At 64.5% G+C, this 101,773-nt stretch carries 85 protein-coding genes and 1 tRNA gene; 70 read left to right on the plus strand and 16 right to left on the minus strand.

Features of this window, described 5'->3' with window-relative positions; all coding sequences use genetic code 11:
* Positions 1-139: 139 nt before the first annotated feature.
* The gene (locus NCCP691_RS06385; RefSeq protein WP_220807429.1) at positions 140-703 is read right to left on the minus strand and encodes a phasin family protein; all 564 of its coding nucleotides are present in this window, start codon (positions 701-703) and stop codon (positions 140-142) included.
* Between the two features lie 208 nt (positions 704-911).
* Here NCCP691_RS06385 and ybaK point away from each other — a divergent pair, with 208 nt between their 5' ends.
* From ybaK to NCCP691_RS06400, 3 genes are all read left to right on the plus strand, one after another.
* Positions 912-1,403, plus strand: coding sequence for a Cys-tRNA(Pro) deacylase (gene ybaK / locus NCCP691_RS06390; RefSeq protein WP_220807430.1), 492 nt, complete (start codon positions 912-914; stop codon positions 1,401-1,403).
* Between the two features lie 33 nt (positions 1,404-1,436).
* Positions 1,437-2,045, plus strand: coding sequence for a glycerol-3-phosphate 1-O-acyltransferase PlsY (gene plsY, locus NCCP691_RS06395; protein ID WP_220807431.1), 609 nt, complete (start codon positions 1,437-1,439; stop codon positions 2,043-2,045).
* Between the two features lie 104 nt (positions 2,046-2,149).
* Positions 2,150-2,842, plus strand: a complete 693-nt coding sequence (locus NCCP691_RS06400) for an MgtC/SapB family protein (protein WP_220807432.1) — start codon at positions 2,150-2,152, stop codon at positions 2,840-2,842.
* On the opposite strand, the gene tsaD is transcribed toward NCCP691_RS06400, so the two are convergent.
* Positions 2,843-3,871 carry a tRNA (adenosine(37)-N6)-threonylcarbamoyltransferase complex transferase subunit TsaD gene (tsaD, locus tag NCCP691_RS06405; protein WP_220807433.1) on the minus strand — a complete coding sequence of 343 codons (1,029 nt, stop codon included), beginning with the start codon at positions 3,869-3,871 and terminating at the stop codon, positions 2,843-2,845.
* A gap of 59 nt (positions 3,872-3,930) precedes the next feature.
* Here tsaD and NCCP691_RS06410 point away from each other — a divergent pair, with 59 nt between their 5' ends.
* The 4 genes from NCCP691_RS06410 (at position 3,931) to NCCP691_RS06425 (ending at position 7,885) form a co-directional block, all read left to right on the plus strand.
* Complete coding sequence (locus NCCP691_RS06410) at positions 3,931-4,554, plus strand: ANTAR domain-containing response regulator (protein ID WP_220807434.1); 624 nt, start codon at positions 3,931-3,933, stop codon at positions 4,552-4,554.
* A 365-nt stretch (positions 4,555-4,919) separates the two neighbouring features.
* Positions 4,920-6,176 (plus strand): CmpA/NrtA family ABC transporter substrate-binding protein, encoded by a 1,257-nt coding sequence (locus tag NCCP691_RS06415; protein WP_220807435.1) that lies wholly within the window; start codon positions 4,920-4,922, stop codon positions 6,174-6,176.
* A gap of 12 nt (positions 6,177-6,188) precedes the next feature.
* Complete coding sequence (gene ntrB, locus NCCP691_RS06420; protein WP_220807436.1) at positions 6,189-7,076, plus strand: nitrate ABC transporter permease; 888 nt, start codon at positions 6,189-6,191, stop codon at positions 7,074-7,076.
* A gap of 5 nt (positions 7,077-7,081) precedes the next feature.
* Entirely contained in the window at positions 7,082-7,885 is an 804-nt protein-coding gene (locus NCCP691_RS06425; RefSeq protein ID WP_220807437.1) for an ABC transporter ATP-binding protein, read from the plus strand.
* 169 nt (positions 7,886-8,054) lie between these two features.
* Here the strand turns inward: NCCP691_RS06425 and NCCP691_RS06430 are convergent, their stop codons facing one another.
* Together NCCP691_RS06430 and NCCP691_RS06435 are read right to left on the minus strand one after the other, a co-directional pair.
* On the minus strand, positions 8,055-9,758 hold the full coding sequence (locus NCCP691_RS06430) for a bifunctional protein-serine/threonine kinase/phosphatase (RefSeq protein ID WP_220807438.1): 1,704 nt from the start codon (positions 9,756-9,758) through the stop codon (positions 8,055-8,057).
* A 58-nt stretch (positions 9,759-9,816) separates the two neighbouring features.
* On the minus strand, positions 9,817-11,031 hold the full coding sequence (locus NCCP691_RS06435) for a nitrate/nitrite transporter (RefSeq protein WP_220807439.1): 1,215 nt from the start codon (positions 11,029-11,031) through the stop codon (positions 9,817-9,819).
* Positions 11,032-11,287: 256 nt separating this feature from the next.
* Between NCCP691_RS06435 and nirB the strand changes: the two genes are divergently transcribed.
* The 11 genes from nirB to dnaG all read left to right on the plus strand — a co-directional run bounded on the left by nirB (position 11,288) and on the right by dnaG (position 28,434).
* Positions 11,288-13,726, plus strand: coding sequence for a nitrite reductase large subunit NirB (gene nirB / locus NCCP691_RS06440; RefSeq protein ID WP_220807440.1), 2,439 nt, complete (start codon positions 11,288-11,290; stop codon positions 13,724-13,726).
* Between the two features lie 7 nt (positions 13,727-13,733).
* A complete protein-coding gene (gene nirD, locus NCCP691_RS06445; RefSeq protein WP_220807441.1) occupies positions 13,734-14,090 on the plus strand; it encodes a nitrite reductase small subunit NirD in 357 nt (118 codons plus the stop codon).
* Positions 14,087-16,864 (plus strand): nitrate reductase, encoded by a 2,778-nt coding sequence (locus tag NCCP691_RS06450; RefSeq protein ID WP_238482342.1) that lies wholly within the window; start codon positions 14,087-14,089, stop codon positions 16,862-16,864. Before nirD ends, NCCP691_RS06450 begins: the two co-directional genes overlap by 4 nt.
* 39 nt (positions 16,865-16,903) lie before the next feature.
* On the plus strand, positions 16,904-17,905 hold the full coding sequence (ybiB, locus tag NCCP691_RS06455; RefSeq protein ID WP_220807442.1) for a DNA-binding protein YbiB: 1,002 nt from the start codon (positions 16,904-16,906) through the stop codon (positions 17,903-17,905).
* Positions 17,880-18,656, plus strand: a complete 777-nt coding sequence (gene cobA / locus NCCP691_RS06460) for a uroporphyrinogen-III C-methyltransferase (protein ID WP_220807443.1) — start codon at positions 17,880-17,882, stop codon at positions 18,654-18,656. Before ybiB ends, cobA begins: the two co-directional genes overlap by 26 nt.
* Before the next feature lie 265 nt (positions 18,657-18,921).
* Positions 18,922-23,769 (plus strand): RHS repeat-associated core domain-containing protein, encoded by a 4,848-nt coding sequence (locus NCCP691_RS06465; RefSeq protein WP_220807444.1) that lies wholly within the window; start codon positions 18,922-18,924, stop codon positions 23,767-23,769.
* Positions 23,770-24,267: a hypothetical protein gene (locus NCCP691_RS06470; protein WP_220807445.1), complete on the plus strand. Its 498-nt coding sequence runs from the start codon at positions 23,770-23,772 to the stop codon at positions 24,265-24,267.
* 123 nt (positions 24,268-24,390) lie between these two features.
* On the plus strand, positions 24,391-25,587 hold the full coding sequence (locus tag NCCP691_RS06475) for a BaiN/RdsA family NAD(P)/FAD-dependent oxidoreductase (protein WP_220807446.1): 1,197 nt from the start codon (positions 24,391-24,393) through the stop codon (positions 25,585-25,587).
* A gap of 105 nt (positions 25,588-25,692) precedes the next feature.
* The gene (gene rpsU, locus NCCP691_RS06480; RefSeq protein ID WP_005665410.1) at positions 25,693-25,905 is read left to right on the plus strand and encodes a 30S ribosomal protein S21; all 213 of its coding nucleotides are present in this window, start codon (positions 25,693-25,695) and stop codon (positions 25,903-25,905) included.
* A 140-nt stretch (positions 25,906-26,045) separates the two neighbouring features.
* Positions 26,046-26,498 carry a GatB/YqeY domain-containing protein gene (locus NCCP691_RS06485; protein WP_220807447.1) on the plus strand — a complete coding sequence of 151 codons (453 nt, stop codon included), beginning with the start codon at positions 26,046-26,048 and terminating at the stop codon, positions 26,496-26,498.
* Between the two features lie 139 nt (positions 26,499-26,637).
* The gene (dnaG, locus tag NCCP691_RS06490) at positions 26,638-28,434 is read left to right on the plus strand and encodes a DNA primase (RefSeq protein WP_220807448.1); all 1,797 of its coding nucleotides are present in this window, start codon (positions 26,638-26,640) and stop codon (positions 28,432-28,434) included.
* Positions 28,435-28,595: 161 nt separating this feature from the next.
* Here dnaG and NCCP691_RS06495 read toward each other — a convergent pair whose 3' ends face one another.
* The gene (locus NCCP691_RS06495) at positions 28,596-28,811 is read right to left on the minus strand and encodes a hypothetical protein (protein WP_220807449.1); all 216 of its coding nucleotides are present in this window, start codon (positions 28,809-28,811) and stop codon (positions 28,596-28,598) included.
* 112 nt (positions 28,812-28,923) lie between these two features.
* On the opposite strand from NCCP691_RS06495, the gene rpoD reads away from it, so the two are divergent.
* From rpoD to NCCP691_RS06535, 8 genes are all read left to right on the plus strand, one after another.
* Positions 28,924-31,146, plus strand: a complete 2,223-nt coding sequence (gene rpoD, locus NCCP691_RS06500) for an RNA polymerase sigma factor RpoD (protein WP_220807450.1) — start codon at positions 28,924-28,926, stop codon at positions 31,144-31,146.
* A gap of 103 nt (positions 31,147-31,249) precedes the next feature.
* Positions 31,250-31,328, plus strand: a tRNA-Ile gene (locus tag NCCP691_RS06505).
* A gap of 93 nt (positions 31,329-31,421) precedes the next feature.
* Positions 31,422-32,789, plus strand: coding sequence for a UDP-glucose dehydrogenase family protein (locus NCCP691_RS06510; RefSeq protein WP_220807451.1), 1,368 nt, complete (start codon positions 31,422-31,424; stop codon positions 32,787-32,789).
* Positions 32,786-33,769, plus strand: a complete 984-nt coding sequence (locus NCCP691_RS06515; protein ID WP_220807452.1) for an NAD-dependent epimerase/dehydratase family protein — start codon at positions 32,786-32,788, stop codon at positions 33,767-33,769. Before NCCP691_RS06510 ends, NCCP691_RS06515 begins: the two co-directional genes overlap by 4 nt.
* A gap of 51 nt (positions 33,770-33,820) precedes the next feature.
* Positions 33,821-34,861, plus strand: coding sequence for a polysialyltransferase family glycosyltransferase (locus NCCP691_RS06520; protein ID WP_220807453.1), 1,041 nt, complete (start codon positions 33,821-33,823; stop codon positions 34,859-34,861).
* Positions 34,862-34,874: 13 nt separating this feature from the next.
* Complete coding sequence (locus tag NCCP691_RS06525) at positions 34,875-35,915, plus strand: glycosyltransferase family 9 protein (protein ID WP_220807454.1); 1,041 nt, start codon at positions 34,875-34,877, stop codon at positions 35,913-35,915.
* Positions 35,912-37,000, plus strand: a complete 1,089-nt coding sequence (locus NCCP691_RS06530) for a glycosyltransferase (protein ID WP_220807455.1) — start codon at positions 35,912-35,914, stop codon at positions 36,998-37,000. Before NCCP691_RS06525 ends, NCCP691_RS06530 begins: the two co-directional genes overlap by 4 nt.
* Positions 37,001-37,184: 184 nt before the next feature.
* On the plus strand, positions 37,185-38,606 hold the full coding sequence (locus NCCP691_RS06535; RefSeq protein ID WP_220807456.1) for a DEAD/DEAH box helicase: 1,422 nt from the start codon (positions 37,185-37,187) through the stop codon (positions 38,604-38,606).
* A 7-nt stretch (positions 38,607-38,613) separates the two neighbouring features.
* On the opposite strand, the gene gluQRS is transcribed toward NCCP691_RS06535, so the two are convergent.
* Positions 38,614-39,510: a tRNA glutamyl-Q(34) synthetase GluQRS gene (gene gluQRS, locus NCCP691_RS06540; RefSeq protein ID WP_220807457.1), complete on the minus strand. Its 897-nt coding sequence runs from the start codon at positions 39,508-39,510 to the stop codon at positions 38,614-38,616.
* An 89-nt stretch (positions 39,511-39,599) separates the two neighbouring features.
* On the opposite strand from gluQRS, the gene NCCP691_RS06545 reads away from it, so the two are divergent.
* The 32 genes from NCCP691_RS06545 (at position 39,600) to NCCP691_RS06700 (ending at position 73,292) form a co-directional block, all read left to right on the plus strand.
* Positions 39,600-40,298 (plus strand): pirin family protein, encoded by a 699-nt coding sequence (locus tag NCCP691_RS06545; protein ID WP_220807458.1) that lies wholly within the window; start codon positions 39,600-39,602, stop codon positions 40,296-40,298.
* 469 nt (positions 40,299-40,767) lie between these two features.
* The gene (locus NCCP691_RS06550) at positions 40,768-42,240 is read left to right on the plus strand and encodes a HupA family protein (RefSeq protein WP_220807459.1); all 1,473 of its coding nucleotides are present in this window, start codon (positions 40,768-40,770) and stop codon (positions 42,238-42,240) included.
* Positions 42,241-43,600: 1,360 nt separating this feature from the next.
* A complete protein-coding gene (locus NCCP691_RS06555) occupies positions 43,601-43,960 on the plus strand; it encodes a MarR family EPS-associated transcriptional regulator (RefSeq protein ID WP_220807460.1) in 360 nt (119 codons plus the stop codon).
* The gene (locus NCCP691_RS06560) at positions 43,957-45,252 is read left to right on the plus strand and encodes a nucleotide sugar dehydrogenase (RefSeq protein ID WP_220807461.1); all 1,296 of its coding nucleotides are present in this window, start codon (positions 43,957-43,959) and stop codon (positions 45,250-45,252) included. The genes NCCP691_RS06555 and NCCP691_RS06560 overlap by 4 nt, the downstream gene beginning before the upstream one ends.
* A gap of 19 nt (positions 45,253-45,271) precedes the next feature.
* A complete protein-coding gene (locus NCCP691_RS06565; protein WP_220807462.1) occupies positions 45,272-46,330 on the plus strand; it encodes a Gfo/Idh/MocA family protein in 1,059 nt (352 codons plus the stop codon).
* A 36-nt stretch (positions 46,331-46,366) separates the two neighbouring features.
* A complete protein-coding gene (locus tag NCCP691_RS06570; RefSeq protein WP_220807463.1) occupies positions 46,367-46,948 on the plus strand; it encodes an acyltransferase in 582 nt (193 codons plus the stop codon).
* The gene (locus tag NCCP691_RS06575) at positions 46,948-48,045 is read left to right on the plus strand and encodes a DegT/DnrJ/EryC1/StrS family aminotransferase (protein WP_220807641.1); all 1,098 of its coding nucleotides are present in this window, start codon (positions 46,948-46,950) and stop codon (positions 48,043-48,045) included. Before NCCP691_RS06570 ends, NCCP691_RS06575 begins: the two co-directional genes overlap by 1 nt.
* Positions 48,046-48,060: 15 nt before the next feature.
* A complete protein-coding gene (locus tag NCCP691_RS06580; protein ID WP_220807464.1) occupies positions 48,061-49,386 on the plus strand; it encodes a lipopolysaccharide biosynthesis protein in 1,326 nt (441 codons plus the stop codon).
* A 26-nt stretch (positions 49,387-49,412) separates the two neighbouring features.
* Complete coding sequence (gene pseB / locus NCCP691_RS06585; RefSeq protein ID WP_220807642.1) at positions 49,413-50,426, plus strand: UDP-N-acetylglucosamine 4,6-dehydratase (inverting); 1,014 nt, start codon at positions 49,413-49,415, stop codon at positions 50,424-50,426.
* A complete protein-coding gene (gene pseC / locus NCCP691_RS06590; RefSeq protein WP_220807465.1) occupies positions 50,423-51,583 on the plus strand; it encodes a UDP-4-amino-4,6-dideoxy-N-acetyl-beta-L-altrosamine transaminase in 1,161 nt (386 codons plus the stop codon). Before pseB ends, pseC begins: the two co-directional genes overlap by 4 nt.
* A complete protein-coding gene (pseF, locus tag NCCP691_RS06595; protein WP_220807466.1) occupies positions 51,580-52,275 on the plus strand; it encodes a pseudaminic acid cytidylyltransferase in 696 nt (231 codons plus the stop codon). The genes pseC and pseF overlap by 4 nt, the downstream gene beginning before the upstream one ends.
* Positions 52,272-53,723, plus strand: coding sequence for a UDP-2,4-diacetamido-2,4,6-trideoxy-beta-L-altropyranose hydrolase (pseG, locus tag NCCP691_RS06600; RefSeq protein ID WP_220807467.1), 1,452 nt, complete (start codon positions 52,272-52,274; stop codon positions 53,721-53,723). Before pseF ends, pseG begins: the two co-directional genes overlap by 4 nt.
* 3 nt (positions 53,724-53,726) lie before the next feature.
* Complete coding sequence (gene pseI, locus NCCP691_RS06605) at positions 53,727-54,788, plus strand: pseudaminic acid synthase (RefSeq protein WP_220807468.1); 1,062 nt, start codon at positions 53,727-53,729, stop codon at positions 54,786-54,788.
* Between the two features lie 8 nt (positions 54,789-54,796).
* Positions 54,797-55,804, plus strand: coding sequence for a Gfo/Idh/MocA family protein (locus NCCP691_RS06610; protein ID WP_220807469.1), 1,008 nt, complete (start codon positions 54,797-54,799; stop codon positions 55,802-55,804).
* A gap of 14 nt (positions 55,805-55,818) precedes the next feature.
* Complete coding sequence (locus tag NCCP691_RS06615) at positions 55,819-57,096, plus strand: DegT/DnrJ/EryC1/StrS family aminotransferase (protein ID WP_220807470.1); 1,278 nt, start codon at positions 55,819-55,821, stop codon at positions 57,094-57,096.
* 27 nt (positions 57,097-57,123) lie between these two features.
* Positions 57,124-57,795: a GNAT family N-acetyltransferase gene (locus NCCP691_RS06620; protein ID WP_220807471.1), complete on the plus strand. Its 672-nt coding sequence runs from the start codon at positions 57,124-57,126 to the stop codon at positions 57,793-57,795.
* Positions 57,796-58,671 (plus strand): hypothetical protein, encoded by an 876-nt coding sequence (locus NCCP691_RS06625; protein ID WP_220807472.1) that lies wholly within the window; start codon positions 57,796-57,798, stop codon positions 58,669-58,671. It abuts the gene before it with no gap.
* Positions 58,672-58,677: 6 nt separating this feature from the next.
* On the plus strand, positions 58,678-59,808 hold the full coding sequence (locus NCCP691_RS06630) for an N-acetyl sugar amidotransferase (RefSeq protein ID WP_220807473.1): 1,131 nt from the start codon (positions 58,678-58,680) through the stop codon (positions 59,806-59,808).
* On the plus strand, positions 59,805-60,416 hold the full coding sequence (gene hisH, locus NCCP691_RS06635; RefSeq protein WP_220807474.1) for an imidazole glycerol phosphate synthase subunit HisH: 612 nt from the start codon (positions 59,805-59,807) through the stop codon (positions 60,414-60,416). The genes NCCP691_RS06630 and hisH (NCCP691_RS06635) overlap by 4 nt, the downstream gene beginning before the upstream one ends.
* Entirely contained in the window at positions 60,409-61,179 is a 771-nt protein-coding gene (locus NCCP691_RS06640) for a HisA/HisF-related TIM barrel protein (protein WP_220807475.1), read from the plus strand. The genes hisH (NCCP691_RS06635) and NCCP691_RS06640 overlap by 8 nt, the downstream gene beginning before the upstream one ends.
* Positions 61,180-61,184: 5 nt before the next feature.
* Positions 61,185-62,423: an N-acetyl sugar amidotransferase gene (locus NCCP691_RS06645; protein WP_220807476.1), complete on the plus strand. Its 1,239-nt coding sequence runs from the start codon at positions 61,185-61,187 to the stop codon at positions 62,421-62,423.
* Positions 62,420-63,433 (plus strand): zinc-dependent alcohol dehydrogenase, encoded by a 1,014-nt coding sequence (locus NCCP691_RS06650; RefSeq protein WP_220807477.1) that lies wholly within the window; start codon positions 62,420-62,422, stop codon positions 63,431-63,433. Before NCCP691_RS06645 ends, NCCP691_RS06650 begins: the two co-directional genes overlap by 4 nt.
* A complete protein-coding gene (locus tag NCCP691_RS06655) occupies positions 63,418-64,497 on the plus strand; it encodes a Gfo/Idh/MocA family protein (RefSeq protein ID WP_220807478.1) in 1,080 nt (359 codons plus the stop codon). Before NCCP691_RS06650 ends, NCCP691_RS06655 begins: the two co-directional genes overlap by 16 nt.
* 21 nt (positions 64,498-64,518) lie before the next feature.
* Positions 64,519-65,832, plus strand: coding sequence for a hypothetical protein (locus tag NCCP691_RS06660; RefSeq protein ID WP_220807479.1), 1,314 nt, complete (start codon positions 64,519-64,521; stop codon positions 65,830-65,832).
* Positions 65,829-66,437 carry an imidazole glycerol phosphate synthase subunit HisH gene (hisH, locus tag NCCP691_RS06665; protein ID WP_220807480.1) on the plus strand — a complete coding sequence of 203 codons (609 nt, stop codon included), beginning with the start codon at positions 65,829-65,831 and terminating at the stop codon, positions 66,435-66,437. The genes NCCP691_RS06660 and hisH (NCCP691_RS06665) overlap by 4 nt, the downstream gene beginning before the upstream one ends.
* Positions 66,434-67,201: an AglZ/HisF2 family acetamidino modification protein gene (locus tag NCCP691_RS06670; RefSeq protein WP_220807481.1), complete on the plus strand. Its 768-nt coding sequence runs from the start codon at positions 66,434-66,436 to the stop codon at positions 67,199-67,201. Before hisH (NCCP691_RS06665) ends, NCCP691_RS06670 begins: the two co-directional genes overlap by 4 nt.
* Entirely contained in the window at positions 67,198-68,313 is a 1,116-nt protein-coding gene (locus NCCP691_RS06675; RefSeq protein WP_274387225.1) for an N-acetyl sugar amidotransferase, read from the plus strand. Before NCCP691_RS06670 ends, NCCP691_RS06675 begins: the two co-directional genes overlap by 4 nt.
* Positions 68,314-68,318: 5 nt before the next feature.
* Positions 68,319-69,383 carry a hypothetical protein gene (locus NCCP691_RS06680; protein ID WP_220807483.1) on the plus strand — a complete coding sequence of 355 codons (1,065 nt, stop codon included), beginning with the start codon at positions 68,319-68,321 and terminating at the stop codon, positions 69,381-69,383.
* Complete coding sequence (locus NCCP691_RS06685) at positions 69,376-70,503, plus strand: glycosyltransferase (protein WP_220807484.1); 1,128 nt, start codon at positions 69,376-69,378, stop codon at positions 70,501-70,503. The genes NCCP691_RS06680 and NCCP691_RS06685 overlap by 8 nt, the downstream gene beginning before the upstream one ends.
* A 45-nt stretch (positions 70,504-70,548) precedes the next feature.
* Entirely contained in the window at positions 70,549-71,184 is a 636-nt protein-coding gene (locus NCCP691_RS06690; RefSeq protein WP_220807485.1) for a PIG-L deacetylase family protein, read from the plus strand.
* Positions 71,169-72,038: a hypothetical protein gene (locus NCCP691_RS06695; RefSeq protein WP_220807486.1), complete on the plus strand. Its 870-nt coding sequence runs from the start codon at positions 71,169-71,171 to the stop codon at positions 72,036-72,038. Before NCCP691_RS06690 ends, NCCP691_RS06695 begins: the two co-directional genes overlap by 16 nt.
* A gap of 81 nt (positions 72,039-72,119) precedes the next feature.
* The gene (locus NCCP691_RS06700) at positions 72,120-73,292 is read left to right on the plus strand and encodes a glycosyltransferase family 4 protein (protein WP_220807487.1); all 1,173 of its coding nucleotides are present in this window, start codon (positions 72,120-72,122) and stop codon (positions 73,290-73,292) included.
* 714 nt (positions 73,293-74,006) lie between these two features.
* Here the strand turns inward: NCCP691_RS06700 and NCCP691_RS06705 are convergent.
* Positions 74,007-74,861, minus strand: coding sequence for a Wzz/FepE/Etk N-terminal domain-containing protein (locus NCCP691_RS06705; RefSeq protein WP_220807488.1), 855 nt, complete (start codon positions 74,859-74,861; stop codon positions 74,007-74,009).
* A 107-nt stretch (positions 74,862-74,968) separates the two neighbouring features.
* Positions 74,969-75,850 carry a sulfurtransferase gene (locus NCCP691_RS06710; protein ID WP_220807489.1) on the minus strand — a complete coding sequence of 294 codons (882 nt, stop codon included), beginning with the start codon at positions 75,848-75,850 and terminating at the stop codon, positions 74,969-74,971.
* Between the two features lie 380 nt (positions 75,851-76,230).
* Between NCCP691_RS06710 and rfbB the strand changes: the two genes are divergently transcribed.
* The 8 genes from rfbB to NCCP691_RS06750 all read left to right on the plus strand — a co-directional run bounded on the left by rfbB (position 76,231) and on the right by NCCP691_RS06750 (position 86,127).
* Positions 76,231-77,292 carry a dTDP-glucose 4,6-dehydratase gene (rfbB, locus tag NCCP691_RS06715; RefSeq protein WP_220807490.1) on the plus strand — a complete coding sequence of 354 codons (1,062 nt, stop codon included), beginning with the start codon at positions 76,231-76,233 and terminating at the stop codon, positions 77,290-77,292.
* A gap of 5 nt (positions 77,293-77,297) precedes the next feature.
* Positions 77,298-78,191: a dTDP-4-dehydrorhamnose reductase gene (gene rfbD / locus NCCP691_RS06720; RefSeq protein WP_220807491.1), complete on the plus strand. Its 894-nt coding sequence runs from the start codon at positions 77,298-77,300 to the stop codon at positions 78,189-78,191.
* 7 nt (positions 78,192-78,198) lie between these two features.
* Positions 78,199-79,077 carry a glucose-1-phosphate thymidylyltransferase RfbA gene (rfbA, locus tag NCCP691_RS06725; RefSeq protein ID WP_220807492.1) on the plus strand — a complete coding sequence of 293 codons (879 nt, stop codon included), beginning with the start codon at positions 78,199-78,201 and terminating at the stop codon, positions 79,075-79,077.
* 117 nt (positions 79,078-79,194) lie between these two features.
* On the plus strand, positions 79,195-79,737 hold the full coding sequence (rfbC, locus tag NCCP691_RS06730; protein WP_220807643.1) for a dTDP-4-dehydrorhamnose 3,5-epimerase: 543 nt from the start codon (positions 79,195-79,197) through the stop codon (positions 79,735-79,737).
* 770 nt (positions 79,738-80,507) lie between these two features.
* Complete coding sequence (gene dnaE / locus NCCP691_RS06735) at positions 80,508-83,957, plus strand: DNA polymerase III subunit alpha (protein ID WP_220807493.1); 3,450 nt, start codon at positions 80,508-80,510, stop codon at positions 83,955-83,957.
* Positions 83,958-84,198: 241 nt separating this feature from the next.
* Positions 84,199-84,792 carry a UTP--glucose-1-phosphate uridylyltransferase gene (locus tag NCCP691_RS06740; protein WP_220807494.1) on the plus strand — a complete coding sequence of 198 codons (594 nt, stop codon included), beginning with the start codon at positions 84,199-84,201 and terminating at the stop codon, positions 84,790-84,792.
* 155 nt (positions 84,793-84,947) lie between these two features.
* On the plus strand, positions 84,948-85,523 hold the full coding sequence (locus tag NCCP691_RS06745) for an NUDIX domain-containing protein (RefSeq protein ID WP_220807495.1): 576 nt from the start codon (positions 84,948-84,950) through the stop codon (positions 85,521-85,523).
* Between the two features lie 235 nt (positions 85,524-85,758).
* Complete coding sequence (locus NCCP691_RS06750; RefSeq protein WP_220807496.1) at positions 85,759-86,127, plus strand: SRPBCC family protein; 369 nt, start codon at positions 85,759-85,761, stop codon at positions 86,125-86,127.
* On the opposite strand, the gene xopAF is transcribed toward NCCP691_RS06750, so the two are convergent.
* The 4 genes from xopAF to NCCP691_RS06770 form a co-directional block, all read right to left on the minus strand.
* Positions 86,042-86,950, minus strand: a complete 909-nt coding sequence (gene xopAF / locus NCCP691_RS06755; protein ID WP_220807497.1) for a XopAF/AvrXv3 family type III secretion system effector — start codon at positions 86,948-86,950, stop codon at positions 86,042-86,044. The genes NCCP691_RS06750 and xopAF overlap by 86 nt on opposite strands.
* Positions 86,951-87,474: 524 nt before the next feature.
* Positions 87,475-88,848, minus strand: coding sequence for a type II toxin-antitoxin system HipA family toxin YjjJ (yjjJ, locus tag NCCP691_RS06760; RefSeq protein ID WP_220807498.1), 1,374 nt, complete (start codon positions 88,846-88,848; stop codon positions 87,475-87,477).
* A gap of 155 nt (positions 88,849-89,003) precedes the next feature.
* Positions 89,004-89,606 (minus strand): GNAT family N-acetyltransferase, encoded by a 603-nt coding sequence (locus NCCP691_RS06765; protein WP_220807499.1) that lies wholly within the window; start codon positions 89,604-89,606, stop codon positions 89,004-89,006.
* Positions 89,607-89,619: 13 nt separating this feature from the next.
* Complete coding sequence (locus NCCP691_RS06770) at positions 89,620-89,967, minus strand: DUF2917 domain-containing protein (RefSeq protein ID WP_220807500.1); 348 nt, start codon at positions 89,965-89,967, stop codon at positions 89,620-89,622.
* Positions 89,968-90,901: 934 nt separating this feature from the next.
* Here NCCP691_RS06770 and NCCP691_RS06775 point away from each other — a divergent pair.
* The 3 genes from NCCP691_RS06775 (at position 90,902) to NCCP691_RS06785 (ending at position 94,237) form a co-directional block, all read left to right on the plus strand.
* Positions 90,902-91,810 (plus strand): LysR family transcriptional regulator, encoded by a 909-nt coding sequence (locus tag NCCP691_RS06775; protein WP_220807501.1) that lies wholly within the window; start codon positions 90,902-90,904, stop codon positions 91,808-91,810.
* 106 nt (positions 91,811-91,916) lie between these two features.
* Positions 91,917-93,656 (plus strand): lipid A export permease/ATP-binding protein MsbA, encoded by a 1,740-nt coding sequence (msbA, locus tag NCCP691_RS06780; protein WP_220807502.1) that lies wholly within the window; start codon positions 91,917-91,919, stop codon positions 93,654-93,656.
* Positions 93,653-94,237 (plus strand): peroxidase-related enzyme, encoded by a 585-nt coding sequence (locus NCCP691_RS06785; RefSeq protein ID WP_220807503.1) that lies wholly within the window; start codon positions 93,653-93,655, stop codon positions 94,235-94,237. The genes msbA and NCCP691_RS06785 overlap by 4 nt, the downstream gene beginning before the upstream one ends.
* A 689-nt stretch (positions 94,238-94,926) precedes the next feature.
* On the opposite strand, the gene hutI is transcribed toward NCCP691_RS06785, so the two are convergent.
* The 4 genes from hutI to hutU are packed head-to-tail and all read right to left on the minus strand — an operon-like array spanning position 94,927 to position 100,405.
* Complete coding sequence (gene hutI, locus NCCP691_RS06790; RefSeq protein ID WP_220807504.1) at positions 94,927-96,159, minus strand: imidazolonepropionase; 1,233 nt, start codon at positions 96,157-96,159, stop codon at positions 94,927-94,929.
* Positions 96,152-97,126 (minus strand): formimidoylglutamase, encoded by a 975-nt coding sequence (gene hutG / locus NCCP691_RS06795; RefSeq protein ID WP_220807505.1) that lies wholly within the window; start codon positions 97,124-97,126, stop codon positions 96,152-96,154. The genes hutI and hutG overlap by 8 nt, the downstream gene beginning before the upstream one ends.
* Position 97,127: 1 nt before the next feature.
* Positions 97,128-98,672, minus strand: a complete 1,545-nt coding sequence (hutH, locus tag NCCP691_RS06800) for a histidine ammonia-lyase (RefSeq protein ID WP_220807506.1) — start codon at positions 98,670-98,672, stop codon at positions 97,128-97,130.
* 14 nt (positions 98,673-98,686) lie between these two features.
* Complete coding sequence (hutU, locus tag NCCP691_RS06805) at positions 98,687-100,405, minus strand: urocanate hydratase (RefSeq protein ID WP_220807507.1); 1,719 nt, start codon at positions 100,403-100,405, stop codon at positions 98,687-98,689.
* A gap of 117 nt (positions 100,406-100,522) precedes the next feature.
* On the opposite strand from hutU, the gene hutC reads away from it, so the two are divergent.
* Complete coding sequence (gene hutC, locus NCCP691_RS06810) at positions 100,523-101,233, plus strand: histidine utilization transcriptional repressor HutC (RefSeq protein WP_220807508.1); 711 nt, start codon at positions 100,523-100,525, stop codon at positions 101,231-101,233.
* Positions 101,234-101,773 lie beyond the last annotated feature (540 nt).

A 101,773-nucleotide genomic window follows, 5' to 3' on the forward strand; every position in this document is an offset into this window, starting at 1 on the left:
CAACCGGGAACGTCCGCACCTGGCCCTCCAATACAAAACGCCCGATGCAGTGCATCGGGCGTTTCAAAGGAGCGATCAGGCAGATAATTTACCCTGCTTAACCGTCAACCTATAGCAGGACGGGTCATGTGCGCCTGGCTTACTTGCGCGCGGTCTTCACCGTCTTTTCGGCGGCCTGGGCAAACTGCCCGACCGCGCTGTTGATGTTCGCTTCCACGACCTCGGCGGCCTGGCGGCTGTTCTTGTTGAACTGCTCATAGCCGGCGCTGGCATTGCCGATCGCGGTCTTGAACAGCGCAACCACGTTCTCGGTGCCGGCCGGCGCGTTGCGCGAGACATCGTCCACCAGTTCCGATACCAGGCGTCCGGCCTGCGCGAACTGCTCTTCCGCGGTGCGGGTCATCTCGGCCTGGGCGTTGCTGGCGATGCCTGCGAGGCCGCGTCCGTATGCGATTGCCTTGGCGGCGGCAGGCTGGGCCTGGGCGGCGGTCAGCGAGAAGAATTCCTGCGGGTCGCGGGCGGAGAGCAGCTGCTTGAGCGTGATCGTGGTGTCTTCGAGCGAGGTCTTGGCGGCATTGAGGTTCAGCTCGGCGACCTGTTCGGCGTTCTCGAGAACCTGCGAAAAGAACGCGGTCAGCATGTTGGTCTGGGCCTGCAGGTTGGCGCGGGCGACTTCGGAAAACTGTTCGGGGAAAGCGGGCATGTCATATCTCCTGTCGGGTGGGCGGAAAAGCAAGGTTATTGTGCGTCGCAACAAAGCCCATTCTAAAGGTCTGAGCGCCCGGGTCAAGCATTATTTTGTGCATTGCACAATGGCATTTCGCGGTGACGGCCCGTTGGCGAAGGTCGCATGTCGGGGGGCCGGGAGTCGTCCTCTTGTTGCATAATGTGCGGCTCTCGCGGATTACGACATGGCAAAGAAAGAGCATATTTCAGAGACGCCGGCGACGCAGTTCCTGCGCAAGCACGGCATCGGCTTCACCGAGCATCCCTATGCGTATGAAGAGCACGGCGGCACGGCGGTGTCGGCGCGCGAGCTCGGCGTGGACGAGCACCATGTGGTCAAGACGCTGGTGATGCAGGACGAGGCCGCTCGCCCGCTGATCGTCCTCATGCACGGCGACCGCAAGGTCTCGACCAAGAATCTCGCGCGCCAGATCGGCTGCAAGTCGGTCGAACCCTGCAAGCCCGAGGTGGCCAACCGGCACTCCGGATTCCTGGTCGGCGGCACCTCGCCTTTCGGCACCCGCAAGGCGATGCCGGTCTATGTCGAGGAGAGCATCCTCGCGCTCGGGAAAATCTATATCAACGGCGGCCGGCGCGGCTACCTGGTGGGTATCGATCCGAAAGTCCTCACCGCGGTCCTGCCTGCCAGGCCGGTCGCCTGCGCGCTTGAAGAGTAGCGCGCGATATCAAGTTTTTATTAAAGGGGAAGCATGAACACAATCCTGTTTGCGGTCGCCGCGTACCTGCTCGGCTCCGTGTCGTTCGCCGTCGTGGTCAGCAAGCTGTTCGGCCTGGCCGATCCGCGCACCTATGGCTCGAAGAATCCCGGCGCGACGAATGTGCTGCGCAGCGGGAACAAGGCGGCGGCGGCGCTGACCCTGCTCGGCGACGCCGTCAAGGGCTGGCTGGCGGTATTTCTGGCATTGCAGTTCGGCGAACAGTACGGCGTGGGCGATACCGGCATTGCGCTGGTGTCGATCGCCGTCTTCGTCGGTCACCTGTGGCCGGTGTTCTTCCGCTTCGTCGGCGGCAAGGGCGTGGCGACGGCGCTCGGCGTGCTGATCGGACTCAACGGCTGGCTCGGCCTGGCCACGCTGGTCACCTGGCTGGTGATCGCCTATGCATTCCGCTACTCCTCGCTGGCGGCACTGGTGGCGAGCGTGTTCGCGCCGTTCTACTACGGCCTGCTGTTCGGCGTCGAGCCGCAGCTTTTCGCGGTGCTCGCGATGAGCGTGCTGCTGATCTGGCGCCACCGCCAGAACATCGCCAACCTGCTCGCCGGCAAGGAAAGCCGGATCGGCAGCAAGAAAAAGAGCTGACGCACAAGGAGCTGCGCAAGCGGCGCGCGCCGCCCCGTTGCCATTCATCTATACCGCTTTGCGCCGCAGGTCTACGCTGATCCTTCGAGCAAGAAGGAGAATGCATGGAGAGCGACTATGCGGCAATCGCCACCCACCTGCTGGCCGCGCTCGCGGCCGGCGCGGCGATAGGCCTGGAGCGCAGCTATCACGCCCGACCGGCCGGCTTCCGTACCCATACCCTGGTCTGCCTGTCTTCCAGCCTGCTGATGCTGGTCACCCTGTACCAGTCCACCTGGCTGCCGGGCATGCCGACCGAAACCATCCGCACCGATCCCACCCGCATGGCGCAGGGCATCATGACAGGCATCGGCTTTCTTGGCGCGGGCGTGATCTTCAAGGAAGGGCTCAGCGTGCGGGGCCTGACGACCGCCGCCTCGATCTGGATGACGGCGGCGATCGGCGTCCTGATGGGGATAGGCTTCTACATGCCGGCGGTGCTGGCCACCGCGCTCACGCTCGGCATCCTGTCGGTGTTTCGCCTGATCGAGCGGCGCATGCCGTCGCAGACCTTCGTGCACCATCAGCTGCGCTTCGACCGCGACGACACGATCAGCGAGGACGAGATCCGCAAGCTGATGCGGGATCATGGATTCTCGATTGCGAATCTGAGTTACCGGATCCTGGAAGACGGCACTTCCTTCGAATACCGGATGGTCCTGCGCAGCACCAACACGGACCGGCTGCCCGGCCTCGCCGATGCCTTGCGAAAGTGGAAACGGGTGAAGTCGTTTCAGCTCGCGCCGACCGGCGACTGATCAGACCGCCTTCAGTTCATCCAGGGGCCAGCGGGGCCGCACATTGAAGCCATACTCCCGGGTCGCGCAGGACGGGTCGCGCTGCAAGCGCATCGCGCCGGCCAGCGCGATCATCGCGCCGTTGTCGGTGCAGAACTGCAGTTCGGGATAGTAGACGCGGAAGCGGCGGCGCTGCGCGATGTCATTCAGGCTGGCGCGCAGCTGGGCATTGGCGCCGACGCCGCCCGCGATCACCAGCCGGCGCAGCCCGGTCTGCTTGAGCGCGGCCACGCTCTTGGCCACCAGCACCTCGACGATCGCATCCACGAAAGCGCGCGCGATATTGGCCTTGTCCTGCTCGCAGATGTTGGCGGGATGGTTCTTCACCAGGGTCAGCACCGCCGTCTTGAGGCCGGAAAAACTGAAGTTGAGATCCTTGGAATGCAGCATCGGCCGGGGCAGCCTGTAGGCGCCGCTGTCGCCGAACTCGGCCATGCGCGACAGCGCCGGCCCGCCGGGATAGCCGAGGCCGAGCAGCTTGGCCGACTTGTCAAACGCTTCACCCGCGGCGTCGTCCACCGTCTCGCCCAGCAGCGTATAGCTGCCGACGCCGTCCACCCGCATCAGCTGCGTATGGCCGCCCGAGATCAGCAATGCCACAAACGGGAATTCCGGCGGGTCGCCGGCCAGCAGCGGCGACAGCAGATGGCCTTCGAGATGATGCACGCCGAGCACCGGCCGGTCGAGCGCGAGGCCGAGACCGCAGGCGATCGAGGCGCCGACCAGCAGCGCGCCGGCCAGTCCCGGTCCCTGGGTATAGGCGATGGCGTCTATGTCGTGGCGGCCGGCGCCGGCCTGGGCCAGCACCTGCTCCAGCAGCGGCAGCGCGCGCCGGATGTGGTCGCGCGAGGCAAGCTCGGGCACGACGCCGCCGTATTCTTCATGCATGGCGACCTGCGAATGCAGCGCATGTCCGAGCAGGCCGCGTTGTGTGTCGTACAAGGCCAGGCCGGTCTCGTCGCAGGAGGATTCAACACCGAGGACAATCATGGGGGAGGGGAGATGGCAAGATTCTTGCAAAGCGCTATTTTAAAGGAGAGTCGCCCCGTATGAATGATTCCAAACAGCTGAAGATCGTCGTCATCAACTCCCTGGTGGCCCCGGAAGGCGCGGACCAGGCCGCGCAGCTGCAGGCCGAGCGCGCCCGCGCGCTGCGCATCGGCCTGCTGGAGAACGGCTACAACATCCTCGCCGCGCTGCCGCCGGACGCCGACCTGGCGGAACAGATCGCCCAGCTGCAGCCGGACGTGATCATCGTCGACGAGCAGTCGGACGCCGCGCTGAAGAAGGTGGTCGACGCCACCGTCAATGCACCGCGGCCCATCGTCTGCTTCACCCAGGACAAGGACCGCCAGAAGATGCAGGCGGCGATGGAAGCCGGCGTCTCGGCCTATGTGGTCGAGGGCCTGTCGGCCGAGCGGGTGATGGCGGTGATGGACGTGGCGCTGGCACGTTTCGAGGTCGACCAGAAGCTGCGCAACGAGCTGTCCGAGACCAAGCTCAAGCTCGCCGAGCGCAAGGTGATCGAACGCGCCAAGGGCCTGTTGATGGAACGTCACCACTGCACCGAGGATGAAGCCTACAAGCGGCTGCGCCGCCTGGCGATGGACAAGAACCTGAAGCTGTCCGAAGTCGCGCAGCGCATGCTCGACGTCGCCGATCTCCTGCTGTAATCCCGCCTGCCGGCGGTGTCCGTCGCCGGCTTTCTCTTCCCCGTCAATCCATGCACGTCGCGGTGCGCGCACCGCAAAGCGCCCCCGCGCCGGGTCGCGCGAGCCGCACCGTTTCAATGCGGCGCACGAATAGTGTGCGAATGCCGGCCTAATCCGGATCAAATTCACGCCAAACGCACCGGCACGGGTTGGCACACCGCTTGCAGAACTCGTGCGGCGCGCCAATGCAGGCGCAGCGAACGAATGGTGTTCCGACCAGTGCCGGCCGGAGCATTTGGACAAAGGCGTCCGAGGCAGCGGGAACCGATCCCGGCTGTTCGGCCGCCTTTCTTTTTGCTGGTTGATGAACCACACATGAGGTAGTCATGACGACTGAAGGAAAAACCAATCTGACCCGTCGCAGCCTGATCAAGGCGGGCATTGCAGTGACAGCGGGCGCATTCGGTGGACTGGCCACCGGCGGCGTCTGGGCCGCCGGCAGCGACAAGCCGGAAAAAGAAGAAGTGAAAATCGGATTCATCCCGCTGACCGACTGTGCTTCCGTCGTCATGGCTTCGGTGCTCGGCTTCGACAAGAAGTACGGCGTCAAGATCGTCCCCACCAAGGAAGCCTCCTGGGCCGGCGTGCGCGACAAGCTCGTCAACGGCGAGCTCGACATGGCGCATGTGCTGTATGGCCTGATCTACGGCGTGCATCTCGGCGTGTCGGGGCCCAAGAAGGACATGGCGGTGCTGATGAACCTGAACCACAACGGGCAGGCCATCACGCTGTCGAAGAAGCTGGCGGACAAGGGCGCGGTGGACGGCCCCAGCCTCGCCAAACTCATGGCCACCGAAAAGCGCGAGTACACCTTCGCCCAGACCTTCCCCACGGGGACGCATGCGATGTGGATCTACTACTGGCTCGCCAGCGCGGGCATCAATCCATTCAAGGATGCCAAGGCGATCACGGTGCCGCCGCCGCAGATGGTCGCCAACATGCGGGTCGGGAACATGGACGGCTTCTGCGTCGGCGAGCCCTGGGGGCACCGCGCGATCATGGACGGCATCGGCGTCACCGCCATCACCACCCAGGACATCTGGCGCGACCATCCGGAAAAGACGCTCGGCACCACCGCGGATTTCGTGAAGAAGTATCCGAACACCACGCGCGCCGTCATGATGGCCATCATCGAGGCCGGGCGCTGGATCGACACCGGCCTGCAGAACAAGCTGAAGATGGCCGAGACCGTGGCCGACAAGTCCTACGTGAACACCAGCGTGGATGCGATCAACCAGCGCATCCTCGGGCGCTACCAGAACGGCATGGGGAAAACCTGGGACGACCCGAACCACATGAAGTTCTTCAACGACGGCTCGGTCAACTTCCCCTATCTCTCCGACGGCATGTGGTTCCTCACGCAGCACAAGCGCTGGGGGCTGCTCAAGCAGCATCCCGACTACCTCGCCGTGGCCAGGCAGGTCAACCAGGTCGACCTGTACAGGCAGGTGGCCTCGGCGATGAAGATCAATGTGCCGAAGGACCCCATGCGCAGCACCAAGCTGCTCGATGGCGTGGTCTGGGACGGCAAGGATCCGGTGAAGTATGCGGACGGTTTCAAGATTTCGGCTTCGGCCGCGTGACGGGGAGCCATCATGAGTGCAGTCATGGACAATGTCGTGAACAAGGCGGCGGCCCCGGCCGCCGAAGCAGCGCCCCGGACGGCGCGCGCCCGGCGTGTGGCCGCCAGCCGGCGGGGATTTTCGCTCAAGCCCTTCATGCTCGCGGTGCTGCCGCCGCTGGCCGGCCTGGCGCTGCTGGTGCTGGTGTGGCAGATCGTCGCTTCCGGCACCAGCGGCTTCCCCACGCCGGCGGTCACTTTCGAGCATGCGGTCAAGCTGTTCTCGGATCCGTTCTACAGCAACGGCCCGAACGACCAGGGCATAGGGTGGAACATCTGGTCGTCGCTCAAGCGTGTCGGTACCGGCTTCGGACTGGCGGCGGTGATCGGCATTCCGCTCGGCTTCATGATCGGACGCTTCCGTTTCCTGTCGCTGATGTTCAATCCCATCATCAGCCTGCTCAAGCCGGTGTCGCCGCTGGCCTGGCTGCCGATCGGCCTGCTCGTGTTCAAGGCCGCCAACCCGGCCGCGATCTGGGCCATCTTCATCTGCTCGATCTGGCCGATGATCATCAACACCGCCGTCGGCGTGCAGCGCGTGCCGCAGGACTACATGAACGTTGCCAAGGTGCTCAATCTGTCGGAGTGGAAGATCCTGACCCGGATACTGTTTCCGTCGGTGCTGCCCTACATGCTCACCGGCGTGCGCCTGGCCATCGGCACCGCGTGGCTGGTGATCGTCGCCGCCGAGATGCTGACCGGCGGCGTCGGCATCGGCTTCTGGGTCTGGGACGAGTGGAACAACCTCAACGTCCCGCACATCATCATCGCCATCGTCGTCATCGGCGTCGTCGGCCTGCTGCTGGAACAGGCGCTGGTCGCGCTGGCCAGGGCATTCACTTATGAAGAAGTCAGGAGCTGATCGCCATGGACAAATTCATCGACATCCAGAACGCGGAGATGGTGTTCCACACGAAGAAGGGCACCTTCCATGCGCTGCGCGACATCAATCTCGACGTGCGCAAGGGCGAGTTCATCACCCTGATCGGCCATTCAGGCTGCGGCAAGTCGACGCTGCTCAACCTGATCGCCGGCCTGTTGCAGGCGAGCGCGGGCGCGCTGCTGTGCGCCAACCGGGAAATCGCCGGCCCCTCGCCGGAGCGGGCGGTCGTGTTCCAGAATCATTCGCTGCTGCCCTGGCTGACCTGCTACGAGAATGTCTACCTCGCGGTGGAGCGCGTCTTCGGGCGCGGCGAGAGCAAGGCGCGCCTCCGGGAGCGCACGAAGGAGGCGCTGGCGCTGGTCGGCCTCGGCCATGCAGAACAGAAACGGCCGCATGAGATATCCGGCGGCATGAAGCAGCGCGTCGGCATCGCGCGTGCATTGTCGATGGAGCCGAAAGTGCTGCTGATGGACGAGCCCTTCGGCGCGCTCGACGCGCTGACCCGCGCCCACCTGCAGGATGAACTGCTCAAGATCGTCGCCAAGACGCAGTCGACGGTGGTGATGGTCACGCATGACGTGGACGAGGCGGTGCTGCTGTCGGACCGCATCGTGATGATGACCAATGGTCCGGCGGCCACCATCGGCGATATCGTGGAAGTCAGGCTCGGGCGTCCGCGGGACCGGGTGGCCCTGGCGCATGACCCGCTCTATATCGAATACCGCAGCGCGGTGCTGGAGTTCCTGTATCACCGGCAGGCGCATCCGGCGATGAAGGACGCGGCATAGGATTCAGGGGGAACTGGGTTGGGCGCCGTGTGATGCGGCGCCCTTTTTTTTTGCGGGTCAGGCAGGGCTGGAGAGTGGTTGAATTGCGGGTCGCTTCGTGTGACGGAGGTCGTGCGATCTCCGCTGGGTCGACCCTGAACGCCATGGTCCGGAGAACCACCCCTCGCAATCACGCAATGACAAGCAAATAAACCAACAACAAATTCAGCACAAGCGAAACCGCTGCCACCGCCCGCCACAATCCCGCCGGGTCCCGCTTCACCAGCGGCACCGTCTGCCGCTGCACGGGCGGGTTGCTCGGGCCGCGTTCGAGTGCCAGCAGAAATTCCTCTGCCGTCTCGTACCGGTCCGCCGGGTCGCGCGCCACCGATTTCAGGAGCACCGCCTCGAGCCATTGCGGCAGTTCCGGCCGGTAGCGGCCAGGCGGCACCGGTTCGCCGAAGCGGGGCCGCTGGAAGGGCTCGATTTCGCCGTACGGATAATGCCGTGTCAGCATCCGGTAGAGCGTCACCCCGGCGGCGTAGATGTCGGTCTGCCGCGACGGCGGTGCGTTGTCGAACTGCTCGGGCGCGAGGAAGGAGGGCGTGCCCGCGAGAGGCGCGGCGACCGGGGTCTCGCTCTCCAGTCCGGACAACGCCACGCCGAGGTCGAGCAGCCGCAGTTCGCCATCGGCGCCGAGGTGCACATTGTCAGGCTTGATATCGCGGTGCAGGATGCTGCGGCGGTGCAGTGCGCCGATCGCCCGTGCCAGCTTTTCGCCGAGCACGACGGCCTCCGGAACGGTGAAATGGCCGCCGGCGTCGAGCTTCTGCTGCACCGTCTGTCCTTCATGCCAGGTGCTCAGGTAATACAGCCAGTTCTTTTGCTCGGGGACGATCACCTGCGGGAAAAAGCGGGCCACCACCCGCCTGGCCAGCCATTCCTCGTGCGCGAAGGCGGAGCGCTCGTGCGGATCGGCGGCGCGATCCGGGTGCAGCGTCTTGAGCACCAGCCGCCGCTGCGATCTCGGATCGATCACCCGGTAGAGGAGGGTGGCCGCCGAGGCATGCAGCAGCGCTTCCACCTCGTAGCCGTCGATTTCCTGGCCCGGCTTGAGCCTGTCGGGCACGGGCAGCTGCTGCGACCCGGACAGCGCGTCGCGCAGGTTTTCCTCCGGCAGCCTGTCCACGCGCAGCACCAGCGCGCTGCAGTTGTCGCGCGAGCCCGCGTCCAGGGCGGCCGTCGCCAGTGCCTGTGCCGCAGAAGCCGCTGCCAGCTGATCCATGGCGACCTGCGACAGCGTGTGGGTGAGGTCGTATTCGCTGATGCTGTCCCAGACGCCGTCCGAGGCCAGCAGCAGCACGTCGCGTTCGCGCAGTTCACCCATGCCGTGGTCGATCGCCAGCCGGGAATCGAGGCCGACCGCCCGCGTCAGCACATGCTGCATCTCGGGCCGGTCCCAGACATGGTCGGTGGTGAGCCGGGTCAGTACGCCGCCGCGCAGCAGATACAGGCGCGTATCGCCCACATGCGCGAAGTAGTACCAGGTGCCGCGCAGGATCAGCGCGGTGAGGGTGGTCGCCATGCCGGCAAGCTCGCGCCGCGCCGAACCCTGCCTTTGCACCCAGCTGTTGATCGCCTGGATCACCTTTTCCAGCGACTGCGTCACCGGCCAGGTTTCCGGCGTCGCATAGTAATCGGTGAGCAGTCCGCGCACCGTGTATTCGGCGGCTTCGCGTCCGCCCTCGTTGCCGGAGACGCCGTCGGCGATCGCGGCGATCAATCCCTTGGCCGACAGCTCCGGCTCGGCCGGCGTGACCATGCCGACGAAGTCTTCATTGCGTTCGCGTATGCCGGCCAGACTGGCATGGCCGGCGTGGATTGTCAGCGGCATGGTTTTCCTGGGCAGGCGGCGGGGCAGTTGTGCTCCCGCCGTAGCTTATACCGCCGGGTCAGATTTTGGCAGCGGTCATCGCGGCGCTGCCCCAGGTCGTGCGCCAGCGCGTCTTCACCGCCGACAGGCCGAGCAGCGCGGCGACCGCGAGCGCCGCGAAAATCGTCAGCCCCAGCTGATAGCTGCCCGTCATCTGCCGCGAATAGCCGAGGCTGGAGGCGAGATAGAAACCGCCCACGCCGCCGGCCATGCCGACCAGGCCGGTCATCACGCCGATCTCCTTGCGGAAGCGCTGCGGAACGAGCTGGAATACCGCGCCGTTGCCGGTGCCCAGCGCCAGCATGGCCAGCACGAACACCGCCAGCGCCAGCAGGTAGGACTCCATGCCCAGGCTGGCGATGAACAGGAACAGGCCGGCCAGCAGATACATCAGGGACAGCGTGCGGATGCCGCCGATGCGGTCGGCGACGATGCCGCCCAGCGGACGCACCAGCGAGCCGGCGAACACGCAGGCGGCGGTGAAGTAGCCGGCGGTGACCGGGGACAGTCCGTACTGGCCGTTGAAATAGATGGTCAGGGAGGACGCCAGGCCGGAGAAGCCGCCAAAGGTCACCGCGTAGAAAAACATGAACCACCAGGCGTCCCTGTCCTTGAGCACATGCAGGTACTCGATCATCGCCTTCGGTGGCGGCGCCGTCGGCGCATCCCTGGCGAACACCATATAGACCAGCAGGGCCACGCCGAGCGGAATCAGGCACAGGCCGAACACGTTCTGCCAGCCGAAGGCCAGCGCCAGCGAGGGCGCGAACAGCGCGGCGAAGGCCGTGCCCGAATTGCCGGCGCCCGCGATGCCGAGCGCGGTGCCCTGGTGCTCCGGCGGATACCAGCGCGAGGCGAGCGGCAGCGCGACGGCGAAGGCGGCGCCGGCGAAGCCGAGCAGCACGCCCAGGGTCAGCATGGCCTGATAGCTGTCGAGATTGCCGAGCCAGGCCCAGGCCAGCGCCGCGATCACGATGACCTGGCCGATCACGCCCGCCTTCTTGGGCCTGAGATGGTCGACCAGCACGCCCATCACGATGCGCAGCAGGGCGCCGGCGAGCAGAGGAGTGGCGACCATCAGCCCCTTCTGCGCGGGCGTCAGGCCGAGATCGCCCGATATCTGCACCGCCAGCGGCCCGAGCAGCACCCAGACCATGAAGCTGAGATCGAAGTAAAAGAATGAGGCCAGCAATGTGGGCGTATGCCCTGCCTTCCAAAACGACGTTGTTTTCACGATGCTCCTTTGCACCAGAGAGAGGAATCGGGGCTGCTCTTTGCAAGCGCCATGCCATCCGCTTTTCGTGCATCGCCGCCGGCTTGCTGCACCCTTGTGCACCCGGGCGCGACAGGATCCGCACCGGCGCAGTGCGAATCGCGCCGGCAAACGGTGCAAACGCCGGCCCAGGCCACTGGCACCGCTCTTGCTAAACCGCTGGGGGAATCAAACCTGTCCGGCCTCAAAGGCGAGGCCCGGCGCTGAAGGAGCTTTAATGAAGAAGCTGAAGTTAGTCATGGTCGGGAACGGCATGGCCGGCGTGCGCACGCTCGAGGAACTGCTCAGGCTGGCGCCGGACATCTACGAGATCACGGTATTCGGCGCCGAGCCGCATGCCAACTACAACCGCATCCTGCTGTCGCCGGTGCTCGCCGGCGAGCAGACCATCCGCGACATCATGCTCAACGATGTCGACTGGTATGCGGAAAACGGCATCACCCTCCATCTGGGCAAGCGCATCGCGACCATCGACCGCGTCAAGCGGCGGGTGATCGCCGAGGACGGCACCACCGCCGACTACGACCGCCTGCTGCTGGCGACCGGCTCCAATCCCTTCATGCTGCCTGTGCCCGGGCGCGATCTGCAGGGCGTCATCTCCTATCGCGACATACAGGACACGCATGCGATGATCGAGGCGGCGCAGCATTACCGTCATGCGGTGGTGATCGGCGGCGGCCTGCTGGGGCTCGAGGCGGCCAACGGCCTCAAGCTGCGAGGCATGGATGTGAGCGTGGTGCATCTGCCGGAATGGCTGATGGAGCGGCAGCTCGATCCGGTCGCCGGCCGCATGCTGCAGAAATCGCTCGAAGACCGCGGCCTGAGCTTCCTGCTCGGGAAGAACACCAAGGAGCTGATCGGCGACGAAAGCGGTCGCGTGAAAGCGGTGCGCTTCACCGACGGCGTCGAAATCCCCGCCGACCTGGTGGTGATGACGGTCGGCATCCGTCCCAATACCGCCCTGGCCGAGGCGGCCGGCCTGTACTGCAATCGTGGCATCGTGGTGAACGACACGATGCAGACCTTCGATCCGCGCATCTATGCGGTGGGCGAGTGCGTCAGCCATCGCGGCATCGCCTACGGCCTGGTGGCGCCGCTGTTCGACATGGCGCGGGTATGCGCCAACCACCTCGCCAACTTCGGCATCGGCCGCTACCAGGGCTCCGTCACCTCCACCAAGCTCAAGGTGACCGGCATCGACCTGTTCTCCGCCGGAGAATTCATGGGCGGCGACGGCAGCGAGGAAATCGTGCTGTCCGATCCGATCGGCGGCGTCTACAAGAAGCTGGTGATCCGGCAGGACAAGCTGGTCGGCGCCTGCCTGTACGGCGACACGGTCGACGGTTCCTGGTATTTCAGCCTGATCCGCGAAGGCAGGAACATCGCGGACATCCGCGACAGCCTGATGTTCGGCGAATCCAATGTGAGCCGTCCTGGCGATGTCGGCCATGAAGGCTTCACGCGCGCGGCGAACATGCCCGACAGCGCCGAAGTCTGCGGCTGCAACGGCGTGTGCAAGGGCGCGATCGTCAAGGCGATCAAGGAAAAGGGGTTGTTCACGCTGGACGACGTGCGCAGGCAGACCAAGGCTTCCGCCTCCTGCGGCTCCTGCACCGGCCTGGTCGAGCAGATACTCATGTTCACCGCCGGCGGCGACTACTCGGCGGCCAGCACCGCCAGGCCGATGTGCGGCTGCACCGACCATACCCACCAGGAAGTGCGCGACGCGATCCGCGCCAACAAGCTGCTCACCATCGCCGGCGCGATGCGCTTCATGGAGTGGAAGTCGCCGGACGGCTGCGCCAGCTGCCGCCCGGCGCTCAACTACTATCTCATCTCCACCTGGCCGCACGAGGCCGCCGACGATCCGCAGTCGCGCTTCATCAATGAGCGGGCCCACGCCAACATACAGAAGGACGGCACTTACTCGGTGATACCGCGCATGTGGGGCGGCGAGACGACCGCGCAGGACCTGCGCCGCATCGCCGACGTCGTCGACGAGTTCGGCATCCCGACGGTGAAGGTCACCGGCGGCCAGCGCATCGACCTGCTCGGGGTGAAGAAGGAAGACCTGCCGGCGGTGTGGAAGGCACTCGACATGCCCTGCGGCCACGCGTATGCGAAGGCGCTGCGCACGGTCAAGACCTGCGTCGGCTCGGAATGGTGCCGGTTCGGCACGCAGGATTCCACCCGCATGGGGCAGGGGCTGGAGCGCGCGCTGTGGAAGATGTACGCGCCGCACAAGGTGAAGATCGCGGTCTCCGGCTGCCCCCGCAATTGCGCCGAGTCCGGCATCAAGGACGTGGGCGTGATCGGCGTCGATTCGGGCTGGGAGATCTATGTCGGCGGCAACGGCGGCATCAAGACCGAGGTCGCCCAGTTCTTCGTCAAGCTCAGGACGCATGAAGAAGTGCTGGAGCATGCGGGCGCCTTCCTGCAGCTGTACCGCGAGGAGGGCTGGTACCTGGAGCGCACCGTGCATTACATCGCCCGCGTCGGCCTCGATCACGTGAAGAAGAAGGTGCTCGACGACGCGCAGCAGCGCAAGGCGCTGTACGAGCGCCTGCTGTTTGCGCTCGATGGCGAGCCCGATCCCTGGCATGAGCAGGACAAGGCCCGGGTCGACGCCCGCCAGTTCCAGCCCATCACCCTCTGAGGCCCACATGACACCACAATGGAAAGCCGTCTGCGCCGTCGCAGACATTCCCGCGCTCGGCGCCCGGGTCGTCCACCGCGCCGGCCAGCCCGACGTGGCGATATTCCGCAACAGCGAGGACAAGGTGTTCGCGCTGCTCGACCGCTGTCCCCACCGCGGCGGACCGCTGTCGCAGGGCATCGTCTACGGCGAACGCGTCGCCTGCCCGCTGCACAACTGGCACATCGAACTCGGATCCGGCTGCGCCGCGCAACCGGATGAAGGGTGCACCCGGACCTTCAGCATCAGGGTGGAGCAGGGCATGGTCTACCTTGACCTGAACGAGCTGGCCCCGGCCGCCACCGACGACGCAGAGGCCGCATGAACAGCCTGCGCGAAATCAAGGCCACCTGCTGCTATTGCGGCGTCGGTTGCGGCGTCATCGTCCAGACCGACGGCCAGCGCGTGACGAACGTCCGCGGCGACCCCGACCATCCGGCCAACCATGGCAGGCTGTGCACCAAGGGCAGCACCCTGCACCTGAGCGCCGACCCGGTGATTCGACAGCAGGCGCGCGCGCTGCACCCCGAACTGCGGCTGCAGCGCGGCCTGCCGCGCGAGCAGGCGAGCTGGGACGTGACCATGGACTTCCTGGCACGGCGCTGCGCCGACGTCCTGCGGCGGCACGGTCCGGACAGCATCGGCTTCTACATTTCGGGCCAGCTGCTGACGGAGGATTACTACGTCTTCAACAAGCTGGCCAAGGGTCTGCTCGGCACCAACAATATCGACACCAATTCGCGGCTCTGCATGTCCAGCGCGGTAGCGGGATACAAGCAGACGCTCGGCGCCGACGCGCCGCCGGCCTGCTATGAGGATGTCGATCATGCCGACCTGATCTTCATCGCCGGTTCCAACACCGCCTATGCCCATCCGGTGCTCTACCGCCGCATCGAGGAAGCGCGCCGCAGGCACCCGCAGCTCAGGGTGATCGTCGCCGACCCGCGCCGCACCGACACCGCGCGCGAAGCCGATCTCTTCCTGCCCATCCTGCCCGGCACCGATGTCGCGCTGTTCAATGGCATGCTGCACATCTGCCTGTGGGAAGACCTGCTCGACACCCGATTCATCGCCGAGCACACCGAGGGATTCGACGCGCTGCGGCAGACGCTGCGTGAGTACACGCCGCAGCACGTGGCCCGTGTCTGCGGCATCCGCGAGGAAGACCTGCTGCAGGCGGCGCGCTGGTTCGGCGGATCGAAGGCAGCGCTGTCGCTCTATTGCCAGGGACTCAACCAGTCCGCCTCGGGCACCGCCAAGAATGCCGCGCTGATCAACCTGCACCTGGCCACCGGGCAGATCGGCAAGCCGGGCGCCGGCCCGTTCTCGCTGACCGGGCAGCCGAATGCGATGGGCGGGCGCGAGGTCGGCGGCATGGCCAACCTGCTTTCCGGGCATCGCGATCTCGCCAATCCCGCGCATCGCGAGGAAGTCGCGCGGCTGTGGGGCGTGGACAGCGTGCCGGCGACGCCGGGCAAGACCGCGGTCGAGATGTTCGAGGCGGTGCGCGCCGGCGAGATCAAGGTGCTGTGGATCGCCTGTACCAATCCCGCCCAGTCCATGCCCGACCAGAACCTGGTGCGCGAGGCGCTGCAGAAGGCCGAACTGGTGATCGTGCAGGAAGCCTACCGCGGCACCGCCACCGTGCCCTATGCCGACGTGCTGCTGCCGGCCACCACCTGGAGCGAAAAGGAGGGCACCGTCACCAATTCCGAGCGCCGCATCACCCGTTTCCGCCCGGTGCTGGAGAAGCCGGGCCAGGCGCGCCATGACTGGGAAATCGTGGTCGACTTCGCGCGCCGGATGGAAGGTCTGCTCGGCCGCGCGCGCAGCCTGTTCCCCTATGAAAACGTGGAGCAGATCTGGAACGAGCACCGCGAGACCACGCGGGGCCGCGACCTCGACATCACCGGTCTGTCCTATGCCGTGCTCGAGCGCGACGGCCCGCAGCAATGGCCGTATCCGGAAGGCGCGGCCGGCGGGCGCAAGCGCCTTTATGAAGATGGCGTGTTTCCGACGCCCGGCGGCCGCGCCCGCTTCGTCGACACCGTCTACCGCCCGGTCGCCGAACCCGCCGATGCGCGCTATCCGTTCCGCCTGACCACCGGCCGCCTGCGCGACCAGTGGCATGGAATGAGCCGCACCGGCACCGTCGCGCAGTTGTTCGCCCACACCCCCGAACCCGCGGTGCTGCTCGCGCCCGCCGACATGGAACGCCGCTTCCTCGCCGACGGCGACCTGGTGCATGTCACCACCCGGCGCGGCTCGCAGATCCTGCCGGCACGCGCCAGCGAGGACATCCGTGCCGGCCAGGCATTCATCGCCATGCACTGGGGCGAGGAATACCTCTCCGGCCGCAGCAACAGCGGCGAACCGAGCTATGGCGTCAATGCGCTGACCACTTCCGCCTACTGTCCCGATTCCCGGCAGCCGGAGCTCAAGCATGCCGCGGCCCGGATACTCAGGGCCGAGCTGCCGGCGCGCCTGCTGGTCTTCGGCTGGGCGGACCCGGCGCAGGCGCTGGCGCTGCAGGCCGCGCTGCGTCCGCTGATGCGGCGCTTCGCCTACGCATCATGCACCCTGTTCGGCCGCGACCGCGCCGGGGTCCTGTTCCGCGCCGCCGACGATATCGCGCCGCCCCCGGCACTGCTGCAGGAAATCGAGCACGCGTTCGGCATCGCCGGGCCGGAAGTGCTGCGCTATGACGACGCGCGCCGCGGCAATGCGCGCCGGCTGCTGCTGCGGGAAGGCAAGCTGGCGGCGGTGGCGCTGTGCGGGGATACCTCGGCCGAGCACTGGCTCAAGGAATACCTGGAGAACGAACAGCCGGTCGCCGCGCTCGGCCGCCTGCTGCTGATGCCGACCGCCCGCGCGCCCCGGGGTTTCAGGGCGCGCGGCCGCATCGTCTGCAACTGCTTCAACGTCTCCGAGACCGAGATCGCCGAGGCGCTGGCCGCGCACGACGCCGCTGGCGGCACACCCGGGTCCGCCCTGGCGGCGCTGCAGACCGGCCTCAAGTGCGGCACCAACTGCGGGTCCTGCATCCCGGAGCTGAAGAAGATTGCCCTCGTGCAGCGGCCGGCGAAAGCGGCGGCCTGAGCTGCATCGGCCGGCCGGTTCGTAGTACGCTCTCGTCCCATGACTGCAGATACACGAGAACCATTTGCCGCGGCCGCCTTCATCAAGGAGATCGGCCGCGGACGCAAGGGCGCGCGCAGCATGTCGCGCGAAGACGCCTGCCGGCTGTATGCGGCGATGCTCGACGGCCGCGTATCGGACCTCGAACTCGGCGCCATCCTGCTCGCGATGCGCATCAAGGGCGAATCGGTGGAAGAGATCGCCGGCTTCCTCGATGCCGCCGAAACCTCGTTCCAGCAGCTGGCGGCACCCGCCGGCGCGCACGCGCCCATCGTCATCCCCAGCTACAACGGCTCGCGCCAGATGCCCAACCTGACGCCGCTGCTCGCGCTGCTGCTGGCGCGCGCCGGCGCGCCGGTGCTCATCCATGGCGTCGCCAGCGATCCGGGACGCGTGACGACGGCGGAGATCCTGCGCGAACTCGGACACGCGCCGGCGCGCGACGCGCGAGAGGCGGAGCAGGGCCTTGCGGCAGGGCGCCCGGTGTTCATTCCGGTCGACACGCTCGCGCCCCGCATGGCGTATCTGCTGTCGCTGCGCCGCAGGCTGGGCGTGCGCAACTCGACCCACACGCTGGTCAAGATGCTGCAGCCCTTCCAGGGGCCGGCGCTGCGCCTGACTTCCTACACCCACCCGGAATATCTCGAGATGCTGAGCGAGTATTTCGCCGTCGCCGCGCCGCCCGAGCGCGGCGACGCCTTCCTGATGCGCGGCACCGAAGGCGAGACCGTGGCCAATGCAAAGCGCGCCCAGCAGATCGAATGGTTCCATGACCGCCAGCGCACGATCCTGGTGCAGAAACAGGAGCCGGTCGACGAACTGCCGCCGCTGCCGCACGAAAGCGATGCAGTGACCACCGCGCGCTGGATAGAACGCGCCCTCGCGGGGCAGGAACCGGTGCCGGCGCCGATCGCGCAGCAGGTGGAACACTGCTTGCATATCTCCATGCAACTACAGGCAAGGAAGGCTGTAAGGCATGGAAGCGATATCCCCGACAGGTAGAGTCATCCTCGTGGGCGCCGGTCCCGGCGACCCCGATCTCCTCACGATCAAGGCGGTCAAGGCGATTCACGCCGCCGACGTGCTGCTGGTCGACGATCTCGTCAATCCCGACATCCTCGCGCATGCGTCGCCGTCCGCGCGCATCGTCCACGTGGGCAAGCGCGGCGGTTGCCAGTCCACCCCCCAGGCATTCATCGAGCGCCTGATGATCGCGGAAGCGCGCGACGGCCGCTGCGTGGTGCGCCTGAAAGGCGGCGATCCCTTCATCTTCGGACGCGGCGGCGAAGAGCGCGCGCATCTGCTGCAGGCAGGCATCGCGGTCGAGGTCATCAACGGCATCTCCAGCGGCCTCGCCGCGCCTGCCGCCATCGGCGTGCCGCTCACCCAGCGCGATGTCAGCCAGGGAGTGATCTTCGTCACCGGCCACGGCAAGCATGAAGGCGCGACCCCGGACTGGCATAGCCTCGCCAGGCTCGACATGACGCTCGTGATCTACATGGGCGTTGCCCGCTGCGCGGAGATCCAGTCGGCGCTGCTCGCCGGCGGCAAGCGCGCGGACACGCCGGTGGCGGTCGTCCGCGCCGCCACCACCGCCGACCAGGCACAGCTGATCACCACGCTCGGCGAACTGCCGCAAGCGCTCGTCCGCAGCGCCCTCGGCAGTCCGAGCATCATCATCGTGGGCGAGGTGGTGCGCTGCGCGGCGCTCGCCGCGGCCGCCGAATCGCGCGCGCTTGCCCGAGCGTCCTGACGGTTTTTCCTCTCCTCTGATCCCTCGGGATTTTTCGGCCATCCTCGCGATGGCCGTTTTTCTTCCCCCATGCCTGGCGTTGCAGACGCGCCAACGGCTATGGACAAAAAGACAATCGTTTTCTACACTGCATGAATTGTCAATTCGGCAATCGCAGTCCGGTCGACAGAACCAGGACAGACAAGATCATTGGATCATCAGGCAGTGATTCGCCGCTGCCTGCCGGAGCAAGCGCAAATGTGTTCACCCTCTTTGCCTACGCTCCATGAGAATTCTCTTTCGCCGGCTGTGCGCCGGATGTATTTTTCTTGCGTTCGCGCTGTCGCTCAACAGCGCCTTCGCGCAGGCCGTGCTCGGCAGTTGCGGCCCCGTCGGCACCGGCGCCGCCTGCGAGACCGCGGGTCCGGCCGTCTTCCCGACGGCGCAGACGCGCGCCGGTGCGGGCAACCCGATCAACATCATCACCGGCAACAAGTACCAGCGCGAAGTCGACATGCCGGCGCTGCCCGGCGTGCTCGGCCTGGAACTGGTCCGCCACTACAACAGCGGCTTTTCCCGGCCCGCCGACGCCAACGGCATCATCGGCCGCGGCTGGCGCCTCTCCTACGAGACCGACCTCTTCGTGCGCGGCAACAGCCTGCACATCCTGCAGGCCGACGGCTCGCGCCTGATCTTCCACCGCGATCCCAAAGACCCCGGTACCTGCGCCAGCGACGACCCCTCGCGCGGCAAAATCACCATCCGCGACACCCCCGAAGGCCCCGAATACACCTGGCACTGGCCGGAAGGCCGGCAACTGCTGTTCAACCCCCAGGGCCGGCTGGTGCAGATCCTCGCGCCCACCGGCGAATTCGTCTCCCTGCAGCGCGCGCCCAACGGCGACCTGCTCAAGGTCACCGATCCCCAGGGCCGCAGCCTGCAGCTGCGCTATCTCGACCGCCAGGCCGCCGCCAGGAACGACCGCTATCAGGGCGTGGTCGCCATCGACACCCCGGTCGGCGAATTCCGCTACGAATACGGCAGCCAGGCGCCCAGGGGCAGCGACATCCACCCCGACCGCCTGCTGGCCACCCTGGTGCGCGTGCACCTGCCGGCCAGCTACGACCACGACAGGAAGCGCCACGCCTGGACCGAGCGCGGCACCACCACCAGCACCGTCACCCGCCACTACCACCACGAAGACCCGAGACATCCAACGCTGCTGACCGGCATCAGCGTCAGCGGCACCGGCAGCGACGGCCGCGCGATGCAGGAGCGTATCTCCACCTATGCCTACGACGCGGCAGGCAAGGGCATTCTCAGCGTCAGGGGCGAGCCCCTGCGGCACGATGCGCAGGGCAAGCCCGTGCCCGGCACCGGCGTCGAGCAGGTCGGCTTCGACCGCAGCCAACCCGGCGTCACCCGGCTCACCAACAGCCTCGGCCAGGTCACCGTCTTCCGGCACGCGATCATCGGCGGCGAATACCGGATGCTGGAAGTGCGCGGCCCCGGTTGCGCCAGCTGCCCCGAAACAGACGTCCGCTACGAGTACGACCGCATCGGCAGGCTGAGCGCCATCATTCGCCTCGACGAGCAGGGCGAACCGACCGAGAGCACGCGTTACGACTACGATGCCTACGGCCGCCGGCTCTCGGTCAGCAAGACCATCCATGACGAGGGCAAGCCCGGCCGCCCGCAGCTGCTCGCCCGCTACGAGTACGCGCCACCCGGCGCCGCCGGTCTCGCCTCGCCGCATCCGGTACTGATCGCCCGGCCGAGCGTCGTGCCCGGCAAGGAACATCAGGTCCGCATCCGCTACAACGCGTTGCAGCAGCCGCTCCAGGTCACCGAATCGGGATGGGTGCCCGACACCGAAGGCCGCGGCCCGCAGCCGATCGAGCGCAGTACCCATTTCAGCTATGCCGCCATCAACGGCCGCAGCCTGCTTGGTGCGATGGACGGCCCCCTGCCCAACGGGCCGGGTGCGGCGCCCGCCGATTCCGACATCACCCGCTACCACTACGACGCGCGAGGTGACTACCCGACGCAGATCATCGCGCCGGGCGGGCAAAGCCTGCGCATCACCCGCCGCGACCTGGCCGGCCGCCCGCTGAACATCGTCGCTCCCGGCGGCATCCCCTTCGACTACCAGCTCGACGCCACGGGGCGCATCCTGCGTCTCAGCCGCGCCGGCGTAGCCGAGCACTTCCGCTACAACGCACTCGGCCAACTGTCCGAAGTCACCCAGGCCAGCGGCCAAAAGGTCCATCTCGCCTATGGCCGGGACGGCCGCCTCGCCGCCCTGTTCGATGCGCAGAACAACCGCATCGGGATCGAACGCGACCGCGAGGGACGGCTCCAGACGCGCAGCCTGTTCAATCCCGACGGCAGCCTGGCGCAACAGGAAGGGCCGGCGCAAGCGCTGACCGACAACCAGGCGCCCGCGGGCATGCGCCGCATTACCGCTGCCATTGAGGAAGTCAGCGGGCCCGGCGATCAATCCACCCGCATCGTGCGGGCCGCCGACGGCCTGCCCGAAGCGGTATTCGAACCCGGCCATCTCGCCACCCGGCTCGTCTACGACAACCACCGCAAGCTCACCGAGCTTACCGATCCCCGTCGCCTCACCACCCGCACCCTGCATGACGACTTCGGCCGCCTGGTGCAGCACATCAGCCCCGACAGCGGCAACACCCGCTACCAGTGGGACGCCGCCGACCGCCTGTTGTCCAAGACCACGGCCGTCGCCACCCCCGACGCCCGCACCATCCGCTACCGCTACGATGCCGCCGGCAGAGTGATCGAACAGGACACCGCCGAAGGCAAGACCCACCTCGAATACGGTGCACACGGCCGTCCCGTGCGTATCCGCTACCCCGCCGGCGAAGAGCAGTACCGCTACGACGACGCTGCCCGGCTGACGGAACACCTGCGTGTCATCGACGGCCACCGCTTCACCACCGCCTACGCCTACGACAGCCAGGGCCGTCTGCAGCAGAAGACCCTGCCCGACGGTCAGCGGCTCCACTACCACTACAACGGCGCCGTCCATCCGAAAGCCGGTCTGCTGCAAGCCATCACCCGCAAAGACCTGTTCGGCCGCACCGTCATCGCCCAGGGGCTCAACGACGCCGACGACGGCTACAACCGCCAGCACATCGAACTCGCCCACGGCGTCGGATGGCAGCGCCAGCTCGACAGGTCCGGCAGCATCACCCGCATCGGCGCCCCGGGCATCTGGGAAGAAAGCCACCTGCGCGATGCCGGCGGCCACCTCACCCAGCGCCGCCCCCTCGCACCGGTCAATGCCCAGGGTTTCGGCTACCAGTACGACCCGCTCGGTCGCCTGACCGGCATCGCCCGTGCCGGCCTGATCAAGACCGCCGCCACTTCTTCCGACCGCCTGAATCTCCAGTTCGACGACGGCGGCAACCTGCTGACAAAAACGGCCGCATCAGGCACCACCCGATACGCAGTCGACCCCGCCAGCAACCGCATCCTTGCGGCCGTCCACAACAGCCAGCGTGCCGCCTACGCGTACAACGCCGCCGGCAGCATCACCCGCATCGGCACCACCGACTATCAGTGGGACAGCCAGCAGCGATTGATCAAGGTCACGCGCGACGGCAAGCCGTTGGCCGAATACCGCTACAACCCGTTCGGCGAGCGCATCAGCAAGCTCGTCTACCGAGCCGACGGCAAAAAACTCACCTACTTCTTCCACGACGGCAGCGAGCTGAGCGCCGAAGCCGAAGTCGAGGAGGGCGCCGCCCGCATCACCCGCCAGTACGTCTGGCTCCCCGACCACGCCGGCAGCCGCCCCGTCGCCATGCTGCAGGCCAGAGCCAGCCTGCTCGGCCGCACCCTCGCCACCGTAGCGCCCGGTGCGGGCGGCGCCACCGCCACCGACGTCTACGCCATCATCGCCGACCATACCGGCGCCCCGCGCGCCCTCGTCGACGACAAGAAGCAGATCACCTGGCAAGCCGAAGTCAGCGGCTTCGGCCGCGCCAGCCTGTCCGAGCACAACCGCCAGCCCTTGCACCTGCGCGGCTCCAACCAGTACTTCGACGAAGAGACCGGCCTCCACTACAACCTCCGCCGCTACCTCGACCCGGACAGCGGCCGCTACCTCTCCACCGACCCGAGCGGGCAGGCGGGTGGGATCAATGTGTACGCGTTTGCAGGGAACAATCCGGTCGCGAACATCGACCCACTCGGCCTGCAACTCAAGCCCGTCGCCCAACGCAGCTTCAACGACAAACTGCAGCGGGTGCTACAGCACACGATCGCCGCGCTGCCCGCGGAGCTGGGTAGAGCGTATGAAGAGTGGCTGGAAGACCTGCCCACAACGGCGGCAGTCCTCGCCATCTGGGGCGCCTCCCACGCGGTAGGCGTCGGCTTCATCGCCGACATAGCCCTCGTCGGCATGGCCTTCTACACCCTGGGCTCGGCAGCCCTCGATTTCGTGCGCGGTGTCATCGACATCGTCGAGACGATCAACAACGCGCAGTGCGACAGCGAGTTGCAGCAGGCTGGAACGAGCCTCGCTCAGGCAACGCTTGTGCTGGCGGCCAATGTTGGCAGTCGCGGAAGCTCGGGCGGGGATGCGGTTCGGCGGATATTTGCTGGCGGTAAGGCAAAGAGCGTGACGGGATCGGCTGCTCCACCACCTACCGGCGTAAGGCTCGTCCTATCCCCAACTTCTATTCCAGCGATCGCAGTTGATATCACGAGCGAAGGGGTGCGATCTGGACGTCTCAAGCGTAACGGGCGTGATGACTGGACTACTAGCAATGGTTTGAGGATTGTCGGGTATGACAGGCAAGGTAGGAACAGGATCGAGCACATCGCTGGTCACCTTACTGTTGCACATTACAAAGAGAAGCAGTCGATTTTCACGGTGCCGCAAAGTAAACTTCTTGACCTATTAGATGAGGCATGGCTCAAGGCTAGGCGTCCGGCGCTACCGCGGGACCCTGACGCATTCATCGTCGACGTTGGTCGTGTAGTTGGACTTGGTAAGGACTCTGTCACTCCGCTAACTACAATGCGCATTGTTGTACGTAACAAGAATGAACTAGTCTCGGCCTACCCCTACCGGCCGAAAGTCGACGAATTCGTGAATCGATAGATGGGAAAAACCGATATGGACCCTCAACTACGCAACCTGCTGCTTGCCGCTGATAGGCCCTTTCATCATCCTACCGAAGAGGTATATGACGGAGATCCTGGCACTCTCGACGAGGCACGCTTAAGGGGACGAAATGCTGTAGACGAGATTGGAACAGCCCTTGGAAAGCGTTTAGTACTTGCTGACGAGATCCAAGATGCGTTTTTCTGGGGAATTGCGTTTGAGCCGAGCGCCGATGAGGAAGATTGCAGTCCCGATCTCGGGCTTAAGTTCTCCCGTTGCGGCGACCTTGTAGCAACCTGGACTCCCACTGGTAAGTCTCCTCTACCGAAGGATCAGCTTGAACAGGTTCAAGGGATACTTCAAAAGTTTGGTTTTCAGTGGGTAGATGGCGACGTTCTCAGGAATGAGCGCTACGATGGAGTCTACGATTATTTCAAGTCTTGGCACTGGAACGCGCCCGCTACGTGGTGGGATCGATTTTTCGAGTATGACTAGGTCTGTTGCCGCGAAAGCGGGCTTGCAAATGTTCTTGCTGTGGAGCGGGAACCTTCGACGTGCCGGTCTTCTTCCTGACTAACGGACGTATACAATCTGGGCTTCCCCACCCCCAAGCCCGAGATGTCAATCCACTACGACGTAGCAGTAATAGGCGCCGGTGCCGCCGGCATGATGTGCGCGGCGGTCGCCGGGCAGCGTGGCCGTAAGGTCGTGCTGATCGATCACGCGAGCAAGCTTGCCGAGAAAATACGGATCTCCGGCGGCGGTCGCTGCAATTTCACCAACCTGCAGGCGGGTCCGCAAAACTACGTCTCCCAGAATCCGCATTTCTGCCGCAGCGCGCTGTCTCGCTACACGTCTCAGGACTTCATCTCGCTGGTCAAACGCTACCGCATCGGCTATCACGAGAAACACAAGGGGCAACTGTTCTGCGACGATTCCGCCGAGCAGATCATCGACATGCTGAGGGCCGAGTGCGATGCCGGCCGGGTGGCGTGGCGCATGCCATGCAAGGTGGAGGCGGTCGGCAGGGAGGGCGAGCAGTTCCGGCTTGATACCGATGCAGGCGTCATCACTGCTGGCAGCGTCGTCGTCGCAACCGGCGGCCTGTCGATTCCCAAGATCGGCGCCACCGATTTCGCTTTCCGCCTTGCCAGGCAATTCGGCCTCAGGCTGATCGAGCCGCGTCCGGCGCTCGTGCCGCTGACCTTCGATCACGCTGCCTGGGAGCCCTTCGTCCCGCTGGCCGGCATCGCGCTGGAAGTCGATATCGAGACCGGCGAGAAGAAGGCGCGCATGCAGTTCCGTGAAGACCTGCTGTTCACGCATCGCGGCCTGTCCGGCCCCGCCGTACTGCAGATAAGCAGTTTCTGGGACCCGGGTGCCCCGCTGGCGCTGAACCTCGTGCCGGAGACGGACGTCGCCGAGCACCTGATTCAGGGGAAGACGACACTGAAGAAAAACCTCGGCAACCTGCTCGCGCAGTGGCTGCCCGCCCGCCTGGCCGACGGCTGGTTGTTGGCGAACGGCTTCCGCGCGGACGCCCGCATCGCCGACATGCCCGACAAGCAGCTGCGGCGCCTCGGCGAATCGCTGAACCGCTGGTCCATCGTGCCCAATGGATCGGAGGGATACCGCAAGGCCGAAGTGACCCGCGGCGGCGTGGATACGCGGGAGCTGTCGCAGCAGACCATGATGGCTAACAAAGTGCCCGGCCTGCATTTCATCGGCGAGGCCGTGGACGTCACCGGCTGGCTGGGGGGCTATAACTTCCAGTGGGCCTGGTCGTCGGGCGTGGCCGCCGGCCTCGCGGTGTGACCGGAATTCGGCTTACGCGCCACGATTGCCAGGAAGGGTTTGCTTTCGGTTGACTTACTGGTATACTGCTCGACTTTCCCTGAAAACCCCACGGTTAAACTTTACATGACCACCATCCGCCTGAAAGAAAACGAGCCTTTCGAAGTCGCCATGCGTCGCTTCAAGCGCACCATCGAGAAAACCGGTCTCCTGACCGAACTGCGTGCGCGTGAGTTCTACGAGAAGCCGACCGCTGAGCGCAAGCGCAAGCTCGCCGCTGCCGTGAAGCGCCACTACAAGCGCATCCGCAGCCAGCAACTGCCGAAGAAGCTCTACTGATTCATCAGCTGCCGCGCCAGGGTGCGGCACGACGCAAACCCGCTCCGGACCGTGCCGCAGCGGGTTTTGGCATTTGATGCGCCGTCGATGCGCCTTCGTTCTTGCGGCCAAGCTTGCAGCCAACCACACTGGAGAAAACAATGAGCCTGAAAGAGCAGATCACCGAAGACATGAAAGCTGCGATGCGCGCCAAGGACAGCAACAGGCTGGGCACCATCCGCCTGCTGACCGCCGCGATGAAGCAGAAGGAAGTCGACGAGCGCATCGAGCTGACCGACGCCAACGTGCTCGCGATCATCGAGAAGATGATCAAGCAGCGCAAGGACTCGATCACGCAGTTCGAAGCCGGCGGCCGCCAGGACCTGGCCGACAAGGAAAAGGCCGAACTCGACGTGCTGTCGGCCTATATGCCGGCAGCCATGTCGACCGACGAAATCTCCGCCGCCGTGGCCGAAGCAGTCGCCGAGACGGGTGCGGCCGGCGCGCAGGACATGGGCAAGGTGATGGCGGTTCTCAAACCCAGGCTGGCCGGACGTGCCGACATGACGACGGTGTCCGCCGTGGTCAAGCGGGCACTGACCGCGCAGGCATGACGAAAAGCCGACGCACGGCGATGGCGAAATGACAGTTCGTCAAGCGTGCGCCGGCTTTCCGTGATAGGGTTGTTCCGGGCAGCAAGCCTGCCCTGATCTCGTCGCCAGCATTCCGGGAAAACCATCCACCAGCGCCGCCGTGATTCCTCAGTCTTTCATCCAGGATCTGCTCAACAGGGTCGACATCGTCGATGTCGTCGGCCGCTATGTGCAGCTGAAAAAAGGCGGCGCCAACTACATGGGGCTTTGCCCCTTCCACAACGAAAAATCCCCCAGCTTCACCGTCAGCCCGACCAAGCAGTTCTACCACTGCTTCGGCTGCGGCGCCCATGGGACCGCGATCGGCTTCCTGATCGAATACTCCGGGCTCGGCTTCGTCGAGGCGGTCAAGGATCTCGCGCAGGGCGTCGGCATGACCGTGCCGGAGCAGGAAGACCGCCTGCCGCCTGCCCAGCGGGCGCAGGTGCAGGCGAAGACTTTGGCGCTGTCCGAGGTCATGGCGCGGGCCGGGGATTTCTACCGCCAGCAGCTGCGCGGTGCGCAGAATGCGATTGCCTATCTCAAGAAGCGCGGCCTGACCGGCGAGATCGCGGCCCGCTTCGGCCTCGGTTACGCGCCGGAAGGCTGGGACAGTCTGCGCGCCGTCTTCCCCGACTATGCCAACCCGGCGCTGGTTGAATCGGGGCTGGTGATCGACCGCAGCGAGGAGGAGGGCGGCGGCAAGCGCTACGACCGCTTCCGCGATCGCATCATGTTCCCGATCCGTAATACCAAGGGCCAGGTCATTGGCTTCGGGGGACGGGTGCTGGACGGCGGCGAACCGAAATACTTGAACTCTCCCGAAACACCCTTATTTCAGAAGGGTCATGAGCTTTACGGGTTGTTCGAGGCGCGGCAGGCGATACGTGAGGCCGGCTATGTGCTGGTGACCGAGGGTTACATGGACGTGGTCGCGCTGGCGCAGCTTGGCTTCCCGCAGGCAGTGGCCACACTCGGTACCGCATGCACGCCGACCCATGTGCAAAAGCTGTTGCGGCAGACGGATCATGTGATTTTCAGTTTCGACGGCGACGCGGCCGGCCGGCGGGCGGCGCGCAGGGCGCTGGAAGCTTGCCTGCCGCATGCGGGCGACAACAAGACCCTGAAATTCCTGTTCCTGCCGCCCGAGCACGACCCGGACAGCTATGTGCGCGAATACGGCGCGCCGGCCTTCGAGCAGCAGGTGCGCGATGCAATGCCGCTGTCGCAATTCCTGCTGAAGGAGGTCTCGCAGGACGGCGATCTCGGCACGCCGGAGGGCAGGGCGCGGGCGCAGTTCGAAGCCAAGCCGATGCTGCAGGCCATGCCGCCGTCGGCGCTGCGGCTGCAGATCGTGCGCGGACTGGCGCAGATGACCCAGACCACGCCGGCCGAGATCGAGGCGCTGTTCCAGCTGGCGCAGCCGGTGGCGAGGGTCAGGGCCGCGCCGCCCCGCACGCGGCGCACGGCTCCGGTCGGGCTGGAGCGGCAGATGATGCGCCTGCTGGTCGCGCATCCCGAGCTGGCCGACATGCTGGGCGAGAGCGAGCTGGCGGCGGTGTCGCAGCTGGCGCCGGACAATGCCGCGATGCTCATGCAGCTGCTCGATGCCTGCCACGCGCTCGGCACCCAGGCCAACTTCGCGGCACTGTCCGAGCAGCTGCGGGCGACCGGCGCCGACTTCGACGCGCTGATCGCGGAAGTCGCGGCCGATACCGAGTCCGACCCGCAGGCGGCCAGGCTCGAACTTGCCGGGGCAATACGGCAGACTAGAATGCAAGTATTGAAAGCCGAGCTGGACCGGCTGGTGGCGACGACCAATCTCGCCACAGAGGAGGCGCGGGAGAGATACCGCGAGTTAATGCAACAACAGGAGCAACTCCGGCGGCAGGCTGAGGTCGAAACCACAACGCGGTGACTCGGCGTCCGGGGCTTTAAATTGAAGAAACATTGCTCGCTGTGGTATCATTAAAAGCTTTTGATTCAAGGTCTTAGAGAATTTCGCGGCGTTTTTGGACGTCGCGGGAGAATCGGGAAAAAATGTCGCGCGGGCGAATGCCGGGCCGGTAAGTGGCCGGCTCAGGAGAAGCGCAATTCACTCGGCGCACGAGAGCAATCCTTTGGTATTGATTCCATGGCAAACGCAATGAAAAAAACCGCGAAACCGACTGTTGCCGCAAAAAAAGCGGCCTCGGCTGCAACTAAACCGGCTTCCGCCAAGTCGATGGCAAAGCCTGCCGTAAAGACGGCGGCAGCCGCTCCCGCAAGCAAGGCCAGGGCTCCGGCGAATGCCAAGGCCGCACCCAAGCCAGTTGCCACAGCAGCGCGGAAGACGGCGGCCCCGTCCACTGCGAAACCTTCATCCCGAGCGGCTGCCCAGCCGGCTCCCGAGAAATCGAAAGCACCCGTGACCAACAAGAAAACCGAATCGAAGACCCCGGCCAAGGCCGCCAAGGCAGCGCCTGCCGAGACCCGGACCGACAGCAAGGTGATGGCCGTCAGCCAGACCACCGATGCTGCCGCGCTGGCAGCGATCGACACCTCCGGTTACGTCCTGCCGGCAGTCAAGGTGCCCGGCCGCCGCGGACGCAAGCCCAAGGATTTCCAGCCCGAGAACGACGAGGTCGCCGCGCTCAACGCGGTGGAGCGCGCCGAACTGAAGGCGGCCGACAAGGCCCGCGCCAAGGACCGCCGCGCCAAGGAAAAGGCCCTGCTCAAGGACGCCTTCTCGTCCGACACCGAGGCCACGGAAGAAGAGTTGGAACAGCGCCGCCAGAAGCTCAAGACCCTGATCAAGCTCGGCAAGGACCGCGGTTTCCTGACCTACTCCGAGATCAACGACCATCTGCCAGAAAACATCGTCGACCCGGAAGCGATCGATGGCATCATCGGCACCTTCAACGACATGGGCATCGCCGTCTACGAGCAGGCACCCGATGCCGAGACGCTGCTGCTGTCCGACAGCGTGGCCACGGTCGCCAATGACGACGACGACGCCGAGGCCGCCGCCGAAGCGGCACTGTCGACCGTCGATTCCGATTTCGGCCGCACCACCGACCCGGTCCGCATGTACATGCGCGAGATGGGCTCGGTCGAGCTGCTGACCCGCGAAGGCGAGATCGAGATCGCCAAGCGCATCGAGGAAGGCCTCAAGGACATGATCCAGGCGATCTCTGCCTGCCCCACCACCATCGCCGAGATCCTCGCCGCCGCCGATCGCATCGAGCGCGACGAGATCAAGGTCGATGAAGTGGTCGACGGCCTGGTCGATCCGAATGCCTCCGAGGAAGTCGCCGCGCCGGTGGCTGCGGCCGCCGACGAGGACGAAGACGACGAGGAAGCCGCCGACGACGAGGAAGAGGAAGAGGAATCCAGCGCCGGCGGCGCTGCCGCCGGATTCTCGGCCGAGCAGCTCGAGCAGCTCAAGCGCGATTCGCTCGGGAAGTTCGCGGAGATCGCCTCGCAGTTCGACAAGATGCGCAAGGCCTACGAGAAGGAGGGCTACAACTCTAAGCCCTACGTCAAGGCGCAGGAGACCATCTCCAACGAACTGCTGAGCATCCGCTTCACCGCCAAGTTCGTCGAAAAGCTCTGCGACACCCTGCGCGGCCAGGTGGACGAGGTGCGTCACATCGAAAAGCAGATCCTCGACATCGCGGTCAACCGCTGCAGCATGCCGCGCGCGCACTTCATCAAGGTCTTCCCGGGCAACGAGATCAATCTCGACTGGGTCGACGGCGAGATCGCCGCCGGCGAGCCGTACAGCGCCATCCTCGGCCGCAACGCACCCGCCATCAAGGAACTGCAGCAGAAGCTGATCGATCTGCAGGCCCGCGTGGTGCTGCCGCTGCCCGATCTTCGCAACATCAACAAGAAGATGGCGGCCGGCGAAATGAAGGCGCGCAAGGCCAAGCGCGAGATGACCGAGGCCAACCTGCGTCTCGTGATCTCGATCGCCAAGAAGTACACCAACCGCGGCCTGCAATTCCTCGACCTGATCCAGGAAGGCAACATCGGCCTGATGAAGGCGGTGGACAAGTTCGAATACCGTCGCGGCTACAAATTCTCGACCTATGCCACCTGGTGGATCCGGCAGGCGATCACCCGCTCGATCGCCGATCAGGCTCGCACGATCCGCATCCCGGTGCACATGATCGAGACCATCAACAAGATGAACCGCATCTCCCGCCAGATTCTGCAGGAGACCGGTGCCGAGCCCGATCCGGCCACGCTGGCGCTCAAGATGGAAATGCCGGAAGACAAAATCCGCAAGATCATGAAGATCGCGAAGGAGCCGATCTCGATGGAGACGCCGATCGGCGACGACGACGATTCCCATCTCGGCGACTTCATCGAGGACATGAACACGCTGGCCCCGGCTGACGCGGCGCTGCATGCCTCGATGCGCGGCGTGGTCAAGGACGTGCTCGATTCGCTCACCCCGCGCGAAGCCAAGGTGCTGCGCATGCGCTTCGGCATCGAGATGTCGACCGACCATACGCTGGAAGAAGTCGGCAAGCAGTTCGACGTCACGCGCGAACGCATCCGCCAGATAGAGGCCAAGGCGCTGCGCAAGCTGCGTCATCCCTCTCGCTCGGACAAGCTCAAGAGCTTCCTCGAGGGGAACTGACCCGAGGTCCGGTCGCCTGTTATCCGGTCCTCCCGAAATGCTGGCGAGGACCGGATAAAAGAGCGACAACGATGCTCCGTTGGAATAAAATACGCAGCTCATCGGGCCTCTAGCTCATGCTTGGTTAGAGCAGCGGACTCATAATCCGTTGGTGCCGTGTTCGACTCACGGGAGGCCCACCAGAACATGACGTCGACAGAGGGTCCAGGCTTTTGCTTGCGACCCTTTGTTTTTTGGGCGGCCGGCGACCCGGCCCGGCAGGAAGGAAACAGTCAATGAAAGTTACCGTGATCGGCACCGGCTATGTGGGACTGGTGTCGGGCGCATGCTTCGCCGAGGCGGGCAACAAGGTGATGTGCCTCGACCTCGACGCGGCGAAGATCGCCACCCTCAACGCCGGCGGCATTCCGATCCACGAGCCCGGCCTGGAACCGATGGTGGCACGCAACCGCGAAGCTGGCCGCCTGCTCTTTTCGAGCAGCTATGACGAGGCGGTCGAACACGGCGACATCATCTTCCTCGCCGTCGGCACGCCGCCGGATGAAGACGGCAGCGCCGATCTTTCCCACATCCTGTCCGCCGCCCGCAGCGTCGGCCAGCGCATCCGCCGCAGCGTGGTGGTGGTCGACAAATCCACGGTACCGGTCGGCACCGCCGACAAGGTGCGCGAAGCCATCGCTTCGGAGCTTGCCCGGCGCGGCGCGGACCTGCGATTCCATGTCGTCAGCAATCCGGAGTTCCTGAAAGAGGGGGCGGCGGTCAACGACTTCATGCGTCCGGACCGCATCGTCATCGGCAGCGACGACGCGGAAGCCACGGCTGTCATGCGCCAGCTGTACAAGCCTTTCAACCGCAATCACAACAAGCTGATCGAGATGGACGTGCGCAGCGCCGAGCTGACCAAGTACGCCGCGAATGCGATGCTCGCCACCCGCATCAGCTTCATGAACGAACTGGCCAACCTGGCCGAAGACCTCGGCGCAGACATCGAGGCGGTGCGCCATGGTATCGGTTCCGATCCGCGCATCGGTCCCAGCTTTCTCTACGCGGGTGTCGGCTACGGCGGCTCCTGCTTCCCCAAGGATGTGAAGGCGCTGCTGAAGACGGCCGGCGACCGCGGCCGCCGGCTTCGTATCCTGGACGCGGTGGAGCAGGCCAACGAGGCGCAGAAGTCCGTCCTGTTCGACAAGATCAGCGCGCATTTCGGCGGCTCGGCCGGTCTTCGCGGCTTGCGGATAGCGCTCTGGGGCCTGTCTTTCAAGCCCAATACCGACGACATGCGAGAGGCGCCGAGCCTGGTGCTGATCGGCCAACTGCTGGCGGCCGGCTGCTCGGTACAGGCCTACGATCCGGTGGCGCGTGACGAGGCACGCCGGATACTGCAGGCGCGCCACCCGGACGCCTTCGGCAGCGGTGCGCTCGCCATCGTCGCCAGCGCCAAGGACGCGCTGCAGGACGTCGACGCGCTCGCCCTCGTCACCGAGTGGCAGGAATTCCGCTCGCCCGATTTCGATGCACTCGCCGCCTGCCTGCGGCGCAAGGTGATCTTCGACGGCCGCAATCAGTATGAGCCGGCGGAAGTGCAGGCCGCCGGCCTCGCCTACCACGGCATCGGCCGGGGTACGGCAGGCGCCGCCAAATGACTTCCGCAACCGTGCTCGTCACCGGCGCGGCCGGCTTCATCGGCAGCCACGTCGCCGCCCGCCTGGCCGACCTCGGCCATGCCGTGATCGCCTGCGACAACTTCAACGACTACTACTCGCCCGCGCTCAAGCACGACCGGGTCGCCGCGTTGCTGGCGCCGCGGGGCCTGACTTGCGAGACGGTCGAACTGTCCGACGGCGAACAGGTGCGCGCCCTGTTCGAGCGCTGCCGCCCCACGCACGTCGTCCACCTGGCTGCCCAGGCAGGCGTGCGCTATTCGCTGAGCAATCCCCAGGCCTATGTGCAGTCCAACCTGGTGGCTTTTTCCCATATCCTGGAGACGTGCCGGCGTGAGCAGGTGTCTCACCTGGTCTACGCCAGCAGCAGCAGCGTGTACGGCGCGAGCACCGACACCCCGTTCAGCGAGGATGCCCGCACCGACGCGCCGGTGTCGCTCTATGCGGCGACGAAGAAATCGAATGAACTGATGGCGTATTGCTACAGCCATCTGTATGGCTTTCCGGCCAGCGGCCTGCGCTTCTTCACCGTGTACGGTCCGTGGGGGCGGCCGGACATGGCCTACTTCAGCTTCACGGAGAAGATGCTGCGCGGGGAGAAGATCCCCGTCTTTGCCGGCGGCGAACTGCACCGGGACTTCACCTACATCGACGACATCGTCGAAGGCGTGGTCCGGCTGCTGTTTGCGCCGCCATCCGCCGGGGAAAACCGGGCGCCGCATGAGGTGTTCAACATCGGCAATCACCAGCCGGTGCGTGTCCTGGATTTCATCCGGACGCTGGAAAAGGTGCTCGAGGTGCAGGCGCAGATCGATTTTCTGCCCATGCAGGCCGGCGACGTTCCCGCGACCTTTGCCGACACCGGGCGACTGCAGGCGAGCGTCGGCTTTGCGCCCGACACCCCGCTCGCCACCGGCCTGGAGCGCTTCCGCGACTGGTACCTCGGCTGGCACGGGCGCTGACCGCAGGATGCCGTCTGCTATGCTCTCGGTCTTGTAGTTTTTTTTCACATCATGGTTTCATCGAACAAGGTCGCGGTCTATTTCGTCGCCTCCCCGCTCCAGTACCTCGCCGCGCGCCAGATTGCCGAGCATTTCGAAAAGGGCGCGCGCCAGGTATTGGTCTGGTATCAGCCCGGCGTGCAACAGGCGGTCAGGGAAGACGAGTGGGATGCCTGCGCGTACATGCCGTGGCCGCGTCACAAACCCTTGCCCGGGCCCTTCGGCCGTCATCGCCGGCTGCGCGAGAACATCCGGATGGTGGCCGGGCTGGTCGGGCAGTGTGATGAACTGGTGCTGCACAGCGCCGTCTTCGACACCGAGGCGATCAACTATTTTCTCCACGCGCTGCCGAAGCTGTCCGGCGCACGAACCATGCACGCCCGCATCCTGCCCGACGGGCTCATCAGCATCCGGCGATATCCGCTCAATGCGGTCAAGCTGGTTCTGCAGCGGCTGCGGAAAGTGCGGCGGCTGTTTGCCTCCGAACTGAACTATCGCTGCTTCAGCGGCGATCGCATCGGTTCCGATGCGGCGTTCTGCGACCGCATCTATGTGATGCCGGGGCTGCCCTGCGAATACCCGGCGGCCAAGGTGCAGCCCTTGCCGCCGCTGACATCGGGGAGGGCACCGGCGGCCAGCGGCGACCGGCCGAAGCGCGCGCTGGTGGTCGGCCAGCCGCTGGCCGGCGCGGGTCTGCTCACGCAGGAGGATTCGGATGCGGTCACGGTACAGATCCGCGAGTGGCTCGCGCGCGAGGGCATCGAGGAAGTGGACTACAAGGCGCATCCCAAGGATCCGAAGCATGAAATGCGGCATCCGGACTACCGGCTGATCAATCCCGAGGGGGTGCTGGAGTCCTACCTGGCATCGGTCGACTACGACGTCGTGATCGGCGTGCGGTCTTCGGCCTTGCTGTTTGCGAGGTTCATTTATCAGGATCGTGTGCGGATACTGTCGTTTGCCTGGAACAGGGTCCGGTTCAAGTCTGAGAAGGAAAAGAAGGATATGGACGAGGTGTTCAGGATGTGCGGCGTAGAGCTGATTCCAGCATAGCGACGGTGACAGCTTGAAGCGCATCCTCATCATCCGCACCTCCGCCATCGGCGACGTGGTCTTCGCCTCGCCCTTCGCGGCGGCCCTGCGGCGCACCTATCCCGAGGCGCACATCGCCTGGCTGATCGAGCCCGGCATCGACGCGCTGATCGCGCACGACCCCGCCGTGGACGAACGCATCCTCTGGCCCAAGTCCGAGTGGCAGACGCTGTGGCGGGAGGGCAGGCGGCTGGAGGTGTTCAGGCGCGTGCTCGCCCTGCGCCGCCGGCTGCATGAAGGCCGTTTCGATGTCGCGATCGACCTGCAGGGCCTGATGAAAAGCGGCTTCCTGACCTGGCTGTCGGGCGCGAAGCGCCGCATCGGACTGGGTTCGCGCGAGGGCAGCCAGCACCTGATGACCGAGGTCGTGCCGCGCGGCGGGGACCCGGCGCGCATCAGTTCGGAATACCTGCACCTGGCCCGGCAGCTGGGGCTCGACGCCGGCGACTTCATGGCGCGTCTTCATCCGGGCAAGGAGGCCGGGGACAAGGCGCTCGCCCGCCTGTCCGCGCTCGGCCTGGCGCCCGGACGCTATGCGGTCTTCGCCGCCTTCACCACCCGCCCGCAGAAACACTGGACCGTCGCCGGCTGGCAGCAGCTGGCGCCGCTGGTGCAGGAGCGGACCGGCCTGACACCGGTGCTGCTTGGCGGCCCGGCTGACAAGGCGGCGGCCGAAGAGATCGCCGCGGGCGTCCCCGGTCTGATCAACCTCGTCGGCCAGACCGGCCTCAGCGAAGCGGCGGCGCTGGTCGCCCATGCCGGCGCGCTGGTCGGCGTCGACACCGGACTCACGCATATGGGCATCGCATTCTCCGTGCCCACGGTGGCGCTGTTCGGGTCCACTTGTCCCTACACCGTCACCGGTCGCGCCAACGCCCGCGTGGTCTGGCTGGGATTGCCCTGTTCGCCCTGCAAGCGCCGTCCCACGTGCGGCGGCAGCTTCCATTGCATGGGCGATATCAGCGCGCTGCGCGCCGTGTCCGAACTCAGCCAGGCGATGGAGAAAAAGCCATGAAGATCCTGCATGTCGAAGCCGGCAAGCATTACTACGGCGGTGCGCGGCAGGTCGCCTACATCATCGAGGGTTTGCGCCAGCGCGGCGTGGTCAACCTGCTCGCCTGCCCGCCGGGTGCCGAGATCGGCAGGGCGGTCGGCGACACCGCGGCCGTGCATGAAATGAAGATGCGCGGCGAGCTCGACGCCGGCATGGCCTCGCGCCTGCTGCGCCTGATCAGGGACGAGCGCCCCGACGTCGTACACCTGCACAGCCGGCGCGGAGCAGACCTGTGGGGAGGCGTGGCCGCGCGGCTCGCCGGCGTGCCGTGCGTGCTGTCGCGTCGCGTCGACAACCCGGAGGCAAGATGGCAGGTCGCCCTCAAGTACCGGCTCTACGAACATGTGATCACGATTTCCGAGGGCATCAGGCAAGTCCTCCTGTCAGAGGGCCTCGCGCCGGAGCGCGTGTCCTGCGTGCGCAGCGCGGTCGATGCCGCACCCTATCTGCAACCGGTGGACCCCGCGGACTTTCGCCGCGAGTTCGGGCTCCCTGCCGATGCGCTGGTGATCGGCATTGTCGCCCAGCTCATCCGGCGCAAGGGCCATCGCTACCTGCTCGACGCGACGGCGGCATTGCGCGCGCGTTATCCGGCGCTGCGCGTCGTGGTGTTCGGCCAGGGGCCGCTGCGGGAAGAGCTGGAGGCGGAAGTTCGCCAGCGTGGACTGGCCGACGTCGTCGTCTTCGCGGGCTTTCGCAAGGACCTGCCGCGCTGGCTCGGCGGACTCGACATTCTTGCGCATCCGGCCGACATGGAGGGTTTGGGCGTGTCGCTGCTGCAGGCATCCGCCGCGGCGGTACCGATTGTCACCTCGCGGGCCGGCGGGCTGCCGGAGGCCGTCGCCGATGGCGTCTCCGGCTTGCTCACCGAGCCGGGCGATGTGCCCGCGCTGACGGCGGCCCTAGACCGGCTGCTTGCCGACCCCGCGCTGCGGCAGCGCCTTGGACAGGCCGGGCGCGCCCGCATCCTCGATGAGTTCTCGGTTGATGCCATGGTGCAGGGAAACCTTGCCGTCTACCAAAAAGTGCTCGGCGGGCGCCGGTAGCGCCTGGCTGGAACGCCCATCTGCGGCGGTTTGCAGGAAATCGCGGAGAAAAATCCCGCGCAAAGCCCTTATTTCATGCGCCTGAAATCTGCAGGCGTATAATGAAAGGTTGTTTTTCCTGCCGCAGCGCGGTTGCTTCCGTACTGCGCCTAACCCGGGCCTTCTTCCGGCCCCGAACGAGACTATGCCAGATACCCAGCCAGCAACCACGCAGAACGCCGCGCCGGCGGTCCGATTCCAGGACTTCGGTCTCGCCGACAGCATCCTGCGAGCGCTCGCCGACCAGGGCTACACCCACCCGACCCCCATCCAGGCAGAAGCCATTCCCGTCGTCCTGCGCGGACACGACGTCATGGGCGCCGCGCAGACCGGCACCGGCAAGACCGCGGGATTTTCGCTGCCCATCATCCAGCTTCTGCTGGCGCATGCCAATACCAGCGCCTCGCCGGCGCGGCATCCGGTGCGCGCGCTGATCCTGACGCCGACGCGCGAGCTGGCCGACCAGGTGGCGGACAACGTCAAGGCGTATTCGCGCCACACGCCGCTGCGCTCCACCGTCATCTTTGGCGGCGTCGACATGAATCCGCAGACCGCGGCCCTGCGCGCCGGCGTGGAAATCGTCATCGCCACCCCGGGCCGCCTGCTCGACCACGTGCAGCAAAAGACCCTGAATCTGTCGCAGACGCAGATCCTGGTGATGGACGAGGCCGACCGCATGCTCGACATGGGCTTCCTGCCCGACCTGCAGCGCATCATCAACCTGCTGCCCAGGGAACGTCAGAACCTGATGTTCTCGGCGACCTTCTCGCCCGAGATCAAGAAGCTCGCCAACAGCTTCCTGAAGAACCCGGTCACCATCGAGGTCGCGCGCAGCAATGCCACCGCCGACAACGTCACCCAGGTGCTGTACAAGGTCGATGAAGAGACCAAGGCAGACGCCGTCGCCCACATCATCCGCGAGCGCGGCCTCAAGCAGGTGATCGTGTTCTCCAACACCAAGATCGGCGCCTCGCGCCTGTCGCGCCACCTGCAGAAGGAAGGCGTGAAGGCGTCCGCGATCCACGGCGACAAGACCCAGGGCGAGCGCATGGCCGCGCTGGAAGCCTTCAAGCAGGGGAGCGTCGAAGTGCTGGTGGCCACCGACGTCGCGGCCCGCGGCCTCGACATCGCAGAACTGCCCTGCGTGATCAACTACGACCTGCCCTACAACCCGGAAGACTATGTGCACCGCATTGGCCGCACCGGTCGCGCGGGGGCGTCGGGCGATGCGATCTCGCTGTTCACCGACAAGGAAGCGCGCCAGCTGGCCGACATCGAAAAGCTGATCAAGCACACCATCGCCCGCCTGCAACTGGACGGCTTCGCGCCCCGCCGCGCGAGCGAGCGCCGCAGCCGCCACGAAGGCGAAGAGGGCGGATCGGTGCAGCGCGAACGCAGCCCGAGCCGCAGCGGCAGTCCCCGCCGCGAAAAAGTCGATCCCTGGTTCCTCAAGCCCTACGAGCCGGCTCCCTCCGAGCCGCGGGAAGAACCCGAAGCGCAGGCCGCGCAGACCCGCCCGCAAAAGGCCAAGGTCGCCGCCCTGCTCGGTGGCGTACCGAAACGCTAGGCACGCATCAGCGACGGCCGAAACGCGTGCCCCACGCGGCGCGCGCGGCCTCCCAGAACGCCGTGCTGCTGCCGCGCGCCGACGCGGGCAGCGCAAGCCCGAGGAAAGCGGCCGCTTCCCACAATTCATCGACCGGCCGCGACAGGTCCAGCGGCGGCGCCTCGGTCTGCTTCGACAATTTCTCCCCGTTCTCGTTGGTCACCAGCGGCACATGCAGGTAGCGCGGCGTCGGATAGCCGAGGCAGCGCTGCAGCCAGATCTGCCGCGCGGTGGAGTCGAGCAGATCGGCTCCCCTCACCACATGCGTGACGCCCTGTTCGGCGTCATCCACGACCACCGCCAGCTGGTACGCCCAGAAACCATCCGCCCGGCGCAGCACGAAGTCGCCGACCTCCCGCGCCAGATCCTGCTCGCGCGGCCCCATCCAGCGGTCCTCGAAGCCGATGCGCGCGTCGTCGCCCTCCGGCACGCGCAGGCGCCAGGCACGCGCGTGCTTGCCGGGCGCCAGTCCCTGCCGGCAGGTGCCGGGGTATACCGCCGCGCCATCGCTCGCCACGCCGATGCGCGAATCCGCGATTTCCTTCCGCGTGCAGCCGCAGGGGTAGGCCAACCCCGCCAGCCTTTCGAACGCCGCCTGGTACAGCGGCTTGCGCGCGCTCTGCCACACCACCTCGCCGTCCCATTGCATGCCGAGCGCCGCCAGGCAATGCAGGATCGCCTCGGCTGCACCGGCGACGGTGCGCGCCTCGTCCACATCCTCTATACGCACCAGCCATCGTCCATCGTGCACGCGCGCGTCGAGATAGCTTGCCAGCGCCGCCACCAGCGAACCCTTGTGCAGCGGGCCGGAGGGCGAGGGGGCGAAGCGTCCGATGTATGAGGGGGAAGGGGATGAAACCTGCATGTCTGTGACGGCCGGCAAGCGAAGTGCTGCAACCGGTCGATTCCGGGCGTGTCTGAGAAGTTGAAGATTTTCCGACAAGGATGGCCGACATGATGGAATTGCGCAAGAGCGAGGACCGCGGACATGCCGACCACGGCTGGCTCGACTCGCGCCACAGCTTTTCATTCGCCGATTACTACGACCCGGCACACATGGGCTTCGGCCCGCTGCGCGTGATCAACGAGGACAGGGTCGCGGCCGGCGGCGGCTTCGGCACCCACGGCCACCGCGACATGGAAATCATCAGCTACGTGCTCGACGGCGAACTCGCCCATCGCGACAGCATGGGCAACGGCAGCGTCATTCGTCCCGGCGACGTCCAGCGCATGAGCGCCGGGCGCGGCGTCATGCATTCGGAATTCAATCACTCATCGGACCGCAGCACCCACTTCCTGCAGATCTGGATCGAGCCGAACGTGCACGGCATCACGCCGAGCTATGAAGAGAAGCGTTTCGAGCCGGCGGAAAAGCGCGGCCGCCTGCGCCTGATCGCCAGTCCCGACGGCGCCGAGGGCTCAGTGCTGATCCACCAGGATGCAAGAGTGTACGCGGGGCTGTTCGACGGCGACGAGCGCGCGTCGCTCGCGCTGGCGCCAGCCCGCCGCTGCTATGTGCATGTCGCCCGTGGCGCGGCCAGCATCAACGGCCATCGCCTCGAGACCGGCGACGCACTCAAGCTGCAGGATGAGCGCGCCATCGACATCGTCTCCGCGAGCAATGCCGAGATCATCCTCTTCGATCTCCCCTGACCGAACCCATCCACACTACCGGCTTGCAGGGCCCATGCCTTGCGATTTGCGCTGCGCGTGTTGGCGTCCGGTTGCGTCGCCTCAAGAGCAGGCGCACGTCTTCATTCTGCAGTTGCTGCCTGTTTTTTAAGCACTCCGTCTGCGCGTCGCAAAGCGCATGCAAGCGACTGAACGCATCGCGCTCCACATAGCCTTGCATAAATAAGTCCTCTGAGCATTCGCAACGGTTCCGGTTTGACACTTAGTTTGCGTCAAGAACCAGGGGAGGGTTCTTTTCGAGAATGAGTTTCCAGTCGTTACCTGCGCAGCACCGGGTTTTCCGCGTCGGGCTTTTATCGATCGGAGGCAGCGACGACATGGGCGACACGTAGCACCGGAGGAGGGGACCGCTTTCCAGATGGGCAAACAACAAACTGCTCCCCGGTTATCTGCCGACTTACACATGACACCATTTGAGGAAATCAAAACTATGTTCCGTGATCTCAACATCAAGCCGCTGGTCGCAGCGATGATTGCCGCAAGTCTGCTTTCGGCGTGTGGAGGCGGTGGGGGAGGCGGTGACAATCCGCCGGCCCAGCAACCCGGTACCGGCACCGGCACCGGCACCGGCACCGGCACCGGGAACGACGGAGGCGGCACTGGCGGCGGCGGTACCGGCGGACAGGACCCGGTCGTCGATGCTCAGCGCACCACCATGTACTGCTTCGAAGGCACCGGCTACCAGTGCACCGGCGAGACAGTCCTGCGTACCGACCACGGCGTGGTCATGACCAACTCCGGCGTGCAGGTCGCCGCGCGCTCGACGAGCGACCTGAATGCCGCCAATCCAAGCGCCACCGCGGTCACCGGCATGGATTTGCTGGACACCGGCAAGGCTGACATCCGGGTCGGCAAGGGCTCCGACCGGCTGGCGAATGCCGTCACGATGTTGCTCAGCGATCTGGGTATTCGCTGGGGCGCCGATGACGGTGTGCAGCGTCCGCTTATCGTCGAGACCTTCGCCACGACAAGCGGGCGTTACGAGCTGACCAACAACGTGGCGAGGCGGGTCGCTCTGCCGCTGGGCAGCGACAGGCAGTTCTACGATCTCGTCACGCAGGCCAACTACGCCAACAACGTCTACTATCCGAAGAACGCAACCACCAACTGCACGGTGAGCGCCGAGACGCCGCTGCCCGCGGATTGCGAAACCCGCGGATTGTTCAAGGCCCGTGGCGCATGGCGCGACGACGCCGCAGATGCCCGTCCCGATACCTTCAGCGCCATGCGGCTGCACAACGACGGCGATGTGCACGCGGGTGAAAACGCACCGGATCCGACGCCCAACGGCGTGCCGTTCCCCGGTTCCAAGGGATATCGCTCCATCGATGGCCGCAGCTACGACTACGCCAACCTGAGCAGCTGGGTCTCGCAGGACACCGTCAAGATGGTCGAGTGGAATCCCGGCGGGCGCGGCGAAGACGAGCACAATACCCAGCGTCGGGGCGTGGTGGCATTCGGCGATGTGACCGATCCGGCAGCAGTGCCGACCGTGGGCACGGCGACCTACACCGGGCGGTTGTACGGCTACTACGGCTCCAACGGTGGCACGACGGAACCGCAAGGTATCGAAGGCCGCGCCACCATCACCGTTGATTTTGCTACGGGAAGCGCAACCGTCAATTTCCTCGGGGTGGTCAGCTATGCCGGTAATGACGAAACGGCGCTCGAAATCAGCCCCGCCGTCAGTGGCGGCACGGCGGGTACCAAGTTTGCCAACTACCTGACCGGGCGCATCGACACCGCCAGCTTCAACGGCGGCATCAGTGCGCGCTACTTTGGCCCGGTCGTATCCACGGGTGCCAGCGGTGCGGGTCCGGCCGAAATCGCAGGCACGCTCCGCCTGGCTGCCAAGAGCGGCAACAACACCTTCATCGGCGGCTTTATCGCGCGCAAGGACTGAGTAGCGACAGATCCAGCCTGAAGTAGAAGAGGCCGCCGCGGGTTTGCCGGTGCGGCGGCCTCCTGCATTTTGGGATACGTGAGCACTATGTTGTGCCTCGCTTGTCCCTGGTCTGCATGCAGAATGTCAATTCAATTCGGTTTGACGAGACATCCGAGGAAGATACGTGGCCCGACCATCACTTGGTAGTGTACAAGCAGCGCTAGCTTCAGTTCGGATCCATTACCGTTCCGACACTGACGCTCTCGAAAGCAGCGCTGCTCCGGGGTTCCTATTGCGGACGTAATGGAAGGGGCAGCCGCGCGGGGCTTTGAGAGCGGACGATTCGTGTGTACAGCCAGACATAGCTCACCGTGAACAGCAGGATGAAGCCGGCAAGGATTAGGCCGTCATTCTAGAAGGCTACCGCGGGAATGACCGCCAGCAGATTCAGCACCCAGAGATCGGGAGACGTCAGCGAAGTGCCTCGGGCGCGAAGAAACGTGTGAGGATCCGCCGCGCGCCAGCGCAGCAGGCGCTTGTTAGTCAACTGATGCAGATGCATTGCGTCGGTCGGGCAGGCGACTGTCCGCGGACCAAGCGCCGGCAGTGAATGCTGAATATGGTGTTGAAAATATCTTTGGCATCGCTACGATCGATCTCGTATTTCAGTTCAGCTTTGTCACACTGCCCTTTACCGCGTACGGTGGCGTCCAGGAAGATGGTATGCGACCAAGGCCGCAAGCATCGTGACCAACAAGCGTATCGTCACAGAAACCTTCTTCGTCAAGTTCTCTAGGAGCCCAACCGCAAACACCAGGGACGCAGGCAACAGAAAGGCGAGCACTAATTCCGCGTGGCGCGAAGCAAAGGATTAAAGCAGCCTCGCAGTCAGTGCAAGCGCAGTAAAGTTGCCAACCCCACCGAAGCGTGGAACGGGAGCGGGATGCGCCTTATTTGCGACAAGTAACTTGTGGTCAGCGCTAAGATATGCATGCACATGACTAAATCGCACCACTACGAGGGTCATCAACAGCGAGCAGACGAGGGAAACAGAGCGTATGTGACAGAGCGCGTCGACTCGTTTTTGGTTTCACCGATGTGCCGAACCATCCGGCAATGCCTTAGAAGCATGGGTAAGCCCATAAAATAGCGGGCGCAATTGTAACGGAACACTGTTTTATCAAGAGCAGTTGTTACAGAATCTTTAGTACCCTGCACCGAACGCGTATAGTCTCGTTCCACTCTGCAGCCCGACGACCGAGGGTTGCGCTTGTACAATACAACCGCTAAAATCGTTCAATTTTGAACGCGGCTACGTCCTCATCCCGCAATCACGCGGTTTCATTGGCGCTTGCTAATTTTTTTCTCCCGTCTTCACATGAGCCAGCAGGAAGATATCCGGTTTCGTCTGTTGCGGATGTTGCAGGACAACCCTAACCTGAGCCAGCGTGAGCTTGCGGAGGCGCTGGGAATTAGTCTAGGAAAGGCGAATTACTGCCTGCGATCACTTCTCGGGAAGGGGATGATCAAGATTCAGAATTTTAAGAACAGCAGGCAGAAGCTCGCATATGCCTACTTTCTCACGCCGGCCGGCATGGCCGAGAAAACCGCACTCGCCGCGCGTTTCCTCAGCCGGAAGATGGATGAGTACGAACGGCTGAAGGCGGAAATAGAATCGCTCAAGACCGAGCTTAAGCAAACCACGCAAAACAACAGAAACCTTCCGAAAAATCTATGAGCGTTCAGGACAAAAAAATTGCCGTCATCGGCCTGGGCTACGTCGGATTGCCTCTAGCCGTTGAATTCGGCAAGAAGCGACCCGTCCTGGGATTTGACATCAACCGGGCTAGGGTCGAGGAATTGCGCGCCGGACGGGACCACACGCTGGAGGTGGCGCAAGAGGATTTGCGGAAGGCTGAGATGCTGGCCTACTCATGCGACCCGGCGGATCTTCCAGAATGCGGAATCTTCATCGTGACCGTCCCTACGCCGATAGACAGAGCAAATCGTCCGGATCTCACGCCGCTTGTGAAGGCCAGCGAGACGGTCGGCCGGGCACTGAGCCGTGGCGCGATCGTCATTTACGAATCAACGGTCTATCCTGGGTGTACCGAGGAAGTCTGCGTGCCGGTGCTGGAGCGAGTGTCCGGCCTGAAGTTCAACGTCGATTTCTTCTGCGGGTACAGCCCGGAGCGCATCAATCCGGGAGACAAGGTCAATACGCTGACCAAGATCAGGAAGATCACCAGCGGCTCGACGCCCGAAGCGGCAAGGATCGTGGACGAACTGTACCAAGGCATCATTACGGCGGGAACGTACCCAGCGACCAGCCTGAAAGTTGCAGAGGCCGCAAAGGTGATTGAAAACACTCAGCGTGACCTCAACATCGCACTGGTCAACGAACTGTCGGTCATATTCGATCGTCTCGGCATAGACACCATCGAAGTGCTGGAGGCGGCGGGAAGCAAATGGAATTTCCTGCCGTTCCGCCCGGGAATGGTCGGAGGGCATTGCATCGGGGTCGATCCCTATTACCTTACTCACAAGGCCGAGGAGGTCGGGTATCACCCGCAGGTCATTCTCGCCGGTCGTCGCATCAACGACAACATGGCGCGCTACGCCGCGCGCAACGTGATCAAGCGGATGCTATGCAACGGCATCGACGCGGCGCGCAGCACGGTCGGCGTGCTCGGGATCACCTTCAAGGAAAACTGCCCCGACATCCGCAATACCAAGGTGATCGATCTGGTGCACGAGCTGCAGGCCTGGGGTGTCAAGGTGGTCATATCGGATCCTTGGGCCGACCCCGCCGAAGTCGAGCATGAATACGGTCTCACGCTCGGCGAGATCGATGCGCAGCAACCCGTCGACGCGCTGGTCGTCGCCGTCGGCCACAACCAGTACCGCGCGCTCACGCCCGCCCAGCTCCGGCCGTTGTGCAAAGGTGAGAAGCCGGTCTTGGCTGACATCAAGAGCCTGTACAACCGGCACGATGCTGTGGCGGCAGGATTCACAGTCTTCCGTTTCTGAACCGGTTCACGTCCTGAAAATGCAAAATTACTCGTCCATAACGGATCGCAGGATCCGCCTCGCACTCGTCGGTTGCGGCCGCATCGCCGCCAATCATTTCGGCGCCATCGAAAAACACCGCGATCGCGTCGAACTCGTCGACGTCTGCGACACCAATCCCGCGGCCCTGGAGCAGGCCGTGGCGCGCACCGGCGCGAACGCCCACACCAACCTGAACGCAATGCTCAAGTCGACGTCGGCGGATATGGTGATCCTTACTACGCCAAGCGGCCTGCATCCGCAACAGGCCATCGATGTCGCTCAAAGCGGCCGGCACGTGATGACGGAAAAGCCGATGGCCACGCGGTGGCACGACGGGGTGCGCATGGTGAAAGCATGCGACGATGCTGGCGTGAGGCTGTTCGTCGTCAAGCAGAATCGACGCAACGCTACGCTGCAGCTCGTCAAGCAAGCGGTCGAGCAGGGGCGCTTCGGCCGCATCTATTCAGTTGCAGTGAACGTCTTCTGGACGCGTCCGCAGGAGTACTACGACAGCGCCGCATGGCGGGGCACCTGGGAATTCGACGGCGGCGCCTTCATGAACCAGGCAAGCCACTACATCGACCTGCTCGACTGGCTTGTCGGCCCAGTGGAGAGTGTCATGACCTATACCGGAACGCTCGCACGCAACATCGAGGTTGAGGACACCGGAGTCGCTGCCATCCGTTGGCGCAGCGGCGCGATGGGCACACTCAATGTCACGATGCTGACCTATCCGAAGAATCTGGAGGGCAGCATCACGATCCTTGGCGAGAAAGGCACGGTCCGCATCGGCGGAGTCGCGGTGAACGAGATCCAGACCTGGCAGTTCGCCGACGAGCGTCCCGAAGACGCGACGATCGCCCAGGCCAGCTATGAGACCGGCTCCGTCTATGGATTCGGCCATCCGCTGTATTACGACAACGTCATCAAGACCTTGCGCGGAGAGGCGGAGCCCGAGACCGACGGCCGCGAAGGACTCAAATCACTCGAGCTGCTCATCGCGATGTACCTCTCGTCGCGGGACGGCAAGAGGATCGCGCTGCCGCTGGAATACTGATTCCGACGAAAGCCGCTAAAACCACGTGGAGCGTTAATGAGCATTACCATTCATCCTTCTGCCATCGTCGACGATGGTGCGCAGATCGGAGACGGCAGCCGGATATGGCACTTTGTGCATGTATGCGCCGGAGCGAGGATCGGCCGCGGCTGCTCGCTCGGCCAGAACGTCTTCGTCGGAAACCGTGTCGTGATTGGCGACAACGTGAAGATTCAAAACAACGTGTCGGTGTACGACAACGTGAAGCTGGAAGACGACGTGTTCTGCGGCCCCAGCATGGTTTTCACGAACGTCTACAATCCGCGCTCCGCGGTCAGCCGCAAGGATGAGTACCGCGACACGCTGGTCAAGCGCGGTGCAACACTTGGCGCCAACTCCACGATCGTATGCGGTACCACCATCGGGGAGTATGCATTCGTTGCTGCGGGCGCCGTCGTCAACCGCGACGTTAAGCCGTATGCGCTGATGGCCGGGGTGCCGGCCAGGCAGATCGGGTGGATGAGCCAGTTCGGTGAACGCCTGGACCTGCCGCTCGAAGGCAATGGCAAGACCATATGCCAGCATACGGGCAAGACCTACCAACTTGAAGACGGCCATTGCACATGTCTGAACCCATGATTCCCTTTATCGACCTCAAGACACAGTATCAGGCGCTCAAGCCTGCAATCGAGGAGCGCATCAAGCGCGTTCTGGAGCATGGGCAGTACATCATGGGCCCGGAAGTGGCCGAGCTTGAGGAAAGACTCGCTGCCTATGTCGGCAGCCGCCATTGCATCACCGTCGCAAGCGGGACGGAAGCGCTGCTGATCAGCCTGATGGCGCTCGGCATTCAGCCCGGCGACGAAATCATCACGACGCCGTTCACCTTCGTCGCAACCGCGGAAGTGATCGTGCTGCTCGGTGCCAAGCCCGTGTTTGTCGATGTCGAACCGGATACCGGCAACATTGACCCGCGCTGCATCGAAGCAGCCATAACGCCGAAGACCAGGGCGATAATGCCTGTCAGCCTGTACGGGCAGCCGGCCGACATGGACGAGATCGCCGACATCGCGCGACGTCATGGGGACATCCCGGTCGTCGAGGACGCGGCGCAAAGCTTCGGCGCGATGTACAAGGAGCGCAGGAGCTGTAATCTGAGCGCAATAGGCTGCACCAGTTTCTTCCCGAGCAAACCCCTCGGCTGCTACGGCGACGGCGGCGCGATCTTCACGAACGACGATGCCATCGCCCAGGCCTGCCGTGAGATCCGCGTGCACGGGCAGAGCAAGCGATACATTCATACCCGGGTCGGCGTCGGAGGGCGCATGGACACGCTGCAATGCGCCGTGGTTCTGGCGAAGCTGGATCGCTTCGAGTGGGAAATCGGGCAGCGCCTCGCGGTCGGAGAGCGGTACAACCGCATGTTCGACAACGCCGGGGTGGCGCGTATCGTCCAACGGGACGACCGTAGCAGCGTTTTCGCCCAGTACACCGTCCTGCTCGACAATCGCGAGCAGGTGCAGGCCGCGCTGGCGGCACAGCAGCTCCCGACCGCGGTTCATTACCCGGTACCACTTGACCATCAGCCCGCATACCGCATCCACGCGTCCGCGGAAGGCTGCCCCACCGCGCTGCGCCTGTCGCAACGAGTGATGAGTGTACCTATGGGACCCGACCTGGCCCCGGAGCAGCAGGAGCGCATCGTAGCCGCGGTCGCCGCCGCCGTGCGCAGCTGAGGCAGGGAAAGGCGCATGAAAGCAGAGGGCTGTCAGAGCAGTCGTGAGGCGATGTCGGATAACAGGCCTGCATGGCGCCGCTTGGCGGAGAATGCCGTCATCTATACGGTGTCGAACGCTGCCAGCAGTGCCGTGCCCTTTCTGCTGCTGCCGTTCCTGACCCGCTGGCTGTCGCCTGAAGAGTACGGCCTCGTGACCATGTACTCGACGCTGCTGGCGGCCCTTGGTGCCCTGGCCGGACTGAGCGTACACGGTGCGGTGAGCGTCCGGATGTTCGATCGCCAGACGAGTCACGCGCGCTATATCGGGACTGCCTTGTACATCCTGGGTGTCAGCCTGCTGGCGGTAGCGGCGGCGGTGCTGCTGGCGTCGCCTTGGCTGGAGGCATGGAGCGGGCTCCCAGCCGGCTGGCTGCTGCTCGCAGTGCTTGCCGCCGGTGGGCAGTTCCTGGTCAACATCAGGCTGGTCGTTTGGCAGGTGGAGGGGAAGGCCCTGCGTTATGGCAGTTTTCAGTTCCTGCAGGTGGCCGTCAATGTCGGCCTCTCGCTGCTGCTGGTGGCAGGGTTGCATCATGGATGGAGTGGAAGGCTCGCCGGGATCAGCATTGCACTCTATCTGTTTGCGGCGATCGGACTGGCCTCGCTGATGCGGGCAGGGCGCATCGAGTGGCGGTTCGATCCGGAATATGCGCGCGACGCCCTGCGTTTCGGCGTACCGCTGATGCCGCATGCGATTGGGTCCCTGTTCATTGCCGCCGGCGACCGCATGATCATTGCAGGAGCGCTGAACCTGCACGAGGTAGGCATGTACGCGGCGGCGATGCAGATCGGACTGGTGATATCGATGATCGCTGACGCGGTGACAAAGGCGCTCGGTCCCTGGATCTACAAGGTCTTGGCGGACGGCGACGCGACAATGAAGCGACGCGTCGTCCGGATGACATACGCCTACTTCGCCGGCATGCTCGCGCTGGGCGTCGGCTTCGGATTTCTTGCGCCCTGGCTGCTTGCCTTTCTCGGCGAGCAGTATCGCAGTGGCGCGACGGTGATTCGCTGGGTCGCGCTGGGGGGCGCTTTCAGCGGAATGTACCTGATGGTGGTTGCCTACGTGTTTTACGCGAAGCGCAGTGAGCTGCTGTCGGCGGCCAGCCTGACGATCGGTCTCGGCAATCTGGCGCTGTCCTATTTTCTGGTGACGCGCCACGGCGCGGTGGGGGCGGCGCAAGCCTACGCGGCGTCGCAGTTTTTGATGTTCGTCGTCGTATGGCTGATCGCGGCGAAATGCCATCCGATGCCCTGGAGAGGCGCGCTGCGCAATCCCGTCCCGAACCAAGCAATTTAAGAACTTACTTTTTGGAGTGCAATGTCATGTTAAGCAAGAGGTCTATCCTGATCACCGGCGGTACCGGATCGTTCGGCAAAGCCTTCGTGAAAACCGTCTTGGAGCGCTATCCTGACTTGCAGCGTCTGGTCATTTTTTCTCGCGATGAACTGAAGCAGTTCGAGATGGAGCAACAGTTTCCGCGTTCCAAGTATCCGTGCATTCGTTACTTCATCGGCGACATCCGCGATGCCGACCGTATCCGCCGTGCGCTAGAAGGCATCGACGTCGTGATTCACGCCGCAGCGCTCAAGCAGGTCCCGGCGGCCGAGTACAATCCGTTCGAGTGCATCAAGACCAATATCCTGGGCGCCCAGAACCTGATCGAAGCCTGCCTTGACAGCAAGGTCAGCCGCGTCGTCGCCCTGTCAACTGACAAGGCGGCCGCCCCGATCAATCTGTATGGCGCGACCAAGCTGTGCTCCGATAAGCTGTTCACCGCCGCCAACAACATCAAGGGCAACCGCGACCTGCGCCTGAGCGTGGTTCGTTATGGCAACGTCATGGGCAGCCGTGGCTCGGTCATCCCGTTCTTCCTCGAGCGGCGCAAGACCGGCGTGCTGCCGATCACCGATCCGGAAATGACCCGCTTTAACATCAGCCTGCAGGAAGGCGTGGACATGGTGCTGTGGGCGCTCGAGAATGCGCAGGGCGGCGAGATCTTCGTGCCGAAGATCCCCAGTTACCGCATTACCGACGTGGCCGAGGCGATCGGACCGGAATGCGAGCATCCGGTAGTTGGCATCCGCCCGGGCGAGAAGATTCATGAAGAAATGATCACGGCAAGCGACAGTTTCAACACCGTGGATCTCGGCAAGTACTTCGCGATCCTGCCAGCTGCGGGCGAGCACACCACGGAAAGCTATTGCGCGGCCCACGGCGGCGAGCCGGTCAAGCCCGGTTACGCCTACGACAGTGGCACCAATACGGATTTCCTCAGCGTCGCACAACTGCGCGAACTGATCGCCAAGCATGTTTCTCCGGAAGCCGGCCGCGCATGATTCCCTACGGCAGACAAGAGATCACCCAGGAAGACGTCGATGCCGTCGTCGAGGTCCTGCGGTCGGATTTCCTGACCCAGGGACCGGCGGTGCCGCGTTTCGAGCAGATCGTGGCCGAGGCCTGCGACGCGCGCCATGCGCTGGCCGTCAACAGCGCGACCTCGGCGCTGCACATCGCCTGCCTTGCGCTCGATCTCGGGGCTGGCGACTGGCTGTGGACCACGCCGGTGAGCTTTGTGGCGTCCTCCAACTGCGGGCTCTACTGTGGCGCCAGCGTAGACTTCGTCGACATCGACCCACGCACCTACAACCTCTGTCCCGAGGCGCTTGCGCGCAAGCTTGAACAGGCAGCGCGCGAGGGGAAACTGCCGAAGGTGGTGGTCGCGGTTCACCTGTCCGGCCAGCCCTGCGACATGAAGGCCATCCACGCGCTTGGACAGCGTTACGGTTTCCGTATCGTCGAAGACGCGTCGCACGCGATAGGCAGCCGCTATCTTGATGAGCCGGTGGGCAACTGCAGGTATAGCGACATTACCGTGTTCAGCTTCCATCCGGTCAAGATCGTCACTACCGCCGAGGGCGGGATGGCGCTTACCAACGACGTCGTTCTCGCCGAGCGCATGGCGCTGCTGCGCAGCCACGGCATCACCCGCGAGCCGTCGCGCATGACCCATGCGCCCGACGGCCCCTGGTACTACCAGCAGATCGCGCTCGGATTCAATTATCGGATGACGGAGTTGCAGGCGGCCCTCGGCATCAGCCAGATGAGCCGCCTCACGGCCTACGTCGGCAGACGTCACGAGATCGCGCGTCGCTACGACAGCCTGCTGGCCGACATGCCGGTTGTCACGCCGTGGCAGCATGCGGACACCTATTCTGGGTTGCATCTGTATGTGATCCGCCTGCGCCGCGACCTGATCGATGTAAGCCATCGCGAGGTCTTCGAGTCGCTTCGGAAGCAGGGCATCGGCGTCAACCTGCACTACATCCCGATCTACCGCCAGCCGCACTACGCGGCCATGGGCTTCCGACCTGAGGATTTCCCCGAGGCCGAGCGCTATTACGCGGAGGCGATCAGCCTGCCGATGTACCCCGGCCTGGACGACGCCATGCAGGACCGCGTGATTGCCGCATTGAGAAAGGCATTGCAAGAATGAAGATCGCTGTGATACCGGCGCGCGGCGGAAGCAAGCGGATACCGCGCAAGAATATCAAGGCCTTTGCCGGCAAGCCCATGATCGCCTATGCGATCGGCGCCGCGCTTGCGGCGGGCGTGTTCGACCGCATCGTAGTCAGCACGGACGACGAGGAGATTGCCGCGATCGCCCGCGACGAAGGAGCAGAGCTACCGTTCATGCGGCCGGCCTCGCTGGCCGACGATCACACACCCACGGTGCCGGTAATCGCTCACGCGGTAGAGGCCTGCACTGCACTCGGCTGGGACGTGCAACAGGCTTGCTGCATCTATCCGGGCGTGCCGCTGATTTCTCCCGCTGACATCCTGCAGGCGCTGACGCTGCTGGAAGAGGGTGAGAGCGCCTATGTATTTCCGGTCGCGCCATTTCCGTCGCCGATCCAACGCGCGTTGAAGCGGCAGGCCGATGGAACGGCCAGTCCGTTCTACCCGCAATACGCGAGCACCCGCACCCAGGACCTGGAGCCGGGCTACTTCGATGCTGGCCAGTTCTACTGGGGCGCGAAGCAGGCATGGCTCGACGGCCTGAACATTCATGCCAATGCCCGCACCATCGTCCTGCCCGAGTGGCGCGTAGTTGACATCGACACGCCCGCCGACTGGGAGCGCGCTGAAGCGATGTACGAGGCATTGCAGCGCAAGGGAAGCCTGTGAAAGTCCTGATTCGCGCGGACGCGTCGCTTGCAATCGGCAGCGGCCACATCATGCGCTGCCTGTGCCTGGCCGACGCCTTGCACGCCGTCGGCAATGCGGTGTGCTTTGCCAGCCGAGGCTTGCCGCTGCACCTGGCCGAGCAAATCCGCGCGCATGGGCATGAAATCTTTGCGCTGGAACCGGGCGCACAAGCAGATGAAATCGCCGATGCGGCGGAGTCGGCCATGGCCGGGCCTTTCGACCTCGTCGTGGTCGATCACTACGGCCTGGGGCGAACCTGGGAAACCCGGATGCGAGGGCACGCCCGTCTGCTGGCGATCGACGACCTCGGACGCGAGCATGACAGCGACTGGCTGCTCGACCAGAATTTCCACCCGGAGCCGGAAGTGCGCTACGCAGGAAAGGTGCCGCAGCGCTGCGTCCTGTTGCTCGGGCCACGCCATGCGCTCCTGCGAGCCGAATTCAGGGAGGCCCGAAAGACGGCAGTGCCCCGCTCGGGTCCGGTGCGCAAACTGTTGGTCTTCCTTGGTGGCATGGATGCCGACAATGTGACCGGCAAGGTGCTGGAGGCGCTGGACCTAGCCGGGTGCGATGCGAGGGAGATCGATGTCGTGATCGGCGCCTCTCAGCCCGCGCGCGAACAGATAGAAGCCTGGTGCGAGACTCGCCCGGGCATGCGCTGCCATGTCCAGGCTGCCAACATGGCGCAATTGTTCGCCGGCGCCGACCTGGCGGTGGGAGCCGGCGGGACGACCACATGGGAACGCTGCGCGGTTGGACTACCGACCCTGGCGCTTTGCCTGGCCGACAACCAGCACGAACTGCTCGAGCAGGGGGCCCGACATGGGTTCGTCTACGCGCCGCAAGGCATCACGGCGGATGTTGAGGCGATCGCACTGCATGTGCGTGCGCTACTTGGCAACGAGGGGCTGCGCCATCATCTTTCCGTCACCGGGATGACACTCGTGGACGGCGGCGGCGCGCACCGGGTAGTGGCGGCGATTGCCGGTACGACCGTCCGGTTACGCGTCGCTACATCCGCGGATGCGGGTGCGTTGTACGCCTGGCGCAATCATCCGCGCGTGCGCGCCGTATCCCGCAACACCGCGGAATTCTCTTACGACGAACACCTGCGCTGGATGGACAAGGTGCTGAACGACCCGCAGCGACACCTGCTGATCGGCGAGCGCGACGGCGAGCCGGTGGGCGTGCTGCGATTCGACGTCGCCGGCGACGAGGCCGAAGTGTCGATCTACCTTGCCCCGGACCATATTGGCCGCGGCGACGGCGCAGCCCTGCTGCGGGCCGGCGAGGAATGGCTGCGGACCGAAAGGCCGGCGGTGCAGCGGTTGAATGCCTGGGTCAATGCGGGCAATGCGGCGTCGGAACGCCTGTTCGACCGCTGCGGATACGACCGCCAGGCGACCCAATACATCAAGAGGATCTGACTCATGAGCGCAGAGCGCGAAATCATTATCGCCAACCGAAAGGTCGGCCCCAACCAGAAACCCTTCATCATCGCCGAGATGTCGGGCAACCATAACCAGTCGCTGGAGCGTGCGCTGCAGATCGTGGAGGCGGCCGCCCGTTCCGGCGCACATGCGCTGAAGCTGCAGACCTACACTGCCGACACAATGACGCTCGACTGCGACGCGCCAGGATTTCGGATTGAAGATCCGAAGAGCCTGTGGGCGGGTGCCTCCCTGTACCAGCTGTATGAGGAAGCGCACACCCCCTGGGAATGGCACAAGCCGATTTTCGACCGCGCGCGCGAACTGGGCATGATTCCGTTCAGCACCCCGTTCGACGACACCGCGGTCGATTTCCTCGAGTCGCTGGACGCCCCGTGCTACAAGATCGCGTCTTTTGAGAATACTGATTTGCCGTTGATCCGGCGCGTGGCCGCGACGGGCAAGCCAATGATCATCTCCACCGGCATGGCGTCGGTGGCGGAGCTGCACAAGAGCGTGGAGGCTGCGCGCACGGCAGGCTGCAAGGACCTGGTGCTGCTCAAATGCACCAGCACTTATCCGGCCACGCCGGAGAACACGAACATCGTGACGATTCCGCACATGCGCACGCTGTTCGACTGCCAGGTCGGCCTGTCCGACCATACGATGGGGACCGGCGTAAGCGTGGCCAGCGTCGCATTCGGCGCGACGGTGATCGAAAAACATTTCACGCTGGCCCGCGCCGACGGCGGGGTCGACAGCACGTTCTCCATGGAGCCTGCCGAACTGGCGCAGCTGGTGACCGAGACCGAGCGCGCATGGCAGGCGATCGGCCGCGTGAGCTACGGCGCGACGCAGGCGGAAAAGAAGTCGCTGCAGTTCAGGCGCTCGCTGTACATTACCCGCGATCTCAAGGCCGGGGACGTGCTGAGCGCCGACAACGTGCGTGCGATCCGTCCCGGCCATGGCTTGCCGCCGGAGTTCCTGGAGCAGGTGCTCGGATCCCGCGTCAATGCCGACGCGCCGCGTGGCACGCCGCTGTCGTGGCAGCTGCTCAGATAGGAAGACGGATGGCAGAGCAAACGCCCCTGCAGGTACTGATCGTCGGCTGCGGCAACATTGCCGGCGGCTTTGATGCCTCGCGTCCCGCCGACGCCGCGCCGCTCACGCATGCCGGCGCATACTCGCGCCATCCGGGCTTCCGCCTGGCTGCCTGCGTGGAGCCCGACGGCGAGCGGCGGCAGACCTTCGCCGGCCGCTGGAACGTCCCGGAAGGACACGCCGATCTGGACGCGCTGGCACACCGTGCCGGCGAATTCGGCGTCATCAGCATCTGCTCGCCGACGCCCTGCCATGCCGCGCAGCTCGAGGCGGCACTGCGCCTGCGTCCGCGCGCAATTTTCTGCGAGAAGCCGGTCACGACCACGCTCGAGCAGACGGAGTACTGGGTGAACGCCTGCGACGAGGCGGGCGTGCTGCTCGCCGTCAACCATACGAGGCGCTGGGACCCGGAAGTCGTGCGGCTGAAGCAGGCGCTGCGCGCGGGCGAGCTTGGCCCGCTGCGCTCGATCGTCGGACACTACAACAAGGGCATCCTCAACAACGGCGGCCACATGGTCGACCTGCTGATGTATCTCGTCGGACCGATGGCGCTGCTGACGACGGCGTCCCTGGCCCACGACTTCTGGCCGGACGATCCGACGATTGCCGCCTTGCTGCGAACGGCGGACGGGATTCCGGTCTACCTGAATCCGGCCGACGCCCGCGACTTTGCATTCTTCGAACTCGAGATCGTCACGGCGACGGGCATCCTGAGGATGGAGGATGGCGGCATGCAATGGCGCGAACGCAAGGCAATCGACAGCCCGCATTTCCGTGGCTACCGCGCGCTCGACGGCGGCGCGCGCCGCGACGGCGGCTATCCGGGAGCCATGACGTCTGCCGTGTCCAACCTGTATGATGCGCTGCGCAGCGGCGCCGACCTTGCCAGCAGCGGCCGCAGCGCGCTCGAGGCGCAGCGCCTTTGCGCCGCCATCCGTGACGCGGCGGTGCGCTCTCACACTGAAGTCAACAAATGAATGGAAACCAGACCATGAGCAAAGATACTCTCGCGCTGCTGGGCGGCCAGCCGGCAATCAACCGTCCGCTCGAACTCTTCAACAGCGTGGGCGAGGCGGAGGCCGACGCGGCCGCGGAGGTGATCCGCGGCGGCGTGCTGTCGGCCTACATCGGTGCGCCGGGCGAAGGTTTCATGGGTGGCCCGAGGGTGCGCGCTTTCGAGGCGCAGGCCGCGAAATACTTCGGCGTCAAGCACGCGATCGTGGTCAATTCCTGGACCTCCGGCCTGATTGCCGCAGTGGGTGCCATCGGGATCGAACCGGGCGACGAAATCATTACCACGCCCTGGACCATGGCGGCGACGGCCACGGCGATCCTGCACTTCAACGGTATCCCGGTTTTTGCGGACATCGATCCGGTGACGTTCAATATCTCGCCGGCCAGCGTCGAGAAACTGATTACGCCGCGTACCCGCGCGATCATGGCCGTCGACATTTTCGGCCAGTCCGCCGACATGAAATCGCTGCGCGAGATCGCCGACCGTCATGGCCTGAAACTGCTGTGCGACACCGCTCAGGCGCCCGGCGCCCGCGCCGACGGCGCTTACGCGGGCACCCTGGCCGATATCGGTGGCTACAGCCTGAACTACCACAAGCATATCCATTGCGGCGAAGGCGGCATCCTCGTGACCAACGACGACTGGCTCGCCAAGCGCTTGTGCCTGATCCGCAACCATGCGGAGGCGGTCATTCGCAGCGACGATCCCGCCGAGCTGGCCAACATGCTCGGCTACAACTTCCGCATGGGCGAGATCGAGGCTGCGATCGCCTCGGTGCAGTTGGAAAAGCTGGCCCCACGCGTCGCCAGCCGCCAGCGTGCGGCCAGGGAGCTGGACGCCGGCCTGGGCGGTCTGCGCGGTCTGCGCACGCCGGCGTTGGCTGAGGGCGCCACGCACGTGTACTACGTGTATGGCATGACGCTGGACATCGACGCGCTAGGCGTGTCGCGCGATCGAATCGTGGAAGCGCTGCGCGCCGAAGGCGTACCGGCGCTGGTGCCGGGCTACCAGAACCTGCATCTGCTGCCGCTGTTCCGCAACAAGATCGCCTACGGGCGCCGGGGCTTCCCGTGGAATTCTCCGTACTGCTCGCGCGAGATCAACTACGGCCCCGGCCTGTGCCCCGTGGCCGAAGAACTGCACGCACGCAGCTTCCTCGGCATCAACCTCTGCATGTACGAGTACCACCCGGAGGATGTGGAGCTCATCGTGTCCGCCTTCCGCAAGGTGTGGTCCAACCTGTCCAGTCTCTGATACCTGTTTGCCGAAAGGGGGAGTCCAATGTCCGACGAAACTTTCATCAAGGGCCGCCTGGTCAGCCTGCGTCGACCCGACCTGGATAAGGACGTCCTGCAGGGCAACTGGCACAGCTGGTTCAACGATGCCCGGATCACCGAGTTCCTGGAGCACGGTGCGTTCCCGATCACCCGGCAGGAGGAAGCGGACATCCTGGCCAGCGCCATGCGGCAGTCATCCAACCTGATCCTTGCGGTCGTGGATAACGCCGATGGCAGCGTGGTAGGTACTGTATCCCTCAAGGGGATCAACCACATTCAGCGGCGGGCGGAGATCGCGATCGTGATGGGATTCAAGAACCCCCCGGGGGCCGCGCTTGAGGCGATGGCGCTGATGACGCGCCATGCATTCGACCGGCTGAGCCTGCAAAAGCTGTATGCCGGCCAGCACGAGTCGCTGTGGAAGTGGGTGAACACGCTGGGCACAATCGGCTACCGTGTCGAAGGCTACCGCGAAAACTATGGCTTCCGGAACGGCCAGCCGTACGGCGCGCTTCTCACCGGCATCACCTCCGAGCAGTTCTACAACCTGCAAGCCAGCCGCAATGGCGACGTGCTTGGCGGCGACGCCCTCGCTACCGCCAAGAAGCGCAGCAGCAAGAATCCGGTGCCGGTCCTGAAGGAAATGTTTCAATCGCTATCCGGTGGCAACTCGTAGATGTCCGTGCCCAAGACCGCCCTCATCTGCCACGACGCCGGAGGTGCCAACGTGCTGCTGGCCTGGCTCGCCCGGCAGGAGGGCCTGCCTGCAAGCGCCTATGTCGAAGGGCCCGCGCTGACATTGTGGCGTGCGCGCTTCGGGGACCGGCCGCTGTCGGCCTCGCCGGACGAATGCATTGCCGGCGCCGACATACTGATCACGGCGACCAGCTGGAACAGCGACCTCGAGCACCACGCGCGCATTCGCGCCCGGGCGCTCGGCATCAGGAGCATCGCCGTGCTCGATCACTGGGTGAACTACCGGGAGCGTTTCGTCCGAGACGGCCAGACCAGCCTGCCGGACGAGATATGGGTGGCCGACGAGACCGCGCTGCGCATCGCAGTCGACGTATTTCCCGGCATTCCTGTCACGCTAATCCGTAACGAGTACGTCGCAGAAATGCTTGCTGCGATAGAGCCTGTGGACACGCTGGGCACGCCTGAGCTGCTGTACCTGCTCGAACCGGCACGCAGCGATTGGGGCAGGGGCGTACCGGGCGAGTTCCAGGCACTCGACTTTTTCACATCCCGGCTCCACACGCTTGGGCTGCCGGAAGGCACCCCTATCCGGTTCCGGCCGCATCCGTCCGACCCGCCGGGCAAGTACGACCAGTGGCTGGAAGCGCATGGCTTTGGTCCGGACGCGATCGACCGCAGCGCCAGCGTCGTGGATGGGATAAGCCGCGCGCGCTGGGTGGCGGGATGCGAGTCGTTCGCGCTGGCCCTGGCGCTGGACGCGGGCAGGACCGTCTACTGCACCCTGCCGCCATGGGCGCCCGCCTGCCGCCTGCCGCATGCCGGGCTTATCCACCTTAAAGAATTCACTAGTCACTAGCGCGCCATGAAGTACTGCAAGAACTGTCTCCAGCCCGACACGCGGCCCAACACCCGGTTCACGTCAGAGGGAATCTGCCCGGCCTGCGACTATTTCAGTCGGCTGCAGCATGTCGACTGGCAGGAGCGATACGAGATCCTGCGCGATCTGCTCCAGTCCTACCCTCGCCGCCCGAACCAGCATTTCGACTGCATCATCGGCGTCAGCGGCGGCAAGGACAGCACCAGGCAGGCGCTTTGGGTACGCGACAAGCTGGGTCTCAAACCCTTGCTCGCCTGCCTCAGCTACCCGCCCGAGCAGGTCACACAGCGCGGCACCGACAATATCTCCAACCTGATCGAACTCGGATTCGACGTCGTCCTGTCGGCGCCCGCGCCCGGCACATGGAAGACTCTGATGCGAAGCGCGTTCGACAGGTTCACCAACTTCGGCAAGTCGACTGAACTTGCGCTGTTCAGCTCGGTGCCCCAGCTGGCGATCCGCTACGGGATCCCGCTGATCCTTTGGGGCGAAAATCCGGGCCTGCAGCTGGGCGACCTGAAGACACTGGGACGCACCGGCTACGACGGCAACAACCTGCGGTACATGAACACGCTGTCCGGCGGCGCGCTGGACTGGATGCTCGAGTCCGGCGTCTCCCTGTCCGAACTGATTCCCTACCAGTACCCGACGCCGGAGGAATTCGATGCGCACGGACTGCAGATCGTCTATCTCGGCTGGTTCCTCGGCGACTGGTCGCTGGTTAACAACGGCATGTATTCGGCGGCGAGCGGGCTGGAGATCCGGGAAGACACGGTGGAGAATACCGGTGACCTGCTGGGCGTCACCTCGCTCGACGAGGACTGGGTCACGCTCAACCAGATGATCAAGTATTACAAGTTCGGCTTCGGCCGCGTGACCGATTACGTGAACGAAGAGATTCGGCTCGGACGCATCACGCGCGACGCCGGCATCAGGCTGGTCGAACAGTATGACGACGCCTGCTCGGACGACTATATCGCCGCCTTCTCCGATTACATCGGCATCAGCGTCGATGACTTCTGGCGGCAGGTGCACGCCTCGGTGAATCGCGAGCTTTTCGATATCCGGGCCGACGGGCGCATAGAACGCAAATTTACGGTAGGAGAAGGATTGTGAGCCGCAGAACGATAGGCATCGTCGACTATGGCGTCGGCAACCACGCCTCGGTCTGGCGCGCGCTGCATGGCATGGGCTACCGCTGCCGCGTCAGCAGCGACACTGAGGTGCTGTCGTCGACGGACCTGCTGCTGCTGCCGGGCGTTGGCGCGTTTCCCGCGGCTATGGCCGCGCTGCAGCGGCATGAGCTGACCGAGTACTTGAAATCGCAGGCGCGCCAGGGCAGGCCGATGGTAGGCATCTGCCTGGGCATGCAATTGCTCGCCGACGGGTCCGAAGAGCACGGTTTCAGCGCCGGGCTGGGCATCATTCCCGGCCAGGTGGTAGCGCTTGACCAGGCGAGGTGGCACATCGGCTGGAACTCGATCGAGGTGATCGGTGGCGATCCGCTGCTGGCCCCCAGCGACGGCGAGTCGGTTTATTTCAACCATTCCTATGTATTCGAGGCGCCGCCGGAGTATCAGGTATGCCTGGCGCGCCTGTCGCAGCCTTTCGTTGTCGGCGTACGCCGCAACAACGTGCTCGGATTGCAGTTCCATCCGGAGAAGAGCCAGGCGGCCGGCCACCGGTTGCTGAGCAATGTGATTGAGGGGCTGTGCCGTGATTAAGAAACGTCTGATCGGAGTGGTCACCGTGCGCGACGGCCTGGCCGTGCAATCGTTTGGCTACCGCCGCTATCTGCCGCTGGGCCGGCCGGAAATCCTGGTCGAGAATCTGGACCGCTGGGGCGCCGACGAGATCCTGGTGCAATGCACTGACCGCAGCACGCGCGGACTGGGACCGGACCTCGCGCTGCTCGAACGCATCGGGCGGCTCGGGCTGTCGACGCCGCTGATCTATGCCGGCGGAATCCGCAACGCAGAGGACGCGCGGGCCGCGACCAAGGCGGCGGCCGACCGTGTCTGCGTCGACGCCCTCCTGCAGGACGATCCGGGCGCGCTCGACACGCTTGCCGCCCATCTCGGTGCGCAGGCCATCATTGCCGCCTTGCCGCTGTCACGGGAAGACGGGGAGCTGCGCCTGCTCGACTACCGGCAGCGCCGCTCGACCGCGCTGCCGGCGCCGCTGCTCGGCGTGCTCGGCGCCGGGATGCTGTCGGAGGTGCTGATCATCGACTGGCGTAACGAAGGCCGCCGCGGCGGTTTTGACCAGTCGCTGCTGACCGGTTTCCCCGCCAACATCCCGCTGATCGCCTTCGGCGGGCTGTCGGAAGCGCAACAGCTGCAGCAGGTGTTCGAACTGCCGCAGGTGGTCGCCGCGGCGGTCGGCAACTTCCTCGCCTACGAGGAACACGCGATCCAGCATCTCAAGAAACAATTGACGGGCATCGCGTTGCGGCCTGCCGTCTACCGTAGTTCCCTGACGCCATGACATACATGCATGACTCCCTGACCTGCCGCCGCTGCCTGTACCCGGCCTCGCACCCCCTTGGTTTGACCCTGGACGAGGAGGGCATCTGTTCCGGCTGCCGGATCCATGAAGAAAAGGACAGTCTCGACTGGATCGCGCGCTGGCGCATGCTGGAAGAGCTGGCTGCGCCGTATCGCGTCACAACTGGCAAGACCTGGGATTGCATCGTGCCGGTCACCGGCGCCAACGATTCCTACTTCATCGTCCACCTGGTGAAGGAACGGCTGGGCCTTAACCCGCTGCTCGTCACCTACAACAAGTACTTCAACACGCCGTTGGGCATCCGCAACCTGGCGAACCTGCGCATACGGTTCAACTGCGACATCCTGGTGCAGAACGTGAATCCGGTGTCGGTACGCAAGATCACCCGCACCACGTTGCGCCAGTTCGGCAGCATGTACTGGCCCTGCCTGGCGGGGCAGACCGTGTTCCCGGTGCAGACCGCAGTGCGCTACCGGATTCCGCTGATTGTCTGGGGCGCGCACCAGGGGCTGGAGCAGGTCGGCATGTTCTCGCACGAGCACGAAGTCGAGATGACCCGCCGCTATCGCAAGGACCACGACCTGATGGGGCATGAAGCTGACGACCTGCTGTCGATCTTCGACACGCTCAACGAAGACGACATCTGGCAATACCGCTATCCGGACGACGCCGAACTCAACGACGTCGGCGTGCGCGGCATCTACCTCGGGAACTACGTGCGCTGGGATCCCAAGGCGCAGCACGAGCAGATGGTGGCCTCGCACGGCTACAAGGGCGCACGTTTCGCGCGCACCTTCGACACCTACGACCATGTCGACTGCTACAACTTCATGGACCTGCACGACCATCTGAAGCTGCTCAAGCATGGCTACTCGAAGGTCACCGACCACGCCTGCCGCGAAATCCGGCATGGACGCCTCTCGCGAGAGGACGCGCTCGCCCTCGTGCGCCGGCACGAGGAACAGCCGTTGCGCCACATCGACAAGTTCTGTGAATGGCTGGGCGTCGAGCAGCGCAGCCTGCACTTCATCATGGACCAGCACCGCAACCGCAACGTGTGGGAGCAGGTGAAACCAGGGCAGTGGGTGCGCGCAGACCGCCGGGAGAGCCCCGAAGGGGATGCGGAGGCCGCCGAACACGTGCTCGGTTTCCGTGCGCATGCCGAGCTCAACAACGGTGAGCGCGATCGCTACATCATCATCGGCAAGGGCTATCCGACATGAATCCGGGCAATGCCACCGTCGTCTGGCTCAACGCTCCGGGTCAGCTGGAGCTGCGCACGGAATCCCTGCGGCCGCCCGGCGACCGCGAGGTACTGTGCGAAACGCTGGTCACGGCGATCTCACCGGGGACCGAGCTCGCGGCCTTCAAGGGCTTGCCTCCGCTGCGGCCCGGCGTCGTCTATCCGCGCCTCCAGGGCTATTGCAACGTTGCGCGCGTGCTCGCCTGCGGTACCGCCGTGACATCGCTGCAGCCCGGCGACCGCGTGCTTAGCTTCAGCTCGCACCGCAGCGCGTTCGTCGCCGCCGAAGACGAGATCCTGTTCAAGCTCCCCGACGAGGCCCGCGCTGACCACATCGCCTGCACGTATCTCTTTCACCTCGGCTACAACGCGGTACTGCGCGCGGGCGTGCGCGCGGGCAGCCGCGTCCTGGTCATCGGACTCGGCGCGCTCGGCCTGACCACGGTTGCCATGGCAGCCCTGGCCGGAGCCCGCGTGTTCGCGCTGTCCGACCAGGCACAACCGGCTGCACTTGCGCGCCAAATGGGCGCCGAGGCAGTGTTCGGACGAGCCGAACTTCCGGCGCTGAAGCAGGCGCTCGGCCCCGATCTCGCCGACGTCGTCGTATCGACCACGAACGGCTGGAGCGACTGGGAGGCCGCGCTGCAAGCGGCCGGCCGGATGGGCGTGATCGCCGTCCTGGGCTTTCCCGGCCGCGGCGAGGCGCCGCCCGGCTTCAACCCGCTCGACAGCCAGCATTTCTACATGAAGCAGCTGCGCATCGAGGCCGTCGGCATGTCGCCGGAGCGTCCCGACAGCCGGGGCTTCTGCCGTTTCAACGAACGCGCCAACCTCGACTACCTCGCCGGCCTGATCGCCGCCGGCCGCCTCGATCCGACACCTATCATTTCCGGCACGTATGCGGGCACGGACATTGGCCGCGCCTATGCCGATCTGATCGCCCGGCGTTCCTCCCCCATCACCTATCTGCTCACATGGAACAACAGTTAAACGCGGCCGTCATCGGCTGCGGGCGCATGGGCGCTTTCACAAGCGAGTCAGTCATACGTCACGCACCGCGCTGCTGGCTGCCGCTCAGCCATGCGGAAGCGATCTGCAGCCACCCGCGGCTCAGGCTGGCGGCCCTCTGCGATACCGACGCGGCCATGCTCCAGCGCGCAGGCGACAAGTACCAGGTCGCGCGCCGCTACGAAGATCCTCGCGCGCTGCTGGACGCCGAGCGTCCCGCGCTGCTCGGCCTGGCCACCCGCACTCTCGGACGCGCGGAACTGATCCAGCATGCAATCGCCTCGGGCACCCGAGCCATCCATGCCGAAAAGCCGTTGTGCAACAGCGTGACCGAACTGCAGGGACTGCGGGAAGCGTTGCGGCGCGACGATGTCTTTGTCACCTGGGGTGCAATCCGCCGGTTCTTCGGCGTCTACCGGCAGGCACTCGCGCTGGCCGAATCCGGCCGTTATGGCGCGCTGCGTGAAATCCGCGTCAACTTCGGCTCCGCGCCCCTGTTCTGGACGCACCCGCATTCCATCGATCTCCTGCTGTTCGGAGCGGCCGGGCGGCGCGTGGCCGGAGTGCAGGCACGCCTTGCCGATGTGACGACAGAAGGACGGCCTACTGCCGTCGATTCCGACCCGCGCATTGTCAGTGCCAGCGTGTATTTCGACGACGGCCTTGCCGGCCATATCACCCAGGCGCTGGGAGCGGACTTCGTACTGTCCTGCGCGGACGCGGAAATCTCCGTGCGCGCCGACGGGGCGAGGCTTGAAATGTATGCGGCAGGCGAAACGGTGTACCCGGCGACCAGCGAGCTGGCGGTCGAAGACGGCAGGGCGCCCGGCGGTACCCTTGGGCCTGTCTCGCAACTCGTCGCGTGCCTCGATGGCGACGCAGACGCCATCGCCGCCAATGCGGCGGTCAAACGCGATATTCTCAATGCACAGTCGATTGCCTTCGCCATGCTGCAATCGCATCTCGAGGGCTCACGGGTGGTGGAGGTGTCGGCGCTCGATCCTGCCATCGTGATCATGGCGCGTACAGGTGGACGATATGCCTGAGTCCATGAAAGGAAGCCATCGATGAGCCCGAGGAATTTGCTGCGTTTCGTGCAGCGCGTGATCGGATCCCTAACTGTGCCCGACCACATGCCGCCGTTGCCAGAGGGACGCCGCGTCCTGTTTTCCTGCCACGACGTGGACCGCGCGATGCGCGACGACCAAGGGCGCTACTCGCCGATCCTGGAAGGGATCCGCAGTACCGTGGAGGACCTCGGCTATGCGACTGTCAACCTCAGCCATCCCTACGCGGTCTTCCGCAGCCATGCGATCAAGGGCGGGGCGGCGACCGTCAACTATCGTTCCTTCCTGATCCGGCTGCGTGCCCTGCTACGTACCGGTGCTGCCCGCGCCGCGCTGCGCCAAGAGCTGGAAATTCGTCTCTACCGTGACCTGCTGCAGCGCGTCGCCCCTGAGATGGTCGTCTCGATACAGCCGCCGCCGGCGCTATGCCTCGCCGCCAAGCAGCTTGGCATAAAGGTGGCCGAAGCCATGCACGGCACGAATATCAGTCTCAGCGACAAGGTGTTTTGTGCGCACATGGCCCAGCCTGTCGGCGTCCTGCCCGACATTATCCTCAGTTTCGACGATGTCTCGCAGAAAACAGTGTCATCCCTATGCAGTGGACGCGAGATCTTGGCGTTTAAGACCCGCGATCCCTGGTTGCATCTGCTGCGACGCAGGCAGGCGACGGAACGCCAGGAGCAGCCGGCGCGGCGGGACGGCAAGACGATCCTGGTTACGCTGCAATGGGGCTACGACGGCGAGCGCGACAGCCTGAGCAACATCATTCCGAACGGCATTCTTCATCCGGCGCTGGAATCGGTATTCGCGACGACCGCCGGGAGCGGCCTGCGCTTCCAGCTGCGCATGCATCCGATCCAGGTCAACGCCGCCGGCTACCGCCATCATCGCCGCTACATCGAAGCACTTTGCGAACGCCACCCTCACCTGGAGTGGCAGCACGCGACGAGCGCGCCGCTTCCGCTACTGCTGGACGAGGCGAGCGGTCATATCACGATGTGCAGCAGCTCCGTCGGCGAAGCGCTGGTGGCCGGCGTGCCTTCTTTGCTGCTGTGTCCCACCCTGCACGACGGGGGCGCGAATTTCGGCCTGTTCCGCGAGTTGGAATCGTCCGGACTGGTACGCTTCGGCACGCTCGACAGCGACGACATCCGCGGCTGGATAGACAGCTGCCCGGCAAGGGTGCCGGTCGAGCGCAGTACGGCCGGCATCGACGAGGCGCACCAGGAGGAGAAGCGCTTCTATGCCACGCTTATCGACGCGTCGGCCGGCATACGTCCGCCGCCACACGCAAGTATCGGAGTAACCGCATGATAGTGATCGTTGACTACGGTGTCGGCAACGTCGGCTCCGTGCACAACATGTTGAGAAAGGTCGGCGCCAAGGCCCGAGTGAGCGGCGACGAAACGGATATTCGCAGCGCCGACAAGCTCATTCTGCCCGGCGTCGGCCATTTCGGTCACGGCATGACGCGACTGCGTGAGACCGGCCTGATCCCGCTGCTTGAAGAGCAGGCGCTGCACACGCGCAAGCCGGTCCTGGGCATCTGCCTCGGCATGCAGATGATGACCCGCGGCAGCGAGGAAAGCGACGAGCCCGGCCTTGGCTGGGTCGACGCCTTTACCCACCGGTTTCCGGAGGTCCCCGGCCTGCGGATTCCCCACATGGGCTGGAACGCCGTGCGTCCCGGTGCTTCCGCCAGCCTTTTTGCGCATGACGCACCCGAACCGGAACGCTTCTACTTCGTGCACAGCTATTACGTGAAGCCCGCCGCCACGGAGCAGACGGCGGCCGCATGCCGCTACGGCGTCGACTTCGCGGCCTCCTTCGAGGCGGGCAACCTGTTCGGGGTGCAGTTCCACCCCGAGAAAAGCCATCTGTTCGGCATGGCACTGCTGAGGAGGTTCGCCGCACTATGAGCGACCTGTACAATCGCGTCATTCCCTGCCTGCTGCTGCAGGATGGCGGTCTCGTGAAAACGCGGCGCTTTGCGCGTCCCAGGTACGTGGGCGATCCGATCAACGCTGTACGCATCTTCAATGAGAAGTATGTCGACGAACTGGTGTTTCTGGACATCACCGCGTCCCGTACCGGGGCCGAGCCCGATTACGATCTGATCGCACGCATCGCCGGCGAATGCTTCATGCCGCTCTGCTACGGCGGCGGCATACGCAGCCTGGAGCAGGCGCGGCGCATCGTGGCCGCGGGCGTCGAAAAGATCGCGCTCAACAGCTCGGCGATCGAGCGCCCCCGGCTGTTGACCGAACTGTCGCGCGAAATCGGCGCCAGCAGTGTCGTCGCCGCGATCGACGTCAAGCGTGACTGGTTCGGCCGCTACCGGGTCTACCATCCAGGCAAGCGGCGGGTGACGAAACTGGATCCGGTTGCGCACGCGCAGGCAGTGGTCGCTGCCGGTGCCGGCGAGATTTTCCTCAACGACGTCGACCGCGATGGAGAGGGCTCGGGTTTCGATACCGCTCTCATCCGCCGCATCGCAGAGGCGGTGTCCGTACCGGTCATCGCATGCGGCGGTGCGGCCGACCTCGGGCATATGCGCGACGCGGTGAAAGCCGGCGCCTCCGCCGCCGCCGCGGGAAGCATGTTCGTGTTCTACGGGCCGCACAAGGCGGTGTTGATCAATTACCCGGACTATCCGTCCGTACGGCAGCTATTCGAAAAATGAAGTTTCAGGAATGCACACGCTGCGTGATGGATTCGCATGCAGCCGACATCCAGTTCGACGAGCAGGGGCGCTGCAATTACTGCACGTCGATGCTGGCCCGGCTCGCTGAATACCAGCCGACCGACCCCGCCGTGCTCGATAGGCGCCTGAAAGCCTTCGTCGAGACAGTTCGCACCAGCGGCCACGGCAGGCGCTATGACTGCATCGTTGGCGTCAGCGGCGGCGCCGACTCCGCCTATGCGCTCTATCTCGCCCGCCAGCACGGTTTGCGCCCGCTGGCGGTCCACATGGACAATGGCTGGAATTCCGAGCTGGCAGTCAACAACATCGAGAACCTGGTGCGCAAGCTGGGTGTCGATCTCTACACCCATGTGGTCGAGTGGCGCGAATACCGCGGGCTGCAGCAGGCATTCTTCGACGCGGACGTCATCGACGTCGAACTCCTGTACGACAACGCAATGCTCGCGGTGAACTACAACCTGGCGCGCCGTTACGGCATCCGCTACATTCTTTCGGGCAGCAACACGACGACCGAAGGCATGCGGGTGCCCCGCAACTACAATTGGAACAAGTTCGACCGCAAGAACATTCTCGACATCGCCCGACGCGACGGCATGAAGGTGCGCAGCCTGCCGACGATCGGCGTCAAGCGCTACGTCTGGGACAGGCTGGTGCGCCGCATCCAGTGGGTGCCTTTCCTCGACTTCATCGACTACAACAAGCAGCGCTGCATCGACACGCTGGTTGAAGCGGTCGGTTACCGGCCCTATCCGTACAAGCACTACGAATCCATCTTCACTCGCTTCTACCAGGGCTTCCTCCTGCCCAGTAAATTCGGCGTCGACAAGCGCCGGCTGCATTTCTCGTCGCTGATCTGCTCCGGCCAGATGAGCCGGGAGCGGGCGAAGGAGTTGCTCGACCACAGTCCATACCCGGATCCCGACGACCTGCAGCAGGACATCGAGTACTTCCTGAAGAAGATGGGGTGGAGCGAAAACGACCTTGAGGCCTATCTCGCCCGTCCCGAGCGACCGCACGACCAGTTTGCGACCGAAGCGCCGCTTTACAACCGCCTGCTGCAGCTGCAGAAGAAATACCTGGCGGGACGATAAGCGACATGCATATCCGGATCAGCACCGTGCTCGTGCTCATGGCGGCCATCCTGTTCGGGATGCTCCTGGTCGGACTCAACGAGGTGCTGCTGCAGGCTCACGCCGACACCACGATTGAATACGTTTCATCGGACGCCGCCACGTACTTCAGGCTGTACAAGGATGTCTACGAGGATGCCGATCCGACCGAGAACATTTCGCTGTTCCTGATCGGGATTCCCATCCTGTCCATGATCATTACCGGCGGCTCACTTTGGGCGATCCAGCTTTTCAATCTCGCGGTAATGGCCTTGACGCTGCGCTGCGCGATGAGCACCTTCGGCACCATGGTCGCGCGTCTTGCACTGCTGGCCGGCGCCATCGTCTTCCCGTATTTTCTTTTCGGTTTCCTGAGCCTCAACAAGGAAATCTACGCGATGTGCGCCGCGCTGTTCTTCGGCCGCTACCTCGTACGGGGAAGCCTGCGTGCGCTGCTGTTCGCGCTGCTGCTTGCGATGCTCGCGCGCTACTACATGTTCATGACCCTGCTGGCGATGGTTTTCTTCTTTCCGCGCCAGCGCCCGCCGCGCTACGGGCTGATACTGGCCGCGCTGCTCGTCATCTCCGCCCTGGCGCCGATCGTCAAGGGCATGGTGCCCGAATATTCGAGCGAAGACGTGAAGGACGTTTCCGGCTTCACCGGCCTGCTGTTTTCCACCGCGATCGAGAACTTTGGCTACGTGCTCGTCTATCCGGTCAAGTACGTCGCACTGATGCCCCAGCGCGCATACAGCGTCCTGCTGGCGAGCGGCCGCTTCGGAGACTACATGGAAGGTGTTGTGTCGATACTCAGCCTGGCAGTGTTCCTGCCCGCGCTGTGGCTGCTCTTCATGCGACGCGCCGGTCCCGCCGCGCAGCGCCTGATCGTTGCCGGCCTGGTCGCGCCAATGCCGATGATGTGGAGCGACATCATGCACTGGCGCTACTATTCCTATGTCTATTTCTTCTTCCTGATGGCGCTGGTACTGCATTTCATCGAGAACAGGACGGCCGCGCAGACGGGTACCGGGGAGGTGCCCGAACATGCGTAGCCATATCGTCATCACGTCGCCTGCCTACGGCGGGGCGGAAAAGCGCTTCTTCGACATCTTCACGGCCCTTCTGAGAACAGGCTGCGACGTCCGCTTCATCGCGCCGGTAGCGCTGGTGGACGCGCTGCGCAAGGACCATCCCGGCCGTACCGATGCGCTCAACGCCCTGATTCCCGTCCCGTCCGATCCCTGGACGCCCGGCGGCTTCATCAAGGCATTCAGGCGCGTGCTTGCCGGGCTGCCCAGGGGCGCGGCCTATCACTATCCGCTGAACTGCCTCTGGCCGCTCCATATCGGCAGGGGAGATCGGGTGACCATGTCGGTCGTCGACTGCGCACGTGTGCCTCGCCCTACTTCCAAGCGCAGGGTGGATCTATGGGACTGGCTGTCGTTCTTCTTTGTCAAAAGGGTGGACGTGCTCAGCCCCACCGTATTCGAGGCGATGAACGGGTATCAAATGGCCGGCCGCATGAGCCTGACCCCGGGCGGTACTTTCCTGCTGCCGGAAATCGAGCCATCCGCGGGCAAGACCAATAGCGCGGTGCTGCTTGGCCGTCTCGTCGAGAAGAAGGGCCTGGACGATTTCTTCGACGTGCTGCCGGCGCTCTGGGACAAGCTCAAGGGCAAGGTCGCGGACGACTTCGAGTTCCAGATCGCGGGTTACGGCCCGCTGGAGCAACGGGTTGTCGCGCGTGTCGGTGCGCTTGCGGCGGCGGGCGTACCCGTGCGCTTCCTCGGGTATGCCAATGCGAACGAGCTGCTTCCGACATCCTCGATCGTGTTCACGATGCAAGAGATCACCAACTTCCCGTCCCGGGTGGTGGCCGAGGCGATGTCTGCGGGATGTGGCGTGATCGTTCGTGATACCGGTGATTCCCGGCAATTCGGAGAGGGCCTGCCCGGACTCCTGTATTGCAAGGCCCAGCTGGACGCGGAGGAAATCGCCAGCCAGATCTTGCGACTGACGCAGGACTTCGCAACCACCCCCGGCTTTCGACAGTCGATCTGCGCGGCGGCGACGAACGCGTTCTCCGCGCCGTCCTATATCGAGTATTTCCGCGTCCTGTTTGTCCCGTCCGCCGGAGCGCGCGGCGATCACGGTCAGACATACTTGCGCTAACATCCGGTTTGCCGGCATAAAATTTCAATTTATACAACGCCTATCATGAAATCCGCAGACGTTATTCTGGTCCTTGCCCCCCATACCGACGATGGTGAACTTGGTTGCGGCGGCACCATCGCGCGCTATGCGGCGCAAGGTGCCCGCGTGGTCTATGTCGCATTCTCGGCCGCCGAACAGTCTGTGCTGCCGCATCTTCCCCGTGACATCCTGCGCACCGAAGTGCGCAAGGCAACCGCCGAACTTGGCGTCGCTCCCGAAGACTGCATCGTCTATGACTTTGAGGTACGCCGCTTCCCGGAGCTGCGGCAGCAGATCCTCGATGCGATGATCGACCTGAGCCGCCGCTTCAATCCCGACATGGTGTTCCTGCCCAGCGCGAACGACACTCACCAGGACCACCAGACCATCGCCCAGGAAGGTTTCCGTGCATTCAAGCGCACTACCATGCTGGGCTACGAGGTCCCGTGGAACAACCTCGATTTCCGCACCAGCTGCTTCATCGACATCAGCGAAGAACACATCCACACCAAGATCCGTGCGATCGAAATGTATGAATCGCAGCGCCACCGCTCCTACGTGAACGCAGAATTCATTCGCAGTCTGGCCGCGACGAGAGGTGTGCAAATCGGGAAGCGGTACGCCGAGGCATTTGAGGTGGTGCGATGGGTAATCAGCTGACGGCCCCGGTCCCGGCAAGCCGCCTCGCGCAAAGGCTGGGCGTGCCGATGCAAGGGACGGACGCGAATATCCTGCACGTCGCATCACTGGATGCGGTGAGCGCAGGCACGCTCTGCTTCTCACGGGCGCCGGTGGCGGGGACAATTGCGGCGGGAGCCGTGGTCATTGCGCCCGCCGGAAATGCACCTGAAGGCGGAGCGATTCTGCATGCGGACAACCCGAGGCTGTTCTTTGCAAGGGCGCTCCACCTGCTGGCGGCCGAGCCCGGCTTCAGCATGCCGGACACCGCGCCCAACATCGATCCCACCGCGGTCATTGCCCCGACGGCAGTCATCGGGCGGGGTGTGCGAATAGGACCGAGAACCGTCATTTCGCATCATGTCGTTATTGGAGATGGCGCGACCATCGGCGCGGATTGCTACATCAAGTCCAACACAGTCATCGGCGAACCGGGCTTTGGATTCGAGCGCGACGAGAACGGCGTGCCGATCCGTCTGCTGCACCTGGGCTCGGTCGTCATTGGCGACCGCGTGGAACTGGGCAGCCTCAACACGGTCTGCAATGCGACGCTTGGCAATACCATCGTCGAAGACGATGTCAAGACGGACGACCATGTCCATATTGCGCACAACTGCCGCGTGCGACGCGGCGCCCTGCTGACGGCCTGCGCCGAGCTGAGCGGCGGCGTCGACATCGGCGAATTCGCATGGGTGGGGCCGAACAGCTCGATCATGCAAAAGGCAGTGCTCGGCCCACGCGCATTCGTCGGCATCGGATCCAACGTAACCAGGTCGGTCGAAGCCGACGCCGTCGTGGCTGGCAATCCCGCCCGCCAGTTGCGGAAGGCCGAATAAACCATCCACTCGATCGCCATCCAGACCTTCCGGATGCATCGATCGCGCCGTTGCGGGCGCAGAATTGAAACGAGCGACTTAGTGAAACGTAGAACCATCATCTTTTGCTGCAATTCCCTCTGGGGCCTGCTTAACTTCCGCGGACGAATCATCGAGGCGCTCGTGCGCGACGGCTATCGGGTCGTCCTCGTGGCCGCGGCGGACGAACCGGTGGAGCGTGTCCACGCGCTGGGCGCGGAGTTCGTGGAGTGGAAACTGTCGCCCCGCTCGCTGAACCCCCTCAACGAAGTCAAGGCGAAGTTCGCGCTGTTGCAGATTTTCCGGCGCCTGTCGCCGGATCTCGTCTTCAATTTCACCATCAAGTCCGTCATTTACGGGACCATTGCGGCAAAGCTGGCCGGCGCCCGCTCGATCTCTGTCATCACCGGGCTGGGATACATGTTCCTGGAAGAGAACCTGCGCTCAGCGGTGGGCAAGCTGCTTTACCGATCGACCCTGCGCAACGCACGCGAGGTGTGGTTCCTCAACAAGGAGGACGCCGCATATTTCAAGCGGGCGGACCTGGCGCCAGGGATCAAGGTCCGTATTCTGCCAGGGGAGGGGGTCGACCTCGACCGCTTCGCGGTCAAGCCGCTTCCGCCGATGGAACACGGGCCCTCGTTCCTCATGATCGCCCGGCTGCTCAAGGATAAGGGCCTGTACGAATTCATCGAGGCGGCCAGGATCGTCAAGAGCAAGTATCCGCGCGCAGTTTTCCGTCTGTTAGGTCCAACCTACTCGGCCAACGCGGCTTCGGTGACCGAGGCCGAGATGGATGAGCTCAAGCGAAGCGGGACTATCGAGTACCTTGGCTCTGTCGATGACGTGCGCCCGGCGATCGAACAGGCGCATTGCCTGGTGCTGCCTTCCTATCGGGAAGGCATGCCGCGGGTACTGATGGAAGGGGCAGCGATGGGGCGCCCGGCGGTCGCGACGAACGTGCCCGGATGCCGGGACGTGGTTCAGGACGATCGCACGGGCCTGCTGTGCGCGCCGCAGGATGCCCAGTCCTTGGCCGACGCACTGATAAAAATGATAGAACTTCCCGCCGAAGACTGGGCAGCGATGGCGGCAGGCGCGCGCGGCGTCGCCGAAGCAGAGTTCGACGACAGGAAGATCATGGAACTGTACCGGGACGCCGTGACCTCGGCTCTGTCCGGGGAGGCCCCGGTCAGCACACTCCCTGCGGCCGACGATCTGCCCCCCGCGCGCTAGAGCAGTTCATCCTAGCTCTCCATGACCACCGTGGCGGATATACCGTGTGTATTCGCCGGGTACGAACTGATCAAGCAACTGACCGATAGCAAACCAAAGGTGGTCAACGGATCGGGCAGCAGTTTTACTCAGAGCGTGAGACCCACTCACACCATTGCTGCAGCGTCAGGTCCGGTTGCGCCGCCACCTGCTCGGCCAACTCCGGTTCAAGCCAGGTCGGGCTTGTGCGGCATGTGGTTGCATTGCCGCTCAGGACTAACTACGCCAGCCGCCTTCGGCGCACTCGGGCTCGGCAACATACGACTCCTTACCCCAAACCGAAATGCCGCTTCAGCCATCGTCCCGCTTGCTGCCAGCACCCGATCCCTCAAATCTTGCCCGTATGCCTGTCCTTGGCGCCGCGCCATAATCACCCTCCCGTCATCATAAGCACCTTTCGATTTCCGCAATCCCTGCGGGTTCAAGCACTTCTCGTCGTGGACAGCTAGGGGAAAACCGCTCTAGCGCGCGACCATTGACACAAAGCCAGTAGCGCGGGCCTCCGTACCCGCGCAGAGGCGCGCTCGCAAGGTCCACGAGCATTGCAGCTGCCCGCGTAGGATCAGCCCTTAAAGAGACCGTCATCATGCCGCGCGCCGCATCACGCGGTTCATCGCAAGCATCGAGGACCGAGCAACGCAATACGGCCGCGTCCCTGAAGACAGCGCGGCAAAGTTAGGCGTACTTCCGCCAGACATGGCGTAGCAGCAGGCTAAGGATGCCGAAGAACAGACCGAAGGTTGTCAGTCCAATCAAGGCAATCAGGCGAATCAGTGTCTTGCCGTTGCGCTGCGTATCAATGCCGGAAGTCGCTTCAGTCTGTTTCGTATAAAGGGGACCGAGCAAGCGTTCGAGATGGAAGATCTCGGTTTGCAGCTCCTTGCTCGTTTCGTTCGTCGCCGCCAGCGCAGACAGCAGAAAGCCGGTGCTACTGGCCGCCGCTCCGCTGCCGGCCAGTGCACTGTCCGCCTTCTGCGCGAGATCCGCGCGCAGATGATCCAGCTCTTCCAGCCTTTTTCGAGAGTTGGCCAATTGCACTTGGTAGGACTCAAGCGCGGACTTTGCCAGCTGTTCCTGCTTGCCGCGGATATGTTCGACCACTTTGCGGATGCAACGCTCCGCTTCGTCGCCATCCGTGCTTTCGTAGTAAATGGTCACGTAGGGCGCATTCTTGTTAACACTCGGCTTGAGCCCGCGCGCCAATGCATCGCGCGGGCGCGCTGCGCCATCGAGTCCGCAGGCCGCGATGGTTTCACGGCTGTAGTAGCCAGGCAGCTTGAGATTTTCTGCGAGGGTACCCGGCGACTCGACCGGATCCTTCGCCACCAGCGCCATCTGCAGGGTCGCACTTGCGACGAATTTCGGTTCGATCATGAAGGCAAGCGCCAGCCCCAGTGCCAGGCCCAGCACCGTGGTGCCTGCGATCCAGCGCCATCCGTTCTTGAGGAAGCGGACGATCTGCGTTAGATGAACTTCGTCCGTGCTGAGGGAAGAAGCCCGCGCGGCAGGGTCCGGGAATTGATTGTGCATGCTTTGAGTTGTCCAGCGGCTAAGGGGCAGAATTTTCACACAGCCGGCAGTGGCTGTATACATCGGGCAAGGCGGGACGCAAGGCGGCCGCTCTCCGCGGCCAAGTGTCAGCGCGACTCGACGCCGGAATCCGTCACCGTCGACACGTCCCGCTTCCAGCAGTGCGGGCATGACTCCCCCGGCACATACCAAGGCGACAGCTGCTCCCTTGGCGTCACCACCGCCCGGCAGGCAAAACACTGCTTCGTCTCCGTCGCCTCCAGCTTCGGATTCAACGCGGTCCGGTAGTCGAACACAAAGCAATCCCCGGTGTAGTGATCGCCGCCGACTTCTTCGAAATACTTCAGAATCCCGCCCTCAAGCTGATAGACGCTGTCGTAGCCCACGTTCTGCATGTGGATCGCCGCTTTCTCGCAGCGGATGCCGCCGGTGCAAAAGGTGACCACGGTCTTGCCGTCAAAGTCGGGCTTGTGCCGCTGGACCACCTCCGGGAACTCGCTGAATTTCTCGATCCGGTAATCCACCGTATTGTTGAACGTACCGACATCGACCTCGAACGCATTGCGGGTATCCATCATCACCACTGGCCGGCCCGAGTCGTCATGGCCCTGGTCCAGCCAGCGCTTGAGCGTCTTCGGATCCACCGCCGGCGCGCGCCCTTCCTCAGGGCGGATCAGCGGGTTCTTCATCGTGATGATCTCGCGCTTGAGCTTGACCAGCATTTTGGTGAACGGCTGGCGGTCGGAGTAGCTTTCCTTGACCTCGATGTCCGCAAAGTGTGCATCGCTGCGCAGCCAAGCCAGAAAGCGGTCAATTGGTTCACGCAGACCCGCGAGAAACAGGTTGATCCCTTCCGGGCTGAGCAGGATCGTGCCTTTCAGGCCGAGCTCTTCACACAGCGCGCGAAATTCGGCACGTTTCTCGGCGGTGTCGCTGAAGGTGATGAATTTGTAGGCGGCTATGTTGACGTAGGGGGTGGGGGAGGGCATGGGGTTATGCTAAGTCTTTGATTCTGCGACATTATATACGTCATTCGGCGCCGATGGCGCCGCGTGACTCACTGTCGCCCTGACGCCGGTCCTACACAAAAGGCGCCGTTTGTCTGTCCAGGCATCTTACGAATACTGTATTTCACCGCACGTAGCCGTCGTTATACTCAAGAGAAGTTAATATTGCAGCAATTGTTTTCGTTAAATTCCCAGCTTCGACCTGCGGAGTAACCCAGACGGTAACTCTCGGCTATTCTGTAATGCGACGAAACGGCCTTTGCACCCGCAAGCGGGGACGGTAATCTTCTTTCCTAGAGAGCGCGTTCAAGTTGCCGTAAGGGCAATTAAGGCATGCGACTGCATGGCAAGAAAGGCATGGAATGACAATTCTGGTAACCGGTTGCGCCGGTTTCATCGGTAGCAATTTCGTCCACGGCTGGCTGGCCGCGCACGACGAACCTGTCATCAATCTGGACAAGCTCACGTACGCAGGCAACCTGTCCAACCTCGCAAGGGTGCAGGATGACAAACGCCATATCTTCGTTAAGGGCGATATCGGCGACCGCGAACTCGTCGGCAGGCTTCTCTCAGAACACCAGCCACGTGCCGTGCTGAATTTCGCGGCGGAGTCGCATGTCGACCGGTCCATCCTTGGTCCAGGCGAATTCATTCAGACCAATGTGGTAGGCACCTTCAATCTGCTTGAGGTCGTTCGCGCTTACTGGTCGGAGCTTCCCGAGGAGCGTAAGGCAGGGTTTCGCTTCCTGCACGTGTCCACCGATGAAGTCTATGGGACGCTGGAAGACACCGACCCGCCATTTGCCGAGACCAACGCCTACCAGCCCAATAGTCCATACTCGGCGAGCAAGGCCGCATCCGACCATCTGGTGAGGGCATGGCATCATACCTACGGCTTGCCGGTGCTCACCACCAACTGCAGTAACAACTACGGTCCCTACCACTTCCCGGAGAAGTTGATCCCGCTGGTCATCATCAATGCGCTGAACGGAAAACCGCTGCCGATCTATGGTGATGGCATGCAGATCCGTGACTGGCTTTACGTGGAGGACCATTGCAGCGCGATCAGGCGTGTGCTCGAAGCCGGCCAGCTCGGTGAGACGTACAACATCGGTGGCTGGAACGAGAAAGCCAATATCGATGTCGTGCGCACGCTCTGCGCCATTCTTGATGAACTCAAGCCGCGAGATGACGGACGCTCCTACGCGGAGCAGATCACTTACGTCAAGGACAGGCCCGGGCACGACCGACGTTACGCTATCGATGCACGCAAGATTGAACGCGAGCTTGGATGGAAGCCTGCCGAGACCTTTGAGACGGGCGTCCGCAAGACCGTGAAGTGGTACCTCGCCAACCAGGAATGGGTGAGCAATGTTCAGTCCGGTACGTATCGTGACTGGATCAGCAAGAACTACGCGCTATAGCCCAGATGAAAATTCTTTTATTCGGCAAAGGCGGCCAAGTAGGGTGGGAACTGCAGCGGTCTCTGGCCCCGCTGGGCGAGGTCGTCGCGATGGGAACGGCCGAAGCGGATTTCGAGCAACCTGAAGAACTATCAGCGCTCGTCAGGCGAACCGCACCCGACGTCATCGTCAATGCGGCAGCTTATACGGCAGTCGATAAGGCCGAATCCGAGGCTGCCAGGGCATACCTGATCAATACCGAAGCGGTAGGTGCGCTGGCTGAAGAGACGGCGCGCCTTGGCGGTTGGCTGATCCATTATTCCACCGACTATGTCTTCAACGGCGAAAAGCCGGACCCGTATCAGGAAGACGACCTCCCCGGCCCGTTGTCGGTATACGGCAAGTCCAAGCTCGCGGGAGAAGAACTTATCCGGAAATCAGGTGCTCAGCATCTGATCTTCCGGACGAGCTGGGTATTCGCCGCCAGAGGCGGCAATTTCGCCAAGACCATGTTGAAGCTGGCACGCGAAAGAGATGAACTGCGTGTGGTGGCCGACCAGTACGGTGCCCCGACCAGTGCAGAGCTGATAGCCGATGTGAGCGCACTGGCACTTCACCGTGTGTCCAAGGCCAGCGGCAGCGACAATGATTTCTCCGGAACTTATCACCTTGCCGCCGCCGGCGTCACCAGTTGGCATGGCTACGCAAGCTTCATCCTCGAAGTGGCCCGGTCGCGCGGCATTGACCTCAGAGTCAAACCGGAACAGGTGCAGGCAATCCCCGCGAGCGCTTATCCAGTGCCAGCTCCTCGCCCACGGAATTCGCAATTGAATACAGCTCGTCTGCGTGATACTTTTGGCGTGTACCTGCCGGATTGGCGGTACCACGTGCGGCGAATGATGGATGAGATCACCTTGTAAGGCGCATATGAAACGCAAAGGCATTATCCTCGCCGGCGGCTCCGGCACCCGTCTCTATCCGGCCACCATGGCTGTCTCCAAGCAGCTGCTGCCAGTATTCGACAAGCCAATGATTTATTACCCGCTGAGCACCCTGATGCTGGCGGGGATTCGCGACATCCTCATCATCTCCACACCACAGGACACGCCCCGTTTTGAGCAGATGCTGGGCGACGGGGCACACTGGGGACTGAATCTTTCGTACGCAGTGCAATCTTCTCCAGACGGCCTTGCTCAGGCATTTCTAATCGGAGAATCCTTCCTCGGTAACGATCCATCCGCGATGGTTTTGGGTGACAACATCTTCTACGGGCACGACCTCCCGCAGCTGCTTGCTCAGGCAGCGACACGCGATGCGGGCGCAACAGTATTCGCCTATCACGTTAATGATCCTGACCGCTATGGCGTGGTGGAGTTTGAGGGTGGCCGCGCAATCAGCCTGGAAGAAAAGCCTGCCAGTCCCAAGTCGAACTACGCGGTCACAGGGCTCTATTTCTACGATAACCAGGTCGTGTCGCTCGCCAAGTCGCTCAAGCCATCCAAGCGCGGCGAACTGGAGATCACCGACCTGAATTGCCTGTACATGAAGCAACGGCAATTGTCGGTGGAGATCATGGGGCGGGGATATGCCTGGCTCGACACGGGCACCCACGAGTCGCTTCTGGAAGCCAGTCAGTTCATTGCGACACTCGAGGCAAGGCAAGGACTGAAGGTGGCCTGTCCGGAGGAGATCGCATACCGACAAAAATGGATCGATGCGGTACAGCTGGAGAAGCTTGCGACTAAGCTGGCCAAGAATGGATATGGGAAGTACTTGATTCGGCTGTTGACCGAACAGATCTACTGATCAGCCGGACCAGCGAGTTCAAGTCTGGCGTTCAACCTCAGGCTTTCATCCGGAATGCACTTGGTTCTCACGCTGTTCCAGACCAGGGCACTCCTTCAATATCAAGGCAACAGCAACATGAACGTAGTCACCACTTCCATCCCAGATGTCCTGATCCTGGAACCCAAGGTATTCGGCGACGCGCGAGGCTTTTTTTTTGAAAGCTTCAACCAGCGCATCTTCGAACAGGCGGTCGGCGCCAAAGTCAGTTTTGTGCAAGACAACCACAGCCGTTCCGCAAAGGGCGTGCTCCGCGGACTGCACTATCAGACCCAGCAGGCGCAGGGGAAGCTGGTCCGTGTTGCGCGAGGCCGCGTATTCGACGTCACTGTCGACATCCGGCGCGGCTCACCCACCTTTGGAAAGTGGGTGGGGGTCGAGCTGTCCGAAGACAATCATCGGCAGTTATGGATACCGGCCGGGCTGGCACATGGCTTTGTGGTGCTGAGCGAGTCGGCGGATTTCCTGTACAAGACCACCGACTACTACGCGCCGGAATTCGAACGCTCGATTCGCTGGGACGATCCGGACCTGGCAATCGAGTGGCCGATCGACTCGCCGCCGACGCTGTCGAAAAAGGATGCAGAGGCCGGGAGTTTTGCTGAACTGACTAAGATTTGATCGTTCCAGGAATGAAAATCTTTTGTGACGTCAGGCTTGGCGCGACTGCTGTTGTTGGATGCAGTTCTGCCGTTTTATGCAGGTGTTAAGGGGGCTTCATGGCGGAGTGTATCGTGAGGTGTTGCGCGCTGAAGGTCTTGCGACCTCCACTGGGCCGCCACGGAGGCCGGCCCTACTTGGGCTGAGGTGGTCGTACGGGGGAATTGATGTATAGGTCGCGCCGGGCGACGCAGGTTGTGCAACCTCCGCGGGGCCGGCGTGGAAGCGAGCCCTCCTCAAGCTGATTCGGTAGGGCCGGCGTCCCTGCCGGCCTAAACGACGGTGGTCCGGAGAAGAGTTGATTTGCAGGCTGCGCGGCGACGCAGGTTTTGCAACCTCCGCTGGGCCGGCACGGAGGCCGGCCCTACTTGGGCTGAGGTGGTCTTGCGGGGGGGGGGGGATTGATGTATAGGTCGCGCTGCGCGACGCAGGTTGTGCAACCTCCGCGGGGGAGCGGTGTGGAAGCGAGCCCTCTTCAAGCTGATTCGGTAGGGCCGGCGTCCCTGCCAGCCTAAACGACGGTAGTCCGAAGAACGGTTGATTTGCAGGCCGCGCGCCAGCGGAGGTTTTGCGAGCTGCGCCAGGCCGGCACGGAGGCCGGCCCTACTTGATCGCCGAGCAACTAACAGGGAACCCCGCCCTCCGCAAGCCCTGTTGCCGGCACCACGCGCCCCCGCCCATTTTGCTTGCCGCAATCACCATCCCCCTGGCCCGGCTTGTAAAATACGCCGATGACCACCCCGCAATTCACCCACCTCCGTCTCCACACTGAATACTCCATCGTCGACGGCCTCGTCCGTATCGACGACGTCGTCAAGGCCGCCGCCAAGGACGGCCAGGCGGCGATGGCCATTACCGATCTGGGCAACCTGTTCGGCATGGTCAAGTTCTACAAGGCCGCGCGCGGCAAGGGCGTCAAGCCGATCGCCGGCTGCGATGTCTGGATCAGCAACGACGACGACCGCGACAAGCCCTCGCGCCTGCTCTTGCTTTGCAAGAATCGCAACGGCTACCTGCAGCTGTGCGAACTGCTGTCCAAAGCCTGGCTGACCAACGTCCATCGCGGGCGCGCCGAGATCCGCACGGAGTGGCTGGAAAACGGCGCGTCGAGCGACCTCATCGCGTTGTCGGGCGCTCACTTCGGCGATGTCGGGCAGGCCATCGACAACGGCAACCCTGCCGCCGCCGAACGCTGCGCCCGCCGCTGGGCGGATATCTTCCCCAACCGCTATTACCTCGAGGTGCAGCGCTACGGCCAGCCCAACATGGACCAGCAGGTCCGGCAAACCGTCGCCCTCGCTACCAGGCTGCAGCTGCCGGTAGTGGCCACCCACCCGATCCAGTTCCAGAGCAGGGAAGAATTCATCGCGCACGAAGCGCGCACCTGCATCGCCGAGGGCGAGATCCTCGCCAACCCGCGCCGCGCGAAGCGCTTCAACGAGCAACAGTGTTTCCGCACCCAGGCCGAAATGGCCGAGGTCTTCGCCGACATGCCCGGCGCGCTGCAAAACTCCGTGGAGATCGCCAAGCGCTGCAACCTGCAGCTGGAACTCGGCAAGCCCAAGCTGCCGCTGTTCCCGACGCCCGACGGCGTGTCGCTCGACCAGTTCCTCGTGATCCAGGCCAAGGCCGGCCTCGAGGAAAGGCTGGTGCAGCTCTTCCCCGATGAAGCCAGGCGCGAAGCGCAGCGTCCGCGCTATGAAGAGCGGCTCAAGTTCGAGACCGACACCATCATCAAGATGGGCTTTCCGGGCTACTTCCTGATCGTGGCGGACTTCATCCAGTGGGGCAAGAACAACGGCGTGCCGGTCGGACCGGGCCGAGGTTCCGGCGCCGGCTCGCTGGTCGCCTATGCGCTCAAGATCACCGACCTCGATCCGCTGGAATACAACCTGCTGTTCGAACGCTTCCTGAACCCGGAACGCGTCTCGATGCCCGACTTCGACATCGACTTCTGCCAGGAGAACCGCGACCGCGTCATCCAGTACGTGAAGGACCGCTACGGCCGCGACGCGGTGTCGCAGATCGCAACCTTCGGTACCATGGCCGCCAAGGGCGCGGTGCGCGACGTCGGCCGCGTGCTCGACATGGGCTACAACTTCTGCGACGGCATCTCCAAGCTGATCCCGTTCAAGCCCGGCAAGCTGGTCACCATCGCCGACGCCATCGAGGAAGAACCGCTGCTCAAGGAGCGGATGGAAAAGGAAGAAGAGGTCAAGCAGGTGCTCGACCTCGCCCAGCAGGTGGAAGGCATCACCCGCAGCATCGGCATGCACGCCGGCGGCGTGCTGATCGCGCCCGGCAAGCTGACTGACTTCTGTCCGCTCTACACCCAGGGCGGCGACGCCGGCGTGGTCTCGCAGTACGACAAGGACGACGTCGAAGCCGTCGGCCTGGTGAAGTTCGACTTCCTGGGCCTGACCACGCTCACCATCCTCGACCGCGCGGTCAACTACATCAAGCAGCTTGACCCGGCCATGGCCGCCTTCGACCTCGCCAAGCTGCCGCTCAACGACAAGGCTTCCTACGAGCTTCTCACCAAGGCCAGAACGGTCGCGGTGTTCCAGCTTGAAAGCCGCGGCATGCAGGGCATGCTCAAGGATGCGCGTCCCGACCGCTTCGAGGACATCATCGCGCTGGTCGCGCTCTACCGTCCCGGCCCAATGGACCTTATCCCGGACTTCTGCCGGCGCAAGCACGGCGAGAAGTTCGACTATCCGGACCCGCGTACCGAAGGCATCCTGTCCGAGACCTACGGCATCATGGTCTACCAGGAACAGGTCATGCAGATGGCGCAGGTCATCGGCGGCTACTCGCTCGGCGGCGCCGACCTGCTGCGCCGCGCGATGGGCAAGAAGAAGCCGGAAGAGATGGCGCAGCACCGCCTGCTGTTCCGCGAGGGCGCCGCCAAGAACGGCCTGTCCCAGGAAAAGGCCGACGAGATCTTCGACCTGATGGAGAAGTTCGCCGGCTACGGCTTCAACAAGTCGCACGCCGCCGCCTACGCGCTGCTGTCGTACCACACCGCCTACCTCAAAGCGCATCACCCGGCAGCCTTCATGGCAGCCAACATGTCGCTGGCGATGGACGACACCGACAAGATCAAGATCCTGGTCGAGGACGCCGAAGACGTCTGCAAGCTGCAGATGCTCCCGCCGGACATCAACCAGTCCGACTACCGCTTCATCCCGGTCGGCGCGCCGGGCAAGAAGGCCACGCAGATCCGCTACGGCCTCGGCGCCGTCAAGGGCTCCGGCCAGTCCGCGATCGAAGCCATCATCGCCGCCCGCAACTCGGGCGGTCCCTTCCGCGACCTGTTCGACTTCGTCCGCCGCGTCGACAAGAAGCAGATCAACCGCCGCACGATCGAAGCACTGATCCGCGCCGGCGCGATGGATTGCTTCGGCGTCGACCGCGGCATCCTGATCGCCTCCGTCAACCTCGCAATGGAATACGCCGAGCAGGCCGAAGCCTCCGCCAACCAGGTCAGCCTCTTCGGCGAGGGCGGCGTCATGGAAGCGCCGAAGGAATACGTCAAGGCCGAGCCCTGGAGCGACAAGCAGCGCCTGACCGAGGAAAAGGCCGCGCTCGGCTTCTACCTGTCCGGCCATCTGTTCAATGCCTACGCGGACGAGGTGCGCAGGTTCGTCAAGACCAAGCTGTCCAGCCTCGACCCGTCCCGTGACGCGCGGCTGATGGCGGGCGTCATCAGCGGCGTGCGGGTGCAGATGACCCAGCGCGGCAAGATGGTCGTCGTCACGCTCGACGACGGCACCGGCACCGTCGATGTCACCGTCTACAACGAGCTCTACGATCCCAATCGCCACCTCTTCAAGGAAGATGAGTTCCTCGCGGTGCTGGGCAAAGTGTCCGAGGACCGGTTTTCCGGCGGCCTGCGCGTGACCGCGGAAAAAGTCATGGACATCGCCATGGCGCGGGTCCAGTTCGGCAAGCAGTTCTCGTTCTCGCTGACCTCGCAGCTGGACGCGGCGCTGATGAAAAAGATCCTGGCGCCGTACCGGTCGGAGACGGGTTTGCCACTCACCATGCGCTATATGCGGGATGGCGTGGGGAGCTGCGAGATCCGGCTGGCGGATGACTGGCGGGTGGCGCCCGGGGATGGGTTGAAGCAGGCGCTGGCGGATTCGCTTGGCGTGAAGGGCGCGGCGGTCGAGTACTGACGTTAGTCGGCCCAGCCTCCGTGCCGGCCGAGCTGCGGTCGCGGAACCCGGCTCGTGCCGCGCGACCGGTGCATCAACCACTATCCGATGCACCGTTGTTCAGCCCGGCAGGGACGTGAGCAAGCCCGCCTAAGACCAAGTAGGGCCGGCCTCAGACACCGCATACGAACTGGAATCGGAACTCGACGCCGCCGGCAAGACCTCACTGCTTGAGGCCGTCCGCTCAGCAAAGCCGGACGACATGCAGTGCGTGTTCGTACGACAGCCAGCAGCGCTCGGCCTCGGTCACGCGATCCTCTGCGCGGAAGGCCTGATCGGCGACGAGCACTTCGCCGTCCTGCTTGCCGACGATCTCCTGGTCGGCGCAGTGCCAGTGACGAAGCAAATGGTCGATGTGTACCGCGAACATGGATGCAGCGTGCTGGCAGTGCAGGAAGTATCGATTGAGCAGACCAGGCAGTACGGAGTGGTTAAGGGACAGGCAGTCTCCGATTCGCTGTTAAGCATTGAGACGATTGTTGAAAAGCCCCTGCCGAAAGACGCTCCTTCCAACCTGGCGGTCACAGGCCGCTACATCCTGAGTCCGAACATCTTCGCCTGCATTCGCAACCAACCCAGGGGCGCAGGAGGCGAAATCCAGCTGACCGACGGTATCGCCGGTTTGCTTGCAACCGAGCAGGCGCTGGCGTATCGCTATCAGGGCACGCGTTACGACTGCGGCAGCAAACTCGGCTTTCTTCAGGCGAATGTGGTTCTCGGGGAGGCGCATCAGGACGCTGGGGAGGACTTCAGGGGGTGGCTTGCCGAGCACCTGGCCACCAGGAATCGGGCGTAGCTTGCACGCGGTCAAGAGGGTCCCTGTTTTCGACTCCTGGCCGCGACACTTTCAGACCTCACGTGTCTCCAATCAAGGACAAAAGAAACCCGCCCATGTAAGCTCACCACTCATTCGACGAGTTTAGGGCCATTCAGGAATGGCAAGACGAGCACATGGAAGACAACACAAGCCAGCAGAACCCTGTATTTCTCTCCGAGGCTGATTTCCGGCAAGCGGTCGCATCGCTGCCCTTGATCTCCATCGACATCTGCGTCACAGATCCCTCGCACCGCCTGCTCATCGGCCTGCGCACCAATCCTCCGGCCCGCAACTGGTGGTTCACCCCGGGCGGTCGCATCCGAAAGAACGAATCACAAGAAAGCGCGATACGCCGTATTGCCTGCGGGGAGCTTGGCTTTTCACCGGAAGCACTGGATCAGTTGCGCGGCAGGATGCAGCTGATGGGCGCGTGGGATCACTTCTACCCGGACAGCGCCTTCAGCCCCGACATCTCGACTCACTATGTGAACATGCCGCACTGGCTGCCCCTGTCCTGGGCTGAGCTGGAACTGCTGAACCCGCCGCTCGCGAATGCCGACGCCCAGCACGCGCAATGGCAGTGGATGCCGGTGGAAGAGGCGGCAGCATCCGAGGAGGTCCACTGGTTCGCAAGGCCGTACGCGCAGTGGCTGGCCGAGAAGCTGCGGGTACCAATAGCGGCCGTATCGAGATCGGCCGTCGGTACCTGATCCGGGAAATATTTGCAGGCACCAGCGATAAAAAAGCCAGGTTCATCCGATGCCTGGCTTTTGTGTTTATGCGCCGCTGGCGCACGGAGCTATACCCTACAGTGCGCCAGACAGCAGTGTGCGAAGCCCGCTGCTTCATCAAGGACTCAACCGCGTCGGCTAATCCCGGAATAGCGTCGAGTTGCGCATTGAGTGCCGCGACGACCGACTCGAAAATGAACTGCACGCGTTGGACGTGAGGTTCGAGAAGTGGGACCTGGCTCCGAGCAAGGTGGTGCACCGCAATGGCAACAAGCTCAGGCTCGAGCAGAACGGGCGGGTGTTCATCGGGCCGATTCCCTGGTCGTTTGATTATGTGCGGGATGTGGAGTTGACTGCGCCGACGCGGATCCGGTCGGTGATTGTTGGGGGGAGCCTGGCCAGTGGGGAGGTGATTACCGATCTGAAGCGGCAGGGGGATGCGACGCATATCAGTTATCGGAGTGAGGCGGTGATGGGGGTGTGGGTGCCGCTGGGGATCAGCGAGGCGGTGATTCGGCAGCAGGTGCTGGATCAGCTGGGGCAGATGCGGGATGAGATGGTGCGGCGGCGTGGCCTTCGCTGAGCATGGGGCGCTTGGGCCGGTTGATGGCCGCGTCGCAGGGATCGTCGTCTGCGCGGCGTTTTCTTGATCCACCGTCCTCCCTGGCTGGCATCTGTTCGTCAGCCGCTACGACATCGGAATGGCTGCGGTCGGACGGGTCGGGGGCCTGTTCGGATACGACGGCCAGTTCGGTCACGAATTGCACTGTGTGATCCGGGCGAACGACCGCCCCCAGACAGGTTGATTTGCCCTCCCTCAGTTCACAGGTCTCGTCGAAATGCAGCTCAATTTCCTGCTCTTGAAAAAACCGGCGCAACATCCGGGCGTCGGCTATGGAATCTGCGTCACCGCCGTGCATCGCTGCCTTGACCGTCAGTCCTCTGGCACGCATCTTCTCAATATGCCGTGCTATCGGGTCCAGAAATTCCCCTTTGTTGTCGTCAAACGCAAATACGTGAAATATCCGAGCATTGGCGCCGGGTGCCGGGACGCCCTCACTCAGGTTTTCTGCTCCGATGGCCACTGCGATGCACGGACCCGTCCCGTCAGTAAGACATAGGGTGTTTACCTGCGAAGAGCCGGCGCTGGCAACGACGCCGGGCTCGTCGTTGTAGCCAACGATCTTCACCGTCTGCGAAGTGTCGAGTATGTGTCGCCGGATATTCTCCTCGCGTGAGCGCAGCACGCGCACATCCGCTGCCGTTTCATCCGTTTCAAGTTCCGTCATGGTTTCTCTATTCTTGATCGGGTGGCCCGGCCTGCTCCGGACAGTCTCGTACTGTTCGCGGGTCAGTTGCGTGAAGCCCTGGCTCACGGTGAAGCTGTGGCGCGAGATATAGGTCATTGTGGTTGCGCGACGCGGGACATGTCGCTTTCGATGAGATGCGTGGTGAGTCGGAGGGGACGTTTCATTAGTTCCTTGTTTGCGCGTCGTTCTGGACGTGGCTGTCTGTTGTGGTGAGCGTGTTCCTGGGGCTCTCGAAATTGGAAGCGGGGTGCTTGTGACCGCGCGCAGTCCATTGACGTTCGGGCTGCCTGGCGGGTGATGATGGGCTATGAGCGGAGGGGGGCGTTCTCCGGAGCGGGCGGAGGTTGGCCGGCACGGAGGCCGGCCCTACTTGGGCTTTCGAGGTTTTGCGTGGGTGTTTGTGTGGCTGTTGGAGTGTTTTGCGCAGGTGTTTATGTGGCTGCTGGGGTGTCTTGCGGGGTTTTTTGTGGCCGCCGAGTTGCTTTGCCGGGGCTTGGTTAGCTGCTTTAATGCCCTCCTTGACAGCACATCCTCGGGATGCCGCTCCAGTCTGAATGCCATTTCTATCATCAGCGCGCGCATCGGCTCGTTTTCGGCCAGGCCGTCTCGCTGAATCTTCTCTATGCCTGCGTCGCGCCTGCGGCAACTTGTGCACGGCGGACGATGCGCGCGTTGTCCTCGCATCGGGTGCGAAAGCCCTGGCTGATACGCTGGTCCCCGGCAGCGCGCTCCCAGAATGACAGGGCCGCCTGGGCGGCTTCCTGCCAGGCGTCCAGTTCGGCGGGCACGGGCAGTGGAGGATTCAGGGAGCGGTCCGGTAGTTCCACGCCACGTATCGGGGCGTAGAGCATGGGCAGCATGTCGTAGACCGGTGCCAGCACCAGGCCCGGCCGAAAGGCGAGGTTCCCGTCGTGCATGTCGTTGTTGCCGATCAGCTGGCCGAAATGCCAGATTCTCGCCACCTGGTCCACCACTTTCTCATCGATCAGTTTCAGCGCATGCAGCCTGCGGGCGCCGGCGATCCAGTCCTTGCCTCGCATTCCGATCATGGCGTCATTCATGGCGGCCCAGGTGCAGACCGGGGAGCGTCCGTGTGCGGCGTGACGGTCGAAGCGAACGACTTCAAGGAAGGTGCGCCCGCCGGCCTGGATGATCTGGCTGCGCGCGGCGGCGATGTGCAGCCGCGTGGAGATTGTCTCCAGCGCGAGGTGCTCGCACACGAGCAGATCCGACCACCGGCGGGTGCCGGCAGATTCATCGTTCCCCGAGAACTTCACAATGGTGTGTACCCGCTCTCCGTCAAGGAGGCGCCGGGAGGTGAATTTTGGGAATTCGCCGGCTGCCGAGGATCCGGCATTGCCGTGGGTCATCGCACGCGCCGCCGCCTCGAGGTAGTCGTCTGCGACTTTACCGTCATCGTCCGGGAGAAAGTCTTCGGGGGCGAGCAGGGAATCCAGGTACAGGCGGTAGGCCGCTTCGCCCAGAATGTAATTGCCGGGCATGTCCGATCCCAGTAGCGACAGGGCATGGAGGATGTCATCCTCCGACCAGTTCGCGGGATCGGGTTCAACCTGAAGGACGTGTGCATGGGCCCGGGCGAAATGACGGCCCAGGAATCCCTGCGGCCGCATATCGTCCAGGGGATAGGGGAGGCTGTCAAACCAGCCGTCCACCATGTCGCCCCGCAGCGGCCATTCAAACTCGGCATGAAGCGCCAGGGCGCTACCGTGCGGGTACATCGGGTCGATGACGCCCACTTGCGCGCCCCGTCCGTGCTCGTCGATACGGTACAAGGGAAAGGCATCCCGGCGGCCGCGAATGGTACGGCGGGCCGCGTAGGCGGTTCGCCGCGCGCTACCCCGGACGATAATTTCGTCGCGGTGCTGCCGGATAGCACGCATCATCGTCGGTCTCGACACGCGCATCCTGTCGAGCAACTCCGCGGCGGGCATCCGGCCCCAGGTGCGCAGCAATGGCAGAGGTGAGCCGGCCATACATCTCCGTGAAACGATTCCTGAAACGGCTGTTTCGAGGTAAAGAGAAGAACCAGAGTCCTTTTCCTGAAACGATTTATGAAACGATTCACGGAGTATAACCGATCAGGGCTCGGCCCGACGCCCCTCGGGATGCATGAGCTCGGACAAGGGTCTTATGCCAGTCCTGCCGGTGCCAGTTGCTTCCACGCCTTCCTCAACAGCACATCCTCGGGATGCCGCTCCAGCCTGAATCCCATCCCCATCATCAGCGCGCGCATCGGCTCGTTCTCGGCCAGAACGTCTCCCTGAATTTTTTCTATGCCTGCGCCGCGGGCGACTCTGATCAGTGCGCGGATCATGCGGGTGGCGATGCCGTTGCGCTGGCGCTCGTCCGATACGACGACGGCGAAGTCGGCGTGCTGCGGATAGCCGTCGGCGACGTACTGGGCCATGCCGATGGCGACTTCCCTGCCGTCTTCGATGACCGTGGCGATGAGGTTCATCGCGCGGGTGGGCTCGGCCTGGGTGAAGCGGGCGAGCAGTTCGGGCGGCAGTTCGTGCAGGGGGTAGAAGAAGCGGTGGTAGCGGCTTTCCATCGACAGCCGGCGGATCATGGCTTGGATGAGGCCGGCGTCCTGCGGACGGGCAGGGCGCAGGCGGACGGTGACGCCGTCGCGCAGGCGCCAGTTGTCGTGCACCTGGCCGCCGGCCCGGGCGTCGGGCCAGAACGGGAGCAGGCGCCGGCGGGCGCGCAGGCAGGGGAGCAGGGTGGGCATCGCGGGCTCCGATTCAGGCAAATGCGGGGCGGCCGGCCGGCAGGGCGGCGGGGCGCTGGACCGAGGCGTCGCGCGGGCGGATCGCGAGGCAGGCGTCGGCGTCGCCGAGGGTCCATAGCAGCACCGGGCCGGAACGGTCGACGATGTATTCCTGGCCGGGTTCGAGCACGATGTCCCGGATGTCGCCGTCCTGGGTGATCCAGACTTCGCCGTGCAGCGCGCGTACGCGCCAGCCGAGGGCGTTGCGCATGCTGGCGCCCCGGGTGCGGACGAGCCGCAGGGTGGTGCCTTCGGGCGGGAGGGTCGCCGCGCGCGGTCTTGTGGATGCGGCGGTGTCGATGGTGGTGAGGGTGGCTTTCATCGCGGGCTCCTTCGGTTCGGGCGGTGCGTGTTGCACTGCAACCGTGGAGTCATTATGGTTTGTTCGGTTGTATTTACAATCCGTTAAAACGGAATAAGATTGTTTCTGTCGGTGGACAATCGTGGTGGGGTGGCGGCGCGTGAGTAGGGGCGGCCTCTGTGCCGATATTGCGGAGGTGGTGCAGATGAGTGCGCTTGTTAATGCCGGGGATGTTTGTGCTTTTCTCCGGACGACAGGAGGCTGAGCCGGCAGGGACGCCGGCTCTACCTGGGCTGTGGGGTTGTGCGGCGTGGCGGGGTGGGTAGTCTTTGCATCCGCGGGCCTGGGCAAGGACAGTGGGGCCGGCCTCCGTGCCGGCCTGGCGGTGGTTGTGCAGATGACTGCGCTTGTTAATGCCGGGGATGGTTGTGTTTTTCTTCGGACGGAGGGAGGCTGAGCCGGCAGGGACGCCGGCTCTACCTGGGCGGTGGTGGTTGTGCGGCGTGGCGGGGTGACGGGGGTTTGTGGTCTCTGTACCCGCAGGCCTGTGGAAGGACAGTGGGGCCGGCCTCCGTGCCGGCCTGGCGGAGGTGGTGCGGCTGTCTGCGCTTGTGAATGGCGGGGATGTTTGTGTTTTTCTTCGCGCTGAGGGAGGCTGAGCCGGCAGGGACGCCGGCTCTACCTGGGTGGTGGTTGTGCGGTGTGTCGTCGCTGGGGTTTGTGGTCTTTGCGCGCGCAGGCCTGTGCAAGGACAGTGGGGCCGGCCTCCGTGCCGGCCTGGCGGAGGTGGTGCGGCTGACTGGGCTTGTGAATGCCGGGGAGGTTTGCGTTTTTCTTCGGACGGAGGGAGGCTGAGCCGGCAGGGACGCCGGCTCTACCTGGGCTGTGGTGGTTGTGCGGCGTGTCGTCGCTGATGCCGGCCCTGCTTTGGCGACGGCTTCTTGATGGAGGGTGTATGGAACATCTGGCGCAGATGATGACCTTTGCGAAGGTGGTGGAGACGCGCAGCTTCTCGGCCGCGGCGCTGGCGCTGGCGACGTCGAAGTCGCTGGTGAGCAAGCAGGTGTCGAGCCTGGAGAGCGCGCTCGGCGTGAAGCTGCTGAACCGGACGACGCGCAGCATGAGCCTGACCGAGGCGGGGGCGGCGTATTACGAGCATTGCCAGCGCATCGCGCATGAGATCGAGGCGGCGTCGCAGACGGTGACGCAGCTGCAGGCGGAGCCGCGCGGGGTGCTGCGGCTGACCTCGCCGGTGATCTTCGCGTCGCTGCACCTGGCGCCGGCGCTGGAGAGCTTTTGCCGCAAGTACGAGAAGGTGGAGGTGGAGCTGCATGCGAGCGACCGGCCGGTGGATCTGGTGGATGAGCGCTATGACCTGGCGATCCGCATCACCAGCTCGCCGCCGCAGAACCTGGTGGCGCGGCCGATCGCGCCGGTGCGCTGGGTGACCTGCGCGTCGCCCGAGTATCTGGCGCAGCACGGCATCCCGCAGACGCCGCAGGACCTGGAAAAGCATCAGTGCCTGGTCTATCAGGGAGAGCCGGTCCAGGGCAGCTGGCGCTACCTGGCCAATGGCCGGGAAGTGGCGCCGCGGCTGCACAGCCGTTTTCGCGTCAACAACACCGGGGTGCTGATGCATCTGGCGCTCAACGGCATGGGGGTGGTGATGAATCCCACCTACGTGCTGGGGGATCACTTGCGCAGCGGGCGGCTGCAGCCTTTGCTGACCGAATACGATTGCAATCCCGGCATGTCGCTGCAGATGCTGTACCTGCCCAACCGCTACATGCAGCCCAAGGTGCGGGCCTTCATCGACCATCTGCTGGCGGAGTTCGGGCCGGTGCCGCCGTGGGACCGGTTTTGAGGGCGCGCGCGGGAGGGCTCCACTATAATTGCCGATCCGCTTTCCGGCGCCCGCGAGCCGGCGCCGCGTCATGCCGCTGTCAAAGAAACAAGATGCCTTCCTGCCTATGAAACTGCCGCCCAACATCCTCCGCATGCTGAAAATGACGCGGCCTTACCGCGGGCGGCTGTCGCTGGCCTTTCTCGGCATGATCGTCACCGCCGCGACCGAGCCCTCGCTCGCCTGGATGATGCGCCTGCTGCTGGATCACGGCTTCAAGGGCGAGCTGAATTTTTCGCTGTGGCTGGTGCCGGCCTGCGTGATCGGCATTTTCGCGGTGCGCGGCGTGTCGACCTACATGACGACCTACATGATGGCCTGGGCTTCGAGCCGCATGCTCAACGAGCTGCGGCGGCAGATGTTCGAGCGGCTGCTCGATGTGCCGATCGGCTTCTATACGCATACCTCGGTGGGGCGGGTGATCAACTCGATGATGTTCGAGTCGCAGCAGATCATCGACATGCTCAAGAATGTGTTCACGCCACTGGTGCGCGACACGCTGACGGTGGTCGGGCTGCTCGCCTACCTGATATACCTGAATCCCTGGCTGACCGTGATCACGCTGGTACTGCTGCCGCTGATCGCGGTGGTGGTGCGGGCGACCGGCAAGCGGCTGCGGCGGCTGACGAAGGAGTTCCTGAGCATCAATGCGGAGATGACCCAGGTGGTCGAGGAGACCACCCGCGCGCAGCAGGTGATCAAGGTCTTCGGCGGACAGGAATACGAGCGCAGCCGCTTCGAGCAGCGCGCCAACAAGCTGCGCGCGTATTCGATGCGGATGACCTCGACCTTCGCGGCGACGGTGCCGGTGACGCAGCTGCTGACCGCCTGCGCGGTGTCGGTGGTGATCGTGATCGCGCTGCTGCAGGCGAGCGAGGGCGAGACTACGGTCGGCAGCTTCGCGTCCTTCATCACGGCGATGCTGATGCTGCTCACCCCGCTCAAGCACATCGCCAACGTCAACGGCCCGCTGCAGCGCGGCCTGTCGGCGGCGGAAGCGGTGTTCAAGCTGATCGACTCGCAGCCGGAGCGCAGTGACGGCAAGACGCTGGCGCAGCGCGCGCGCGGCGAGATCAAATTCGTGGATGTCGGCTTCACCTATCCGGAGCAGACCCAGCCGGCGCTGTCGCACGTCAACCTGCATGTCCACCCGGGCGAAACCGTGGCCTTCGTCGGCATGTCCGGCGGCGGCAAGACCACGCTGGTCAACCTGGTACCGGCCTTCTATCCGGTGACGACGGGCGAGATCCGGCTCGACGGCGAGTCGATCCGCAATATCTCGCTGTCGTCGCTGCGCGCACAGATGGCGATGGTGAGCCAGAACGTGGTGCTGTTCGACGACAGCGTTGCGGCCAACATCGCTTACGGCGACGCCAATCCGGATCGCGCGCGCATTGCGGCGGCGGTGAAGGCGGCGCACCTCGAAGACGTGGTGGCCGGCCTGCCGCAGGGGCTGGATACGCTGATCGGCGACAACGGCAGCCGGCTGTCGGGCGGGCAGCGGCAGCGGCTGGCGATCGCGCGCGCGATCTACAAGGATGCGCCGATCCTGATCCTGGACGAGGCGACCTCGGCGCTGGACACCGAGTCCGAACGCGCGGTGCAGGCGGCGCTGGACGAGCTGATGCGTTCTCGCACCACGCTGGTCATCGCCCACCGCCTGTCCACCATCGAACGCGCCGACCGCATCGTGGTGCTGGTCGGCGGCGGCATCGTCGAAACCGGCACCCATGCCGAGCTGCTGGCAAAGAATGGCGTGTACGCCAACCTGTACCATCTTCAGTTCACCAAGGAGACAGAAGCATGAGCGCAGCACCGATATCCCGCTTTCCCGTACCCGCGATCGAGGACCTGCCCGACGACATTAGCCAGATGATCCTGGCGGTGCAGGAAAAGGCCGGCTTCGTGCCGAACGTGTTCCTCGCGCTGGCGCACCGTCCGGCCGAGTTCCGCGCCTTCTTTGCCTATCACGATGCGCTGATGCTCAAGGACACCGGCAGCCTGACCAAGGCCGACCGCGAGATGATCGTCACCGCCACCAGCGCGAAGAACGGCTGCCTGTACTGCGTGGTCGCGCATGGCGCGCTGCTGCGCATTTACGCGAAACAGCCGCTGGTGGCCGACCAGGTCGCGGTCAACCATCTGAAGGCCGACGTCACGCCGCGGCAAAAGGCGATGCTGGATTTTGCGATCAAGGTCTGCTTGCGTTCTAACGAGGTGACGGAAGAGGACTATGCGGCGCTGCGCGTGCATGGCTTCGACGACGAGGATATCTGGGATATCGCCGCGATCACCGCGTTCTTCGGCTTGTCGAACCGGATGGCGAATGTGGTGTCGATGCGGCCGAATGATGAGTTCTTTTTGATGGGGCGGGTGCCGAGGAAGTAGGGCTGCGGGGGGGGGCCTTTGTGCTTGTGATGCTGGTGTTTTCTCCGCGCGGGGATGGGCCGGCAGGGACGCCGGCTCTACCTGGGCGGTGGTGGTTGTGCGGCGTGTCGTCGCTGAGGTTTGTGGTCTTTGCGCGCGCAGGCCTGTGGAAGGACAGTGGGGCCGGCCTCCGTGCCGGCCTGGCGGTGGTGGTGCGGCTGACCGCGCTCGTGAATGCCGGGGGTGGTTGTGCTTTTCTTCGGACAACGGGAGGTTGAGCCGGCAGGGACGCCGGCTCTACCTGGGCTGTGGTGGTTGTGCGGTGTGTTGTCGCTGAGGTTTGTGGTCTTTGCGCGCGCAGGCCTGTGGAAGGACAGTGGGGCCGGCCTCCGTGCCGGCCTGGCGGTGGTGGTGCGGCTGACTCCACTTGTGAATGCCGGGGAAGGTTGTGCTTTTCTTCGGACGGAGGGAGGCTGAGCCGGCAGGGACGCCGGCTCTACCTGGGCGGTGGTGGTTGTGCGGTGTGTCGTCGCTGGGGTTTGTGGTCTTTGCGCGCGCAGGCCTGTGCAAGGACAGTGGGGCCGGCCTCCGTGCCGGCCTGGCGGAGGTGGTGCGGCTGTCTGCGCTTGTGAATGCCGGGGGTGGTTGTGCTTTTCTTCGGGCGGAGGGAGGCTGAGCCGGCAGGGACGCCGGCTCTACCTGGGCGGAGTTTATCTGGTGCGGTCTGCCGGGCGCGGTTGCCGGCCGAGCACCACCCGCCCTGCAGAAGGACAGGCGCCTAAGCCATACGCGAGCTCCCCTGGCCGGTCCACGCGCCACAACGCGAAATCCGCCGCCTTGCCCACGGCGAGACTGCCGGTATCGTCGAAAATCCCCAGCGCCCTTGCCGCATTGCGCGTCACCCCGGCCAGCGCCTCCGCCGGCGTCAGCCTGAATAGCGTGCAACCCATGTTCATCGCCAGCAGCAGCGAGGTCATCGGCGAGGTGCCGGGATTGCAGTCGGTGGCGAGCGCGATCGGCACGCCGGCGTCGCGCAGCGCCTGTATCGGCGGCTGCCGTGTCTCGCGCAGAAAGTAAAACGCACCCGGCAGGAGCACGGCGACGGTACCCGCCGCGGCCATCGCGGCAATCCCCTCGGCGCCCAGATATTCGAGATGATCCGCGGACAGGCCGCCAAAGCGTGCAACGAGTCCGGCGCCGCCCTGGTCGGACAACTGCTCGGCATGCAGCTTCACCGGCAGGCCAAGCGCGCGGGCTGTTCCGAAGACCCGTTCGGTCTGCGCCGCGGTAAAACCGATCCGCTCGCAAAACGCATCGACCGCATCCACCAGTCCCTCGGCGGCGAGGGCGGGCAGCATGTGCCCGCACAGCATGTCGATGTAGTCGTCGGCCCGCCCGGCGTATTCGGGCGGCAGCGCATGCGCGCCGAGGAAGGTGGTCCTGACGCGGACCTGCAGCTCGCGGCCGATGCGGCGGGCGACGCGCAGCATCTTTGCTTCACTGTCGAGGTCGAGGCCATAGCCCGACTTGATTTCCAGCGTGGTCACGCCCTCCGCCAGCAGTGCGTGCACGCGCGGCAGGCTTTGCTCGAACAGGTCCCGTTCGCTGGCCGACCGCGTCGCGCGTACCGTCGACAGGATGCCGCCGCCCTGGCGCGCGATGTCTTCATAACTGGCGCCGCTCAGCCGCGCTTCGAACTCGGCGCTGCGGTTGCCGCCGTGGACGATATGGGTATGGCAGTCGATCAGGCCCGGGGTGAGCCAGCAGCCTTCTCCGTCGTGCACGGTACCGGCGCGGCGGTGCGGCAGCGCGGCACGCGCGCCTAGCCAGGCGATGCGGCCATCCTTCACCGCGATCGCGGCGTCGCGGATCTCGCCGTAGCCGCTTTCCTCGTCCATCGTCGCGAGATGAACATTGACCCAGAGCGCATCCCACTCAGCCATGCGCGGTCTCCTTCGCCTGCCAGCGCTCGGCGATGCGCGCGGCGAGACGGGCCGCGACGCGCACGGTGCGCTGGTCGATGTCGTGCAGGGGATTGAGTTCGGCGATGTCGGCGACGCGCAGCTTGCCGCTGCCGGCGGCGATGTCGATCACTTGTTCCACCACTTCCAGCGCCACGCCGCGCGCGGACGGTGCGCTGACACCGGGGGCGACGGATGCGGGCAGCACGTCGAGGCAAACCGTCAGATAGAGATGATCGACATCGGCGAGAAAGCCGTCGAGCAGCGTTGCCGTCTCGCCGAAGCGGTGCGCCGGCATGTCTTCGTCGCGCAGCCAGCGCACGCCGAGCGAACGCGCGCGCGCGAACAAGGCCTCGGTATTGGCGAAGTCGCTGATGCCGAGGCAGCAGTAATGGAAGGGCCAGCCGCGCGACGCGCAATCCTCCGCGATCTGCCGGAAAGGGGTGCCCGAGCTGGCGCGGTCCGCCATGCGCAGGTCGAAATGCGCGTCGAGGTTGAGGATGCCGATGCGGGGGACTGTGTCCGTCGACAGATGCTGCGCGAGCCCGCTGAAGCTGCCGAATGCCATCTCATGCCCGCCGCCGAGCACCAGCGGCGCCGCGCCCTGCGCGAGCAGTATGGCCACGCGTTCGGCCAGAGCCTGTTGCGCCGCCTCCAGCCCGTCGCCGCCGGCGTCAGGGACGCAGACGATGTCCCCCGCATCGCTGATGGTCTTGCAGCCGCGCACCGGCATGTTCCCGAGCTGGGCGCGCACTGCGGCCGGACCTTGCGCGGCACCGGTGCGGCCATGGTTGCGCTGCACGCCCGCATCGCAGGCAAAGCCGAGCAGCGCGAGTCCGCCGCGGCCCGCCTGCCAGGGCGCGACGACCTGGTGCCAGCGCCGGCCGAGCTCGCCTTCGGCGCTGTCGATGCGGCCGCTCCAGCGGCTCATGTCGGGCGGCAGGCGCATGTCAGTTCATCCTGATGGCGTCGAACAGGTGCGAGCAGGTCTGCGCGAGCTCGCCGCGCAGCACCATCTGTTTCGCGCGCTCGATGTCGGGCGCGAACAGCCGGTCCTTGTCATAGAAGGGCACGCGCTCCCGCACCCGCGCATGCACCTGGGCGAGCAGCGGCGAGGTCTGCAGCGGCAGGTGGAAATCGATGCCCTGCGCGGCGGCGAGCAGCTCGATGCCGACGATGGTGGCGGTGTTGTCCGCCATCTCGTGCAGGCGGCGGCCGGCGAAGGTGGCCATGCTGACATGGTCCTCCTGGTTGGCCGAGGTCGGCAGGCTGTCGACGCTGGCCGGATGCGCGAGCGACTTGTTTTCCGAGGCGAGCGCGGCGGCGGTGACGTGGGCGATCATGAAGCCGGAGTTCAGGCCGGAGGAGGCGACCAGGAAGGGCGGCAGGCCGGACAGGGTGGAATCGATCAGCAGCGCGATACGGCGCTCGGACAGCGCGCCGATCTCGGCGATGGCCAGCGCGAGGGTGTCGGCGGCGAAGGCCACCGGCTCCGCATGGAAGTTGCCGCCCGAAATGACGTCGCCCTCGTCGGCGAACACCAGCGGGTTGTCGGTCACCGCATTGGCTTCGATCAGCAGCGTGCGCGAGGCGTTGACGATCAGGTCGTGGCAGGCGCCCATCACCTGCGGCTGGCAGCGCAGGCTGTACGGGTCCTGCACGCGGTCGTCCTGCTCGAGGTGGGAGCGGCGGATCTCGCTGCCCGCCAGCAGCTGACGGTAGATGGCGGCCAGCGCGATCTGGCCCGGCTGCCCGCGCACTTCGTGAATGCGGCGGTCGAAGGGCGCATCGCTGCCGCGCGCGGCATCCACCGACAGCGCGCCGGCGACGGTGGCCGCTTCCAGCATGCGTTCGGCCATGAACAGGCCGTGCAGCGCGAGCGCGGTCGAGACCTGGGTGCCGTTGATCAGGGCCAGGCCTTCCTTGGCGGCCAGCGCGACCGGGGCGATGCCGGCGGCGGCCAGCGCTTCACCCGCCGGCATGATGCGGCCCTCGACGCGGGCGTCGCCTTCGCCCATGAGTGCCAGCGTCATGTGCGACAGCGGTGCCAGGTCGCCGGAGGCGCCGACCGATCCCTTGGACGGAATGCAGGGCATCACGCCGGCATTGAGCGCCGCGATCATGGTGTCGATCACTTCGGCGCGAATGCCGGAATAGCCGCGCGCCAGGCTGGCGATCTTGGTCGCCATGATCAGCCGCACCACATGGTCGCCGAGCAGCTCGCCGGTGCCGACCGAGTGGGACAGAATCAGGTTGCGCTGCAGTTCTTCCAGCTGGTCGTTGGGGATGTGAGTTTTGGCGAGCTTGCCGAAACCGGTGTTGATGCCGTAGGCGGGCGCGCCGCGCTCAACGATGCTGTGGATGGCGGCCGCCGAGCGCCGGATGCCGTCGCAGGCCGCGGGATCGAGCTGCAGCGTCACATTGCCCTGCCAGATGCGGCGCAGTTGCGCCAGCGTCAGCCGGCCGGGGGTGAGGGTGAGGATATCGTTGTTCATCGTGGCATTCTTCGTTATTTCATCATCGGCAGCTTCAGGCCGTTGCGCTGGGCGCAGGCCGCTGCACTCTCGTAGCCGGCGTCGGCGTGGCGCATCACGCCCGAGCCGGCGTCGTTGACCAGCACCCGCGCCAGACGCTTTGCCGCCGCCTCGCTGCCGTCGGCGACGATCACCATGCCGGCGTGCTGCGAGTAACCCATGCCGACGCCGCCGCCGTGATGCAGCGAGACCCAGGTCGCGCCGCCGGCGGTGTTGAGCAGGGCATTGAGCAGCGGCCAGTCGGACACCGCGTCGCTGCCGTCCTTCATCGCCTCGGTCTCTCGGTTGGGGCTGGCGACCGATCCGGTATCGAGGTGGTCGCGGCCGATCACGACCGGCGCCTTGAGTTCGCCATTCTTCACCATTTCATTGAAGGCGAGGCCGGCGATATGACGCTCGCCGAGACCGAGCCAGCAGATGCGCGCCGGCAGACCCTGGAAGGCGATGCGGTCGCGCGCCATGTCCAGCCAGCGGTGCACGTGGCGGTTGTGGGGGAACAGCTCCTTGATCCTGGCATCGGTCTTGTAGATGTCTTCCGGATCGCCGGACAGCGCGACCCAGCGGAACGGTCCCTTGCCCTCGCAGAACATCGGCCGGATGTAGGCGGGGACGAAACCGGGGAAGGCAAAAGCGTTCCGCACGCCGGTATCGTACGCGACCTGGCGGATGTTGTTGCCGTAATCGACGGTCGGGATGCCCATCGCATGGAAATCGAGCATCGCCCGCACATGCGCGGCGCAGGATACGGCCGCGGCATCGCGCAGGGCGGCGTGGCGCGCCGGGTCCTGCTGCGCGGCTTTCCATTCCTCCACCGACCAGCCCGCCGGCAGGTAGCCGTTGATCAGATCGTGCGCCGAGGTCTGGTCGGTCACCAGGTCGGGCCGCATGCCGCCAGCTTTTGCCCGTTCCACGAGCGCGGGCAGGATTTCCGCCGCATTGCCGAGCAGGCCGATGGAAACCGCTTCGCGCCGTTCGCAGTGATGCCTGACCATGTCCAGCGCCTCGTCGAGATCGCGCGCCTGCTTGTCGAGATAGCGGGTGCGCAGGCGGAAATCGATGCTCGCCTGCTGGCATTCGATGTTGAGCGATACCGCGCCGGCCAGCGTCGCCGCCAGCGGCTGCGCGCCACCCATGCCGCCGAGGCCGGCGGTCAGGATCCAGCGTCCGCCCCAGTCGCCGTTGTAGTGCTGGCGGCCGGCTTCGACGAAGGTCTCGAAGGTGCCCTGCACGATGCCCTGGCTGCCGATGTAGATCCAGCTGCCGGCCGTCATCTGGCCGTACATGAACAGGCCCTTGCGGTCGAGTTCGTTGAAGTGTTCCCAGTTCGCCCATTTCGGCACCAGGTTGCTGTTGGCCAGCAGCACGCGCGGCGCGTCGGCATGGGTGCGGAAAACGCCGACCGGCTTGCCGGACTGGACCAGCAGGGTTTCGTCGTCCTCCAGGTTACGCAGGGTTTCCAGGATGCGGTCGAAGCATTCCCAGTTGCGCGCGGCGCGGCCGATGCCGCCGTAGACCACCAGGTGCTGCGGGTTTTCCGCGACGTCGGGGTCGAGGTTGTTCTGGATCATCCGGTAGGCGGCTTCGGTCAGCCAGCTCTTGCAGGCGCGCTCGGCGCCGCGCGGGGCGCGTACCACCCGCCCCGGCGCGAGGCGCGGATCGGCGGTCATGGCGACGGCTTCTTTGGGTGCATTCATGGCGTCCTCCTTGTCAATACTGGCAGTCTAAGTTGTATATACAACTTGCGCAAGGAGATTTTGAGATGTGCAGACAAGTGCTACCATTGCCCGCATTGCAACGCGGGAGAAGAAACAGTGGGCGCAGCCGATATCGAGGTGCCGGTTTTTCAGCGGATCAAGGATTACCTGCTGGCTCAGATCCAGGCCGGGCACTGGAAGGAGGGCGATGCGATTCCGTCGGAGCAGGAACTGGCGCGCCAGTTCGGCGTGTCGCGCATGACGGTGAACCGCGCCGTGCGCGAGCTCACCGCCGACCAGATCCTGACGCGGGTGCAGGGATCGGGCACCTATGTCGCGCAGCACAAGTACCAGTCGACACTGGTAGCGATCAAGAGCATCGCCGAGGAAGTGCGCGGCCGCGGCCACCGGCATCGGAGCGAGCTGCACCTGCTCGAGCGGGCGAAGGCGAGCGAGATCATGGCCGCGCCCTTCGGCGTGAAGCCGGGCTATGCGCTGTTTCACTCGGTGATCGTGCATTTCGAGAACGAGGTACCGATCCAGGTGGAGGACCGCTGGGTCAATCCGGCCGTCGCGCCCGACTACATGGAGCAGGATTTCTCTTCCATGACGCCGAACGAGTACCTGATGGCGGCGGCGCCGCTGCAGGGCGTTCAGTACAGCATCGAGGCGCTGCCCGCGCCACGCGACATCGCCGCCATGCTGCAGATGCAGCCGAAGGACGCCTGCCTCGTGCTCAAGCGCCGCACCCTGTCGCAGGGGCAGGCGGCGACGGTGGTCACCATGTGGCATCCGGGGAGCCGGTATCAGTTTGCGGGGAGTTTTTGAAGGGCGTTTGTGAAGGATTTTCTTCGGACAAACGCCGCTGAGCCGGCACGGAGGCCGGCCCTACCTGGGCGGTGGAGGTCTTGCGGCCAGGACGGTGATGTCCGTCTTCTCAGAAACTGTAGGAACTGCGAAGCGAAGACCAGCACCCGCAACGGCAGTAGGGCCGGCCTCCGTGCCGGCCCGCGGAGGTCGTGCAGCGACTGCGGTTGAGCCTGCCCGCGGTGTTTGTGTTTTTCTCCGGACGAGCGCCGCTGAGCCGGCACGGAGGCCGGCACTACCCGGGGGGTGGAGGTTTTGCGGCCAGGACGGGGATGTCATTCGCAGGAACAGACAGGACCGCGAAGCGAAGACCAGTCCCCGCAACGGCAGTGGGGCCGGCCTCCGTGCCGGCCTGCTGAGGTCGTGCCGCGACTGCGTTTGTGCCTGCCCGCGGTGTTTGTGTTTTTCTCCGGACGAGCGCCGCTGAGCCGGCACGGAGGCCGGCACTACCCGGGCGGTGGAGGTCTTGCGGCCAGGACGGTGATGTCCTTCGCAGAAACA

Source organism: Noviherbaspirillum aridicola, from assembly GCF_019656455.1.
Taxonomy (GTDB): Bacteria; Pseudomonadota; Gammaproteobacteria; order Burkholderiales; family Burkholderiaceae_D; genus Noviherbaspirillum; species Noviherbaspirillum aridicola.

Coding starts and splice junctions, on each gene's coding strand:
- NCCP691_RS06385 (WP_220807429.1), bottom strand. CDS start 703: ATGCCCGCTTTCCCCGAACAGTTTTCCGAAGTCGCCCGCGCCAACCTG.
- ybaK (WP_220807430.1), top strand. CDS start 912: ATGGCAAAGAAAGAGCATATTTCAGAGACGCCGGCGACGCAGTTCCTG.
- plsY (WP_220807431.1), top strand. CDS start 1,437: ATGAACACAATCCTGTTTGCGGTCGCCGCGTACCTGCTCGGCTCCGTG.
- NCCP691_RS06400 (WP_220807432.1), top strand. CDS start 2,150: ATGGAGAGCGACTATGCGGCAATCGCCACCCACCTGCTGGCCGCGCTC.
- tsaD (WP_220807433.1), bottom strand. CDS start 3,871: ATGATTGTCCTCGGTGTTGAATCCTCCTGCGACGAGACCGGCCTGGCC.
- NCCP691_RS06410 (WP_220807434.1), top strand. CDS start 3,931: ATGAATGATTCCAAACAGCTGAAGATCGTCGTCATCAACTCCCTGGTG.
- NCCP691_RS06415 (WP_220807435.1), top strand. CDS start 4,920: ATGACGACTGAAGGAAAAACCAATCTGACCCGTCGCAGCCTGATCAAG.
- ntrB (WP_220807436.1), top strand. CDS start 6,189: ATGAGTGCAGTCATGGACAATGTCGTGAACAAGGCGGCGGCCCCGGCC.
- NCCP691_RS06425 (WP_220807437.1), top strand. CDS start 7,082: ATGGACAAATTCATCGACATCCAGAACGCGGAGATGGTGTTCCACACG.
- NCCP691_RS06430 (WP_220807438.1), bottom strand. CDS start 9,758: ATGCCGCTGACAATCCACGCCGGCCATGCCAGTCTGGCCGGCATACGC.
- nirB (WP_220807440.1), top strand. CDS start 11,288: ATGAAGAAGCTGAAGTTAGTCATGGTCGGGAACGGCATGGCCGGCGTG.
- nirD (WP_220807441.1), top strand. CDS start 13,734: ATGACACCACAATGGAAAGCCGTCTGCGCCGTCGCAGACATTCCCGCG.
- NCCP691_RS06450 (WP_238482342.1), top strand. CDS start 14,087: ATGAACAGCCTGCGCGAAATCAAGGCCACCTGCTGCTATTGCGGCGTC.
- ybiB (WP_220807442.1), top strand. CDS start 16,904: ATGACTGCAGATACACGAGAACCATTTGCCGCGGCCGCCTTCATCAAG.
- cobA (WP_220807443.1), top strand. CDS start 17,880: ATGGAAGCGATATCCCCGACAGGTAGAGTCATCCTCGTGGGCGCCGGT.
- NCCP691_RS06465 (WP_220807444.1), top strand. CDS start 18,922: ATGAGAATTCTCTTTCGCCGGCTGTGCGCCGGATGTATTTTTCTTGCG.
- NCCP691_RS06470 (WP_220807445.1), top strand. CDS start 23,770: ATGGGAAAAACCGATATGGACCCTCAACTACGCAACCTGCTGCTTGCC.
- NCCP691_RS06475 (WP_220807446.1), top strand. CDS start 24,391: ATGTCAATCCACTACGACGTAGCAGTAATAGGCGCCGGTGCCGCCGGC.
- rpsU (WP_005665410.1), top strand. CDS start 25,693: ATGACCACCATCCGCCTGAAAGAAAACGAGCCTTTCGAAGTCGCCATG.
- NCCP691_RS06485 (WP_220807447.1), top strand. CDS start 26,046: ATGAGCCTGAAAGAGCAGATCACCGAAGACATGAAAGCTGCGATGCGC.
- NCCP691_RS06510 (WP_220807451.1), top strand. CDS start 31,422: ATGAAAGTTACCGTGATCGGCACCGGCTATGTGGGACTGGTGTCGGGC.
- NCCP691_RS06515 (WP_220807452.1), top strand. CDS start 32,786: ATGACTTCCGCAACCGTGCTCGTCACCGGCGCGGCCGGCTTCATCGGC.
- NCCP691_RS06520 (WP_220807453.1), top strand. CDS start 33,821: ATGGTTTCATCGAACAAGGTCGCGGTCTATTTCGTCGCCTCCCCGCTC.
- NCCP691_RS06530 (WP_220807455.1), top strand. CDS start 35,912: ATGAAGATCCTGCATGTCGAAGCCGGCAAGCATTACTACGGCGGTGCG.
- NCCP691_RS06535 (WP_220807456.1), top strand. CDS start 37,185: ATGCCAGATACCCAGCCAGCAACCACGCAGAACGCCGCGCCGGCGGTC.
- gluQRS (WP_220807457.1), bottom strand. CDS start 39,510: ATGCAGGTTTCATCCCCTTCCCCCTCATACATCGGACGCTTCGCCCCC.
- NCCP691_RS06545 (WP_220807458.1), top strand. CDS start 39,600: ATGATGGAATTGCGCAAGAGCGAGGACCGCGGACATGCCGACCACGGC.
- NCCP691_RS06550 (WP_220807459.1), top strand. CDS start 40,768: ATGTTCCGTGATCTCAACATCAAGCCGCTGGTCGCAGCGATGATTGCC.
- NCCP691_RS06555 (WP_220807460.1), top strand. CDS start 43,601: ATGAGCCAGCAGGAAGATATCCGGTTTCGTCTGTTGCGGATGTTGCAG.
- NCCP691_RS06560 (WP_220807461.1), top strand. CDS start 43,957: ATGAGCGTTCAGGACAAAAAAATTGCCGTCATCGGCCTGGGCTACGTC.
- NCCP691_RS06565 (WP_220807462.1), top strand. CDS start 45,272: ATGCAAAATTACTCGTCCATAACGGATCGCAGGATCCGCCTCGCACTC.
- NCCP691_RS06570 (WP_220807463.1), top strand. CDS start 46,367: ATGAGCATTACCATTCATCCTTCTGCCATCGTCGACGATGGTGCGCAG.
- NCCP691_RS06580 (WP_220807464.1), top strand. CDS start 48,061: ATGAAAGCAGAGGGCTGTCAGAGCAGTCGTGAGGCGATGTCGGATAAC.
- pseB (WP_220807642.1), top strand. CDS start 49,413: ATGTTAAGCAAGAGGTCTATCCTGATCACCGGCGGTACCGGATCGTTC.
- pseC (WP_220807465.1), top strand. CDS start 50,423: ATGATTCCCTACGGCAGACAAGAGATCACCCAGGAAGACGTCGATGCC.
- pseF (WP_220807466.1), top strand. CDS start 51,580: ATGAAGATCGCTGTGATACCGGCGCGCGGCGGAAGCAAGCGGATACCG.
- pseI (WP_220807468.1), top strand. CDS start 53,727: ATGAGCGCAGAGCGCGAAATCATTATCGCCAACCGAAAGGTCGGCCCC.
- NCCP691_RS06610 (WP_220807469.1), top strand. CDS start 54,797: ATGGCAGAGCAAACGCCCCTGCAGGTACTGATCGTCGGCTGCGGCAAC.
- NCCP691_RS06615 (WP_220807470.1), top strand. CDS start 55,819: ATGAGCAAAGATACTCTCGCGCTGCTGGGCGGCCAGCCGGCAATCAAC.
- NCCP691_RS06620 (WP_220807471.1), top strand. CDS start 57,124: ATGTCCGACGAAACTTTCATCAAGGGCCGCCTGGTCAGCCTGCGTCGA.
- NCCP691_RS06625 (WP_220807472.1), top strand. CDS start 57,796: ATGTCCGTGCCCAAGACCGCCCTCATCTGCCACGACGCCGGAGGTGCC.
- NCCP691_RS06630 (WP_220807473.1), top strand. CDS start 58,678: ATGAAGTACTGCAAGAACTGTCTCCAGCCCGACACGCGGCCCAACACC.
- NCCP691_RS06645 (WP_220807476.1), top strand. CDS start 61,185: ATGCATGACTCCCTGACCTGCCGCCGCTGCCTGTACCCGGCCTCGCAC.
- NCCP691_RS06650 (WP_220807477.1), top strand. CDS start 62,420: ATGAATCCGGGCAATGCCACCGTCGTCTGGCTCAACGCTCCGGGTCAG.
- NCCP691_RS06655 (WP_220807478.1), top strand. CDS start 63,418: ATGGAACAACAGTTAAACGCGGCCGTCATCGGCTGCGGGCGCATGGGC.
- NCCP691_RS06660 (WP_220807479.1), top strand. CDS start 64,519: ATGAGCCCGAGGAATTTGCTGCGTTTCGTGCAGCGCGTGATCGGATCC.
- hisH (WP_220807480.1), top strand. CDS start 65,829: ATGATAGTGATCGTTGACTACGGTGTCGGCAACGTCGGCTCCGTGCAC.
- NCCP691_RS06670 (WP_220807481.1), top strand. CDS start 66,434: ATGAGCGACCTGTACAATCGCGTCATTCCCTGCCTGCTGCTGCAGGAT.
- NCCP691_RS06675 (WP_274387225.1), top strand. CDS start 67,198: ATGAAGTTTCAGGAATGCACACGCTGCGTGATGGATTCGCATGCAGCC.
- NCCP691_RS06680 (WP_220807483.1), top strand. CDS start 68,319: ATGCATATCCGGATCAGCACCGTGCTCGTGCTCATGGCGGCCATCCTG.
- NCCP691_RS06685 (WP_220807484.1), top strand. CDS start 69,376: ATGCGTAGCCATATCGTCATCACGTCGCCTGCCTACGGCGGGGCGGAA.
- NCCP691_RS06690 (WP_220807485.1), top strand. CDS start 70,549: ATGAAATCCGCAGACGTTATTCTGGTCCTTGCCCCCCATACCGACGAT.
- NCCP691_RS06695 (WP_220807486.1), top strand. CDS start 71,169: ATGGGTAATCAGCTGACGGCCCCGGTCCCGGCAAGCCGCCTCGCGCAA.
- NCCP691_RS06705 (WP_220807488.1), bottom strand. CDS start 74,861: ATGCACAATCAATTCCCGGACCCTGCCGCGCGGGCTTCTTCCCTCAGC.
- NCCP691_RS06710 (WP_220807489.1), bottom strand. CDS start 75,850: ATGCCCTCCCCCACCCCCTACGTCAACATAGCCGCCTACAAATTCATC.
- rfbB (WP_220807490.1), top strand. CDS start 76,231: ATGACAATTCTGGTAACCGGTTGCGCCGGTTTCATCGGTAGCAATTTC.
- rfbD (WP_220807491.1), top strand. CDS start 77,298: ATGAAAATTCTTTTATTCGGCAAAGGCGGCCAAGTAGGGTGGGAACTG.
- rfbA (WP_220807492.1), top strand. CDS start 78,199: ATGAAACGCAAAGGCATTATCCTCGCCGGCGGCTCCGGCACCCGTCTC.
- rfbC (WP_220807643.1), top strand. CDS start 79,195: ATGAACGTAGTCACCACTTCCATCCCAGATGTCCTGATCCTGGAACCC.
- dnaE (WP_220807493.1), top strand. CDS start 80,508: ATGACCACCCCGCAATTCACCCACCTCCGTCTCCACACTGAATACTCC.
- NCCP691_RS06740 (WP_220807494.1), top strand. CDS start 84,199: ATGCAGTGCGTGTTCGTACGACAGCCAGCAGCGCTCGGCCTCGGTCAC.
- NCCP691_RS06745 (WP_220807495.1), top strand. CDS start 84,948: ATGGAAGACAACACAAGCCAGCAGAACCCTGTATTTCTCTCCGAGGCT.
- xopAF (WP_220807497.1), bottom strand. CDS start 86,950: ATGACCTATATCTCGCGCCACAGCTTCACCGTGAGCCAGGGCTTCACG.
- yjjJ (WP_220807498.1), bottom strand. CDS start 88,848: ATGGCCGGCTCACCTCTGCCATTGCTGCGCACCTGGGGCCGGATGCCC.
- NCCP691_RS06765 (WP_220807499.1), bottom strand. CDS start 89,606: ATGCCCACCCTGCTCCCCTGCCTGCGCGCCCGCCGGCGCCTGCTCCCG.
- NCCP691_RS06770 (WP_220807500.1), bottom strand. CDS start 89,967: ATGAAAGCCACCCTCACCACCATCGACACCGCCGCATCCACAAGACCG.
- NCCP691_RS06775 (WP_220807501.1), top strand. CDS start 90,902: ATGGAACATCTGGCGCAGATGATGACCTTTGCGAAGGTGGTGGAGACG.
- msbA (WP_220807502.1), top strand. CDS start 91,917: ATGAAACTGCCGCCCAACATCCTCCGCATGCTGAAAATGACGCGGCCT.
- NCCP691_RS06785 (WP_220807503.1), top strand. CDS start 93,653: ATGAGCGCAGCACCGATATCCCGCTTTCCCGTACCCGCGATCGAGGAC.
- hutI (WP_220807504.1), bottom strand. CDS start 96,159: ATGGCTGAGTGGGATGCGCTCTGGGTCAATGTTCATCTCGCGACGATG.
- hutG (WP_220807505.1), bottom strand. CDS start 97,126: ATGCGCCTGCCGCCCGACATGAGCCGCTGGAGCGGCCGCATCGACAGC.
- hutH (WP_220807506.1), bottom strand. CDS start 98,672: ATGAACAACGATATCCTCACCCTCACCCCCGGCCGGCTGACGCTGGCG.
- hutU (WP_220807507.1), bottom strand. CDS start 100,405: ATGAATGCACCCAAAGAAGCCGTCGCCATGACCGCCGATCCGCGCCTC.